The organism is Nocardia sp. NBC_00416 (assembly GCF_036032445.1).
Taxonomy (GTDB): domain Bacteria; phylum Actinomycetota; class Actinomycetes; order Mycobacteriales; family Mycobacteriaceae; genus Nocardia.
Genome location: NZ_CP107932.1, coordinates 4,262,747 through 4,378,089, shown reverse-complemented (window position 1 = coordinate 4,378,089; position 115,343 = coordinate 4,262,747). Strand labels below are relative to the sequence as shown.

The 115,343-nt window shown below is 67.9% G+C and carries 105 protein-coding genes (2 of these 105 running past the window's edge); 56 read left to right on the top strand and 49 right to left on the bottom strand.

Features of this window, described 5'->3' with window-relative positions; genetic code table 11:
- From OG804_RS18760 to OG804_RS18735, 6 genes are all read right to left on the bottom strand, one after another.
- A protein-coding gene (locus OG804_RS18760) for an MATE family efflux transporter (protein ID WP_328388262.1) crosses the window boundary here: on the bottom strand, positions 1-1,068 show its 5' portion. The gene continues 336 nt to the left of window position 1, outside the view; only the first 1,068 of its 1,404 coding nucleotides appear in the window; it begins with the start codon at positions 1,066-1,068; the stop codon falls past the left edge of the window.
- Entirely contained in the window at positions 1,065-2,201 is a 1,137-nt protein-coding gene (locus tag OG804_RS18755) for a PLP-dependent cysteine synthase family protein (protein WP_328388260.1), read from the bottom strand. The genes OG804_RS18760 and OG804_RS18755 overlap by 4 nt, the downstream gene beginning before the upstream one ends.
- Before the next feature lie 56 nt (positions 2,202-2,257).
- Positions 2,258-3,640 carry an alanine racemase gene (locus tag OG804_RS18750; protein WP_328388258.1) on the bottom strand — a complete coding sequence of 461 codons (1,383 nt, stop codon included), beginning with the start codon at positions 3,638-3,640 and terminating at the stop codon, positions 2,258-2,260.
- Positions 3,631-4,641 (bottom strand): ornithine cyclodeaminase family protein, encoded by a 1,011-nt coding sequence (locus OG804_RS18745; protein WP_328388256.1) that lies wholly within the window; start codon positions 4,639-4,641, stop codon positions 3,631-3,633. The genes OG804_RS18750 and OG804_RS18745 overlap by 10 nt, the downstream gene beginning before the upstream one ends.
- Positions 4,613-5,773: a TauD/TfdA family dioxygenase gene (locus tag OG804_RS18740; RefSeq protein WP_328388254.1), complete on the bottom strand. Its 1,161-nt coding sequence runs from the start codon at positions 5,771-5,773 to the stop codon at positions 4,613-4,615. Before OG804_RS18740 ends, OG804_RS18745 begins: the two co-directional genes overlap by 29 nt.
- Positions 5,774-6,073: 300 nt before the next feature.
- On the bottom strand, positions 6,074-7,282 hold the full coding sequence (locus tag OG804_RS18735) for a DUF7373 family lipoprotein (protein ID WP_328388251.1): 1,209 nt from the start codon (positions 7,280-7,282) through the stop codon (positions 6,074-6,076).
- Positions 7,283-7,426: 144 nt separating this feature from the next.
- Here OG804_RS18735 and OG804_RS18730 point away from each other — a divergent pair, with 144 nt between their 5' ends.
- Positions 7,427-8,962 (top strand): FHA domain-containing protein, encoded by a 1,536-nt coding sequence (locus OG804_RS18730; protein ID WP_328388249.1) that lies wholly within the window; start codon positions 7,427-7,429, stop codon positions 8,960-8,962.
- 7 nt (positions 8,963-8,969) lie between these two features.
- On the opposite strand, the gene OG804_RS18725 is transcribed toward OG804_RS18730, so the two are convergent.
- Positions 8,970-10,403: a metallopeptidase gene (locus OG804_RS18725; protein ID WP_328388247.1), complete on the bottom strand. Its 1,434-nt coding sequence runs from the start codon at positions 10,401-10,403 to the stop codon at positions 8,970-8,972.
- 113 nt (positions 10,404-10,516) lie between these two features.
- Here OG804_RS18725 and OG804_RS18720 point away from each other — a divergent pair, with 113 nt between their 5' ends.
- The 9 genes from OG804_RS18720 (at position 10,517) to OG804_RS18680 (ending at position 20,882) form a co-directional block, all read left to right on the top strand.
- The gene (locus OG804_RS18720) at positions 10,517-13,120 is read left to right on the top strand and encodes an FHA domain-containing protein (RefSeq protein ID WP_328388245.1); all 2,604 of its coding nucleotides are present in this window, start codon (positions 10,517-10,519) and stop codon (positions 13,118-13,120) included.
- 88 nt (positions 13,121-13,208) lie between these two features.
- Positions 13,209-15,095 (top strand): hypothetical protein, encoded by a 1,887-nt coding sequence (locus tag OG804_RS18715; RefSeq protein WP_328388243.1) that lies wholly within the window; start codon positions 13,209-13,211, stop codon positions 15,093-15,095.
- Between the two features lie 152 nt (positions 15,096-15,247).
- Positions 15,248-15,691 carry a 50S ribosomal protein L13 gene (gene rplM, locus OG804_RS18710; protein ID WP_328388241.1) on the top strand — a complete coding sequence of 148 codons (444 nt, stop codon included), beginning with the start codon at positions 15,248-15,250 and terminating at the stop codon, positions 15,689-15,691.
- On the top strand, positions 15,688-16,200 hold the full coding sequence (rpsI, locus tag OG804_RS18705; protein ID WP_442941570.1) for a 30S ribosomal protein S9: 513 nt from the start codon (positions 15,688-15,690) through the stop codon (positions 16,198-16,200). The genes rplM and rpsI overlap by 4 nt, the downstream gene beginning before the upstream one ends.
- Before the next feature lie 195 nt (positions 16,201-16,395).
- Entirely contained in the window at positions 16,396-17,781 is a 1,386-nt protein-coding gene (glmM, locus tag OG804_RS18700; protein WP_328388239.1) for a phosphoglucosamine mutase, read from the top strand.
- A gap of 137 nt (positions 17,782-17,918) precedes the next feature.
- Positions 17,919-18,110, top strand: a complete 192-nt coding sequence (locus tag OG804_RS18695) for a PspC domain-containing protein (RefSeq protein WP_328388236.1) — start codon at positions 17,919-17,921, stop codon at positions 18,108-18,110.
- Positions 18,111-18,398: 288 nt separating this feature from the next.
- On the top strand, positions 18,399-18,716 hold the full coding sequence (locus tag OG804_RS18690) for a hypothetical protein (protein WP_328388234.1): 318 nt from the start codon (positions 18,399-18,401) through the stop codon (positions 18,714-18,716).
- 5 nt (positions 18,717-18,721) lie between these two features.
- Positions 18,722-20,434, top strand: coding sequence for a hypothetical protein (locus OG804_RS18685; protein WP_328388232.1), 1,713 nt, complete (start codon positions 18,722-18,724; stop codon positions 20,432-20,434).
- 37 nt (positions 20,435-20,471) lie between these two features.
- On the top strand, positions 20,472-20,882 hold the full coding sequence (locus tag OG804_RS18680) for a hypothetical protein (protein ID WP_328388230.1): 411 nt from the start codon (positions 20,472-20,474) through the stop codon (positions 20,880-20,882).
- A 32-nt stretch (positions 20,883-20,914) separates the two neighbouring features.
- On the opposite strand, the gene OG804_RS18675 is transcribed toward OG804_RS18680, so the two are convergent.
- The gene (locus OG804_RS18675; RefSeq protein ID WP_328388228.1) at positions 20,915-21,799 is read right to left on the bottom strand and encodes an alpha/beta hydrolase; all 885 of its coding nucleotides are present in this window, start codon (positions 21,797-21,799) and stop codon (positions 20,915-20,917) included.
- 36 nt (positions 21,800-21,835) lie between these two features.
- Here OG804_RS18675 and glmS point away from each other — a divergent pair, with 36 nt between their 5' ends.
- Positions 21,836-23,719, top strand: coding sequence for a glutamine--fructose-6-phosphate transaminase (isomerizing) (gene glmS, locus OG804_RS18670; RefSeq protein WP_328388226.1), 1,884 nt, complete (start codon positions 21,836-21,838; stop codon positions 23,717-23,719).
- 28 nt (positions 23,720-23,747) lie between these two features.
- Here the strand turns inward: glmS and OG804_RS18665 are convergent, their stop codons facing one another.
- Positions 23,748-24,152 (bottom strand): cupredoxin domain-containing protein, encoded by a 405-nt coding sequence (locus OG804_RS18665; RefSeq protein ID WP_328388224.1) that lies wholly within the window; start codon positions 24,150-24,152, stop codon positions 23,748-23,750.
- A 59-nt stretch (positions 24,153-24,211) separates the two neighbouring features.
- On the opposite strand from OG804_RS18665, the gene OG804_RS18660 reads away from it, so the two are divergent.
- The 7 genes from OG804_RS18660 to tsaD all read left to right on the top strand — a co-directional run bounded on the left by OG804_RS18660 (position 24,212) and on the right by tsaD (position 30,899).
- Positions 24,212-25,681 carry an NAD(P)H-hydrate dehydratase gene (locus OG804_RS18660; RefSeq protein ID WP_328388222.1) on the top strand — a complete coding sequence of 490 codons (1,470 nt, stop codon included), beginning with the start codon at positions 24,212-24,214 and terminating at the stop codon, positions 25,679-25,681.
- 185 nt (positions 25,682-25,866) lie between these two features.
- Positions 25,867-27,015, top strand: coding sequence for an alanine racemase (alr, locus tag OG804_RS18655; protein WP_328388220.1), 1,149 nt, complete (start codon positions 25,867-25,869; stop codon positions 27,013-27,015).
- Positions 27,012-28,091: an alpha/beta fold hydrolase gene (locus tag OG804_RS18650; protein WP_328388218.1), complete on the top strand. Its 1,080-nt coding sequence runs from the start codon at positions 27,012-27,014 to the stop codon at positions 28,089-28,091. The genes alr and OG804_RS18650 overlap by 4 nt, the downstream gene beginning before the upstream one ends.
- Complete coding sequence (gene tsaE, locus OG804_RS18645; RefSeq protein WP_328388216.1) at positions 28,084-28,551, top strand: tRNA (adenosine(37)-N6)-threonylcarbamoyltransferase complex ATPase subunit type 1 TsaE; 468 nt, start codon at positions 28,084-28,086, stop codon at positions 28,549-28,551. Before OG804_RS18650 ends, tsaE begins: the two co-directional genes overlap by 8 nt.
- Before the next feature lie 85 nt (positions 28,552-28,636).
- Entirely contained in the window at positions 28,637-29,344 is a 708-nt protein-coding gene (gene tsaB, locus OG804_RS18640) for a tRNA (adenosine(37)-N6)-threonylcarbamoyltransferase complex dimerization subunit type 1 TsaB (RefSeq protein WP_328388214.1), read from the top strand.
- A gap of 2 nt (positions 29,345-29,346) precedes the next feature.
- Positions 29,347-29,859 carry a ribosomal protein S18-alanine N-acetyltransferase gene (gene rimI / locus OG804_RS18635; RefSeq protein WP_328388212.1) on the top strand — a complete coding sequence of 171 codons (513 nt, stop codon included), beginning with the start codon at positions 29,347-29,349 and terminating at the stop codon, positions 29,857-29,859.
- Positions 29,856-30,899, top strand: a complete 1,044-nt coding sequence (gene tsaD / locus OG804_RS18630; RefSeq protein WP_328388210.1) for a tRNA (adenosine(37)-N6)-threonylcarbamoyltransferase complex transferase subunit TsaD — start codon at positions 29,856-29,858, stop codon at positions 30,897-30,899. The genes rimI and tsaD overlap by 4 nt, the downstream gene beginning before the upstream one ends.
- 644 nt (positions 30,900-31,543) lie before the next feature.
- Here the strand turns inward: tsaD and OG804_RS18625 are convergent.
- Positions 31,544-33,115 (bottom strand): Hsp70 family protein, encoded by a 1,572-nt coding sequence (locus tag OG804_RS18625; protein WP_328388208.1) that lies wholly within the window; start codon positions 33,113-33,115, stop codon positions 31,544-31,546.
- A 505-nt stretch (positions 33,116-33,620) separates the two neighbouring features.
- Between OG804_RS18625 and groES the strand changes: the two genes are divergently transcribed.
- Positions 33,621-33,923 carry a co-chaperone GroES gene (groES, locus tag OG804_RS18620; RefSeq protein WP_327152586.1) on the top strand — a complete coding sequence of 101 codons (303 nt, stop codon included), beginning with the start codon at positions 33,621-33,623 and terminating at the stop codon, positions 33,921-33,923.
- Between the two features lie 105 nt (positions 33,924-34,028).
- A complete protein-coding gene (gene groL, locus OG804_RS18615; protein WP_328388206.1) occupies positions 34,029-35,636 on the top strand; it encodes a chaperonin GroEL in 1,608 nt (535 codons plus the stop codon).
- Positions 35,637-35,702: 66 nt separating this feature from the next.
- On the opposite strand, the gene sigK is transcribed toward groL, so the two are convergent.
- Positions 35,703-36,317, bottom strand: a complete 615-nt coding sequence (gene sigK / locus OG804_RS18610; protein WP_328388204.1) for an ECF RNA polymerase sigma factor SigK — start codon at positions 36,315-36,317, stop codon at positions 35,703-35,705.
- A gap of 100 nt (positions 36,318-36,417) precedes the next feature.
- Entirely contained in the window at positions 36,418-36,711 is a 294-nt protein-coding gene (locus OG804_RS18605) for a WhiB family transcriptional regulator (RefSeq protein WP_328388202.1), read from the bottom strand.
- An 806-nt stretch (positions 36,712-37,517) separates the two neighbouring features.
- On the opposite strand from OG804_RS18605, the gene OG804_RS18600 reads away from it, so the two are divergent.
- The 3 genes from OG804_RS18600 (at position 37,518) to OG804_RS18590 (ending at position 40,254) form a co-directional block, all read left to right on the top strand.
- Positions 37,518-38,363 carry a hypothetical protein gene (locus OG804_RS18600; protein WP_328388200.1) on the top strand — a complete coding sequence of 282 codons (846 nt, stop codon included), beginning with the start codon at positions 37,518-37,520 and terminating at the stop codon, positions 38,361-38,363.
- Between the two features lie 126 nt (positions 38,364-38,489).
- A complete protein-coding gene (locus tag OG804_RS18595) occupies positions 38,490-39,068 on the top strand; it encodes a sigma-70 family RNA polymerase sigma factor (protein WP_328388198.1) in 579 nt (192 codons plus the stop codon).
- Positions 39,061-40,254: an anti-sigma-D factor RsdA gene (locus tag OG804_RS18590; protein WP_328388196.1), complete on the top strand. Its 1,194-nt coding sequence runs from the start codon at positions 39,061-39,063 to the stop codon at positions 40,252-40,254. The genes OG804_RS18595 and OG804_RS18590 overlap by 8 nt, the downstream gene beginning before the upstream one ends.
- Positions 40,255-40,410: 156 nt before the next feature.
- Here the strand turns inward: OG804_RS18590 and OG804_RS18585 are convergent, their stop codons facing one another.
- Positions 40,411-40,824 (bottom strand): DUF5319 domain-containing protein, encoded by a 414-nt coding sequence (locus OG804_RS18585; RefSeq protein ID WP_030522220.1) that lies wholly within the window; start codon positions 40,822-40,824, stop codon positions 40,411-40,413.
- Between the two features lie 269 nt (positions 40,825-41,093).
- On the opposite strand from OG804_RS18585, the gene guaB reads away from it, so the two are divergent.
- The 3 genes from guaB (at position 41,094) to guaA (ending at position 45,862) form a co-directional block, all read left to right on the top strand.
- Positions 41,094-42,635, top strand: a complete 1,542-nt coding sequence (guaB, locus tag OG804_RS18580; protein WP_328388193.1) for an IMP dehydrogenase — start codon at positions 41,094-41,096, stop codon at positions 42,633-42,635.
- A 248-nt stretch (positions 42,636-42,883) separates the two neighbouring features.
- A complete protein-coding gene (locus tag OG804_RS18575; protein WP_328388191.1) occupies positions 42,884-44,065 on the top strand; it encodes a GuaB3 family IMP dehydrogenase-related protein in 1,182 nt (393 codons plus the stop codon).
- 219 nt (positions 44,066-44,284) lie between these two features.
- Positions 44,285-45,862: a glutamine-hydrolyzing GMP synthase gene (guaA, locus tag OG804_RS18570; RefSeq protein WP_328388189.1), complete on the top strand. Its 1,578-nt coding sequence runs from the start codon at positions 44,285-44,287 to the stop codon at positions 45,860-45,862.
- A 103-nt stretch (positions 45,863-45,965) separates the two neighbouring features.
- Here the strand turns inward: guaA and OG804_RS18565 are convergent, their stop codons facing one another.
- Entirely contained in the window at positions 45,966-46,229 is a 264-nt protein-coding gene (locus OG804_RS18565) for a hypothetical protein (protein ID WP_328388187.1), read from the bottom strand.
- Complete coding sequence (locus OG804_RS18560) at positions 46,222-47,760, bottom strand: PspC domain-containing protein (protein WP_328388185.1); 1,539 nt, start codon at positions 47,758-47,760, stop codon at positions 46,222-46,224. Before OG804_RS18560 ends, OG804_RS18565 begins: the two co-directional genes overlap by 8 nt.
- Before the next feature lie 158 nt (positions 47,761-47,918).
- Between OG804_RS18560 and OG804_RS18555 the strand changes: the two genes are divergently transcribed.
- Both OG804_RS18555 and OG804_RS18550 read left to right on the top strand, forming a co-directional pair.
- On the top strand, positions 47,919-49,379 hold the full coding sequence (locus OG804_RS18555) for an ATP-binding protein (RefSeq protein WP_328388183.1): 1,461 nt from the start codon (positions 47,919-47,921) through the stop codon (positions 49,377-49,379).
- A gap of 283 nt (positions 49,380-49,662) precedes the next feature.
- Entirely contained in the window at positions 49,663-50,319 is a 657-nt protein-coding gene (locus tag OG804_RS18550) for a response regulator transcription factor (RefSeq protein WP_328388181.1), read from the top strand.
- Positions 50,320-50,333: 14 nt separating this feature from the next.
- Here OG804_RS18550 and OG804_RS18545 read toward each other — a convergent pair whose 3' ends face one another.
- The gene (locus tag OG804_RS18545) at positions 50,334-51,491 is read right to left on the bottom strand and encodes a class I SAM-dependent methyltransferase (RefSeq protein WP_328388179.1); all 1,158 of its coding nucleotides are present in this window, start codon (positions 51,489-51,491) and stop codon (positions 50,334-50,336) included.
- A gap of 169 nt (positions 51,492-51,660) precedes the next feature.
- On the opposite strand from OG804_RS18545, the gene OG804_RS18540 reads away from it, so the two are divergent.
- Together OG804_RS18540 and OG804_RS18535 are read left to right on the top strand one after the other, a co-directional pair.
- Complete coding sequence (locus OG804_RS18540; protein WP_328388177.1) at positions 51,661-52,284, top strand: AMIN-like domain-containing (lipo)protein; 624 nt, start codon at positions 51,661-51,663, stop codon at positions 52,282-52,284.
- A gap of 158 nt (positions 52,285-52,442) precedes the next feature.
- A complete protein-coding gene (locus OG804_RS18535) occupies positions 52,443-52,973 on the top strand; it encodes a hypothetical protein (protein ID WP_328388175.1) in 531 nt (176 codons plus the stop codon).
- Positions 52,974-52,992: 19 nt separating this feature from the next.
- On the opposite strand, the gene OG804_RS18530 is transcribed toward OG804_RS18535, so the two are convergent.
- Together OG804_RS18530 and OG804_RS18525 are read right to left on the bottom strand one after the other, a co-directional pair.
- Entirely contained in the window at positions 52,993-54,576 is a 1,584-nt protein-coding gene (locus OG804_RS18530; RefSeq protein ID WP_328388173.1) for a DNA polymerase Y family protein, read from the bottom strand.
- Positions 54,563-55,354, bottom strand: a complete 792-nt coding sequence (locus tag OG804_RS18525) for a hypothetical protein (RefSeq protein ID WP_328388172.1) — start codon at positions 55,352-55,354, stop codon at positions 54,563-54,565. The genes OG804_RS18530 and OG804_RS18525 overlap by 14 nt, the downstream gene beginning before the upstream one ends.
- A 235-nt stretch (positions 55,355-55,589) precedes the next feature.
- Between OG804_RS18525 and OG804_RS18520 the strand changes: the two genes are divergently transcribed.
- On the top strand, positions 55,590-56,741 hold the full coding sequence (locus tag OG804_RS18520; RefSeq protein ID WP_328388170.1) for a serine/threonine-protein kinase: 1,152 nt from the start codon (positions 55,590-55,592) through the stop codon (positions 56,739-56,741).
- Positions 56,742-56,773: 32 nt separating this feature from the next.
- Here OG804_RS18520 and OG804_RS18515 read toward each other — a convergent pair whose 3' ends face one another.
- The 3 genes from OG804_RS18515 to OG804_RS18505 form a co-directional block, all read right to left on the bottom strand.
- The gene (locus tag OG804_RS18515) at positions 56,774-58,207 is read right to left on the bottom strand and encodes an FAD-binding protein (protein ID WP_328388167.1); all 1,434 of its coding nucleotides are present in this window, start codon (positions 58,205-58,207) and stop codon (positions 56,774-56,776) included.
- Between the two features lie 16 nt (positions 58,208-58,223).
- Positions 58,224-59,750, bottom strand: a complete 1,527-nt coding sequence (locus OG804_RS18510; protein ID WP_328388165.1) for an HAL/PAL/TAL family ammonia-lyase — start codon at positions 59,748-59,750, stop codon at positions 58,224-58,226.
- Positions 59,751-60,075: 325 nt separating this feature from the next.
- Positions 60,076-61,614: an acyl-CoA synthetase gene (locus OG804_RS18505; protein ID WP_328388163.1), complete on the bottom strand. Its 1,539-nt coding sequence runs from the start codon at positions 61,612-61,614 to the stop codon at positions 60,076-60,078.
- Positions 61,615-62,289: 675 nt separating this feature from the next.
- Between OG804_RS18505 and OG804_RS18500 the strand changes: the two genes are divergently transcribed.
- Positions 62,290-63,300, top strand: a complete 1,011-nt coding sequence (locus tag OG804_RS18500; protein WP_328388161.1) for a 3-oxoacyl-[acyl-carrier-protein] synthase III C-terminal domain-containing protein — start codon at positions 62,290-62,292, stop codon at positions 63,298-63,300.
- Positions 63,301-63,317: 17 nt separating this feature from the next.
- Here OG804_RS18500 and OG804_RS18495 read toward each other — a convergent pair whose 3' ends face one another.
- Positions 63,318-63,776 carry a MarR family winged helix-turn-helix transcriptional regulator gene (locus OG804_RS18495; protein WP_328388159.1) on the bottom strand — a complete coding sequence of 153 codons (459 nt, stop codon included), beginning with the start codon at positions 63,774-63,776 and terminating at the stop codon, positions 63,318-63,320.
- A gap of 79 nt (positions 63,777-63,855) precedes the next feature.
- Positions 63,856-65,037, bottom strand: coding sequence for a hypothetical protein (locus OG804_RS18490; RefSeq protein ID WP_328388157.1), 1,182 nt, complete (start codon positions 65,035-65,037; stop codon positions 63,856-63,858).
- 355 nt (positions 65,038-65,392) lie between these two features.
- Between OG804_RS18490 and OG804_RS18485 the strand changes: the two genes are divergently transcribed.
- Entirely contained in the window at positions 65,393-66,247 is an 855-nt protein-coding gene (locus OG804_RS18485) for a Bax inhibitor-1/YccA family protein (protein ID WP_328388155.1), read from the top strand.
- 131 nt (positions 66,248-66,378) lie between these two features.
- On the opposite strand, the gene OG804_RS18480 is transcribed toward OG804_RS18485, so the two are convergent.
- Positions 66,379-67,608: a helix-turn-helix domain-containing protein gene (locus OG804_RS18480; RefSeq protein WP_328388153.1), complete on the bottom strand. Its 1,230-nt coding sequence runs from the start codon at positions 67,606-67,608 to the stop codon at positions 66,379-66,381.
- Between the two features lie 221 nt (positions 67,609-67,829).
- Here OG804_RS18480 and OG804_RS18475 point away from each other — a divergent pair, with 221 nt between their 5' ends.
- Complete coding sequence (locus OG804_RS18475; RefSeq protein WP_328388151.1) at positions 67,830-68,072, top strand: hypothetical protein; 243 nt, start codon at positions 67,830-67,832, stop codon at positions 68,070-68,072.
- A 181-nt stretch (positions 68,073-68,253) separates the two neighbouring features.
- On the opposite strand, the gene OG804_RS18470 is transcribed toward OG804_RS18475, so the two are convergent.
- The 3 genes from OG804_RS18470 to OG804_RS18460 form a co-directional block, all read right to left on the bottom strand.
- Complete coding sequence (locus OG804_RS18470) at positions 68,254-69,471, bottom strand: acetyl-CoA C-acetyltransferase (protein WP_328388149.1); 1,218 nt, start codon at positions 69,469-69,471, stop codon at positions 68,254-68,256.
- 79 nt (positions 69,472-69,550) lie between these two features.
- The gene (locus OG804_RS18465) at positions 69,551-70,423 is read right to left on the bottom strand and encodes an SGNH/GDSL hydrolase family protein (protein WP_328388147.1); all 873 of its coding nucleotides are present in this window, start codon (positions 70,421-70,423) and stop codon (positions 69,551-69,553) included.
- Positions 70,424-70,509: 86 nt separating this feature from the next.
- Positions 70,510-70,968, bottom strand: a complete 459-nt coding sequence (locus OG804_RS18460) for a hypothetical protein (protein WP_328388145.1) — start codon at positions 70,966-70,968, stop codon at positions 70,510-70,512.
- Positions 70,969-71,081: 113 nt separating this feature from the next.
- On the opposite strand from OG804_RS18460, the gene OG804_RS18455 reads away from it, so the two are divergent.
- The gene (locus OG804_RS18455; protein ID WP_328388143.1) at positions 71,082-72,473 is read left to right on the top strand and encodes a cystathionine beta-synthase; all 1,392 of its coding nucleotides are present in this window, start codon (positions 71,082-71,084) and stop codon (positions 72,471-72,473) included.
- Positions 72,474-72,595: 122 nt separating this feature from the next.
- Positions 72,596-73,534: a mechanosensitive ion channel family protein gene (locus OG804_RS18450; RefSeq protein ID WP_442941568.1), complete on the top strand. Its 939-nt coding sequence runs from the start codon at positions 72,596-72,598 to the stop codon at positions 73,532-73,534.
- 62 nt (positions 73,535-73,596) lie between these two features.
- Here OG804_RS18450 and OG804_RS18445 read toward each other — a convergent pair whose 3' ends face one another.
- From OG804_RS18445 to OG804_RS18435, 3 genes are all read right to left on the bottom strand, one after another.
- On the bottom strand, positions 73,597-73,935 hold the full coding sequence (locus OG804_RS18445; RefSeq protein WP_328388139.1) for a DUF6401 family natural product biosynthesis protein: 339 nt from the start codon (positions 73,933-73,935) through the stop codon (positions 73,597-73,599).
- A 23-nt stretch (positions 73,936-73,958) separates the two neighbouring features.
- Complete coding sequence (locus OG804_RS18440) at positions 73,959-74,534, bottom strand: DUF4254 domain-containing protein (protein WP_328388137.1); 576 nt, start codon at positions 74,532-74,534, stop codon at positions 73,959-73,961.
- A gap of 227 nt (positions 74,535-74,761) precedes the next feature.
- A complete protein-coding gene (locus OG804_RS18435; RefSeq protein WP_328388135.1) occupies positions 74,762-75,937 on the bottom strand; it encodes an acyl-CoA dehydrogenase family protein in 1,176 nt (391 codons plus the stop codon).
- Positions 75,938-76,055: 118 nt separating this feature from the next.
- Here OG804_RS18435 and OG804_RS18430 point away from each other — a divergent pair, with 118 nt between their 5' ends.
- A complete protein-coding gene (locus OG804_RS18430) occupies positions 76,056-77,198 on the top strand; it encodes a cystathionine gamma-synthase (protein WP_328388133.1) in 1,143 nt (380 codons plus the stop codon).
- A 127-nt stretch (positions 77,199-77,325) separates the two neighbouring features.
- Here OG804_RS18430 and greA read toward each other — a convergent pair whose 3' ends face one another.
- Positions 77,326-77,820 carry a transcription elongation factor GreA gene (greA, locus tag OG804_RS18425; protein ID WP_328388131.1) on the bottom strand — a complete coding sequence of 165 codons (495 nt, stop codon included), beginning with the start codon at positions 77,818-77,820 and terminating at the stop codon, positions 77,326-77,328.
- Between the two features lie 945 nt (positions 77,821-78,765).
- Positions 78,766-79,275 (bottom strand): DUF4307 domain-containing protein, encoded by a 510-nt coding sequence (locus OG804_RS18420; RefSeq protein ID WP_328388129.1) that lies wholly within the window; start codon positions 79,273-79,275, stop codon positions 78,766-78,768.
- A 103-nt stretch (positions 79,276-79,378) separates the two neighbouring features.
- On the opposite strand from OG804_RS18420, the gene mca reads away from it, so the two are divergent.
- Both mca and OG804_RS18410 read left to right on the top strand, forming a co-directional pair.
- Positions 79,379-80,263, top strand: a complete 885-nt coding sequence (gene mca / locus OG804_RS18415) for a mycothiol conjugate amidase Mca (protein WP_442941567.1) — start codon at positions 79,379-79,381, stop codon at positions 80,261-80,263.
- Entirely contained in the window at positions 80,263-80,565 is a 303-nt protein-coding gene (locus OG804_RS18410; protein ID WP_328388127.1) for a hypothetical protein, read from the top strand. The genes mca and OG804_RS18410 overlap by 1 nt, the downstream gene beginning before the upstream one ends.
- A gap of 6 nt (positions 80,566-80,571) precedes the next feature.
- Here OG804_RS18410 and OG804_RS18405 read toward each other — a convergent pair whose 3' ends face one another.
- The gene (locus tag OG804_RS18405) at positions 80,572-80,970 is read right to left on the bottom strand and encodes an NUDIX hydrolase (RefSeq protein ID WP_328388125.1); all 399 of its coding nucleotides are present in this window, start codon (positions 80,968-80,970) and stop codon (positions 80,572-80,574) included.
- Between the two features lie 304 nt (positions 80,971-81,274).
- Here OG804_RS18405 and OG804_RS18400 point away from each other — a divergent pair, with 304 nt between their 5' ends.
- From OG804_RS18400 to OG804_RS18385, 4 genes are all read left to right on the top strand, one after another.
- Positions 81,275-82,153 (top strand): VOC family protein, encoded by an 879-nt coding sequence (locus tag OG804_RS18400; protein ID WP_328388123.1) that lies wholly within the window; start codon positions 81,275-81,277, stop codon positions 82,151-82,153.
- Between the two features lie 2 nt (positions 82,154-82,155).
- Positions 82,156-83,391, top strand: a complete 1,236-nt coding sequence (locus tag OG804_RS18395; protein ID WP_328388121.1) for a carboxylesterase family protein — start codon at positions 82,156-82,158, stop codon at positions 83,389-83,391.
- 65 nt (positions 83,392-83,456) lie between these two features.
- The gene (locus OG804_RS18390) at positions 83,457-84,446 is read left to right on the top strand and encodes an Lrp/AsnC family transcriptional regulator (RefSeq protein ID WP_328388119.1); all 990 of its coding nucleotides are present in this window, start codon (positions 83,457-83,459) and stop codon (positions 84,444-84,446) included.
- A 269-nt stretch (positions 84,447-84,715) separates the two neighbouring features.
- Positions 84,716-86,755: a thioredoxin domain-containing protein gene (locus tag OG804_RS18385; protein ID WP_328388117.1), complete on the top strand. Its 2,040-nt coding sequence runs from the start codon at positions 84,716-84,718 to the stop codon at positions 86,753-86,755.
- Between the two features lie 7 nt (positions 86,756-86,762).
- On the opposite strand, the gene OG804_RS18380 is transcribed toward OG804_RS18385, so the two are convergent.
- Positions 86,763-88,283 (bottom strand): adenylate/guanylate cyclase domain-containing protein, encoded by a 1,521-nt coding sequence (locus OG804_RS18380; protein ID WP_328388115.1) that lies wholly within the window; start codon positions 88,281-88,283, stop codon positions 86,763-86,765.
- Between the two features lie 133 nt (positions 88,284-88,416).
- Entirely contained in the window at positions 88,417-89,064 is a 648-nt protein-coding gene (gene trhA, locus OG804_RS18375; protein WP_328398512.1) for a PAQR family membrane homeostasis protein TrhA, read from the bottom strand.
- 394 nt (positions 89,065-89,458) lie between these two features.
- Between trhA and OG804_RS18370 the strand changes: the two genes are divergently transcribed.
- Entirely contained in the window at positions 89,459-90,247 is a 789-nt protein-coding gene (locus OG804_RS18370) for an isoprenyl transferase (RefSeq protein ID WP_328388113.1), read from the top strand.
- 90 nt (positions 90,248-90,337) lie between these two features.
- Here the strand turns inward: OG804_RS18370 and coaA are convergent, their stop codons facing one another.
- Complete coding sequence (coaA, locus tag OG804_RS18365; protein WP_328388111.1) at positions 90,338-91,270, bottom strand: type I pantothenate kinase; 933 nt, start codon at positions 91,268-91,270, stop codon at positions 90,338-90,340.
- Positions 91,271-91,448: 178 nt separating this feature from the next.
- Between coaA and OG804_RS18360 the strand changes: the two genes are divergently transcribed.
- The 3 genes from OG804_RS18360 to OG804_RS18350 all read left to right on the top strand — a co-directional run bounded on the left by OG804_RS18360 (position 91,449) and on the right by OG804_RS18350 (position 94,722).
- On the top strand, positions 91,449-92,645 hold the full coding sequence (locus OG804_RS18360; RefSeq protein WP_328388109.1) for a DUF885 domain-containing protein: 1,197 nt from the start codon (positions 91,449-91,451) through the stop codon (positions 92,643-92,645).
- 125 nt (positions 92,646-92,770) lie between these two features.
- Positions 92,771-94,063: a serine hydroxymethyltransferase gene (gene glyA / locus OG804_RS18355; protein WP_328388107.1), complete on the top strand. Its 1,293-nt coding sequence runs from the start codon at positions 92,771-92,773 to the stop codon at positions 94,061-94,063.
- Positions 94,064-94,308: 245 nt separating this feature from the next.
- Positions 94,309-94,722 (top strand): limonene-1,2-epoxide hydrolase family protein, encoded by a 414-nt coding sequence (locus OG804_RS18350; protein WP_328388105.1) that lies wholly within the window; start codon positions 94,309-94,311, stop codon positions 94,720-94,722.
- 142 nt (positions 94,723-94,864) lie between these two features.
- Here the strand turns inward: OG804_RS18350 and OG804_RS18345 are convergent, their stop codons facing one another.
- Both OG804_RS18345 and OG804_RS18340 read right to left on the bottom strand, forming a co-directional pair.
- Positions 94,865-96,214 (bottom strand): PhoH family protein, encoded by a 1,350-nt coding sequence (locus OG804_RS18345; protein WP_328388103.1) that lies wholly within the window; start codon positions 96,212-96,214, stop codon positions 94,865-94,867.
- A gap of 486 nt (positions 96,215-96,700) precedes the next feature.
- The gene (locus OG804_RS18340) at positions 96,701-97,084 is read right to left on the bottom strand and encodes a DUF488 domain-containing protein (protein WP_328388101.1); all 384 of its coding nucleotides are present in this window, start codon (positions 97,082-97,084) and stop codon (positions 96,701-96,703) included.
- Between the two features lie 113 nt (positions 97,085-97,197).
- Between OG804_RS18340 and OG804_RS18335 the strand changes: the two genes are divergently transcribed.
- On the top strand, positions 97,198-97,470 hold the full coding sequence (locus tag OG804_RS18335) for a hypothetical protein (protein ID WP_328388099.1): 273 nt from the start codon (positions 97,198-97,200) through the stop codon (positions 97,468-97,470).
- A 51-nt stretch (positions 97,471-97,521) separates the two neighbouring features.
- Positions 97,522-98,202 (top strand): TetR/AcrR family transcriptional regulator, encoded by a 681-nt coding sequence (locus OG804_RS18330; RefSeq protein ID WP_328388097.1) that lies wholly within the window; start codon positions 97,522-97,524, stop codon positions 98,200-98,202.
- Here the strand turns inward: OG804_RS18330 and OG804_RS18325 are convergent.
- The 3 genes from OG804_RS18325 to adh form a co-directional block, all read right to left on the bottom strand.
- Positions 98,190-98,663: a VOC family protein gene (locus OG804_RS18325; protein ID WP_328388095.1), complete on the bottom strand. Its 474-nt coding sequence runs from the start codon at positions 98,661-98,663 to the stop codon at positions 98,190-98,192. The two genes, OG804_RS18330 and OG804_RS18325, sit on opposite strands and share 13 nt — an antisense overlap.
- A gap of 454 nt (positions 98,664-99,117) precedes the next feature.
- Positions 99,118-99,519 (bottom strand): DUF779 domain-containing protein, encoded by a 402-nt coding sequence (locus tag OG804_RS18320; protein ID WP_328388093.1) that lies wholly within the window; start codon positions 99,517-99,519, stop codon positions 99,118-99,120.
- Positions 99,519-101,036 (bottom strand): aldehyde dehydrogenase, encoded by a 1,518-nt coding sequence (gene adh / locus OG804_RS18315; protein WP_328388091.1) that lies wholly within the window; start codon positions 101,034-101,036, stop codon positions 99,519-99,521. Before adh ends, OG804_RS18320 begins: the two co-directional genes overlap by 1 nt.
- Before the next feature lie 636 nt (positions 101,037-101,672).
- On the opposite strand from adh, the gene OG804_RS18310 reads away from it, so the two are divergent.
- From OG804_RS18310 to OG804_RS18295, 4 genes are all read left to right on the top strand, one after another.
- Positions 101,673-101,942 carry a hypothetical protein gene (locus tag OG804_RS18310; RefSeq protein ID WP_328388089.1) on the top strand — a complete coding sequence of 90 codons (270 nt, stop codon included), beginning with the start codon at positions 101,673-101,675 and terminating at the stop codon, positions 101,940-101,942.
- Positions 101,939-102,568 carry a DUF3558 domain-containing protein gene (locus tag OG804_RS18305; RefSeq protein WP_328388087.1) on the top strand — a complete coding sequence of 210 codons (630 nt, stop codon included), beginning with the start codon at positions 101,939-101,941 and terminating at the stop codon, positions 102,566-102,568. The genes OG804_RS18310 and OG804_RS18305 overlap by 4 nt, the downstream gene beginning before the upstream one ends.
- Positions 102,569-102,738: 170 nt before the next feature.
- The gene (locus OG804_RS18300) at positions 102,739-103,923 is read left to right on the top strand and encodes a hypothetical protein (protein ID WP_328388085.1); all 1,185 of its coding nucleotides are present in this window, start codon (positions 102,739-102,741) and stop codon (positions 103,921-103,923) included.
- Complete coding sequence (locus tag OG804_RS18295) at positions 103,920-104,633, top strand: ESX secretion-associated protein EspG (protein ID WP_328388083.1); 714 nt, start codon at positions 103,920-103,922, stop codon at positions 104,631-104,633. Before OG804_RS18300 ends, OG804_RS18295 begins: the two co-directional genes overlap by 4 nt.
- A 66-nt stretch (positions 104,634-104,699) precedes the next feature.
- On the opposite strand, the gene OG804_RS18290 is transcribed toward OG804_RS18295, so the two are convergent.
- Positions 104,700-105,758 (bottom strand): fused (3R)-hydroxyacyl-ACP dehydratase subunits HadA/HadB, encoded by a 1,059-nt coding sequence (locus OG804_RS18290; protein WP_328388081.1) that lies wholly within the window; start codon positions 105,756-105,758, stop codon positions 104,700-104,702.
- Positions 105,759-105,915: 157 nt separating this feature from the next.
- Here OG804_RS18290 and OG804_RS18285 point away from each other — a divergent pair, with 157 nt between their 5' ends.
- Positions 105,916-107,316, top strand: a complete 1,401-nt coding sequence (locus tag OG804_RS18285; protein ID WP_328388079.1) for a class II fumarate hydratase — start codon at positions 105,916-105,918, stop codon at positions 107,314-107,316.
- Between the two features lie 123 nt (positions 107,317-107,439).
- On the opposite strand, the gene OG804_RS18280 is transcribed toward OG804_RS18285, so the two are convergent.
- The 3 genes from OG804_RS18280 to glpX form a co-directional block, all read right to left on the bottom strand.
- The gene (locus OG804_RS18280) at positions 107,440-108,297 is read right to left on the bottom strand and encodes an acyl-ACP desaturase (RefSeq protein ID WP_328388077.1); all 858 of its coding nucleotides are present in this window, start codon (positions 108,295-108,297) and stop codon (positions 107,440-107,442) included.
- A gap of 251 nt (positions 108,298-108,548) precedes the next feature.
- Positions 108,549-109,172, bottom strand: a complete 624-nt coding sequence (locus tag OG804_RS18275; RefSeq protein WP_328388075.1) for an LGFP repeat-containing protein — start codon at positions 109,170-109,172, stop codon at positions 108,549-108,551.
- A 276-nt stretch (positions 109,173-109,448) separates the two neighbouring features.
- The gene (glpX, locus tag OG804_RS18270) at positions 109,449-110,492 is read right to left on the bottom strand and encodes a class II fructose-bisphosphatase (protein ID WP_328388073.1); all 1,044 of its coding nucleotides are present in this window, start codon (positions 110,490-110,492) and stop codon (positions 109,449-109,451) included.
- A 131-nt stretch (positions 110,493-110,623) separates the two neighbouring features.
- Here glpX and OG804_RS18265 point away from each other — a divergent pair, with 131 nt between their 5' ends.
- The gene (locus OG804_RS18265; protein WP_328388071.1) at positions 110,624-111,193 is read left to right on the top strand and encodes a DUF4245 domain-containing protein; all 570 of its coding nucleotides are present in this window, start codon (positions 110,624-110,626) and stop codon (positions 111,191-111,193) included.
- A 21-nt stretch (positions 111,194-111,214) separates the two neighbouring features.
- Here the strand turns inward: OG804_RS18265 and OG804_RS18260 are convergent, their stop codons facing one another.
- The 3 genes from OG804_RS18260 to OG804_RS18250 are packed head-to-tail and all read right to left on the bottom strand — an operon-like array spanning position 111,215 to position 113,525.
- Complete coding sequence (locus OG804_RS18260) at positions 111,215-111,448, bottom strand: exodeoxyribonuclease VII small subunit (protein WP_328388070.1); 234 nt, start codon at positions 111,446-111,448, stop codon at positions 111,215-111,217.
- A 2-nt stretch (positions 111,449-111,450) separates the two neighbouring features.
- Positions 111,451-112,800 carry an exodeoxyribonuclease VII large subunit gene (xseA, locus tag OG804_RS18255; RefSeq protein ID WP_328388068.1) on the bottom strand — a complete coding sequence of 450 codons (1,350 nt, stop codon included), beginning with the start codon at positions 112,798-112,800 and terminating at the stop codon, positions 111,451-111,453.
- On the bottom strand, positions 112,797-113,525 hold the full coding sequence (locus OG804_RS18250; RefSeq protein ID WP_328388066.1) for a lipid droplet-associated protein: 729 nt from the start codon (positions 113,523-113,525) through the stop codon (positions 112,797-112,799). The genes xseA and OG804_RS18250 overlap by 4 nt, the downstream gene beginning before the upstream one ends.
- A 156-nt stretch (positions 113,526-113,681) precedes the next feature.
- Here OG804_RS18250 and OG804_RS18245 point away from each other — a divergent pair, with 156 nt between their 5' ends.
- Positions 113,682-114,689, top strand: coding sequence for a 4-hydroxy-3-methylbut-2-enyl diphosphate reductase (locus OG804_RS18245; protein WP_328388064.1), 1,008 nt, complete (start codon positions 113,682-113,684; stop codon positions 114,687-114,689).
- A 7-nt stretch (positions 114,690-114,696) separates the two neighbouring features.
- Here the strand turns inward: OG804_RS18245 and OG804_RS18240 are convergent, their stop codons facing one another.
- Positions 114,697-115,343 carry the 3' portion of a DUF6542 domain-containing protein gene (locus OG804_RS18240; protein WP_328388062.1) on the bottom strand. The gene runs 319 nt beyond the window's last position, so 647 of the gene's 966 nt are visible here — the last part of the coding sequence; its start codon lies beyond the right edge, outside the window — the gene reads right to left on this strand; it ends in the stop codon at positions 114,697-114,699.

The window sequence follows — 115,343 nt, the reverse complement described above, 5'->3', positions numbered from 1 at the left end:
GGGGTCGAGGAAAGGACGCAACACCAGGTCGGGCACGAAGGCGTAGGCCAATCCGGTGCCGACGGCGACCACCCCGGCGAACCGCAGTGCGAGCCGGGCCAGGCTGCGGGCATGCGCGGTCTCGTCCCTGGCGACGCTGTGACTGACCAGGATCGATGCGCCGTGCGAGATGCCGATTGCGATCTGGAAAACGATGTAGATCACCTGGTACACGACATTGTGGGCGGCCAGCGCCGCCGGCCCCAGTGCACCCATGACCAGCGCGAGCACCGAGAACATCCCGGCCTCGGAACCGTAGGTGAGGGCGATCGGCGTGCCCAGCCGGAGTTCGTGGCGCACTGTCGCCGCGCGCACCGGCCACGGACGGATCGGGAGGGTGCGGCCGAGTTCGGGATCGCGCCGCACCATCGTCCAGAACACCGCGAACATGAGCAGGAAGACCAGCGATGTCGCGACCCCGACGCCGGTGAGGCCGAGGGCGGGCAGTCCGGCCCAGCCGTGGATCAACGCCAAGGCCAGCCCCAGGTTGACCGCGATGGAACCCAGGGTCACCAGCAACAGCCCCTGGGGCCGTTGCATCCCGACGGTGTACTGCCGCAGCACCTGGAACCACAGGCAGGGCAGGAGGCCGGGGGCCAGCGCGACCATGAGCGGTCTGGCGTCGGCGAGTACCCCGGCGTCCTGGCCGAGCCATGGCAACGACCAGCCCAGGCCGATGAGTATCGCGCCGCCGAGCAGGCCGGCGGCGGTGGCGATCAGGAAACTGGACCGCACCACCTCGCGGATCTCGGGGTCGGGATCGGCGCCGCGTTTTCCGGCCGCGCCCACCGCGGCCGCGATCTGGTTGCCGCTGCCGGTGATCAACCCGACGCACATGGTGCGGATCTGGTTGAACAGCACCAGCGCGAGCCCGCCGGCCGCGACCGCGTGGACGCCGAGACTGCCCATCAGGGCGATATTGGTGGTGGAAACCGCGACCTGCGCGAGTTGCGTCAGGGCGATGGGGGCGGCCAGGGCGGCGAGCCGCCGGCTTTCGGGACGATATCGCGAGAGGGGTGTGCTGATCACCGGGCCCGCACCATAGTGTCCGAATCCTCCGTATGGTTGTGTTCGTCCGGTCGGTTGACGCGGACGGCGTGGGTATTCCCGGTGGCGGACTCGTTCAAAACTGCCGCACCCACCGGTCGGGCGCCCCGGTCCGCGGGAGCGTACCGGGTCAGCATGGCGTGCACATCACGTTCGGTCTCGGTATCGAGCAGGTCGCGGGCGGCCATCCAGTCGTCGTCGAAGACGGTGTCCAGGTACTTCTCGCCCCCGTCGCAGACGATGGTGACCACGGTGGAACCGGCCGGGAACTCCTCGAGCCGGGTGAGCGCCGCGTGGACCGATCCGCCCGCCGAACCGCCGAGCATGAGGCCGAGCCGACGTGACACAGCGCGGCAGGTCGCGAACGCGGCCCGGTCCGAGACCTTGACTCCTTCGTCGAGCAGGTCGTAGTCCACGGCGGTGCCGATAGTGGCGCCGGGCGGGGTGCCGGTGCCGGACTGCCAGTACGGCCCGCCCGGCCCGCCGAAGGCGATCGAGCCGACCGGCTCCACCCCGATCACTCGCGGAACGCAGCCCAGCTGGCGCAGCCGGGTCGCGGTGCCGAACAGCGAACCCCCGGTGCCGACCGCGGACAGCAGGATGTCCACCCGATCCACTTCCGCCAGTAATTCGTCGGCGACCGCGTAATAGCCGACCGCGTTGGCGTCGTTGTTGTGCTGTTCGGTGAAGAACGCGTCGGGATCCCCGGTCGCCATGGCCTCGGCATGGTCTTCACGCGCGGAGGTGGCGAGATCGTCATTGCCGTCCTCCGCCACGAAAACCAGCTCCGCGCCCATTGCCCGCATCGCCCGCAATTTGTCCTTACTCGCATGATGGTCGACCACAGCGGTGAAACGATAACCGCGTTCGGCGGCCACCACCGCGAGACCGAGTCCGGTATTTCCGGATGTGGATTCGATGATATGCCCGCCATCGCGCAGCAAACCCCGACGCTCCGCGTCGAGAACCATTTCCCGCGCCATCCGGATCTTGGCGGCGCCGGTGGGATTGAACTGTTCCAGCTTGAGCAGTAATCGGGTGCCGGACCCGGTGGCGGCCAATTCGAAGAGCGGGGTGCGGCCGATCAGGTCCGTGACACGGGTGACGAGGGACATGGCGGATCTCCTGGGCGTCGATATCGGGCAGTGCGGTGAGACCGGAGCTGACGGCCTCACGGACAGGGTTGATCGAGGGCCCAGCGATACCTGCCGCCCGGTGCTTCGGACAGCACCACCTTCGGCGGGAGGGGTAATTCGTGAAAGGGCGATTCGTTGGAATCCATCTGATATCCGGCGGTGTTCGGATAGATCAGCAGATCGCCGGGAACGGCTTCGCGGGGCAGCGGAATCCGGCGCCAGCTGAGCATGTCCGATTCGAGGCAGGTGGCGGCGCCGACGACCGTCGGGGTCGGGTCTCCCGGGTGGTCGGGCCACAGCACCGGGTCGGGGAGGTATTCGCTGTCGAACCACTGTTCGGAAAGGCTCAGACTCGTTCCGTCCACCGTCAGGATCCGGTACGGCTGCCCGTGCTCGTGGCGAGTCTTCCCGCCCTGCACCCGGAAGACCGTGCTGCCCGCGCGGTCCAGCAGGGCGCGACCCGGTTCGACGGCCAGGGTCGTATCGGTGCGCCGCAGTCGATCGGCGAGATCGCCGGTTCGCAGAATCGCGGTGAGCATCGCCGGACCGGGTTCGGGAAAGGAATACGGGTAGTACGACTCGAACGCTTTCCCGGAATGGAACCAGCGGCGGGTCGCCTGCTGCTGAAAAGCTGCCCAATCCGCGGCGGGGACATAGTCGACACCGAAACCGCCGCCGATGGAAATGATTCCGGCGGGGTGGCCGAGCGCCCGCGCGGCGCGACAGCGGTCGAGTAGTTGCGCGGCCAATTCGGCGCGGGGATCGGGATCGTATCCGGAGAGGTGGAAACTGAAGCCCTGTAGAGAAATCGACGGGAAGCCGGTTGCTTCGGAGGTCGCCAGATCGAGTTCGTCGGCCGACATTCCGAATCGACTGGCCGAGGCGGCGGGCAGCGCCCGCAGCAGCACCCGGACCGGGATATCCAGTGCGGACAGTCGTTTCAGCTCCCCGAGGCTGTCCACGGCTACCAGGCATCCGTGCCGGGCGGCGAGCCAGTGCAGCTCGTCGGATTTCTCGGGTCCGGTGACCAGCAATTCCGCACCGCGAATTCCCTGCCCCAGTGCGGCGGTGAGTTCGCCGGTGCTCGAGACATCGATACCCGCGCCCGCGGTGGCGCAGGCTCGCGCCACGCAGGCCGCCTTGTTGGCTTTCTTGCCGTAATAGACGATGCCGGAGATCCCGGCGTCGGCGAAAACCTGCTGGAATCCGCGAATATTGTCGATCACGCGCGGCGGATACATCAGATGGAACGGTCCGCGCACCGCGAAGGCGATATCGCCGAGCAGTTGCGGGTCGGCGAGGACCTGTTGTTCCCAGGGGTCGCGACGGGCGGGCACCGGGGCCGCGACGGTCCCCGCGCACCGGTCCGACGATCCGGGACCGGCTCCGGCGCGGGCGTCGGCTCCGGTCAGTCCCATAGCGACACCTCCGTGCCACGGCCCTCGGCGATCGCGCGTTCGGCCAGGGCGTGCGCCACCGCGATATCGGTGAGCACCAGACCGCTGTTGTAGACGAAGATCTTCTCGTCCGCCCGCTGCCGGGCCACAGCGCGCCGGCTCAGGATCTGCGGCAGTTCGGCGTCCACCCGGCGCAATTCGCCGTTCTCGTCGGCCATATCCGTCCCGGTCAACGCCATCTGCTCGGCGCTGGTGGCGACCACCCGGTCGGCGTCGCGCAGCGTGGAGGGCGCGAGGCCGTAACCCACCAGGACCACCACCGATCCCGGTTTCAGATGCTCGGATTCGATCGCCACCTCGGTACCGGGTCCGGCGGTCGCCAGGATCACGTCCGCGGTCCCCGCCGCGGCGAGGGGGTCGTCCACGTTCTCCAGCAGCGCGTGCGGCGCGTAGTCCGCGAGATGCCGGTGTACGGCCTCGATGCCTTCGGGATGAGTGCCGTACAGCATCAGCTTGCGCAGCTGCGGATTGGCGGCCAGCAGATGGGGGAGCGCATTGCGCCCCTGCGTTCCGGTGCCGATGAGCAACACGGTATCCGCGTCGCGGCGCAGCGTCTCCCGTACCAGCAGCGCTGATACCGCCGGGGTGCGCAGCGCACCCACCCGGGCGCAGTCCATCATGGCGATGGGTGCGCCTGTGGTGTCGTCGTACAGCGTGATGGTCGTGTAGTAGCGCTTGGTGATGCGGTCGTGACCCGGGTCGAACTTGTACGAGGTCTTCATGGCGACCACCCGGCGCCGTCCGTCGCGGCCCAGCATCGCGTAGGCGACCGACCAGCCGTCCGGATTGGCGACGCTGAGCTTGCGGGGGTTATCGGAATCACCCGCGGCCAGTGCGATATACGCTTCCTCCACCGCGCGGACCACCTCGGCCGGGGCCACCGGCACGTCGGCGAGATCGCCGCGGCTCAGGACACGCAGGGGGGTGGCTCGGTCACGTGTGCTCAACGGATCCTCGATCATCTACTGCACCGTTCCGCTCTGCCCGCGCCCGTCGCGCCGGTAGCGGCGCGAAGGGCGCGATGATCTGCTGACCGTATCCATTCTCCCTGGATTCGGTTGCGCGGCGCGGGCGTTCGGGTAGCCGAATGTTCACCCGCTTGAGCCAGCGGTCGGTGCCGTCGTAGCGCGGCGTGAACGGAACCCGGCCGTGAACTGCGACGTCGTTATCGATCAGGAGCAGTTCACCGGGTTGGAGACAGGCCAGTACGCAGACTCGTTCGAGTTCGGTTTCCAGCCGCTGGTAAGCCGCGCGGTAGGCCGGATCCGCCTCGTCCAAGGGGGTATAGGCCGGATCGAACCGCACTGTGAGCGCTTCGGATTCGTTGTCGCGGCCGGGTTCGCACCACAACGTGGGTACCGCGACCGCGGCCGCGCGGTCGAAATCCGATCCGTAGGAGACGTCGGGCAGGATCGGCAGCGTGGGTGTGCGCAGGGCGCGTCGCTCCGCTCCGGTCAGCTCGACCCTGCGCACCGAGGACACCGTGGTGCCCACCCGGTCGGCGTTGCGCAGGCAGCCCAGGACCAGCAGGTTCGCGCGCCGCGGATGGAAGGCGTCCTCGGAGTGCGGGCTCAGTAGAACAGTGCTGCTGGCCCCCGACTGTTCGAACTCGTGCCCGGCGGCGGGCACGATGTTGTTGACCAGCCGGCCGTCCTGTTGGCCGGCCCACCCGAACGGTTCACCGGCCGCGGCGGCCAGCAGCAGCATGGCGATATCCAGCTCGAACGAGCAGCCGGGGCGGGCGGGGTCGGCACTCCAGGCGGTCGCCGTCTGCCAATCCGGCGGGGTGGGACCGATTTCGTCGTCGCGCAGTGGCAGCCGTCGTAGTACGCATGCCCCGGCGGAGGTGGCCGGGGGGCGCAGCGCGGTGTGGATTTCCGCGGGGAGATCGGTCGCGCGGGTGCGGATCTGTTCTATCAACGCGGGGTCGGACAGGGTGCGCGCGGCCGCGTCCCGCCCGGGACCCAGTGTGAAGGCGATCTCCGCGGCCAGTTCACGCACCGCCTGTCCGGCGGCTTCGGGTAACTCACGGTGCTCGATATCTTCGATATTAGGTGGGTGAAGCGTCTTACGTTCGGAGAGAACGCTTTTCACCAAAATTCCCCTTCTCGGAATCGATGTTCGGAGTACCGGCGTGACGAGTCGATGGCGAAAGTAGTGCCTCCGCCGAGTAGTAGCAAGGGTTGCCTAACTACGGCGTGTGATAGTGGTCGGGTATTGCGCACTCAAAGTACAGGTGGGCGGATATGCGGCCGCCCGGCGTGCACGTCGCGGTGAGACGCAGAACACGGTAAGGCTAGCCTGCCCTTGCGGCAAAATCGGCGCGCCGCGCCGGGTAGCGAGAGTGCGGGTGCCGCAACGAATTACGGCGTCGCGGACCCCGCCGCGCCGGGGTCAGAGACTGTTCGCGAGCAGGGCGTACTGGGCCGCCGTCTTCTGCTGGATCTCGGCCTCGTCATCACTGGACACCACACCCACGTACCGCTTGTACGGTACGAAGCACCGGAACCGGTACTGGTGCTGTGGATCGCCCGTCGTATTGAGCTCGAGGCATTTCGCACCGGGAATATCGGTCGGCGCGGGACGGTCGTCGTACGCCTCGCCCGCCGATTCGATGAAACCGTCCATCAGGATCGGCGCGCCCGCCGGATCGCGGACCCGGGCCACCGAATTGCCGTCGGCGTAGGCGGTGCTCTCGAAACCGGATTCGTCGAGCAGCCGGGCGCGGGCCGGCTGGTCGTCGGCGGAGTTGATCAGATAGTTCGGACCGTAGACGGCGAATGTATCGGGATCGGGCGCCTGTCCCTTGCGATCGGCGACCACCACCCGGGACAGCAGATTCTCGGGATCGACCTGTAGATCCGCGATATCCGCGGTCGGGGTGGGCCGGAACCGGCCGAGCTGAGCGAGCTGGGCGGTGAGGGTCTTGTCCACCCAGGACACCAGATCCGCGCTGTCGGCCTTCGGCCGCTGGACGAACAGTGAGATCACGAATTCGTCCTCGGCCAGGAAAGCGCCCACATTGGCGACGCCGGGCCGCCAGTGCACCAGCGCGTCGGGATACTTCGCCGATTTCAGCCTGCGGTTGTCCCGCGAGACCCCGATATCCGCGTCCTCCAACTCCCGGGCCGCTCCGGTGGCGGCGGAGGTGTCCGGAAAACGTAGGGCCACCACCGTGATCGCGGTGGCGTCGGCTTCCGGACGGGTCTCACCTTCGGGATCGCCCTGATCGGCTCCGCTGGCCGCGTAACCGACCACCATCTTGCGGTGCTTCAGAACCGGTTCGGACACATTGGCCAGGAAATCGATTGCGGTCGCCGGGTCGGGCAGCACCTTCGAACCGCGGCCGAACTTCAGCGACGGATCGATCCGATCGGTGGTGACGACGGCCTCCGACATGCGGATCCCCTCCAGGATCGGGCCGTCTCCGCTCGCGTCCGCCGGATAACTGAACTTGTCGACCGGGAAGTCGCCGACCTCCAGGGTCCGCACGTCGATCTCCCCTGGGACGGGCGTCCCCACCTGAGCGCTACATCCGGACAGGCCGGCCGCCACGAGAGCGACGATGGCGGTGACGGTTCCGGCACGCCATATCCGAACCATGGGCTGGCCCCCGTTCCGATCGAAGCTGCGGTGTCGAAGTTACCCGACGCACAGCGATCTCGGCGAGGGCCGGCGGGTGCCCGTGCCATACCCTGGTCTGGTGGCAGGCGAACCGCGGCGCGACTCCGACGAAGGCTGATCCCGATGCGGGATCAGCAGGTCGAGGTGGTCGCCGGTCGGCATGCGGCGGCGCGGGTCGCGGGGGCGGTGGTGCTGGTCGCGCATCGCGGAGAGGGCCGTCCCACCGCGGAGTCCGCCGCGATGCGGGCACTGGTGGCCCTGGCCGAACTGGTGCACGAGGCCGCCGGGCGGGATCCCGACGGTCCCGGTGCGTCGATCGCCCGGACAGCGACCAGATGGCTCATGGCCCGACCGGAGCGGACCAGCCCCGGGACCGCGGTAGATTTCGGCATTCTGTCCGCCGCCGGACCGGGTCGGGTGGCCCTTTTCCTGCACGGCGCGGTCACCGCGGTGCTCGACGGCGACCGGACAGAGTACTTCCACGGTCGGGACGCCGTGTTCACCGTCGACCGGACCACGGTGGCGCCGGCTCACGCGGTCGCACTGTTCGTCGACGGGTCGGCAGATCCCGACGAGGACGCCCGTCCGGTGCTGCCCCCGGCCCGCGGGATCGGACGCCTGGTGGAGGGAATCGCCGAGGCCGGTGGGGTGATCGTCTGGTCCCCGCCTGCTTCGGACGGGGTGTCGCCGGATCGGCGACCGGTTCCGGCGGGGACCGCGGAATCCGAGCGGACCGGGGCGACCGCGCGAACCCCGAGTGATACGCCGGACCGGAAGTCATCGCTGGTGGATCCGGACGCCGTACCGACCGCGGTGTCGACTCCACTGCTGGACACCGTCGAGCTGTCCGAACGAGGGAGCAGGCCCACCGCCGCCGCGGCGGGTGATCCGGGCCCCGCGGACGGTTCCCCGGGGCCGGGTCCGGACACCGATCCCCACCAGGCGGAGACCGAGATCAGCGGGCGGCAGCGGCAGGGAGTCGGCGGCGGCCGTGAGGACACCGGGGATTCGCGGGCTGCCCGCGGCGCTGACGCCGGCGCGCGTCGGCTACCGGCGCATCCGACACCGCCGCTGCATCTACCGCAACCGCAGCTGGACGGACCGCCCGCCCGCGGCACGCCGCCCCTGGACCCCGAACTGCGCCGCCGGACCGAGGCGACCACGAAGGGCACCGCGCGCACCGTGAAGGTCATGGGATTCAAGTGTGCGCGGGCCCATCCCACCGACCCGCGCGCGGCGTTCTGCAGTGTGTGCGGAATGCCGGTGGATCAGACCCAGCCGCTCATCGAAGTAGTGCGCCCGCCCCTGGGCATCCTGGTACTCGACGACGGCGCCACCTATCTCGTCGACACCGATTCGGTCCTGGGTCGCGACCCGGAACATTCCGAGCCGGCGCGACGCGGACTCCACCCGCTCCAGGTGCTCGACAATTCCGGCGGAATGTCGCGTGCGCACGCCGAACTCCTGCTGGTCGACTGGGATGTGACGGTGGTGGACCGGGGTTCCACCAACGGCACCCGCACCCGGGCCGCGGGGTACCGGGAATGGGTGCGTATCCCGCCGAATCAGCCGGTCGTGCTTGTTCCGGGGACGGAGATCCTGATCGGCAACCGGATGCTGCGCTACGAATCCGCCGCGCCGCCGCCCTTCGGTCAGTGAGCGGAGCCTATTCGTACCGGGCGCTGCAGGTGGCCTCGCCGCCCAGCACCCCCGCGCGGAACGCGTCCACCCGGGAGAAACCGCTCGGCACGGTCTTACCCTCGACATCGCTCGCGGCCAGACCATCGGTCAACAGGCCGGACACCGCCTCGTCCAGATCGCCGGCCGCCAGCGTGATATCCCCTTCGGCACGTCCGGATTCCGCCAACTTCACTGTTGCGACACCGGACAGGCAGGCGGCTCGCAGGCCCGTTTTCGCACCGACCAGATCCTGGTCGCGGCTCTTCTGCACCGACAGGGTGTAGCGCGAGATGAACACCACGTAGCCGTTGTAGTCGCCGGTGACCTTCACCGGCAGCGGCACATCGGCGTCATCGGTGGCGGTGCCCCGCTCCGCGAGTCCGGTGATATTGGTGGCGATCGTGTTGTTCGCCGGGCAGTAGGTGACCGGTTCGGTGGAAACCCCGTCACTGCACGCTATTTCGGCTCCGTCGTAGGAGTAGGTCGGTTCCCGCGGCGTCGGCAGGATGACCGACAGCGCCTTGCTCAGTTCGACCAGACTCTGCTCGGTGATCTCGAACTCCCCCGAGGCGCCGTCGAAAGTCTGCGGCAGATCTCCCCGCCGCTGTTCGATCTCGTCCATATCGATCCCCTTGCACCCCTTGGCGCCGTCGGTGAAACCGATCTGCACGGCCGAGACCCGTTCGAAGGCCGAACCGTGCACGCTCTCGGGGTCGTCGGGGTCCGAGTCGCGGATCGCCACCGTCGCGGCGAGCACCGAATTCAATCCGTCGGAGGTGTTGATGGTGAAGTAGTCCGATTTGCCTTCCGCCACCCAGCGCATGTACGCGCCGGCGAAACAGTCGGCCTGCTGCTCCTTGACGATCACCGGGTCGTCGCGTTCGACGATATCGGCGTTGTTCTGGATCGCGTGCCCGTACTCGTGCGCGATCACCATCACCACGGCCATCTGGCCGAAGGTCTCGGTCATGGTGGGCAGCAGCAGCGCCCGGTCCCAGCCGATGGAATTGTCCAGGCGGCAGTAGGCGGCGTTGACCATACGATAGGTCGATTCGGTGCAGAACTCGCGGGATTCCCGCCGCGAATCCCGGGCACTCCAGGAGATGAGCTTGTCCACCGGTTCGAACTCACCCTCGAACTCGGCGCCGTAGTGCTGCTCCCAGTAGGCCTGCACATCGGTGACGGCATTGAGCGCCAGGGCGTCGACCTCGCCGCCGTCGCCGTTCTCCGCCTTCAGCTCGGTCGGCGGGACGTTCTCGCGCGGACCGCTCGGACCGCTGGTGGTCGGCAGACCGGCGACCTGAAAGGGGTTGTCGTAGATCGAGACCGCCCGGCCGTCCACCGAACGGGTACACCCGGTGACCAGCAGCAGTGCGCACAATGTCCAGACGACGACAGCGACGGCACGAAGTTTCGGCATGGATCCTCCCCCAATTCGGCCGGTTCGGGTGCTGTAATTCCCTCCGGAGCCGTGAGCTCACCCCTCGATCAGGGGCACCTCCGATGCCCGGGTAATGGAATAGTATCCGCTGCATGTCTGCACCGGGGGTGCGCACCATCACGGTGCGCCATGATGGAACCGAACGAGTCTTCGATTCGAATCAGCAGATCACTCTGGGCCGTGCGCCCGAGGTGACGCTGTTCGTCGACAGCCCGCTGGTCTCGCGGGTTCACGCGATTTTGGCCTGGCAGTCGGGAGCGTGGGTGCTCACCGACAACGGCAGTACCAACGGGGTGTTCGTGGATGCGCGTCGGGTCGGCCGGTCCGTTCCGATCGACCGGCCGACCCAGGTCCGGCTCGGTGACGCGATCAGCGGACCGCTGCTGTGGCTGGTTCCCTCCGGAGTACCGCAGCAACAGCAGCAACCCCCGCGACCGCAGTCGCCGGGACGGCCCTCGCAGCCGGTGCAGCGCCCGGCCCCGCCGCACCACCGGCCGCCGTCGGACCCGCAGCCGCAGGTCCCGCCGCCCGGGCAGCGCGGTGCCACGCCCAGCCGGCCGGTGCCCGTGCAGCACCCGGCTCCGGCGCAGCGTCCGGCGCAGACCGGACAGCCATCGCAGGTCCCCACCGGGCTGCAGCCGCCGGTAGCTCGGCCACAGCCCGCCAATGTGAACATGACCGCGAAGGCGAGCGTGGCCGCCGTACCGCCGGTGCGTCATCGCGCCACCGAGGGGCCGGTCGCCCGCGCCGACCGGGTCCCGCCGGGCGGTCTGACGATCGGGCGCACGTCCGACAACCAGATCGTCGTCAACGATCCGCTGGCCTCCCGCAAGCACGCGCGCCTGGTCGCCGCGCCCGAGGGTCTGGCCCTCGAAGATCTCGGGTCGGCCAACGGCACCTTCGTCAACGGTGTTCGCCAGCAGCGCACCGTGCTGCGTGAACGCGACATCATCACCATCGGCAACATCGACTTCGAGGTCCAGCAGGGCACTCTGGTGCACCGGCAGCGCCCGGTCGCCGAACAGGGGCTGGCCGTGCACGGGGTCGGGTTCACCGTCGAGGGCAACAAACAGCTGCTCGTCGATGTGAACATGCAGGCCGCCCGCGGCACCCTGACCGCGCTGATCGGCCCGTCCGGCGCCGGTAAGTCCACGCTGTCGAGGCTGGTCGCGGGGAGTACGCAGCCGTCGAACGGCGCGGTGACCTTCGAGGGCCGTGACCTGCACGTCGAGTACGAGGCGCTGCGCTCCCGCATCGGCATGGTCCCGCAGGACGATGTGCTGCACCGCCAGCTCACGGTGCGGCAGGCGCTGGGATTCGCCGCGGAGCTGCGGCTGCCCCCCGACTCCTCGAAGTCGGACCGGCAGCAGGTCATCGACGGTGTGCTGCGTGAACTGTCGCTCACCGAACACGCCGACACCCGAGTCGACCGATTGTCGGGCGGTCAGCGCAAACGCGCGTCGGTGGCGCTGGAACTGCTCACCGGGCCGTCGCTGCTGATCCTGGACGAACCCACCTCCGGCCTGGACCCGGCGCTGGACCGGCAGGTCATGGTGATGCTGCGTGAGCTCGCCGACGCGGGCCGCGTGGTCATCGTGGTCACCCACTCGGTGGCCTGCCTGGACATGTGCGACCAGGTGGTCCTGCTCGCCCCCGGCGGCAAAACCGCCTACGCGGGCAACCCGGCGGGTGTCGAGGCCGCGCTGGGCACCAGCGATTGGGCCAAGATCTTCGCCGATGTGGCGGCCAATCCGGACGCCGCGTTCGCGCATTTCCGGTCACGGCAGGCGGCACTGCCGCCGCCGCCCCCGCCCGCGACCCGCACCGGCGGCGGCGGTTCGCCACCGCAGTCGGGAGCCTGGAAACAGTTCTCCACCCTGGCCCGCCGGCAGCTGCGACTCATTCTGGCGGATCGCGGCTACCTCGTGTTCCTGGTGTTGCTGCCGTTCGTGCTCGGCGGGTTGTCGCTGGTGGTGCCCGGCCAGTACGGCTTCTCGTCGCCGCCGCTCACCCAGACCGACGACGGCAGCTTCGTCCGGACCGGCAGCTCCGAACCCCAGCAGCTGCTGGTGGTGTTGCTCCTCGGCGCCTGCTTCATGGGGTCCACCCTCACCGTCCGCGATCTCGTCGGGGAGCGCACCATCTACTTCCGCGAACGCGCGGTCGGACTGCGGTCGGGAGCCTATCTGACGGCGAAGATCGTCGTGTTCAGCGTCGCCGCGCTGCTGCAGTCGGCGGTGATGATCGGTTTCGTGCTGCTCGGCAAGAAACGGCCGGACGAAGGTTCGGTGCTGGCCATCGGCGGCGCCGAACTCTATATCGATATCGCGGCCACCGCCGTGGCCTGCGTGGTTTTCGGGCTGCTGTTGTCGAGCCTGGCCAAATCCAGTGAGCAGGTGATGCCGCTGCTGGTGGTGGCGATCATGGGTCTGCTGGTGATGGCCGGCGGCCTGATCCCGGTGACCGACCGCGTAGTGCTGGAACAGATCTCCTGGCTGTTCCCCTCCCGGTGGGGCTATGCCGCCGCGGCCTCGACGGTGGATATTCGCGCACTGTTCGTCCAGTCGCAACAGGACGGGTTCTGGGAGCACACGCGCGGCGCGTGGTTCCTGGATATCGGCATGGTGGTGGCCATCACAGTGGTGCTCGGGCTGATCACCTGGACCCGTTTGCGGCTCAAGAAGACCGCGAGATGAGACCGCTGACCGGCCCGACGCCGCGCACGCCCCGCTGGTGGGTGGGGGCGGCGAGCGCGTCGACCGCACACCAGGCACACTGATGCCTGTGATGGTGCGAGTAGGGGCGGTACATCTCGGGTGGGATGTGGTGTCCGTCGCCGCGGGCGGATCCGGCGTGCCCATCCGTCCCGTACAAGTCGAGGGAAGCTACAACCCGCCCGCCTATCTGCTGGCCGACGCCTCCGGCCGGCTCTACACCGCCGGTGCGGACCGGCAACGACCCGATCTGGGGATGGCGATCCCGGATGTGCGCGATATCCTCGGGCATCAGCAGATCGTCATCGCCGGCGCCACCTGGCCGGCGGAACTGGTGTTCCGGGCCCGGCTCTACAATCCGCTGGCCTCGATCGGAACCTATCTGCGTGGCAAACCCGATGTGGTGGCCCTGCCCTATCCGGACGATTGGCCCGATCCGAAGATCGACGCCTACGCCCAACTGGTCGAACAACTCGATGTCGAGGTCGAGCCGATCCCGGAATCCATTGCGCTGTCCGGTTATGTGCGCGCCCTGGGCTTGGTCCGCCCGCCCGATCCCGCCCTGCCCGAAGGAATCGGCGCGACCGCGGTCCATTTCGACGGGCAGGTAGTGGAAGGCCGCGCCAATATCCTGGTGGTCGCGGTCCACGGTGACGAGGAGCGTCCCACCGAATCGGTGTACGTGCCGATCGATCCCGAGTCGACGCGTGACCCCAGGGTCGCCGACGACACCGTGATCGAGGTGATGGCCGCGGCCCGCTCGATCGGCGCGGACAATTCGACGGTGCTGCTGGCGGGGCAGGTCGTATTCAACGAAACCCTGCGGTTCGCCTTCCGCAATCATCTGGGACAACGCCTGAAGAAGGCGGAACATCCCATGCACGCGCTGGTTCTCGGTGCCACACATCTGCTGATCAGCGAGAACGAGGACGAGGACGAGGATTCCGAGCCCTACCGGCAGCCCGGGCCCGGTGCGCCGGGCCCGGACCATCCGGCGTCCGGCTCGAACCAGACGGTCGCGAGTCGTCCCCCTGCGCCCGGACCTGGCCCGGCCCAGCCTGCTCCGGCCGGTTCGTATCAGCCGGCGCCGGGCCCGCACCCACCCGCGCCCGGCGCACCCGTTCCGTACCCGGGCGGTCCGGGCCGGACGCCGCCGAACCGGTCCGATCCGAATCCGCCGGGCGGCCCGTATCCGCTGCGTACCGGCCCCGATCGGGCGCAGACCGGCGACGGCCCCATGGCCGGTCCGCGGTCCGGCCGGCCGGACTCGCCGCCGTACCCCTACGGCCCGCTCCCGCCGCCGGAGCAGGGGACCGGCCAGGACCCGGCGGTGCGAGCCGAACGCGGTGAGCTGCCGCCGCCGATCTCCGGCCCGGCCAGCCGTTTCACCCGTGCGCCCGACCCGGAGACCGGTACGCAGGCCGCAGTGCCGCGGGGTGTCGAATTCCCGGGGCCGAACGGGCCGGGTTCCGCCGGCGGCGACTCGCGCTACGGCGCGGAGTCGGAGGGGGACAGGGGCAAGGGCAAACTCTGGACCAAGATGAAGGACAACCTGTTCGGCGCCCACGCCGTTCTGGGGGCGGCCGCACTCGCCTCGTTGGCCTGGGGCGCGGATGCTTCGGGGTTCGCGCAGGCGCACGCCGAGGGCGGCCCGGCGATTTCCGCGAGTGTTTACCGCACCGAGCCGACCGTCGCGGCCGGTTGTGTGCCGATGCCGCGGATCACCGTCGAACCGCACGGCCGGACCGCGGGCGGGACCGACGGCCCGGCCGGGCGCCCGCTGTACGCCCGCGTACCCGTGGGCCCCGGGCCCGGCGACGCCGCGCGGGATGCCGTCCCGGACCGGGGAGCGGAGCACGATCCGGGCGAATGCGCGGAATCCGGTATCGACACCCTGCGCTATCTGGTGCCCGGCGTACCGGGGGTCACCGACCCCGGCCCGCCGCTCGATATCTGAGCAGCGTCCGGCCGGTTTCCGGCTGGCGATACCCGGCTGGTATCGTGACCGGCTGGTGTGCGGAATGCCGAGGCCCGGGTCTCAACCGGCCGCCGGGAGTTCCTCGCCCGCACACCTGGGCCGGCAGCATCGACGACAGACAGGGAAGCACTGTGCCTACGTACAGCCCGAAGGCGGGTGACGTGACCCGGCAGTGGTACGTCATCGACGCCACTGACGTAGTGCTCGGCCGTCTTGCCGTTCACGCAGCGAATCTGCTGCGCGGCAAGCACAAGCCGACCTACGCACCGCATATGGACGGTGGCGATTTCGTCATCATCATCAACGCCGACAAGGTCGCCATCAGCGGCAACAAGCGGCAGAACAAGCTCATCCATCACCACTCCGGACATCCCGGCGGCCTCAAGTCCCGCACTGTCGGTCAGGTGCTGGAAACCCGCCCCGACCGTCTGGTGGAGAAGGCCGTCAAGGGCATGATCCCCAAGAACAAGCTCGGCAGCGCCATCGCCGGCAAGCTGAAGGTGTACGCGGGTCCGACGCACCCGCACGCCGCCCAGCAGCCCGTTCCGTTCGAGATCAAGCAGGTGGCCCAGTGACCGCTCCCGAGGAATTCACCGAATACGACGAGGCGGTCGTCGAAGACGCCGCAGCCGAGGTGCTGGACGAGGGTGTGGTCTACGACGACGACGCCGAATTCGTCGAGTACGCGGCCCCGCTGGATCGCCCGGTGCAGACCGTCGGCCGGCGTAAGGAAGCCGTGGTCCGGGTCCGTCTGGTGCCGGGTACCGGCAATTTCGTGCTGAACGGCCGTTCGATCGAGGATTACTTCCCGAACAAGGTGCACCAGCAGCTGGTCAAGTCCCCGCTGGTCACCGTCGAGCGTGTCGAAGGCTTCGACGTCTACGCCCGCCTGCACGGCGGCGGCCCCTCCGGTCAGGCCGGCGCGCTGCGCCTGGCCATCGCCCGGGCGCTGATCGTGGTCAACGCGGACGACCGTCCGGCGCTCAAGCGCGCCGGGTTCCTCACCCGTGACCCGCGTGCCACCGAGCGCAAGAAGTACGGCCTCAAGAAGGCTCGTAAAGCGCCGCAGTACTCGAAGCGCTGATATCGCCGATGTCGGCTGTCCGCCCGCCGCGCGCGGGTGGACGGGCCGGTGTCGGTTCCGAGAGCAGGCGACCGGCCGGAGTCCGGTCGCCTGCTCTCGTGCTATATGTACCGCGGTGTTCGTCGGCCGGCCGCTCCGAGGGCAGTTCCGGCAGGGGTCGTCGCGCGCTGTGGACTCACTGACGAGGGGCAAGGTATGGGACATCTGTTCGGCACCGACGGCGTGCGCGGGCTCGCCAACGATTCGTTGAGCCCCGAACTGGCGCTACGGGTTGCCGGGGCGGCGGCGCAGGTACTGGGCGTGGACACCCGCTCGGGCCGCCGCAAGATAGCGGTGGTGGGCCGCGATCCGCGTGCCAGCGGGGAGATGCTCGAGGCCGCGGTGACCGCCGGCCTGACCGCCGCGGGAATGGATGTGTTGCCGGTCGGAGTGCTGCCGACACCGGCGGTCGCCTATCTGACGGACCTGTACGACGCCAGCCTGGGCGTGATGATCTCCGCCTCGCACAATCCCATGCCCGACAACGGGATCAAGATATTCGCGGCCGGTGGGCACAAACTCGAGGACGCGATCGAGGAACGTATCGAGGCGCGGGTCGCCTCCGGCGAGTTCACCCGGCCCACCGGCGCGGGAATCGGGCGCGTGCTCGGCGCTTCCGGAACGCGCCGTCCCGGTGCGGACCTGCCCGACCAGTTCAGTGTCGGCGGAACCCACGAACGCTATATCGAACATCTGGTGGAGGTCACCGGCCGCGACCTCGGCGGGCTGACCGTCGTGGTGGACTGCGCGCACGGCGCGGCCTCCGAGGTCGGACCGGCCGCCTACCGGGAGGCCGGTGCGCGGGTGATCGCGATCAATGCCGATCCGGACGGGCTCAATATCAACGCCGGCGTGGGATCCACCCATATCGACCAGGTACAGCAGGCGGTCCGCGAACACGGCGCCGACCTGGGCTTGGCCCACGACGGTGACGCCGATCGCTGCCTGGCGGTGGACGCCGCCGGCGATATCGTGGACGGTGACGCCATCATGGCCGTCTTGGCGCTCGGCATGCACGAAGCCGGCACGCTGCTCGAGGACACACTGGTCGCCACCGTGATGAGCAACCTGGGCCTGCATCTGGCGATGCGCGCGGCCGGGATCACGGTGCGCACCACCGGCGTCGGCGACCGCTACGTCCTGGAGGAGTTGCGCAGCGGCGGATACACGCTGGGTGGGGAACAGTCCGGTCATGTGGTCTTCCCGCGCTACGGAACCACCGGCGACGGTATCCTCACCGGTCTGCAGTTGATGGCCCGGCTGGCGGAGACCGGGAAACCGCTGTCCGAATTGGCGAGCGTGGTCCAGAAGGTGCCGCAGGTCCTGGTGAATGTCCCGGTCTCGGATAAGACCGCGGTCACCTCCGATCCGGGAATTCTGGAGGCGGTGCGCGCGGCCGAGGGGCTGCTCGGCGACACCGGCCGGATCCTGTTGCGCCCCAGCGGAACCGAACAGCTGGTCCGGGTGATGGTGGAAGCCGCCGATCACGAGCGGGCCGAACAGCTCGCCGACGATCTGGCGAAGCTGGTCGCCGCGATCTGACCGGTGCCCGGCTCAGGGATCCACCCTGAGCCGGGCGCGGTGGAATTCAGGGTGCGGGTCGGTAGCGCTACCGATGCGGACGACCGCTCCCGGTACGGATAGTGGACGGTGTAGACCCCGCTATCGAAAGGACCGCCATGACCGCCCCCGCACGCCGTTTCACCCGTTCCACCACCGATAAGTGGATCGGCGGAGTCTGCGGCGGTATCGCCGAGTACTTCGGCTGGAGCTCCGGAATCGTCCGGCTGCTGTTCGTCGTGTCCTGTGTGCTGCCCGGGCCGCAGTTCCTGATCTATCTGGCGCTGTGGTTGGTCGTGCCGAAACACTGAGCCGGGCGCGGCCGGGTGCACCCGGCCGGAACCTCTTGCGCCCCAAGGCCACCACCAGCCCCGTTCCCCGTCCGGAACGGGGCTGCGCTGTACCGTCGGGGATGGAAAGATGGACGGGAATCGATGCCGTCCGTCGGCCGTAGTGGAGAAAAGCAGGGGCGTGAGCGGGCGGTCCGCTCGGGCGGATGGAACCGGAGACCACGCGGACGCGTCGAACGGGTAGGAGAAGAGCGCCGCAGGGCCGATCGGGGGTCACCCGGGCGGGGCGGACAGACGGAGGGGAGACCCATGAGCACGGGTGATCAGTCGGTCGGGATGCAGCCCGACGCGCTGGCGAAGATGGGCGCCGACTTCTGCACCAGTGCGGGGGTCATCAAGAGTCAGGCCACGAAAGTCGCCGACAACATCATCGGAAAAGCTCACGTAGGCGCTGCCTATGAGAGCGAAGGCGTGAAGTTCGAGTCGGGGCTCCGGGAAGTGGAGTCGTGGCTCAACGATTGGTCCGAGGCGACGGATCTCACGGGCCAGGCCATCGGCCGAGATGTCGTCTCCATTTCCAATGTGGACAAGGAGAACTCCGGCGAGACACAGAAGGCGGCGAGCTGAATCCGATGGCTGATGACGTGGGACAGTGCGTCGGATATCCTCCGATCGGCGAGAACTGGACCGTATCTCAAATTCTCGACGAAGGCTCGAGGTCTCTGCGCTATTTCGAGAAGTTCGAGGTCCGCTATCTGCGATGGGTTTCCAATCCGCCCGCAAATATTCTCAGCTACAAAGATCTGCACACCCTGTTCTATGCACAGAACGGACTCGACGAGCAGCGGTTCCGGGATCTGGCGGGTGCGCTGGCCGATGTATTGAGCAATGTGGACGCCCAGCACAGCACCTTGAACCAATATGCGCAGAACCTGCCGTCGATATGGTCGGGCCAGGGCGCGGCCAACGCCGCGGATATGATAGCGACACAGCTGTCCCTGTCGTCCGGCGACATCGAGGCTGTGCGAAATATCCACGAGCAGTTCGACAAAGCTCCCGGCGCCCTCCGCAAGGCCGTCAAAGGCAAAGCCGAGATGGTGCAGGTAATTCTGGAAGACGTGTACCAGATCACGTACGACAAGAAATCTCCGGAAGACGTAGATTCCATAATCTCGGCCGCGCAGGGAATTGGATGGAGTACGAATTCCGACGATCATCTGCTGGGGAAGATCCAGAAGATTTTTCCGGATCTGCCCGGTCCGGGCGAATACATTCCATATTCCACCCCGTGGTCCGGCACCGACGATATCGAAGATCATTGTCGTGATTGGCTCGACAAGTTCAAAGACCACTACGAATCCAAGGTGACCCAATTCGCTCACACCTGTACGGAGGTGAACGACGGGGTCAGAACGCAATACGGCATGCTCATCGATCTCCTGGGCAAGCTGTCGGAGACCCCGTACCCGTGCCCGCAGAGCGTGCAGCAGACCCCGAGCACGCCCGGGGGCGACACCCCGACAACCCAGACACCGGCCGGAACGCCCTCGGGTACACCCACCGGTACGGGTACTCCCAGCACCACCGAGGATCCGGGAACCAAGACGAGCGACCCCGGAACCACCGAGAGCGACGACGACAATCCGTTGTCGGCATTGACGGATCTGGGTACACAACTCGCCTCGTCGGGCCTCGGTACTCAGCTGGCTTCCGGGTTGAGCGAGCTGGTCGGCTCGGCGACCGAACAGGTCTCGAGCACTCTGGAACAGTTGCGCGAGCAAGCCGAACAAGAAGTCGACCTCGACGGTGACGGGCAACCGGACGAGGACAAGGACGGAGACGGCCAACCGGACGACCCCGCTGAATCCGCCGACGGCGATCCTGCCGATAAGGCGGAAGAGGCCGGCAAGGACGCCGGGATCGAACTGAACGGAAAAGAGTACAAGCTCGAGCTGGGACCGGACGGTCACCTGCAACTGGTGGTGACCGGTGAGAGCGGTGAGCCGCAGAACTACAAGGTCGAGATCGGTCCGGACGGAAAACCCGCCATCGTCGCCGAAGAACCCGCAGGGGAGCAAGACCCGGGAACCGGCGCTCCGAGCCCGGAGAACTCGAGTCAATCGCCCGGCGCGCCCGGGGTGCCCACCGGGAAGAAAACCGAAGACGGCGAACATCAGCCGCAGGACTATCCAGCACCGGCGGAAGACGACCCGGTCCCACCGGAGGATGTCACCGCTGGGCCGGAAGAGGATGTCACCGCCGCACCGCACGAGGGTGCGCAGACTCCGCCACCCGCCGCGCCGGTCGACACCGGTGCACAGCTGGCCGAGGCAGGTCCGCTGTGATCCGACGGCCCGCCGGTATCCGAGGAGGATCGACGCAATGAGTTTCCGGGATATCGATGAAATCGCCGACGAGGTCTATCGCCGGAGCGCGGCCCGTATCGATGAGTTGCGCGCTGCGAATCAGCGGGTCGCCGCAGAGAATCGGGCATTGATCGAACAATCGGCTGAGCGAATTCGGCAGACCCTGCAGCACGCCGAAGCGGGCAAAAAAGAAGCCGGGCAGGACCACCCGGCGGACCGGCACGGACCGTGGGGAGATCGCGTGGAGCAGTTCGGTATGCCGCAGCCGGACCGGTCGCGTTCGGCTGAGCTGCGGCAACAAGACGAACAACGGGAAGCGATCGCACGTGCGGCCGCCGCCCGCCAGGATCGGACCGTCGTGACCCCCATCGACGACGACGGTGACGACGAAGCCGAGTACTACCGGCGCAAGAGCTGGCTGGTCTGAGCGGTACCGGTTCTCTCGGCTCGGTCGAGTCTCTACTTGCGTAGTGTCCGGACCAATTTGCCCACCGCCGCCGGGTCCGGTGTCGCCGCGGCCGTGCGAGTCGCTTCCCGTTCCAGCAGGGCGGCGGGTGGGTCGATGGCGTGGGTGTGCTTGATCGAGGTTTCCGGGTCGGCGAACGGCGCGTAGGTTTTGTCGCCCAGCAGCGTGTGCAGCAGGAATCCGGTCAGCAGAGCCCGGGTGGCCCGGGAGGTTTTGGGTTCGTGCTTGCCCGCGCCCAGCGCGGACAGCAGTCGGCGACCCTCGGCGAGTCCGTTGTGGCCCGCACCGTCGAGGGTGCGCAGGATCACCGGGCCGGCCCAAGCGGCGGCCAGGGGGACCGCGTCGGAGTTCATCGAGTCGATATCGCTCACCCCGGCCAGGATCAGCGCCGGGGCTGCGATGTCGCCGGCCACCGATTCCGCGGCGGGCGCGGTGGGAGCGGGGAACAGCGGGGCCACGGCGGCGACCCGGCGCTGGGCGGCGGCGAGTACGGCTGCCCCCGCGCCCATCCCGTGGCCGGCCAGCGCCAGGCGTTCGGGATGCACGGTGAGTGTGCCGTCGCCCAGCCGGACCCCGGTGCAGATATCGAGGGTGGTGAGCAGGTCGGTGGCCAGGTTCAGGTGGGAGGGGAGCGGGCCGCGTTCGGTATCCGGCGCGGCGGCCACGATCCCCCACGACGCGAGGTGTTCGAGCAGCGTCCGGTAGTTACCGGCGTTGCCGAGCCAGCCGTGCCCGAACGCGACCGCGGGTAGGTCCCGGCCGGTCTCCGGCGTGTACACCACCCCGGGCTGCCCCGCGATGGCAAGATTCCCGCGGAGCACCCGATGCGGGCCGCGGCTGGTCAGAGTGCTCAGAAGTGATTTCACAGACGCCGACACGACGTGAACGTTAGCCGATAAGTAGGCTGGGGAGCCATGTGCGGAATCGTGGGGTACGTCGGGTACCGGGACGCGTTGGGCGTCGTCGTCGCTGCCTTGCGCCGCATGGAGTACCGAGGTTACGACTCCGCGGGCGTGGCGATTCTCGACGGTGCCGGTGGCGCCGCGATCGAACGGCGCGCCGGGCAGCTCGCCAATCTCGAAGAAGCATTGGGTTCCGCGGCCGCGGCCGCGTTCGTCGGCACCACGGGAATGGGGCACACCCGCTGGGCCACCCACGGCGCCCCCACCGACCGCAACGCCCATCCGCACCAGGACGTGAGCGGCAAGATCGCGGTTGTGCACAACGGCATCATCGAGAACTTCGCTCAGCTGCGCGGCGAGTTGGAGAACGCCGGGGTGGAACTGCGCAGCGAGACCGACACCGAGGTCGCCGTGCACCTGGTCGCCCGGGCCTACGCCGAGGGGCCGACCGCGGGTGATTTCGAGGCCAGCACGCTCTCGGTGCTGCGCCGGCTCGAGGGCGCGTTCACGCTGGTGTTCACCCATGCCGATCATCCGGGCACGATCGTCGCCGCGCGTCACTCGACACCGCTGGTCGTGGGTGTGGGCGAGAACGAGATGTTCATCGCCTCCGATGTCACCGCGTTCATCGAGCACACCCGTGAAGCCGTGGAGCTGGGCGAAGGGCAGGCGGTCGTCATCACCGCCGACGGATACCGGGTCACCGATTTCGACGGTTCCACCGAGGGCGTGAGTTCCCGCCCGTTCACCATCGACTGGGATCTGGCGGCCGCTGAGAAGGGCGGCCATGACTATTTCATGCTCAAGGAGATCGAGGAGCAGCCGACCGCGGTCGGCGATACGCTCATCGGCCACTTCGATCAGAGTCCGAGCCGGGCCGGTCGGATCGTGCTGGACGAGCAGCGTCTGTCCGATCAGGAACTCCGCGATGTGGAGAAGGTTTTCGTGGTGGCCTGCGGTAGCGCCTACCACTCCGGACTGGTCGCCAAGTACGCCATCGAGCATTGGACCCGGCTTCCCGTGGAAGTGGAGCTGGCCAGCGAGTTCCGTTACCGGGATCCGGTGCTGGACCGCTCGACCCTGGTGGTGGCGGTCTCCCAGTCCGGTGAGACGGCCGACACCCTCGAAGCGGTTCGGCACGCGAAGAGCCAGAAGGCCCGCGTGCTCGCGGTCTGCAATACCAACGGCGCGCAGATCCCGCGCGAATCCGACGCGGTGCTCTACACCCGGGCCGGGCCGGAGATCGGCGTGGCCTCCACCAAGGCATTCCTCGCTCAGGTGACGGCGAACCTGCTGGTCGGCCTGGCGTTGGCGCAGGCGCGCGGCACCAAATACCCCGACGAGGTGGCCCGCGAGTTCGCTGAACTGGAAGCGATGCCGAAGCTGGTGGAGCGGGTGCTGGAGACGGCGCCGCAGGTGCGGGCGATCGCGCGGGAGCTGGCGCGGGAGCGGACCATCCTGTTCCTCGGCCGGCACGTCGGGTATCCGGTGGCACTCGAGGGTGCGCTCAAACTCAAGGAACTGGCGTACATGCACGCGGAGGGATTCGCCGCGGGTGAGCTCAAGCACGGTCCGATCGCGCTGATCGAGGACGGTTTGCCGGTGATCGTGGTCATGCCGTCGCCGAAGGGTCGCGGGGTACTGCACGCCAAACTGCTCAGCAACATCCGGGAGATCCAGGCGCGGGGTGCGCGCACGATCGTGATCGCCGAGGAAGGCGATGATCTGGTGCGCCCGTTCGCCGACGATCTGATCGAGATCCCGACCGCGCCGACGCTCTATCAGCCGTTGTTGTCCACCGTTCCGCTGCAGGTCTTCGCCGCCGAGGTGGCGCAGGCACGCGGCTACGACGTGGACAAGCCGCGGAACCTGGCCAAATCGGTCACGGTGGAGTGAACAGGCGTGACCGGGAGATCGGTCACGCCTATTTTTCGACGGTGATCGTTCCGCGCATATCCGGGTGGATCGGGCATAGGTACCGGTATTCACCGGGCGCGGTGAAGGTGTGACTCCAATCGCCCACTTCGAACAACGGGCTGTTGATGCTCATCGCTTTGTCGCCGATGCCCTGTACGCCGTGCGGGAGGTCGCCGTCGAAATGCCAGGACACGGTGTCGCCGGCGGAGATTGTGATATCGGCAGGGGAGAACCGGTCGTCCTCGACCTGGACGGTGACCGCGGCATCGGGGTGTTGATGCGGATTCTTCTCGGACGCATCGGTTTTCGCCGCCTCGCCGGGTGACCCGTCCGAACCGCAACCGGACAGCAGCGCCGCGGCGAGGACCAATCCGACAGCTGGGAGGACTACGGCGCGGTGAGGTCTGGGCATGAAGGCCAAGCGTAGTCTGCTGACATCGCTGCCCGTCCAACTGCGGAGGTGTGTGTCCGGTGACTGTGCCGCGCGGCTATTACACCGCCGACGAAGTGCGCTCGGCCGAGGCCGAGCTGTTCACGAGAGTTCCCGACGGAATGCCCATGCGCCGGGCCGCCTACGGGCTGGCCGGGGTGGTCACGGCCGAACTCCGGGATCGCGCGGGCGCGGTCGCGGGCCGGTCGGTGGTCCTGCTCGTGGGCTCGGGGGACAACGGTGGCGACGCGCTCTGGGCGGGGTCGATGCTGCGTCGACGAGGTGTGGCGGTGACCGCGGTCCTGTTGAATTCGGAGCGGGCGCACGCGGCGGGGCTGGCGGCGCTGCGCCACGCCGGGGGGCGGGTGTGCCTGGATCCGGTTGCGGCAGTGGCGGAATCGGCCGGCGCGGATCTGGTAATCGACGGAATCGTCGGCATATCCGGTCGCGGACCGTTGCGCCCGGCCGCGGCGGGAATCGTTGCCGGACTGGATGTTCCGATCATCGCGGCCGATCTGCCCAGCGGGGTCGATCCGGATACCGGCGCGGTGTCCGGGCCGGCGGTCCGGGCCGCGGTCACCGTTTCGTTCGGGGCGTTGAAACCGGTGCACGCGCTGGCCGCCCCCTGGTGCGGCCGGATAGAGCTGATCCCCATCGGTTTACGGCTGCCGGAGCCGCGGCTGGCCGCGTTGGATCCCGCCGCGGTGGGTGCGGGCTGGCCGGTTCCGGGGGCCGCGGACGACAAGTACACGCAGGGTGTCACCGGTATCCGCGCCGGGAGCGCGACCTACCCGGGTGCGGCAGTGCTCTGTACCGGGGCGGCGGTCGCCGCGACCTCGGGAATGGTGCGCTACGCGGGCACCGCCGTCGCGGCCGTTCTCGCCCGGTATCCCGAAGTGATCGCGGTATCGGCCCTGGCGGACGCCGGCCGTGTCCAGTCCTGGGTCTTCGGTCCGGGTTCCGGTACCGATCGCGCCGCCCGCGACGACCTCGCCGAGATCCTGGCCACCGACCTACCGGTGGTAGTCGATGCCGACGGTCTCACCCTGCTGGCGAGCGAACCCGGGCTGGTCCGCGGCCGCCGGGCCGCCACCGTGCTCACCCCGCACGCCGGGGAGTTCGCTCGGCTCACCGGTCGGGAACCAGGACCCGACCGTGTCGCCGCCGTCCGTGCACTCGCCGACGCGTGGCAGGTCACCGTCCTTCTGAAGGGGCGGGCGACCTTGGTCGCCGAACCAGGGGGCCGGGTGCTGGTCAACGAGGCCGGCGGGTCCTGGGCGGCGACCGCCGGAGCCGGTGACGTGCTGTCCGGGGTGCTCGGCGCGCTGCTGGCGAGCGGCCGGGAACCCGCCTGGGCCGCGGCCGCGGCCGCCCGGGCACATGCCACGGCGGCCGAGCTGGCGGCGTACGACGCGGGCGGGGGTGGGCGTGGCGCGGCCCCGATTTCAGCGACCCCGCTGTTGCGCCACCTGCCGCGAGCCATCGCTGCCCTCCGTTCGCTACCGGCTTGAACCGGCCCGCATTGCTGTTGGCGACGCAAGGCCTCCTGCCCGGGGCTGCCGTCGGTGTACGACTACCCCGGGTGCCCTGCCCCGCGGGCACCTGATCAGGTGTCGGGCCGACACCGGTACGGATGGGTCCGGGCGGTTGCTACTCCCCAGATGCAGGTAGCCGTTCACCGGTTCTGTCCGAGGAGATGGCAGTATCGGCAGATGTGAACGGGCAAGTGGAGACGGTCGTCGATCTGGACGCCATCGCGCACAACGTGGGTGTTCTGCGTGCGCACGCCGGCGACGCCGCGGTGATGGTGGTGGTCAAGGCCGACGGTTACAACCACGGCGCGGTCGAGGTCGCGCGGGCTGCGCTGGCCGCGGGCGCCGCGGAACTGGGCGTCACCACGATCGCGGAGGCGGTCGCGTTGCGCGAGGCCGGGATCACGGCTCCGATCCTGTCCTGGCTCAATGCGTATGACGCCGATTACGCCGCGGCCATCGCCGCCGATATCGAGATCGCGATCTCTTCCCCGGAACAGCTGGACGCGGTCGCCGTGGCCGCACACGAACTGGGGCGCCCGGCCATCGTCTCGCTCAAGGTCGACACCGGGTTGAACCGCAACGGTGTCGGTCCGCACATCTATCCCGTGGTGTTGGCCACACTGCGCAAACTCGTCGACGAGGAAGTGGTGCGGTTCCGGGCCATTTTCTCCCACCTCGCCCACGCCGACCAGCCCTATCATCCGTTGATCGATGTGCAACGCGACCGATTCCTCGACGCTATCGCCGCCGCGAAGGAGCACGGCCTGGAACCGGAGCTGGTACATCTGGCGAATTCCGCGGCCACACTCACCCGGCCGGATCTGGCTTTCGACATGGTCCGCCCGGGAATCGCGGTCTACGGTCTGACCCCGGTGCCGGATATCGGGGAATTCGGGCTGCGGCCCGCCATGACCTTCCAGGCCGAGGTCGCCCTGGTCAAACATGTCGTCGCGGGCGAGGGCGTGTCCTACGGACACGAGTGGGTCGCTCCGGCCGACACCACCGTCGCGCTGATCCCCGCGGGCTACGCCGACGGTGTCTTCCGCACCCTCGGCGGACGTATCGATGTGTGGGTGGGTGGCCGGCGGCGGCCGAACCGCGGCCGGGTGTGCATGGATCAGCTGGTCGTCGATCTGGGCGATAACGCCGACGGGGTCGCCGAGGGCGATACCGCGATCCTGTTCGGATCCGGCAGTCGCGGGGAGCCCCGCGCCCAGGAGTGGGCCGATCTGCTCGGCACGATCCACTACGAAGTGGTGTGCGCGCCTCGTGGCCGGGTACACCGGCGGTATCGAGGGGGTACGAGATGAGACCACGAACAACCCTGTTACGCGGTGGGCTGGCCACCGCCGGGGTGGTAGGAGCGATGGCCGGGGTGCACGCGCTGCGCCGGGCCGGTGCGAAAGTGCTGTGGCCCCCCGTCCGCGACGAGTACCGGGACGAGAATTTCGCACTGGTCGACCTCGACCGCGCCGGGGAAGTGATCGCCGACGACGGGGTGTGCCTGGCCACCCGCGAATGGGGCTCGGGCGACGCCGACGCGACAGTGGTTTTCGTGCACGGTTTCTGCAACAGCATGGAGTCGTTTCATTTCCAGCGCCGCCATCTGGCGCAGCGCTGGGGTTCCCGATTGCGGCTGGTGCTCTTCGATCAGCGTGGGCACGGTCGTTCGGGCACACCGGAAACCGACAGCTGCACGGTGTCGCAGCTGGGCCGGGATCTGCTCACGGTGATCGACGCCCGGGCGCCGCGCGGACCGTTGATCCTGGTCGGGCATTCGCTGGGCGGGATGGCGGTCCTCGCCGCGGCCGCGCACGCGGGCGGTCTGTTCACCCAGCGGGTACGCGGGGTGGCGCTGCTGTCCACGGCCGCCGCGGAAGTCACCTCCGCGGGGATCGGACAGTTGCTGCGCAATCCCGCGATCGACGGTTTCCGGCTGGCCGTGCACACCGCGCCCGCGCTGGTACAGGCGGGGCGGGTCACCGCGCGCCATGTCATCACGCCGATCCTGCACGTGAGTTCGTTTCACGGACCGGTGAGTGCGACGCTGTCCCGGTTCACCACCATGATGATCGATCGCACCCCGGTCGAAACCGTCGTGAAATTCCTGAAGGCCATCGAATTGCACGACGAGGCCGCGGCATTGCCGGTGCTGCGGGATATTCCGGCGCTGGTTCTGGGTGGTACCCGGGATCTGGTCATTCCGTTCCGAAATTCTCGGGTGCTGGCGCGCGAATTGGGCGATTGCGAACTGGTCCGGCTGACCGACGCCGCGCATATGCCGCAGCTGCAGTACCCGGATGAGACAAATGCCGCACTCGATCGGCTGCTGCTGCGAGCCGGGGTGGTCGGCGCGGACGATCGCCGGGAGGCCGCCGGTGGCTGAGGGCGGCGAACGCCGGCTGCCGACCGTCACCGATACCGAGGAGCTGGGCCGAGAGCTGGCCCTCGGGTTGCGGGCCGGCGATCTGGTCGTGCTCGACGGGCCGCTGGGCGCCGGTAAGACGGCGTTGACCCGTGGTATCGCCGCGGGCCTCGGGGTCGAGGGCCGGGTGAGTTCGCCCACCTTCGTGATCGCTCGCCGGCATCGGGCGGGCCGGCGGGCCGCTGGTCCGGCGGTGCCGCTGGTCCATGTCGACGCCTACCGGCTCGGCGGCAGTCTGGACGAACTCGACGCCCTCGACCTGGACACCGAACTCGACGACGCGGTCGTCGTGGTGGAGTGGGGCAGCGGAGTCGCGGAGCGACTGACCGGTCGGCATCTACTGGTGCGAATGTCGCGTGCGCCGGAATCCGAAGTGCGCACGGCTTCTTGGGAGTGGGTGGACTCCGGCGCGGCCCGATAGGGGCACGCGGATCGGCAACCGGGCTGCTGGGACGCCGTGCGCCACCACCGTGTGGGACGGGTCACCCGGTATCGTTGACCAGATCATGCTTGCACTTGCTGTCGACACCGCGACGCCCGCAGTCACGGCGGGGCTCGTCGAACTGGAGCAGGCGGCCGTCGGCGCGAACACCTCGGACGCTGTTCGCCCGCGCACCCTGGCCGCCCGGGTAGTCGTCGATGCCCGCGCCCATGCCGAGGCGCTCACTCCGCTGATCCTGGAATGTCTATCCGAAGCCGGGGTGTCGCGCGCCGATATCGCGGTGGTCGTCACCGGTATCGGGCCGGGTCCGTTCACCGGCTTGCGGGTCGGTATGGCGACCGCCGCCGCATTCGGTGACGCGCTGGGGATCCCGGTACACGGTGTCTGCAGCCTGGACGCGATCGCCGCCGACTGCGCGCCCGAACTCGGCCCGGACGACGAACTACTGGTGGTCACCGACGCCCGGCGTCGTGAGGTGTACGCCGCGCGCTACCGTGACCACGGTCTACGCCGGGTCACCGGACCCGAGGTCAGCAAACCCGGCGATCTGTCGGCGGCGGGCGCGAGCACGATCGCCGGATCCGCAGCGCACACCGCGTTGTTCGCGCTACCCGCGCTGAGTGTGCAGACCCCGACACCCGCCGGTCTGGTGCGCGTGGCGGCACCCGCACTGCTATCCGGTGTATCCCCCGAACCGCTGGTCCCGCTGTATTTGCGCCGCCCCGACGCGGTCGAACGCAGCTACCGCACTCTCGACCGGATGGGAGCGTGACAATGGGAATTCGCATCGAACCCATGGAGCTGACCGATATCGCGGACTGCGTGGAACTGGAACAACTACTGTTCCCGGAAGACGATCCGTGGCAGGCCGTATCGTTCCGATCGGAAATCTCCGCCGGATACAACCGGTATATCACCGCCCGCGACGACGCCGGGAACATGGTGGGTTACGCGGGGATCGCGCTGCTCGGTGACGCCGAGCACCCGGAGGCCGAGGTGCACACCATCGGCGTGGACCCGACCTGTCATCGCGCCGGAATCGGCACGCTGCTGCTCGAGGCACTGCTCGCCGAGGCCGGGCGCCGCGGCGGGCCGGTCTTCCTCGAGGTGCGCACAGATAACGCCGCCGCGATCGCCATGTACGCCAAGCACGGCTTCCACATCATCGGCCTGCGCAAGAACTACTACCACCCCAGCGGCGCCGACGCATACACGATGCGCCGCCCCGCGCTCGACGATGTCCCGGTGGATTTCGGCGCCCGCACCCCGGACGAGGTGCTGTCGTGATCGTCATGGGAATCGAGAGCTCCTGCGACGAAACCGGGGTCGGTATCGTGCGCCGCCACCCGGACGGCAGCTGCGAACTGCTGGCCGACGAAGTCGCCTCGAGTGTGGCCGAGCACGCGCGGTTCGGCGGAGTGGTCCCCGAGATCGCCTCACGCGCTCATCTGGAGGCGATCGTCCCGGCCATGCGGCGGGCCCTGTCGACCGCCGGGATCACCGCGCCGGACGCGCTGGCGGTGACGATCGGCCCCGGCCTCGCCGGGGCGCTGCTGGTGGGCGTCGCCGCCGCGAAAGCCTATGCGGCTGCCTGGGATATCCCGTTCTACGCACTGAACCATCTCGGCGGGCACGTCGCGGTGGACACCCTCGAGCACGGTCCGATGCCGCCCAGCGTCGCGCTGCTGGTCTCCGGTGGACACACCCATCTACTGCAAGTGCGCGACCTGTCGGAGCCGCTGATCGAACTGGGCAGCACGGTCGACGACGCCGCGGGTGAGGCATTCGACAAGGTCGCCCGGCTACTGGGGCTCGGCTACCCCGGTGGCCCCGCTCTCGACGCGGCCGCGGTCACAGGTGATCCGGCGGCCATCGCCTTCCCCCGGGGCATGACAGGCCCGCGCGACCCGCGCTACGACTTCTCCTTCTCGGGACTGAAAACCGCGGTGGCGCGATACGTGGAAGGGCAAGCCCGCGCGGGCGTGGAGCCCGCGCAGCTACCGATCCCCGATATCGCCGCCTCTTTCCAGGAAGCGGTCGCCGACGTGCTCACCATGAAAGCGGTCCGTGCCTGCCAGGACGTGGGTGTGGACACCCTGGTGCTGGGCGGCGGCGCAACCGCGAACACCCGGATCCGTTCGCTGGCCGAACAACGATGCGCCGCAGCCGGACTGACCCTGCGTATTCCGAAGCCTCGGCTGTGCACCGACAACGGTGTGATGATCGCGGCCCTGGGAGCGCACGTGATCGGTGGCGGCGCGGCACCGTCGCCGTTGTCGGTGGCATCGGATCCGGGATTGCCGGTATCGGTCAGCCAGGTGGGCTGAATTGTTTGCGCCGCCTGCGGCGGGGCGGGTCGGGGCCCTTGTCAACCCCGGTTCTTCACTCCCGGCGGTCGGTCGCTGCGCTCCCTTCCTCTGGTCGCTCCAGAACCGGGGCGGGCCCCGACCACCGCAGTCGACCATCCGGTAGGGAAGTCGCGACGCGGGCCTGAAGCTCGGCGGTTGCGATGCGGTCCTTCGCTCTGTTGCTGCAGAACCAAGGCAGGCCCTGATTGTTGGATTGCGCCGCCCGCGGCGCCGCGGGTCGAGGCCCTCGTGACCCCGGGTCTTCACTCCAGTGCTCCAGGACCGGGGCGGGCCCGACCGCAGTAGTCGACCATTCGGCGGGAGAGTCGCGGCGCAGGTCTGAATCTCGGCGGCTCGGGCCTTCACCTCGGCCGGTCAGCAGCTGTGCTGCTTTGCTCTGTCGCTGCAGAACCGGGGCGGGCCCGGACCACGGGATGCTCCATTCGGAGAAGATGCGGGTGAGGGTCGGGACGCCCTTACTGCTGGTTCTTCACTCCAGCTGGCTGCTCCGGACCCGAGAGGGGCCTCGAACAACGGGTGGCAAACGCCCGGAAGACGGGCGACCAGCACGTGCGTACTCATACGCTGCGCCGCGTGCCGATAATGCGGTCGGTTCGCGGTGGTTATCCCGCCGACCCGGTTCCGGGTAGCCGTGGTGGGGGTGGTGGCGGAACCTGCAGTGTCGTCTGGGTCTTCTGCGAGCCGGTCGCGGGCGGAACGTCGGAGGTCGACGGCTGGTCGGGCGGGAGTTCTTCCGATGACGACGGCGGTGCCAGCGCACCCGGCCCGAGTCCTTCCGGGAACGGGATGTGCGGGAGGTTGGGGTCCGGGCGCAGGGTCGGCTGGGACGATTCCGGAACCGACGGTGCGGTGCTCGTGGACGGCGACGGTACGTCCGAGGTTGTGGGCGCGTCGTTCGTGGAGGGGTATTCGCCCGTGGTGGGGTCCACCGCCAGCGGGGGCTCCTCGGTCGCCGTGGTCGGCTCACCGGCGTCGTCGGGTTCTTCCACGGGCTGCTGGGGGATCTCGGCGGTGGTGGTGATGGGCGCGACGCTCGTGGTCGGTGCCGTTGTGGTGGTGGGCGGCAGTTGGGCGCTGCTGGTCGTACCGGCGGGGGACACCTCTTCGTCGGAACTGGGGGCCATGGTGTTCACCCCGTATCCGACGATCAGTCCGACCACCACGATCGCACCGGCCACCGTGCCGAACGCTTTCAGCAGGGTGTTGCCGGACTTGTCCGGGGTCAGCGCGCCGATCGGCGCCGTGGATCGGGCGGTATCGGCCAGGAGGGCGGCGCCCTTCGCGATCACCGCGTCCGGGTCCGGCACGGTCACGACCGGGAGATCCAGTTCGGTGCGCAGTATTTCCAGCACGGCCGGTATATTCGCGCCGCCGCCGATCACCACCACCGCTTCCGGGGCCCGTTCGGCCATGCCGAAGGTCATCGAGGCGAAGCGGGTGAGTTCCCGCATCAGCCCGGCGGTGAGCACCTCGAAATCGGGGCGGGTGAGTTTCAGCGGCCGGCCCGCGATGTGGTCGATGGTGACGGCCGGGGTGACCGACAGATGTTCCTTGGCGGTGCGGGCCCGGTTCACCAGCACGCTCCTGTTGGGCCGGGTGCCGCGCCGGGCGTAGTGCTGATCGACCAGATGCCGGTACAGCAGATCGTCGATCGCGCGTCCGCTGACCGTCGTGCTGCGGGCGGTGTGCAGCACCGCCCCGTCGGCCGGGTCGGCTACCGAAACGGTGCAGCCCGAGGCGCCGAGATCCACCACGGCCACCGTCCCGTAGCGGTCCAGCAAACCGGTATCCCGCAGGAAGGTGAGCGCCGCCGTGGTTTCCGGAACCAGTTGGGGTTCGCGTTGTTTTCCGGTGGCCATCCGGATGGCCTGCGCCTGTTCCTTGCTGCGGTAGGCCACCGCGACGCCGGTGGGTGGACGGTCGGCTATCACGTCGAGCCCGGAAGTCGGCGGGGCGGCGGGGATATGGGTGCCGAAGATCGCCTCGTGGGAAGAGCTGGCGGGGAGTTGGGTGGTCATCAACTCGATGGAGGAGGCGACGAGATCGCCCAGATCGGAATGCGCGTCCGCGGAGACGACCCGATAGTCGAAGGTTCGCGCGCCGTTGGCCGCCGTGGTGACCAGCGCGGAGCACACCACTTCGTTCCCGGCCGAAATGCCGAGCGATGTGCGCATACTCTCTTCACCTCCCTTCGAGTGGACCCGGCGATCGAGCCGGAATACTGGCCCCGGACATGCCGAAAGTTGTTCGCGAAACTGCCGTCTTCTGCGGTGAACGGTGGTTTCGCGAACAACCATCACACATGGTGTCACGATCTGTTATCCGAACGTTACAGAGTCGGAGAATTATTGGGAAGCCCTCTTTCCTCTGGTCTACCCGGCATGCGGGCTCCTAACCCGTGGACCTGGAAGCACGTTCGGTGGCGTCTTGGTGACAGCAAGATCGATTCGGGCGCGCTCGGCATCGTTATCGGCAGTGCCCGCCCTTGAGCGCTGGCACTCTCATGTATAGAGTGCTAGTCGGCACCGATCGTTGCCCGGTGCCAGGCTTGACTACTGAGCAGACGGTCCCGGCACCCGCGACGACGGGGCTTTGCGCATGGTCAGCATCGTGACCGAATCGATGGTCCGGGACAACAGTTCCGGACGACCGTTATCCCCTGAAAGTGGAGGGCTCAACGTGGCGAGCGTGAACATCAAGCCGCTCGAGGACAAGATCCTCGTCCAGGCCAACGAGGCCGAGACGACGACCGCCTCCGGCCTGGTCATTCCCGATACGGCCAAAGAAAAGCCGCAGGAGGGCACCGTTGTCGCCGTCGGCCCCGGCCGGTGGGCCGACGAAGGTGAGAAGCGCATCCCGCTGGATGTCCAGGAGGGCGACACCGTCATCTACAGCAAGTACGGCGGTACCGAGATCAAGTACCAGGGTGAGGAATACCTGATCCTGTCCGCGCGCGACGTGCTGGCTGTCGTCGGCAAGTAATTCGACTGCCGCGCATGCGTTCCGCCCCGGTGTCGACAGCTGACCCGGGGCGGAGTGCGTTGTGCCACACAACTCGAAGCGCACCAGATACAGGAGCGAACACATATGGCAAAGCAGATCCAGTTCGACGAGCAGGCTCGCCGGGCGCTGGAGCGCGGTGTCGACAAACTCGCCGATGCGGTCAAGGTCACTCTCGGCCCGCGTGGCCGGCATGTGGTGCTGGCCAAATCGTTCGGCGGCCCCACCGTCACCAACGACGGTGTCACCATCGCGCGTGATATCGATCTCGAGGACCCGTTCGAGAACCTCGGCGCTCAACTGGTCAAGAGCGTCGCCACCAAGACCAACGATGTCGCCGGCGACGGCACCACCACCGCCACCGTGCTGGCTCAGGCGCTGGTGCGCGGCGGGCTGAAGAACATCGCGGCGGGCGCCAACCCGATCGCGATCGGCTCGGGCCTGGCCAAAGCCGCCGACGCGGTGTCGGAGGCCCTGCTGGCCGCGGCCACCCCGGTCAGCGGTGAACAGGCCATCGCGCAGGTCGCCACCGTCTCCTCGCGGGACGAGGTCATCGGCGAAATGGTCGGCAAAGCGCTGACCACGGTCGGCAAGGACGGCGTGGTCACCGTCGAGGAGTCCTCGACTCTGCAGACCGAACTCGTCGTCACCGAAGGCGTGCAGTTCGACAAGGGCTACCTCTCGCCCTACTTCATCACCGACGGCGACAGCCAGGAAGCCGTGCTGGAGGACACCCAGATCCTGCTGCACCGCGAAAAGATCAGCTCGCTGCCGGATCTGCTGCCGCTGCTGGAGAAGATCGCCGAATCCGGTAAGCCGGTGCTGATCATCGCCGAGGACGTCGAGGGCGAGGCGCTGTCCACCCTGGTGGTCAACTCGATCCGCAAGACCCTCAAGGCCGTCGCGGTCAAGGCGCCGTTCTTCGGCGACCGCCGCAAGGCGTTCCTCGACGATCTGGCCGTCATCACCGCCGGTACGGTCGTCAACCCGGATCTCGGCATCAACCTGCGCGATTCCGGTTTGGAGGTGTTGGGCTCGGCTCGCCGCGTGGTGGTCACCAAGGACACCACCACGATCATCGACGGCGCGGGCAGCGGCGACGATATCGCCGCCCGCAGCGCCCAGCTGCGTCGCGAGATCGAGGCCACCGATTCCGACTGGGACCGGGAGAAGCTGGAAGAGCGGCTGGCCAAACTGTCCGGCGGTGTCGCGGTGATCCAGGTCGGCGCGGCCACCGAAACCGCGCTCAAAGAGCGCAAGTACCGCGTCGAGGACGCGGTGAGCGCTGCCAAGGCCGCCGTCGAAGAGGGCATCGTCCCGGGTGGCGGTACCGCGCTGGTCCAGGCGGGCACGAAGCTCGACGGGCTGATCGCCGGACTGTCCGGTGACGAGGCCATCGGCGCCGAGGTGCTGCGCGCCGCGCTGAAGGCGCCGCTGTACTGGATCGCCACCAATGCCGGTCTCGACGGCGCCGTCGTGGTCAGCAAGGTCGGCGAGGGCAAGGAAGGCTTCAACGCCGCCACGCTGACCTACGGCGATCTGCTCGCCGACGGTGTGGTGGACCCGGTGAAGGTGACCCGCTCGGCCGTGATCAACGCGGCGTCGGTGGCGCGCATGGTGCTGACCACCGAGAGCGCGATCGTGGAGAAGCCCGCCGAAGACGACGACCACCAGGGGCACGGCCACGCCCACTGATCGTCGCCCCGGCCGCGCGGTTTCCGCCGTTCGGCCGGGGACATACGGCAAATGAGAACGGGCCGTTCACACCCTGCCAGGGATGTGAACGGCCCGTTCTCGTATCGGCCGCCGGTCGCCTATCGGCGCCGGGGCCCCCATACTCTTCTTCAGCCTGGTCAGTCCGTCCCGGATCCGGGATTTGACCGTCGGTAGCCCGACTTCGAGCTGCCGGGCCACCTCCGCGTAGGTCCGCCCGTCGTAATAAGCGAGTGAGATCGCCTCCCATTGGGTTTCGGTGAGGGTGCGGAGTCCGACGACCACGGCCTGATGGTCGAGTTTGCGCTCGACCTCTTCGATGACCTGGTCGTAGTCGTGCCCGAGTATCCGGGCTCCGTAGGCGATCTCACGCTGGGTGTGCGCCTGTTCGGCGCGGACCCGGTCGACCGCCCGGCGGTGGGCCAGGGTCATCAGCCAGGTGACCGCCGAACCGCGCGCCGGATCGAAGCTCGCCGCGGTTCGCCATGTCTGCAGGTAGACCTCTTGCGTGGTCTCTTCGGCGAACCCGGAATCCTGTAGGACACGCAACACCAGACCGAAGACCCGGGTGCGGGTCCGGTCGTAGAGTTCGGCGAAAGCCTCGGCATCCGAGTGGCCGCAGCGCTGCAAGAGCGCTGAGAGCTCGATACTCTCCTGTGTCATCGGTCATAACAATAACGGCAAGCTATAACCGAGAGCGTATGCGCCCCCGTGGAAGACGCGGTGTCGCGCCGGACGGGGGCGTGATGTCGGGCGCTGCCCCCTAGACCGCCATCCTGCGTCGGTTGCGTCGGGCGTGCATCTCTCGTTCGGTTTCCGACATGCCACCCCAGATGCCGTAGGGTTCGCTGACTTTCAACGCGTGCGACCGGCACTGCATGAGCACGGGGCAGGCCCGGCAGATCTTCTTGGCCCGCAACTCACGGGCAGCCCGGGCTCTACCGCGCTCGCCGTCGGGATGGAAGAACACCGCTGAGTCCACGCCCCGGCAAGAGCCGCGCATCTGCCAGTCCCAGATATCGGCGTTCGGTCCGGGAAGGTGGGTGGGCATGGGCATGGTGGAACTCCTCGTAGACGCGAGCTCGTCGGCATTGTCGAGCGAGTGATGGATACATCTTCTCCGGCGGTGCCCGGCGTTCGTTCGAACGCGCGGGGCCACATGCGTCGGCCGTGGTGCACCGCTGCCGCCGGCATCCGTTGCGTTTTCGCACGGCGCCGTACGTGGCGATGAGTTACGTTAGGGGTACCGAGGAAATTCCGTCAACAGTTTGACGCCCTGATTTATCGGGTATTTTGCGCTCTGAATTTAACCTCGATGACTGTTTACTTCCGCTAATCGCCCGGCGATACTGTGTGGTTGGGCTGTTGCCGGGTCCGATCCGGCGTCCGTGCTGGTCGACGTATTCGCAGGTCGGCGCTATGAGCGTGGGAAGTTTCGATCGGTCCGGACCGAAATATGCTCCGGGTTCGCTCCGGATGGGCTATGGTGTCCCGATCTCGATACGATTACAGATGGCCGACGAGGGGCCTTCAGGTTAATTAAGCGAAACGTCCCTGAATTCGATGCGCGATCGCTCATGGATTGATCGACGGAGTTTAACGTGATCGAAACATGCTCGATTCGATTAATGCTGGGAGATAGCTGAGCCGGCGTTCCTGTGCCACGCCCCGGCCGCACTGCCGGGAGATCGTGCCCGCCGCCGGTACAGTGCACCGGTGTTCGCCCCGGTGCCCAGTCCCGAAAGTCCCTCTCTCCGGTTCGCAGACGCCGCGTTCGGCGTCCATCCGGATCGATCCGCTGCCGAGTTGCCGGAGTCGCGAAATCCGCTCGAAATGTGGTGGCGAGCCGTCGCTCTGGGTGGTGTGGGCCACTACGCAGCCGCGCGCACGGCGCTGCGCCGCCTGTCCGCCGCTACCTCCGATCCGGTTCTGCTCTCACTCGCCGCCTCGACATCGGGTTCACTGCTGCGTCAACTCGGCTGGCACGCGCTCGCCGCCCACCACGACGGGCGGGCCGCCGCGTTCGTGCTGCCGGGAATCCCCGCCGCCCTCGATACCGTCCGGTGGGAGGCGGCCCGCCACGCGCAGGAGCGGGCGCAGACGCCCCCAGGCGCGCGTCTCGCGGGCTACAGCGCCGAACCCGGGCTCATCGACGCGGCCGCCGATGCGTTGATCGGTCTGGCGGCCGACGCGCTGGGAACCGGTCGTCTCGCCCTGTCCTCCCGGCTGCTCGAACGCTGCTCGACGCTGCTGGACGCCGCCGAGTCCGGGCGCTACCGGGAACCGGACCCGAGCGCCGTCCCGGACGCGCGAGCAGCCGGAGCCGCGTACCCGCGTGTGCGGGTCCGGTTGCGCTGGGTCCGCGCCGAGACAGCACTGGCGGGTGGACACAGCGACTCCGCACTCGCCGAAGCCGAGGCGGCCCTCGCGTCGGCCGAGCAGGGTCCCTCGGTGCGGCATCAGGTGAAATCGCGGCTCCTGGTCGCCGCGGCCGCCGGCGCCGCCGGCGATACGAGCCGGGCGACCGCGCTCGCCGCCCGCGTCGACGAACAGTGCCGCGAAAGCGGTCTCGTTCCGTTGCGCTGGGCCTGCGCCATGTTGCGAACCGGTCTCGCCGGCGGCCCTCGCGACACGGCGGCCGGTGACGCGGCCGCGTGTCGGACACTCATTGCCCGGCGTGGCGGGCGATTTCGCGATGCGGGTTGGTAACCCGAGTTCTACCGTCTCGACCCGAACCGTCGGCGGTGTCCTATTGTGGACCCGTTCCGCTGGACCGGCGGAAGCATCGGTCATCACCGACCGTGCCACTTTGTAACGCCAGGAATTCCGCTGACGATGACGCACACGGGCGAAGAGTTGGACCGCGCCGTCGCCGCCGCCGCGCAGGGCGACAGGTCCGCTTTAGCTCAGGTACTGAAGTTGGTCCGCCCGCTGGTGATGCGGTATTGCCGCGCGCGGATCGGAGTCGCGGAGCGTGGACAACTCTCCGCCGATGATGTCGCGCAGGAGGTCTGTTTAGCGGTCATGACCGCGCTGCCCAGGTATCAGGACCAGGGCAGGCCGTTCATGGCCTTCGTATACGGAATCGCTTCGCACAAGGTTGCCGACGCCCATCGCAACGCCTCCCGTAACAAGGCGGAGGCGATGGCCGAAGTACCAGATGTCATATCCACCGACCACGGGCCGGAGCAACGGGCTCTCGAATCGGAAACGAGCCGGCAGATGAACACCCTGCTGGCCACCCTTCCGGAGAAGCATCGAGAGATCTTGATCCTGCGCCTGGTCATGGGTCTGTCAGCAGAAGAAACCGCAACCGCCGTGGGCAGTACGGCGGGCGCGATCCGGGTCGCCCAGCACAGGGCGCTCGCAAAATTGAAGGCACAAGTGGCGAGGGCAGGTGAAATGTATGGCTAGGGATGGCGGGCGCGGTCGGGGTGAGAAATGGGCGCGGCGTGCATCGCGGAACACCGATCCCTATGCCGAGGGCTCCGGTACCGGATCCGAACCGGTGGATATCGTCGCGGTCCGTCGTGATGACGAACTGATCGACGCTATCGCCCGTGGCGGACCCGTCCCCACCGAGAGCACCGAGGAACTCCAGCTGGCGACACTGCTGGCGGATTGGCGGGCCGAGATCGTGGCGCCGCCGTTACCGGACGCGCCCGATCTCGATACCGTGGTCGCGGCCGTGAACCAGGAGATCGGTGCCCGGCAGGCCAGGATCGGTGCACAGTCCGGCGGCAGATTACGGCTGCTCCGGCCGATAGCCACCACGGCGGCCGCGCTGGCGCTGGTATTCGGTGGGCTCTCGGCATTCTCTTATCAGGCCGAACCCGGCGACGCGCTGTGGCGTGTCAAAGAAGTCGTGTTCAGCGAACAGGCCCAGAGCACAGTCGTGCAGTATGCCGACGACGATCTGGCCGCCGCGCAGACCCTGCTCGAACAGGGCAAGCCGGACGAGGCGCGGGAACGGCTGGAACAGGCTTCGGCCAATGCCACCCAGGTCAACGATCCGGCCAAACGCAACCAACTCGTCGACCGCTGGAACCAGCTGTTCGAGGAAGTTCGCAAAGTGGTGCCCCCGGAGATCGCGGACCAGCTGCAGCAATCCGCTCCCGCGCCTGTTCCGGGCGCCCCGGTGCAGCCGTCGTCACCCGGCGGGAGCACGGAACGGCCCGGCAGCACGGTGACCACGACACCCGGTTCGGACAGCGAACTGCCGTTCGACCAGCCGGGTCGCCCCGGCGGCGATCGGCCCAGCGCACCGGATGCCTCGGCACCCGATAAGCCGGCGCCCGACCGGCCGGGTCCGCAACGGCCGGGCGGCACCACCAAGCCGGGCACACCGGCACCGGATACACAGGCGCCGGATGTGGCTCCTCCGGACGACAACACCGCACCGGAGGTTCCCCCGGGGCCGACCACCACCCCGGAGGGGCCGGGCGCCGATTCGGTGGAGCCGTCCACCCCGGCGCAGTCCACGATCAGTTCCCCCGGCCCGGCGCAACCGTCGGTACCCGAGGTTCCGCAGAGCGTGCCGTCGGCGCCGTCGGCCACTCAACAGATTCCGACGACTCTCCCGGGTGTTCCCACCAGCTGAGCATCGACACACGAATGGCCATCCACGAAACGAAGTGGATGGCCATTCGTGTGATCGGTCACAGCTGTTGCGCGCTCGTCAGCTGATCTGGGCAACGAAAACAGATCGACCGTCTGCCCGGCGGCCGATCGCACCGGCAGGGCCGGCTGTCCGAACTCAGCTGTCGAAAGCGTCGAACCCGTCGCCGTGGAACGCCTCGTTCATCGAAGCGTCGGCATAGCCGCGGCAGTAATCCCAGGTCACGTAGGCTTCCGGAGTCGGGTCGTAGGCGGGCTCGTGCGGGCGGACCGTGCCGTCGACGAGGAGCTGTAATAGATTAGCGCGCAGCATATCCCAGTCGTGGTAGTGATCCTGCCGACAATCCTCGCAGCTCACTACCAGCCCGCGGATACCGCGGTGGGCCAGTAGTGCCTCGTAGACTGCGAGATCGGCGAGATCCTCCTCGACCGCAAGGCGCTCGTGAGGATCCAGCGGTTCCCCCGGCTCGATGGCATCGAGCGCGGCGGACGGGTCGGCGGGGTCTCCGGCGAACGGATCCGGCGGCAAGCCAGGTGGTAGATGGTCACGCACATCCCCACGGTACGCAGAACAGGGTGGTCTGCGCCAGCCGTCCGCGCCGTCAGTTTCGCCGCTGCCCGTCGATCGATCGGTGCAGCCCTCAGTTGATCCATGGTCCAACCGGACCGATACCATGGTGTCACGGCGCCGACGAGTACCGATCACCCGGCCACCGCCGGAGGAAAATCAGAGCCGGCGCCGCAGTCCAATCCCAGTAACAGTTCGCTATCGGGTCGTCGAACCCCGGTAGCTCTGCCGATGTCCAGGAGGGGTCGATCCGAATGAGTAATCCCGTACCGGGCGAGCGCACCGCAGTCCGCCCTCATACGGGTGGTGACGATCCGGACAAGATCGCCATGCTCGGCCTCACCTTCGACGATGTGCTGCTTCTCCCCGCCGCATCGGACCTGATCCCCAGCTCGGTCGAGACGTCGAGTCAGCTGACCCGGGAGGTCCGGTTGCGGACCCCGCTGGTCAGCTCCGCGATGGATACCGTCACCGAAGCCCGGATGGCCATCGCCATGGCCCGGGCCGGCGGTATGGGAGTCCTGCACCGCAATCTGTCGGTCGCCGATCAGGCGAGCCAGGTGGAGACCGTCAAACGTTCCGAAGCGGGCATGGTGACCGACCCGGTGACCTGCCGCCCCACCGACACCCTCGCCGAAGTCGACGCCATGTGCGCGCGGTTCCGTATCTCCGGGCTCCCGGTGGTCGACGAGACGGGTGCGCTGGTCGGCATCATCACCAACCGCGATATGCGCTTCGAAGTCGATCAGGACCGTCGCGTCGCCGATGTCATGACCAAGGTGCCGCTCATCACCGCCCAGGAAGGCGTCACCGCGGAGGCCGCGCTCGGTCTGCTGCGCCGGCACAAGGTGGAGAAACTGCCGATCGTGGACGGCGAAGGCCGGCTGCGCGGGCTCATCACCGTCAAAGACTTCGTGAAAACCGATCAGTTCCCCGACGCCACCAAGGACCGGGACGGCCGGTTGCTGGTAGGCGCGGCCGTGGGAGTCGGCGACGACGCGTGGTCGCGGGCCATGACCCTGGCCGACGCCGGCGCCGACGTCCTGGTGGTCGACACCGCCCACGGGCACCAGCGCCAGGTGCTCAGCATGGTCAGCAAGGTGAAGGCCGAGGTCGGCGATCGGATCCAGGTCATCGGCGGCAATATCGCCACCCGGGCCGGGGCCGCCGCACTGGTCGAAGCCGGCGCCGACGCGGTGAAGGTCGGTGTCGGGCCCGGCTCGATCTGCACCACACGCGTGGTCGCCGGTGTGGGCGCACCGCAGATCACCGCCATCCTCGAAGCCGTATCGGCCTGTAAGCCGGCCGGGGTTCCCGTCATCGCCGACGGCGGTATCCAGTTCTCCGGCGATATCGCCAAGGCCATCGCCGCGGGTGCTTCCACCGTGATGCTCGGATCGCTGCTCGCCGGAACCGCCGAATCACCGGGCGAACTGATCCTCGTCGGTGGCAAACAGTTCAAGAGCTATCGCGGTATGGGCTCGCTCGGCGCGATGCAGGGGCGTGGCCAAGCGAAGTCCTACTCCAAGGACCGCTACTTCCAGGACGATGTGCTGGCCGAGGACAAACTCGTACCGGAGGGCATCGAAGGCCGGGTGCCGTTCCGCGGTCCGGTCAACCTGGTGATCCACCAGCTGGTCGGCGGACTCCGCGCGGCGATGGGCTATACGGGCGCCCAGTCCATTTCCGGTCTGCAGGACGCGCAGTTCGTTCAGATCACCGCGGCGGGCCTGAAGGAAAGCCATCCCCACGACATCACGATGACCGTGGAGGCGCCGAACTACACCGGGCGGTGAGACGAACCGGGTCGGCCGTCTGGGCCGTCCCGGGGCGCGGTGTGTAAGGTTTACGTGGAATTACGCGGTTCACCAGGTGAAACTTTGTCATCGGTGCCGAGTCTTGCGAGGCCCGGAAAGGGTCGCGGTCCGTCCTGCGTCCGCCCCTCGAACGGCATGCGCCGCAGGTGCGGGTCTCGCGGCGGAAACGCGGGACCGAGGGGCCGCGACCTCGCGCGCGCGAGCGCGCCATCAACACAGGAGTATTCGTGCGCGATATGGTCGAGATCGGAATGGGTAGGACGGCTCGCCGAACCTACGAACTGGACGATGTCGATATCGTTCCCTCGCGCCGCACCCGATCGGCGAGCCAGGTGTCACTGGCCTGGCAGCTCGACGCCTACCGGTTCGATATCCCCTTCCTCACCCACCCCACCGACGCATTGGTCTCCCCGGAATTCGCGATCGAGATCGGTCGCCGCGGCGGCCTCGGAGTGATCAACGGGGAAGGCCTGTGGGCCCGGCACGCGGATGTGGGTGCCAAGATCGAACAACTGGTCGAACTCGCCGGCAAGGGCGGCTATCAGCGCGCGGTCGCATTCCTCCAGGAGTTGCACGCCGCACCCATGCAACCGGACCTCCTCGCCGCCGCGGTGGCGCAGGTGCGTGCCGGTGGGGTCACCGTGGCCGTACGGGTGAGCCCGCAGAACGCGCAGAGCCTCACCCCGGGCCTCCTGCAGGCGGGCATCGACCTGCTCGTAGTGCAGGGCACGATCATCTCGGCCGAGCACGTCAGCGCCGGGGAGCCGCTGAACCTGAAGACCTTCATCGCCGAACTCGATGTCCCGGTGGTCGCCGGTGGCGTGAGCGACCACCGCACCGCACTGCATCTCATGCGGACCGGGGCGGCGGGTGTGATCGTCGGGTACGGGTCACAGGAAGGCGCCACCACCAGCGGGGAGGTGCTCGGCATCGGTGTACCGATGGCTACGGCCATCGCCGACGCCGCCGCCGCCCGCCGCGACTACCTCGACGAAACCGGCGGCCGGTACGTCCATGTGATCGCCGACGGCGATATCAACACCTCCGGTCACCTGGCCAAGGCCATCGCCTGCGGTGCCGACGCCGCCATGCTCGGCGCCCCGCTCGCACTCGCCGCCGAGGCGCCGGGTCGCGGCTGGTACTGGCCCTCCGCGGCCGCGCATCCCTCGGTGCCGCGCGGTTCTCTGCTGTCCCTGGACGAACCCTGGGACTTCGCCGACGAACTCCTCACCGGGCACACGTCCCCGGCGGCCACGGTGCGTCCCAGCCTCGAGCAAGTACTCACCGGCCCCTCCGACGATCCCTTCGGCTCGCTCAACCTGGTCGGCGGCCTCCGCCGTTCCATGGCCAAGGCCGGCTACTCCGACCTCAAGGAATTCCAGAAGGTCGGGCTCAGCGTCCGCGCTTGAGCGGCGCTGTCGCGTCCGGCTTCGCCGGGACGGGCCTCAACCCCCGCGCGCGCCAGCGCGCCGAAACGCAGACCTTGGCGGGTGGGCTCACTTTTACGTTGGCGGGCAGGCTCACCCCTGACCGCCCCGGGGATTCACCGACCGGGTGAAACAGCCGGGCGGCCTGGGTGGGGCTCGTGGTGACCGACCTCTGGGTCCCCGCGGGCACTCACTAGAATCATGCGGGTGACGCATTCCCAGAGACCCGTTCTTGTTGTCGACTTCGGAGCGCAGTACGCGCAGTTGATCGCCCGCCGGGTCCGGGAGGCGAAGGTCTATTCCGAGGTGGTGCCGCATACCGCGACGGTGGCGGAGATCGCGGAGAAGCAGCCGCTCGCGGTGATCTTGTCCGGCGGTCCGGCCAGTGTGTACGCCGAGGGGGCGCCGGCGCTCGATCCGCGGCTGTTCGACCTGGACGTGCCGGTGTTCGGTATCTGTTACGGCTTCCAGGCGATGGCGCGGGCGCTGGGCGGCACGGTGACCAATACCGGTACCCGCGAGTACGGCCGGACCGAACTCGATATCGACGGCGGTCTGCTGCACGAAGGGCTGCCGGGGGTGCAGCCGGTGTGGATGAGCCACGGGGACGCGGTGACCGATGCCCCGGCCGGATTCGAGGTCACGGGAACCACCGTGGGCGCGCCGGTCGCGGCGTTCGAGAACAGGGCCCGGCGCCTGGCGGGTGTGCAGTACCACCCCGAGGTGCTGCATTCGCCGCACGGGCAGCAGGTGCTGAGCCGGTTCCTGCACGAGATGGCCGGTATCGCACCGACCTGGACAGCCGCGAATATCGCCGAGGCCATGATCGAGCAGGTCCGGGCGCAGATCGGGGAGGGCCACGCGATCTGCGGGCTGTCCGGCGGTGTGGACAGCGCGGTAGCGGGCGCTCTGGTGCAGCGCGCCATCGGCGACAAGCTGACCTGTGTGTTCGTCGATCACGGGCTGCTGCGCGCCGGTGAACGTGAGCAGGTGCAGCGGGACTTCGTGGCCGCCACCGGGGCTCGGCTGGTGACCGTGGACGCGGTGGACCAGTTCCTGGGGGAACTGAAGGGCGTCACCGACCCGGAGGAGAAGCGCAAGATCATCGGCCGGGAGTTCATCCGGTCCTTCGAGGACGCGGTGGGCGAGGTCGTCGGCGAGCAGGCGGCGGGCGACGACGCACCGGCGGTGGAATTCCTGGTACAGGGCACGCTGTACCCGGACGTGGTGGAGTCGGGTGGCGGCAGCGGTACCGCGAACATCAAATCGCACCACAATGTGGGCGGCCTGCCCGATGATCTGGAGTTCGAACTCGTCGAACCGCTGCGGTTGCTGTTCAAGGACGAGGTCCGGGCGGTCGGCCGTGAGCTCGGCCTGCCGGAGGAGATCGTGGCCCGCCAGCCCTTCCCCGGCCCGGGTCTGGCCATCCGGATCATCGGTGAGGTCACCGAGGAGCGGTTGCGCACCCTGCGGCAGGCCGACGCGATCGCTCGGGAGGAACTCACCGCGGCCGGGCTGGACGGACAGATCTGGCAGTGCCCGGTGGTGCTGCTCGCGGATGTGCGCAGCGTCGGAGTGCAGGGCGACGGCCGCACCTACGGGCATCCGATCGTGCTGCGGCCGGTGTCCAGCGAGGACGCGATGACCGCCGACTGGACCCGGCTGCCCTACGAGGTGCTGGAACGCATCTCGACCCGGATCACCAATGAGGTCGCCGAGGTCAACCGGGTGGTGCTGGATGTGACGAGCAAGCCGCCGGGCACCATCGAATGGGAGTGAACTCGAAACGGCCGGACCCTCGCACAGGGTCCGGCCGTTTCGTTGCGCGGGTGTGCGCGCCGACGAGAGAGGCGGTTGCCGGGAGAGCCGGATGAGCACGCGGCTATCGGCGTCGCCTCGGTGATACGACCAGGGCGAGCCCGACCACGATCGCGACGGCGACGATGATCCAGCCGATCGGGATCATCGTCGCGAAATCCCACCGGCCGGGTCCGATGAGGGCCCAGGCGCTCACGACGAGCGCCAGCACGCCGACGATGAACAATCCGGGGGAGAACCCGGTCCCGCGGTGTCCGCGGCGGCAGGCCGCGCGGGGGCCCGGTTCGGCGTCCGTCCGCTGGTCGGTGTCTTTTCGCTGTTCAGCCACGGCGCACCTCCGCGTCGCCCATCCGCACGTGCACGTTCAAATCCAGTACCGGGGCGTCACCGCCGGGCCCGGTCAGCCCGTCCGGGCAGGTCGCCTCACCCATCCGGACGACGCAGTCGGTGCGCACATTCATGTTCTCGGGTACCAGGACGACCGCTTGACCCATGTGCACCGAGACATCCACCGTTTTGTTCGCGGTGAGGTCGATGCCGCGTAGATCGAGAGTTCCCGACCCCATGGTGACCGAGTAGTCCGGTCGCACCTCGCTCGCCGTGGCAGGCGCCCAGGTGCGGTCGCCCATCGTCGAATTATCGAAGTCGATCGGCCCGATCACCGCGGCCAGCAGCACGAACGCCGCGAGCGGAGCGATCACGGGCAGCAGGCCGTGTCCACGCCGCCGGAAGGAACCGAGGACGAGCCCCAGCGCGATCACCGCCAGGGCGATCGCCGCGATCCGGCCCGGGGTCATCCATTCCACGCCCACCGCGGCCGCCGCGCCGGCACCCGCCGCGGCGAGGACCGCCAGGCCGAGCACCACGGGGGTGAACCGGGAACGCCGTCGTTCGTCGCCGGGCACGACCATGGTCCGGGTCGGGGTGGGTTCGGGCAGATCCCACGCCAGCGGCGCGACACCGAGCGGATCCCAGGACGGTGGTGTGCGCTGCTCGAACTGCGCCGTACCGGGCTTGCTCATATCGACGCGGGAGCGGGCGCTGTCCGGCGCACGATCCGGTCGCGCGGCCGGGCCGGCGACCGGCGGTGCGGAATCGGTTGTGCGGCCGGCTCCCTCCGCGCTGCCGGAGCCGGGAGCCGGACCGGCCGGATTCTCGGAGGTGGCGGCGCCGCTCTCGGTGAGCAGCGGAGGAGTCGTGCCGGGACGCTGGTCCGCGGATTCCGCGGAGGCATCGGCCGCGGTCGGGGTGACCTGTTCCGGGCCGGGGGCCGCCGGATCCGGGATGTACCGGTCCGGCAGTTTGGTGTACGGCGTGTAGACGCCGGCGGCGGGCGAGTTGTACGGATCCGCTCCGCTCTGCGGGAACATGGCGCCGGGATACCCGGTCGTTCCCGGGGCGGCCAGCGGCTCGGGCGCGACCGTACCGGGCGGCGGTTCGGGGGAACGCATATGCAGCATCCACCAGCCCGCCAGCATGAGTGCGAGAGCGATGACGCCCGACCCGCCGAGTCCGATGCCCACCGGGCCCATGGTGCTCACCGCGATCGCCAGCGCGACGATCAGGACGATCGTCTTGGTCTGGTTCTGCGAATCCTGGCCCTTGCGGGTGAGCGACTCCGCCATCGATCCGCGGTCCCCGGGTTCCGGGAACAACAGCCATCCGGCCAGGTAGAGGACGATTCCCGCGCCGCCGAAAATGGTGGAGACCACGAAAGCCACCCGGACCAGCACCGGATCGACACCGTAGCGGTGCCCGAATCCGGCCGCGACCCCGGCGATCGGGCCCCGCCGGGGCAGCCGAGTCGGCCGTGTCTGCCACATCTGCTGGAGCTGATCACCGAAGCTCGTTCTCGTCATGGATCCATGGTCCGCTCGCGGTGGCCGCGCGCACATCGGGGGGAACCCTGAAGTTGGTCCGGAAAACCTCCTGAGCACCGTCGATGGAGGCGGTTGATGCGGATATCAGGGTGTTTCCCCATGGCCGGCCGTGACATTGCCGTGCCAGTATCGACGGTATGTGCCCGTTCGGACCTGCCTTCTATGCGCGGGGGGCCGCTGCCGGGCCCGGGGCGGCGCCCGCGACCGGTCGATTGGTGCGCCGTTCCGGGGGCCGGATCGTCGGCGGGGTGGCGGGCGGTGTCGCCGACCACCTCGGGGTCGACGTGCTCAAGGTGCGGATGGTCTTCGTCCTGCTGTCCGCACTGGCCGGGGCCGGGATCGTCGCCTACGGACTGCTGTGGCTCTTCACCCCCGACGGTGCGGATTCCGGCCGTCCCTCGGGGACCGAACGCCGGCAGGCGATCGGGCTGGCCCTGCTCGGGCTGGGATTGTCGGTGGCGGTGTCCTGGGCATTCAGCGGCGCGGCCGCCCGGGTGATCGCGCCGATCGTGGTGATCGCGGTGGGTGCGGCGCTGGTCTGGCGCGAATACGATGCCGACGGCCCGCGGTCGCTGGTCGGGATGCCGGCGAAACCGTCGGTGATCACGTGGTCGCGGATCATCGCCGGCGTCACGCTGGTGGTCGCCGGCCTGGCCGTGGTGGTGCTGTCGCAGGTCGACTGGGGTTCGCTCGGGTCGGCGCTGTTGGCGGTGGCCGCCACCTTGATCGGGGTCGGTCTGCTGACGGTTCCGCTCGGCCTGCGGATGATGCATTCGCTCAATGCCGAACGCGCCGCCCGGATCCGCAACGAGGAGCGCGAGGAAATAGCCTCCCACCTGCATGATTCGGTGCTCCAGACACTTGCGCTGATCCAGCGGCAAGCGGGCGACCCGCAGGAGGTGCTGCGGCTGGCGCGCAGTCAGGAACGTGAGCTGCGGCGCTGGTTGTTCGCCGATTCCGGTCCGGCCGAATCCAGTTTGGCTGCCGCGCTGCGCACGATCGCGGGCGAAGTGGAGGATCAGCACGGCGTGAAGGTCACCCCGGTGACCGTGGGCGATGTGGCGATGGACGGCGCGGAGAGCGGATCCGGTCTGCCTAAGGAACATTTCACCGCCGTCCTGGGCGCCACCCGGGAGGCGCTGGTGAACGCCGCCAAACATGCCGGTGTCGCCGATATCGATCTGTTCGCCGAAACCGAACCGCACCAGGTCAGCGTGTTCATCCGCGACCGCGGCGCCGGTTTCGATCCCGATGCGGTGCCCGAGGACCGGCACGGTTTGGCGCGGTCCATCCGCGCCCGGGTGGAACGCCGCGGCGGAACGGTGGAGATAGTCTCCGCACCGGGCCGCGGCACCGAGGTGCGCATCATCATGCCGCGCAGCGACTCCGGCGCGTCCGAAGCGGAGGACACGACCGGGGAGCCCGACGCGGAAGCCCGGCCTGCGGATGCCGCGCGCGCGACTACGGGTGAGCAGCCCGAATCCGCCGGGCCGACAGGAGCACAGCCGGACACGACTCCCGTCGTCGCGGGCAGTGGCGGCGCGCCGGGTTCCCATATCGCCGGCCGGGCGTTCGCGCCGCCGAGCAGGCGTCGGTAGTGGCTATCGCGCGCGCCGCCGCTGCGGCGTCGTCCGCCGCGGAATCGCCCAGTACCCGCGAACATCGCTTCCCGGCTCGCTTTTCGGCGCCGAATCCTGTTGGGATGAGAAAGGTCCCGAACCTGCTGCTGGGACACCCGGCGCCGAGTTCAGCGAGGCCGACAATGGGTTGCGGCCCGTCCCGCTGTTCAGCGCCCGAAGCGCATGCGCCGCAGACGCGAGTCTCGGGCGCTGAACAGCGGGACCGAGGGGGCCGCAACCCCGCGCCGCCGCAGGCGGCGCCATGAACACAGAAAGGGTGAGTGTGCGGGTTTTTCTGGTCGATGATCACGCCGTCTTCCGGTCCGGGGTCCGGGCGGAGTTGAGCCGGGAGACCGATATGGAGGTGGTCGGGGAGGCCGGTGGCGTGGCCGAGGCCGTGGCAGGGATCAACGAGGCGAAACCCGATGTGGTGCTGCTGGATGTGCATATGCCCGATGGGGGCGGGGTCGCTGTGCTGCGCGGTATCCACAGTGGGCCGGTATGTCTGGCGCTGAGTGTCTCCGATGCCGCCGAGGACGTGATCGCGGTGATCCGGGCCGGTGCCCGCGGCTATGTGACCAAGACTATTTCCGGCGCCGAGCTGGCCGACGGTATCCGCCGGGTGGCGGGCGGGGACGCGGTGTTCAGTCCGCGGCTGGCCGGGTTCGTGCTGGATTCGTTCACCGGGAAATCCTCGGTACCCGAACCGCCGCTGGATCCGGAGCTGGATTCGCTGACTCCGCGTGAGCTGGAGGTGCTGCGGCTGCTGGCCCGTGGGTACACGTATCGGGAGATCGCCGAGAATCTCTTCATCTCGGTGAAGACGGTGGAGACCCACGCCTCGAACGTGCTGCGCAAGACCCAGCAGTCCAATCGGAACGCGTTGACGCGCTGGGCGCATCGGCGGCGGATCGACTGAATCCGCCGCCGGTGTCAGCGGTGCACCGGGTCGTGGAGGCCGTGGACCGAGCGGGTGACCGTGAATTTCCGGTTCCGGCCCATCACCTCGGTGCGGCCGACCATTCGTTCGACCACGGTGCGGTGGTTGAGATGGTTGTTGTACACAGTCCACAGTTCGCCGCCCGGGCGTAGGACGCGGCCGGTCTGAGTGAACATCTTGATGGCCGATCCGGTGTGCACGGCGGCGCCGACGTGGAACGGTGGGTTGCACACCACCAGATCGGCGCTGTTGTCGGGGGCGGCGGACATGGCGTCGTCGCGAACCACTCGGACCTGGCCGGTCACCTGGTTGGCGGCGGCGGTCGCGGTGGCCGAGGCGACGGCGGCGGCGGATTGATCGGTGCCCGTCACCGTGATTCCGGGCCTGGCCTTGGCGAGTGCCACGGCCAGGATGCCGGTGCCGCAGCCGAGATCGACCGCGTCGCGGGCGTCGGGTTTCATGGCGCGCAGATGTTCCAGCAGGAACCGGGTGCCGATGTCCAGGCGGGCGCCGGAGAAGGCGGCGCCATGGGCCACCACGTCGATATCGTATTCGCCGATGTGCTCGTGCAGCGGAAATCGCGGAGCGCCCACCGGTTTCGGGCCGCGTACCAGCAGGGTGCGCGATTTCTGACGGCCGCGGCTGGCCCGCACCTCGGAGAACGATTCGGCCAGTACGTCGTTCATGGCCTTGGTCAGATATTTGTCCCGGCCGCCGGCGAACACCTGGACTCCGGGGTGGGCGTAGCGGGCGATGTCCTCGGCGATCTCGGCGAGTCCGGCCAGGACCCGTGGCAGCCGCAGCAGTACGACGGTGGCGTCGCGGAGCAGCCCCACGCCCAGTGAGTGCGCGGTGTAACGGTCGGTGAGGCCGAGGGCGCGGGCGTTCGCGGCCAGGGCCAGTTCTCCGGTCAGCAGGTCTTGGTGGACCCGGATGCCGTGTAGATCGTGGGCGGCCGCGGCACCGAGAGTCAGGGCGCCGTAACCGTCGCCGATCACCGCGACCGTCGCGCGCGTCGCGGCGGCGTCGGCGAGCGCGTCCGCGGCCACGTCGAGAATCAGGCGGTCGGCGGCATCGGCGGCGTACAGGTTGGCGGCCTCCACATCCGGATAGCGGCGCAACCGTCCCAATAGGTCCTCCACGTCTCGCACGGGACAAGTGTGCTAGATCGTTGCCGCGCTCCGTCGGCCGCCCCGTCGGATAACGCGTGCGGTGGATGTGCTGCCCCCTGTTGCGCGGCGCGGAAGCAGGCTGCCCGAGGCACACCGTGTGAGTGGGCGTTCCCCCAGGACAGCGACTACTCCGGTTAGCATCGGCCTCATGCGTACCGGGCGGATTCTGGTAGTGGCGGCGATGTTGGGTTGCCTCGCGGGATGCGCGGACTCGGGGTCCACACCACCGATTAGCTCCCCGGAGCTGGTTCCTGCGGTACCGAGTTCGCAGGTCGATATCCCGGGTCTGCCGCTGCCGCCGGTTCCGCTGCCGGGGGAGCCGGTCCCCGCGCCCGACGATACGGTGCCGAAACAGGCCGGGGCCTCGCCCGGGGCCGCGCTCACCGTGACCGATATCCGGCTGAGCCGGCATCCGGGGTTCGATCGGGTGGAGTACATCCTCGGCGGGGAAGGCACCCCGGGCTGGAGCGTGTGGTACACCGGGCGGGCGATCCAGGACGGCAGCGGCCGGGAACTGGAGGTCGCGGGGCAGTCGGTGCTCGAGGTGCGGATCACCGGTTCGGCCTATCCGTTCGACAGCATGGTGGAGCCCTACGCGGGTCCGGATCCGGCCACCGACCCGGCGGTTCCGGGGATCGCCGGGGTGTATCGGAACACCGTTTTCGAGGGTGTCACGCAGTCCTTCGTCGGGGTTGCGGCCGACGAACCCGGATTCACGGTAGCGGCGGCGGCGATGCCGAATCGCCTGGTCATCGATATCGCGACCGGGTAGCGCGGGGTGCGCCCGGGTATCGGTTGATCATCAATCCCGGGCTGGCCAGTCGAATTACGACCCGACACAGTACGGTTGACAGCACCGGCGGCTCAGATGTCCGGCGCGCCGGGGCGAAAATACGGGGTTCACGGGCATCCGAGGGGAGTTTCATACTGATGCGACGACTCGAACGAGCCAGCCTCGCCATCGCAGTCACCGCGCTGGTCGCGGGCGGTTTCATCGCTGCCTGCTCGAACACGGTGACCGGTACCGCCCAGGTGAACCAGTCCGAGTTGCAGTTGTACACCTCCGAGGTCGAATCGTCTTCGGCAGCGGCCTCGTCCTCTCGCGCCGCGGCCGCCGCGGCCGCCGCCACCGAAGTCTGCGAGGCGCTGCGCGATAACAACAACCCCGCAGTGGACGCCTTCAACGCCTATATCGACGCCAGTGACGCCAAGGCGCCCGATGTCGAGCCCAAGAAGCAGGCCGCGGTCACCGCGCTGCGCAATACCGCCGGGAAGATCGATTCGGCACTGAACCCGGATGTGCCCAACGATGTCTCCACCCCGATGCGTACCTACCGCGACAATCTGAAATCACTGGCCGACCTGCTGGAACGCAATGCCTCGGTCGACGAGGTGAACGGTCAGATCGATACCTTCAACGGGGACAAGGACGCGGCGTTCGACTCCTGCGACGGGTACTGACCGGCCGCGGGCGCGCGGGTCATTCGTAGAGCCCCTCCACGCACCATTGGTCGTCCTGGGCGAGCAGCAGCAGGCTGTGCGGCCCCGGTAGTTCCACTTGCGCGCGAGCGGTGGGGGCGGCGCCGGGCGACCACCAGAGTTCGTCCAGCAACCAGGGTCCGGCCCAGGCGGTGAGCCGCCAGCTGGATCGTCCCCAGCGCAAACGGGCCGGGGGCCCGCTGAACCGGCCGCGCGCGGTGATCCGGACGGGTGCGCCGTCGGCGGACTCCAGGGTGACGGGCGGCCGGTTGAGCATGATCACGGCGGGCGCGGGTTCGGGGATCCGGCCCGGCCAGGGCGGCGCCGGATCGGTGTCCGGCGCCGGTTCGTCGCCGAACGCGACCATGGTGACCCGTTCGGCGGGCCCGCGGCCGCCGCTGAGTACGCCCACCCGCACCGCGTCCCCGCCGAGCAGGCCCTGTACCCGGACCAGTGCGCGCAGCGCCCGCTCGTCACCGGACCCGGTATCCCCCCACAGGCCGAGCTGCAGCGCCGCCGCCGTCACCACTTCCACCGGCACCAGGTGCAGCACGATGATCGGGCCGGTGGGACGGTCGGCGTGCGGCCGGGTCAGCCAGCCGTCCAGTTGCCAGCGCACCCGGTCGGCGACGCCGTCGGCGGTCAGCGGTTCGGCGCAGCGCCAGACCCGGGACAGGTGTTCGCCCGTCTCGGTCTCGGCGCGGATCTCCAGCCGAGTGCAGGCCAGGGCGGCCGCCGACAGCGCCGCGGTCAGCCGGGTGGCCAGCAGCCGACCGGCGAAGGCGGCGGCGTCGACCCGGTCGATCGGCGGGTCGCAGGGCAGCCGGACCTCCAGATCCGGGGCGGGCCGGCCGGGTGCCGGCGGTCGTTCGGGTAACGCGCGCGCCCGGCGGTGCGCGAGTACCGCGTCGGCGCCGAACCGGGAGGTGACCTGTGCCGGGGTCAGGTCGGCGAAATCGCCGATCCGGCGCAGACCCAGCCGGTGCAGCAGGTCCAGGAGCGCGGCGCGTTCCGGTTCGGCCGGCCCCGGTTCGGCCGCCAGTTCGCCGATCGGCAGCGGCGCCAGGAACGGCGCGTCCTGTCCCGGCGCCACGATGGTCCCGTGCCGGGCGGCGATGATCGCGGTCGGCAGTTCGTCGGCGATACCGATGCGGGCTTCCACTCCGGCCGTCGCCAGCGCGGCGAGCAGCCGCCGGGTGGCGGCTTCGGCGGAACCGAAGTAGCGGATCACCCCGCGCGCGGACAGTGCCAGCAGGCCGGGCCGCAGTACTTCCACCCCGGAGGCGAGGGTGTCGACGGCCGCGGCGACCGGTTCGAACAGTCGTGCGTCGCGGTCCGGGTCCTGTTGCGCGAGGAACAGTTCCGGGCAGCGTCCCTGCGCCTCGCGCTTGCGCATACCGCGTCGCACTCCGGCCTCCCGGGCGGCGGCCGAACAGGCGACGACCCGGTTCGCGTGCAGTACCGCCACCGGTTGTTCGGCCGGTAGGCCGGCGCCGGCCGCCGCCGCGACCGCCGGCCAGTCCGGACACCAGACCGCCAGCACCCGGGGGCCGCTGCGTGGTGCGCGTCGATCAGGAGACGGCAACCGAACGTTCCAGTCGTGCGACGCCGAGCCGATCGGCCACGGCGTTCTCGAGTATCGTCCATTCCACCCGGCCGTCCAGCGGGCGAGCGGCCAGCCGACCCCGGTGCGGGACACCGGTTTTGGCGCGGACCTCGACGTCGAGGTCGATCGAGCGGATCCGCCCGCTGCCCGTGCCGAGCCCGGTGTAGCCGGATACCTTGGCCTCCAGGCTCAGATCGGGGGCCGGCCAGGAACCGCCGGTGACGATCAGCGTGGCGCTCTTGCCGCGGGCTTTCGCGGTGAGGACGCGCGCGCGGGCGGGCGAGACCGTGCCGCCGCCGAGGCCGAGTACGACCAACTCCATTCCGTCGAGCAACACCGCCGCCACCTCCACCGGGTCCCGGCCGGCGTCGGCTACCACGGCGAGCCGGTCCAGCCGGGCGCCCATTTCCGCGGCGGCCAGCAGGCCGAGCTGGGGCAGGCCGACCGCGGCCGCGTGCCCGCCCGGTCCGGTGACCGCGGCGAGCAGCCCGGCCAGCAGCGTTCCGGCGCCGGTGTAGGCCACCACGGTGCCTTTTACCAGGCCACCGTCGGGCAGCAGGGGAGCCAGGGCCGTCGGGACGGGCAGGATCTCGCGCTGGACGTTCGTCGCCGGTGCGACCGGGGCGGATAGTCCGTTCGTGCCGCGCGGCGCCGGTCCGGGGCCGGGTGTGCATCCGCCGCCCGCCGCTCGTGCCCGCCGCGATTGCGCCAGTTCGCGCAGTCGCGCGCCGCTCGCCTTCGGCGGCCGTGCTGTCATACTCTCACCCACTTCCGCGACGGACGGCGGACAGCCGATCGGCCGTCACCGGAGTGGCCGGCACTGCCCCAGCTACTTCTTACTTCGAACATACATTCGATAGCTTATCTGCTGAAACCCGGTCCCGGAAGCCCATCCGGCATAGTTACGACCCGCTGTAGTGAACGCAGTCACGTGTCGCCCGGTCCCGCTCCGAATCCGGCCAGCTACCACCGAATTCGGCTAGTCTCACAGCATGATCGATCGCCCTCGTCCCATCGTCGGCCCGGACTATCTGGTGGCCGGCCGATACCGTCTGCAGTCGAAACTGGGCGGTGGCGGTATGGGCGCGGTATGGCTGGCCACCGACCGGCTGCTGGACCGCGACGTCGCCATCAAACAGGTGCTCTCCACGGCCGGTATGGACGAGGCCCAGGCCCGGCGGGTCCGGGATCAGATCGTGCACGAGGGCCGGGTCGCGGCCAAGCTGTCCCACGAACACGCCATCGCCGTCTACGACGTGGTGCTCGAGGCCGGTGAGCCCTGGCTGGTGATGGAGCATCTGCCCTCGCGCAGTGTCGCCCGGGCGCTCGGGCTGGTGAACGCCCTCCCGGTGATCGAGGTGGCCCAGATCGGCGCCCAGGTCGCCGACGCGCTGGCCGCCGCGCACCATGTCGGGATCGTGCACCGCGATATCAAACCGGGCAATATCCTCGTCGCCGATCGCGGTCCCGGGGTCGGGATGGCGAAACTGAGCGATTTCGGCATCTCCCGCAATGTCTCCGAGGCATCCGACGAACCGGACGGGATGATCACCGGTACACCCGCCTACCTGCCGCCGGAGGTCGCGCGCGGCGCCCAGCCCACCGCGGCCAGTGATGTGTTCTCACTCGGCGCCACGCTCTACACCGCCATCGAAGGTCAGCCGCCGTTCGGGATGGACGACAACAGCGACGCCATCGTGGAGCGGGCCGCCATGGCGCAGATCATTCCGCCCGCGCGCAGCGGAATGCTCACCCGGGCACTACTGCACATGATGGAGCCCGCCCCGCAGCGCCGACCGAGTATGGCGCAGGCGCGGGACGAAATCCTGGCCGCCGCTTTCGGTCCCGGCGCCGCCGGCAATATCCTCGGCTCGCCGGTGCGTACCGACGACGGCACCATACCCGCCTGGGCGGCCCGCAATTCCGCCGCCGGACTGCGCAGTCCCCGTTCCGGGCCGCTGCCGCGCCGCGCCCAGCCGCAGCCGTCCCGGCCCGCCGCGGTCGAGGTACCGGTCGGTCGCGGCTCGGCTCGTGGGAATCCGGCCCGCGGAAATTCGGGTCAGCCCAGCCCGGCGCTGGCCGTCACCATCGGCCTGCTGATCGGGTTGCTCATCATCGTCGTGATCCTCGTCCTGGTCATGTAGTCGTGGCGACGGCAGTCGGCCCGGGCTCGGTTTCAGCCGGGCCGCGAGCCGATCGCGTTGGGAACGAGCTCTACCTGCACGGTATCGCTGAACCGGTCGTAGCGGGCAACCGTTCGGTGCCGGGAGAGCGTGGGATCGGCTGTCGGGAAATCCGCGCGATAGAAGTAACCTCTGCTTTCCCGTCGCAGCAGTGCGCTCAGGGCATAGGATTCCGCAAGAATCAAAATCGCGGCGTCACTGTTGTGCGTTTCCGATAGCTCTTTCCGGCTCCGGCGGCACCATTCCGTAAATTCTGCCACAGCGGCCTCGGAGAATCGATGATCCTCAAAGGAGAGGAGACGCCGCCGCACGGAGGTGCGTAATTCCGCGTCGACCTCGGAACTTCTTTCGGGGACGGAGAAGGCCTCCGGCGTGGTCTCCGCCGGGAGCGATTTCAGGGTATCGGCCAGCCTGCCCGCGGACGAGATATAAATCGCCCAAGGGCGGCCGATTATGGCATCGGCCGCGATATCATGGGCTGCTTCGCCGGCGACATGAACATTTTCTATATTGCTGGCACTGCCGATATGTGCGACTCCGCCCATGGAGAGCCCGTAGATCGGGCCGAGGGAATAGCTGATGTCACCGCGCTTCAGCGTATGGGGGATATGCCCGTTGTATCGCCAATACTGCTGGAAAATCTCGATGTCACGGCGCTCTTCGCTGATGGTGGCATACGCTCGTTCCAGCCACACAGCTCGCTCATCGCCCCGATAGAATTGTGCCCCTTCCAGGTCAGGCGGGTAGAGCACACGGCCTGCGGTCAGATCGCCCAGGGCATGGCGCTGCGAGAATTCCAGGTTTGTCAGCTCACCGCCCGCGGCGGCGAAGGTCCCCAGCATGCTTCCCGAGTTGTGCGTATGCGCCTGGGGCATGAGACCGGAATATCCGCCGCTGGCGATCACCACTGCGCCGGACTGGACGATCCCCTGTCCCTCGGCGTGCACATAGGCGATCCCCCGGCAGACACCGTCCTCGACGAGTAGATCCGTGACACGGCCAGTAATGATCTGGCCACCGAGGGTAAGGATCTGTTCATGCAGAAGTGCGATCACCTCACCACCGGCCCCTAATCGAGGGAAGGGAATCGGATGGCGCGGCACCAGCATTGTCGCCAGTGTCTGGAAGGGTACAAGTTCCGTGAGCTCGGCGAATTCCCGTTGCAAATATCGGTGCAGCAACGACTGGAGTTCGGGATGTTGTGTCGCCGTTTCATCCAGGAGAATGTTCGCCAGGTCCTCCGGACTACGACTGTCCATCAACCGCCGATTGAAAACGGTCGCGGCCCCCAGGGATACTGTCGGCGTATCCTCGTGCCCGGCGGTGAGCATGACGACGGAAACGCCGTCTCGAGCCAGGCGGTACGCCAACCAGGTGCCTGCGATACCGGCGCCGATCACGGTGACCTGGGTCAGAATCTGCTTCATCCGTGTGCGCTCTTTCCTAGATTTCGACCGGTAGCGGTTCGACCAGATCGTCGAGCAGTGCGGCGGCGATGCGCACATCGTTGTCCAGGGGCCGGTCCGGGTCGATGGGCGGTATGGCTTCGATCAATCGATCCAAGAGGTCCGCGCACTTGGGCGCGGTCGGGCGTCTACCGCCGACATGGACGGCCTGGCGCAAAGCCACCGCGAGCGAACCGTGCAGCCAGCGCACCGATGTGGCGGCGTCGAGTGCATTGAGTGCCGCCTGTGTACCGAATGGAATGACGTCCTGATTGTGGCCGTTCGTCGGAATGCTCTGAATCGACGCGGGCAGGGCGGATCTGCGCATCGCCGCGATAGTCGCGGTCGCCGCCAGCTGGACGCCTTGTACACCGTGCTGCTTACCCGGTTCGGTGGCGAGCATGGGCGGCAGGCCGCCATTTCGGTGCGGATCGATCAACAGATCGAGCTGCCGCTCGGCCAGATTTCCCATCTGCACCGTGCTGATCATCAGCAGGTCGGCGGCGAAGGCCACCGGCTGGCCGAAGAAGTTCCCACCGTGCACCACGGTTCCGTGCTCCGGGAAGAACAGCGGGTTATCGCTGACGCCGTTGAGGTCGTCGTCGATGACACCGTCGGCGTGCTGCAACGAGTTTCCCACCGCGCCGAGTAGATGTGGCGTGCAGCGAATGCTGTAGGGCTCCTGTAGCGAGCGGGTGCCGGTCGGTTCGGTTCCCTCCAGCAGCGTTCGGATCCGACCGGCCGCCGAAGCCGCCTGCGGGTGCCCGAACGCTTCGAGCAGATGAGGCGACAGAAATCCCGGATCACTGCCGAGAAGGTCGATCAGCAAGGCCGTCAACGACATCGCCACGGAGTGTGACCTCCGGACCGACGCCAGTGCGAGGCCGGCTGCCGCCACCGTGACCGACGTCCCGTTGACCAGGGCGAGTCCATCGCGGCCGTCCAATGCCAAGGGAGTCAGTCCGGCGACCGCCAATGCCTCGGGCGCGGGCAGTCTCCGGCCGGACACGTACGCGAATCCTTCACCACGCAGTGCGCCTGCCACGTATGCCAGTGGGATGAGATCGCCGCTTGCGCCCAGCGACCCTATCCGGGGCACAGCGGGAGCGAAATCGGTGCGCAACATGGCCGCCAGCGCCGTCAGCACATGAACCGACACTCCGGAATGTCCCTGCGCGAGTGACCACAATCGTGCCAGCGCCGCGGCGCGAACTACCCGGGGCGGCAGGTCTTCACCCTGCCCCGCGGTCAGGTGATAGAGGATGTTGTCACACTGGTCGGCGGCTACCTCGCGGCCCGCGAACTCCACCAGCGGACCGAAACCCGTGGTGCTGCCGTAGATGGCGGCGCCGTCTTCCAGTAGCTGCGAGACGAATTCGCGACAGTTGTCGACGCCTGCCAGTACCGCCGGAGCCAGTTCGACTTCGACCGGCTGTGCGGCCCGTTCGAGCAGAGCCGGAGTGAGCCGGCCCGGTATCTGGATACCGGCGGTGCGGGACGGCGCAGCCGTTAGTGGAGGATTCACGGTGTCGACTCTCCTGGAAACAATGATGCCGAGTTCAGAATGGGTCCCGATGGGATCCCATGTATGTTCCGACTCGAACGGAAATTCTGTCAATGCCATTCGAAATGAATGTGTTTCTGATCACTCGGATGGTGAATTCTGCAAGGTTCGGAACTATTGATTGCGCACACGGAATATCAAGTAAGGTCGGTTGAAATGATATTAGACGAACATTTCGACCGTTTCGGCGAAGTCCCGGATGGTACGGAAATGCAGTACATCGGGCATCGGTGTCGCATGAATCGATAGGACTTGCGCGACACCGGAGCAGTGAAACTATTCGGAGCTACCTCATCGGCAGGCTCTTGTCGAGTGACGCCGCGTCGCGAAGGGATTGTTTGACGATCTTTCCCGTGGCGTTTCTGGTGAGTCGATCCACAAACCGGACATATCGGGGAATTTTGAACGCCGCGAGCTTGTCCCGCAGCGCGTCACGAAGATCCTGATCTGTCATGGCATCGGGGGCGGTGAGTACGACATACGCCGTCCCGACCTCGCCCCAGCGCTCGTCGGGCACCCCGATCACCGCGGATTCCACCACGTAGGGAAGGGCATCGATATGGGCCTCGATCTCCGCGGGATAGATGTTCTCGCCGCCGGAGATGATCATGTCCTTGATGCGGTCTATGACGTAGATCCAGCCGTCCTCGGCGATGCGGACCACATCGCCGGATCTGAACCACTCTCCGTCCGGGCGAGTTTCGGCATCGCTGGGCCGTCTCCAGTAGCTTCCGGACACATTCAGGCCCCGGACCAGCAATTCTCCCGATCCGTCCGCCGCCGCTGCCGTGGACAGGTTTCTGATCGCGATATCGGTGAAGAAGTGCGGCAGGCCGGCCGACACCGGCCGATCGGCGGCGCCGTCGGCAGTGGCGAGGCTGACGCCCGGGGATGCCTCGGTCATGCCGTAGCCGTGCAGGATATCCACGCCGCGCCGTTGCCAGTCGACCGCGACACGTTCGGCGACCATGGACCCGCCATAGATGACGTAACGGAGCGAGCGCAGGTCGGCGTCCGCGAAGTCGCGGTGGTCGCAGAGCATCTGCAGCATGGTCGGGACCGCAGCGAACGAGGTGATGCCCAATTCCTCGACGGTGGCCAGGACCGTCTCGGGGTCGAATTTCGACAGCACTGCGACGGTGCCGCCCTTGAACAGGGTCGGCAGGGCGACCAGGCCGAGTCCGGTCGCATGGAACAGCGGCGATACGCACAGTGCGGTATCGGTGCCGAGTACGTCGACGTGGGCCAGCTGGTTCATGGTGTTGAAAGTCAGATTGCCGTGAGTGAGCACAGCGCCTTTGGGTCTGCCGGTCGTGCCGCTGGTGTACAGGATCACCGCGTCGTCGTCGAGGGTCACCTCGGTGTCGATCTCCGGCTCGTCGGGCGCGGTGTCGACGGGCTCGGGCTCCGGGCCGAACCAGCTGTCCTCGGTGATCGATACGACCACGTCGACGCTCGGATCGAGCTCGGTCAGCCGACCGACGAGTTCCGTGTGCTCGGCGCTGTGGAACAGGGCGAACGGCGCCGCGTCGTCGAGCAGCGCGGAGAGTTCCGCCGGGGCGAGCCGGGTGCTCAACGGGACGAAGATCGCACCGAGCCGGCATGCGGAGAAGAATATTTCGAACACCGCGATGTCGTTGTGCCCCAGGTAGGCGATTCGATCTCCGTGCCGGACGCCGCGGGCGGCCAGCGCGCGGGCCAGCCGGTCCACCCGATCGGCCAATTCGGCATAGGTCAGGCTCCGGTCACCCTGTCGCAGTGCGACGGTACCGGGGCGGATCCGCGCCCGGCGGCGCGGCCAACTGCCGAGGCCGTAATCAGGCACGACCACTCCGAACGGTGAAATCTGCTCGGGCAAAATGAATTCGGTATGAATTTGCCGAGGTGCTCCGCGGTGCCGTGATCGGAACGGGACGATCCGGGCGCTGTGAGATCAATGACCGCGGACGATTACGTCCTGCCATTGATAGCCGATCAATATCGGAGATGGATTGTCCGCACGGCGCATTGCGGGATGATTGCCCGAGTTGGGGTGGATGTATCACGTTCGACCTTCTTCGAAGACTGCGCAACAAATTTCGAAGCGTGCTCCGGCGACGTTGGATCGGCGCATGCTGCCGTTGAGGTTCCGCAGGTAGTGTTGCATGTTCACCCCGCTTGCGCCAGCGGTGTTCTCGGTGCTGGCGAGGCCGGGTGAAACGCTGCTTCCGGATCGGTTCCGCCAAGCGGAACTTTCGGTCGTATCGGTTTGCTATCAATTGTTTTCGGCTTGCCAATCAGCGCGATCGGAGCGATGCTGAGAAGCCTGGATTCGCCGCCGCCCATAGGTCGGCCGAGGTGTAGATGACGGGCCAGTAGAAATAGGAGCGAGTGCTTGACTGCCGCCTTAACAATCGATCCCACGCTCATTGCGGTTACCGCCGAGCTCCCTCGCCCCGAGTTTTCGACCGAGGAGTTGCTCTCCGTCGGCCGAGAGCATCTTTCGGACAACCTGGTGTCGATGTTGAACGATATCGGGGTGCTGAACCGGCACTCTGTGCTGGCCAACTATCCCGACGTTCTCTTTCGGGACGCGGAACCGAAGCTGGATATCGCCACGGCCGACTTGGCGGTCGCCGCGGCGCGAAAATGTCTTGCCAAGGGCGATGTGGCACCGGAATCCATCGGCTTGGTGCTCGGTGTGACCAGCGCACCGGGCCGACTTCTACCGAGCCTCGTCTGCGATGTCATCGCGCGTATGCCCGAAATTCCCCGGACAGTGGCCAACCTGAGCATCGAATACATGGGTTGCTCGGCAATGGCGAAAGTCGTAGAGACTGCCCGGTGGTATCTGAGCTGTAACCCCGAGAAACGAGTGCTCGTGTGTTTCACCGAGGCGATCACTCCGCTGTCTCCGGTACTTCCGGGCTTCTACTCTCATTTCTCCGAGGTGAGTGCGGACGAACGTCAGAGCACCGTCGACGCGATGCACGGTTTCCTCTTCGCGGATGCCGCTGTGGCGATGGTGTTCGCCGCCGAGGGCGTCGGTCCCACCTTCGGTCCGGTCGCCAGTTTGACGAACGAGCGTGCTGAGGACGCCGAACTCGGCACCGTTCCGGACGGCGGTTCCGATATCCCGGTGGTGCACGGTCGTCGTCTCTACACGCTCAGTTCACAAGTCACGCCGCGCGGATCGTTCTACGCCAAGGAAACCGTGCGCATGCTGCTGGATGACGAATCCTGTCGGTTGAACGATCCCGGCGATGCCTCGATGCTGCTCATGCACACCGGTAGCGTCCGCATCCTGGACTCGCTGTGCGCTCAGTTCGGCGTCTCGCCGGACAGTGCGCCTGTCGCCTCCTCGTATCGCGTGTTGCGCGAGTACGGCAACACCCTCGGCTGTTCGGTTCCGCTGATGGTGGCGGAGTCGACGCATCGTCACGCCGGGCAGGGCATTGTCGTCGCTTTCGGGCTCAGCTTCAGTTGCGGTGCGTTCACCATGACGATTCCGGAGGGTGGCTGGACGCCCTGACCGGGGCCGCTCGGGGCTCAGCCGGGCAGCGGGCCCCCGTGTCCGGATTCGTTCAGCAGTAGTGCCAGCATGTCGCGGAACTCGGCCGCGCGTCCCGGCCCGAGGGCGCTCGCCCAATCCTGTTCCACTGCGATCATGCTGTCCCGCAGCACCGCGAACGCGGCCCGGCCGCGGTCGGTCAGGCAGACCAGTCTGGCTCGCCGATCGGTGAGGTCGGCGACGCGCACCAGGTAGCCGCCGCGCTCCAGCGTGCCGACTACCTGCGCCGTGGCCTGCCGCGTTACCCCGATCCGTGGCGCCAGCTCCGAGATCCGCTGCCCGCCGCCCACCAGCGGCGGGAAGAATTGCAGGGCGTGCCGGGGATGCAGGTCGGGCATACCGGCCGCGGCGAATTCCGTCGCCAGCCGGACACTGGTGGCGCGGGTCAACCGGTACAGCAGGACGGCCGCCGACGAGGGGGCGGTGGGCTCGCTCATGGTGACCGATTCTCGCCGAGTCCGCCGGGCGACGGATACGCCGCCGGTGCCCCCAGTGGGGAGGTCGTCGGCCGTACGGTCAGCAGAGTCCGTCCGGCTCGCCCGTATCTGCCGGGTAGGTGACCTCCGGATAATAGGGGCCCATCACCGGTTGCGGATTTTCTGGATCAGCACCCTGGACCGAATTCGGAAAGTCCTCGGCGGGCAACATGTTCCGCATGATGAGCAGCGTCTCACCAGAGTTCGCGGGCAGCCAGGCCACTCCGCAGCCGGGGTCCGGCCGGTTCTCGGGAGCGGACACCACGATCGTGAACTCGCCGTTCTCGTCGACCGGCAGTTCGTCGTCGACCAGGCAGCCCAGCGTGCTCGTCGACGGCCCGTCGCCGCTGCACATCGACCAGTAGCGCAGCTGGGCAGGTTGCATCCGCGCCGCTCCGGAGAATGTATCGGGGGTTTCGGGGACCCTGCCCCGGACCACCGCGGTCCGGCCGGAGTCCACCAGGGTGGCCAGGTACTTGTTATCGGGGTTGGGGAACAGGCCGCCGCCCTCGCGCCCGGCCCATTGCGGCGCGTGCGGCGGCGGCGTGGCCCGGCCGCCCAGCCGGGTGCGCCCCTCCGGGAACACGCCGTGCGGGTCGAAATCGCTGGTGCTCGCGCCGCAGTCGGCGAGCTCGTAGGCGCCCCCGCCGGGTGCGTGCACCGTGGTCCGGGGCAGCCCGGTGCCGCCCATCGCGTCGAGTCCGGCGTCGGGACGGTACACGCGGTAGATCACCGGGATCACTCCGTTGGTGGCCCGCGCGTAGAGCGTATTCGGTTCGGGATTCTCCGGCCGGTCACCGGCCACTACCCGGACCGTGTAGGACCGGTTCCCGGTCTCCCGGTCGGCGCCCGCGGGAAAAGGGTTCACCGAACCGGCGTCCGGTGCGATCGACGTATCGGTCAGGACGTCGGTGGCCACTCCGAGGGCGGAGTAGGAGACGAACGACATGTACCGCGCGTGCGGGAAGTCGCCGTGCAGGGTCACGCTCGTGCCGGGCGCCGCCGGGACGAAGGTCATCCAGTAGTTGGCGAAAGTATCGGGGTAGGCGACGTTGAAAGTGCCCGCGCCGATTCGCGGGCTCCAGCCGCAGGCGACTTCCGGGGGAGCGGCACCCGCGGGGGCCTGGGTGGTGAGCACCGGAAACGCCGCGGCGCAGCCTGCCGCCACGGTCAGGGCGAACAGTCGGGTGCGGCGCTGATACCTGAGAGACCCTGGGCGCATGTCGCCTCTTTCTGTTCGGTGTCGGGTGTCGCCGCGAAGTGTCGCCGGTCGGCTTCGCGGAACGGGAGAATTATAGGCAAGGTTCTTGCGTAATTGCGTACGGCACCTATGTGAACAGGTGATATCCGGATTGTCCGAGGTCGAGCGCCGGAAACGCGATCAGTCCGGCGGGTCGGTCCGGGGTTCATAGCGGCCCGTCCGGCGGTAAGGTCCGGTTTGTCTGTCTTGTCGTACCGTCCCGGGAACTCCGCCGGGGGTTGCGAACGTTGGACAAAGCAGTTGGATATCGAGTAACAGCTCGGGACCGACGGTCGTGCTCCGGTATGACCAACGAACTCCAAGAAAGGGATTTGCGGTGCGCGCCACAAGCAATCCGGTATTCAAGAACCTGCCCCGGCAGGAAGTCGGCGGCTACGCCGGTTTCGGCTCGGGGGCTGCCGCCGCGGGACAAGCGGGTTACCAGTACGGGAACCAGCAGTACCCGCAGCAGTACCAGCAGCCCTATCCGCAGGCGCCGACCCGGTCGCTGACCATCGACGATGTGGTCACCAAGACCGGCATCACGCTGGGTGTCCTGGCGCTCTCCGCGCTGGTCACCTACCTGCTGACCAATGCCAACAACGCGCTGGCCCCGATGTTCGTGATCGGCGGCGGCATCATCGGTCTGGTCCTCGTGCTGGTCGCCACCTTCGGCAACAAGGCGGACAACCCCGCGATCGTGCTGTCCTACGCGGTCGCCGAAGGCGTTTTCGTAGGCGCCCTGTCGTTCATGTTCACCGATATCAGCTTCGGTGGCGCGGGCGGCGCGAGCATGATCGGGCAGGCCATCCTGGGTACCTTCGGCGTCTTCGCCGGCATGCTCGTCGTGTACAAGACCGGCGCCATCCGGGTCACCCCCCGGTTCACCCGCATGCTCATCGGCGCCATGATCGGCATCCTGGTCCTGGTGGTCGGCAACCTGATCGCGAGCTTCTTCGTCGACGGCGGCTTCGGCCTGCGCGACGGCGGCCCGATCGCGATCATCTTCAGCCTGGTGGTCATCGCCATCGCGGCCTTCAGCTTCCTGCTGGACTTCGACGCGGCCGATCAACTCATCCGCGCTCAGGCTCCGCCGAAGGCGGCCTGGGGTGTGGCGCTCGGCCTCACGGTCACCCTCGTCTGGCTCTATGTCGAGATCCTGCGACTGCTGAGCTACTTCCAGAGCGACTAGTAGCTGTGCAGAAGGTGGCCCTCACTTCGGTGGGGGCCATTTTCACGTCCGGACACTCCAGCTGCATTCCGCCGCCGAAATCGGCCGAGAATGGCACTGAAGTGCCCGTTCAGTTGGATTGTGCGGCCTGGTTACGACGCCAGCCCTACCCGTTCACACAGATCGTTCACATCGGCGCGCATTCCCGATGGCGGCTTCGCCATGAGCGAGTGCAAGATCTGACGGGCGTATCCGTTGTATCGGATCGTTTCCGGAGCCGTACGCACCGATTTGTCCAGCAGTGCCAGCGCGGCGACCGACTCCTCCCGCTGGAAATGGGCCCGGGCGACCTCGATGAAATGCCTGCTGCGGCGAGGGACGGAGACGATCAGGTCGGCGTCGAACGAATGTGCGGCCCGCACGGCCTCGCCCGATCTGCGCAACTCCACTCCCAAGGTTGTCGCGTGTGCGGCCACGACCGGCATGGAGAACGAGGTCTGCGTGTGCCGGTACCGCGGGCCGAGCGCTCGTGCTGTCGCGCCGGCTTTCTCCCAGTTCGCCCAGGCGTCACCGTGCCGACCGCGCCTGGCGTGTACATAGGCGACCTCCGCATACAGCGCACCGTGGATTCCACGCCAATCGTCCGGGGTTGCGTCGCGATCCAGATATGGAGTCAACTGCTCGGCCGCGGTTCGCGCCAGCGCAATCGCTTCCTCCCAGCGCCCCGAGTCCCGTAACGCCTGGGTCATCGCCCAAGCACCGCAGGCGATCACATAGAGATCGTCGGCCGCGTACCCCTCGGACAAGGCGCGGTCGGCCACCATCCACACCAGCTCCGCAGCAGGTTGGTACGCCACATAGAAATCGGCCAATTGATAAACCCCGGCCAGTACGCGACGGGCTTGCCTGCGGCCGTCTCCTCCGGTCCGCGCCGCGCCCTGCGCATCTTTGATCAGGTCGGGCAGCAGCGCACCGAGCTGAGTGCGGTGGTCCGGACTCGAATGCCGAACAACCCATGCCTGCCGCAGTCGCTCCTCCAGGTGCCGGACGCTCGCGGGAGACGTCGGCGGGGCCAGACGATAGTCGGTCAGCGCCGCTTGAACATCGGACAAGGCACTGTGCTGCTCACCGGCGAATACCGAGACCGGAACCGCATATCCGTTTCCGGTCAGTTCGGCGAGATCCTTCAGGTCCAGGGCGCGAGCGATCCGCAGCAGCATCGGTAGCCGTGGCGGTTGCAGGCGCCCGTTCTCGACAGCCTTGAGCCATTCGGAAGATCGCCCCAGGAGCCCGGCCAGGACGGGCCGGGACATACCGGCTCTCTCACGCAACCTCTTTATCCGGGTTCCGACAGACGCGTGCTCAGCGGAATTGATCGCCACCGCAGCCCCTTTCGCTGGTGATCCTGCGATTCAAGCGTAGCGGCACGGGGTACGAACCGTACCCCTCGAACAGTTGACGGATTCCTATCGTGATCCAGCCGCCCGACCGAATCATCCCTGATCGATACCGGGTACGCCGAATGCGATTACAACCACGAGACGAGGTCCCTATGCGTGAGGAGTCACCGTCCCTGCCCGTCCGCGCGCCGCACAATCTCGCCATGGCCGCAACCATCCGGCTCTGGCAGGCGAGTAGAAACTGGGTCACCGATGATCCAGCGGTGCTGCGTCGACTCGCCGATGGGTTGCGCGCGCTAGCTGTCGAGCATTCCACTGCCTATTGCCGATCGCAGGATCCGATCCGCGGCTACTCGCACGCGCATCAGGTGATGGATGTCCATGCCGCGCACCGCTGCCCCCGCTACGAGGCGGCGGCCGAGTACGCGTCGGAGGTCCGCCGATGACGACGGCGCGGCGGGCTGTCGTGCTGCGCCGGGCGGAGTGCGACAGCGGGGCCACGGAAAGTACGCGAAGGCAAGCGAAGTCCGACCAGTTCGGCCGTGACCGGCACGACCCGCTCGCGTGCCGTCCTGGGAGGTGGAGCCGATGAACTCGGCCCCACCCCACAGCAGGCGAACAGCGGGCTCAGCTCAGGCGTTCGATGACCATCGCCATGCCCTGGCCGCCGCCGACGCACATCGTTTCCACACCGAACTGCTTGTCCTGGGTCTGGAGGTTGTTGATGAGGGTGGCGGTGATGCGGGCGCCGGTCATACCGAACGGGTGGCCGAGGGCGATGGCGCCGCCGGAGACGTTCAGCTTGTCCAGGTCCATGCCCAGTTCCCGGGCCGAACCCAGGACCTGGACGGCGAAGGCCTCGTTGATCTCGTAGAGGTCGATATCGCCGATGGTCTTGCCGGCCAGTTTCAGCGCTTTGCGCACCGCTTCGATCGGGCCCAGGCCCATGATCTCGGGCGAGAGGCCGGAGACGCCGGTGGAGACGATCCGGGCCAGCGGGGTCAGGCCCAGTTCCTTGGCCTTGGTATCGCTCATGACCACCAGGGCCGCGGCACCGTCGTTGAGGGGGCAGGCGTTTCCGGCGGTCACCGTGCCGTCGGGGCGGAAGACCGGCTTGAGCTGGGAGATCTTTTCGTAGGTGGTGCCGGCGCGGGGGCCGTCGTCGGTGGAGACGACGGTGCCGTCGGGCAGGGTCACCGGGGTGATCTCCCGTTCGAAGAAGCCGGACTTGATGGCTTCCTCGGCCCGGTTCTGCGACCGCACACCCCAGTGGTCCTGCTCTTCGCGGGAGATGCCGGTGAACGACGCGACGTTCTCCGCGGTCTGGCCCATCGCGATGTAGACGTCGGGGATGTTGTCGTCGGTGCGGGGGTCCTTCCAGGCGACCCCGCCCTGCGCGGTGGTGGCGGTGCGTTCCTCGGCGGCGCCGAACAGTGGATTGTGGGAGTCGGGCCAGCCGTCGGCGGTGCCCTTGGGGAACCGGGAGACGGTCTCGACACCGGCGGAGATGAACGCGTGCCCCTCGCCGGCCTTGATCGCGTGGAACGCCATCCGGGTGGTCTGTAGCGAGGAGGAACAGTAACGGTTGACCGTGGTGCCGGGCATGTAGTCGTAGCCCAGCTGAGTGGCGACGACCTTGGCCATGTTGAATCCGGCTTCACCGGCAGGCTGGCCGCAGCCGAGCATCAGGTCGTCGATATCGGCGGGGGACAGGGCGGGGACCTTGTCCAGCGCGGCGCGCACCATCTGCGCGGCGAGGTCGTCGGGCCGCATGCTCACCAGCGACCCCTTGTTGGCCCGGCCGATGGGTGAGCGAGCAACGGATACGATGACGGCCTCTGGCATGAGGACTCCTTTGTCGAGGAGCGGTGCCGGTCCGGGACGGCCCGACCGGACACTACTCGCGGGTACGATCCCTTCGAATCTACGTCGCGGTCGGCTGCGGGGAAATATCCGCCGCGGCCATATCCCGTTCACCGAGCGCTCTCAGCAGCTCCGGCAACAGATGCGTGGCGGCCAAGGCGTAGCCCGCGGCCGAGGGGTGGAAGCCGTCGGCCGAGAACAGCTGTTCGGGTGCGGCCCGGAAGTCCTTGCTCAACAGATCGCCCATCGCCACCGTGCGGCCGCCGGCCGCCCGAGTGGCCGCGATCTGCGCCCGGGACAACTGGAGGCTCCAGCGGTGCACGACGGTGCGCAGCGGTTCCGGGATGGCCGTGACGCTGCCCAGGTCCGGGCAGGTGCCGACCACCACCACACTGCCCGCCTCGTGCAGCCGGCCGACCGCCGTCCCGAGGCGCTGCGCGGAACGGCTGATCGAATGTTTCTTGGTGACGTCGTTGGCGCCGATCAGCACGACCGAGGCGTCCGGCGGCGGGCCCGCCACGAACATCGCGTCCACCTGCCCGGCCAGGCCTTTGGAGGTGGCGCCGGAGATCGCCTTGGTGCTCAATCGGATCCGCCGGCCCGTCGTGTCGGCCAGCCCGTGCGCTATCCGTACTCCGGGAACTTCGGCGGCGGAGCTGCAACCCAGTCCGGCGGCCGTGGAATCCCCGAAGATCATCAGGTGCAGGTCGGCGTGCTTGCCGGTGCGCCAGGGTTCGTATCCGTGTGGTGCGTAGATTCCGTCGGCTTCGGGCGGTTTGGACGTGTCGCGGCCGATCAGGCCGCGGGCGGCGCCGGCCTGGGTGGTGAGCATCCGGTAGGCCGCCCAGGACGCCGTTCCCGCTCCGGAGCCGACCAGAACCGTGGCGGCGCCGGCTACCGCGGCCGTCCGCCAGCCGATCCGAGTTTCGACCATGTGCCGGGATTTTACGAGCGCGCGCGAGGTCGTGCGACCGCGCGCGGCGCACTTCCGGACTGTGCGGGACCGGCCGTCCACCTCGGTCAGGGGACGACGAAGCTGCCGTACGCCGGGACGCTGGCGTGGTTCGTGGTCACGGTGACGTCGACCCGGCCGGGGCCGGTGTCCTGGAAGAGGGAGTACTGGATGCTGCCGTAGATCCCGGTCACCACATTGTTGACGTAACTGCCGGTCGCCCCGGTGTCGAGGTTGCGCCAGGTCACCGTGGTCAGCACCTCGCACAGGGGCGCGAACGGGTAGTCGCCGGGACCGATCCCGGCCACCGGGTTGGCCCGTACGTTCAGCACCGCGCGGCCCGGCCAGTCCGGGCTGGTGTCGGCCCAGGTGCGGATGCTGGTCCCGCACAGCCCGCCGTAGGTGAGCGTGGGAACGTCGGGGAACGCGGTGACGGCGGCGCCGGCCGATGCCCCCGGCCCGGCGATCAGCGCGAACGCCGATCCGGCCAGAATCACGGTGGCGCGTGCGAGCTTCGGCAGCCTCATAGGTCCCAGATACTAGAGCCTGAGTCGCGACCCCGTCGGATTTGCGCGGCGCGGCCGAGGTGCCCGGCGGACCACGCCGAAGCCGACGGCAACGTCTCTGCAACGATGGGGGTATGCGCATCGCGGATCATGTCGTGGACCTCATCGGCAACACCCCGCTGGTCCGGTTGAACTCGGTGGTTCCCTCGGGTGCCGGGCTGGTGGCGGCCAAGATCGAATACTTGAACCCGGGCGGCAGCTCCAAGGACCGTATCGCGGTGAAGATGATCGAGGCGGCCGAGAAGTCGGGGCAGTTGCGTCCCGGTGGGACCATTGTCGAACCGACTTCCGGCAATACCGGTGTCGGTTTGGCGCTGGTGGCTCAGCAGCGCGGCTACCACTGCGTTTTCGTCTGCCCGGACAAGGTCAGCGAGGACAAGCGCAATGTGCTGCGCGCCTACGGCGCCGAAGTGGTCGTCTGCCCCACCGCGGTGCCTCCGGAGCACCCCGACAGCTACTACAGCGTCTCCGATCGGCTGGTGCAGGAGATCGACGGCGCCTGGAAGCCGGACCAGTACTCGAATCCGGGCGGTCCGGACAGCCATTACGAGACCACCGGCCCGGAGATCTGGCGCGATACCGAGGGCACGGTGACCCACTTCGTCGCGGGTGTCGGCACCGGCGGCACCATCACCGGGGTCGGGCGCTATCTCAAAGAGGTGTCCGGCGGAAAGGTGAAGGTCGTCGGCGCCGATCCGGAGGGCTCGGTGTATTCGGGCGGCACCGGGCGGCCGTATCTCGTCGAGGGCGTCGGTGAGGATTTCTGGCCGTCGGCCTACGATCCGGCGATTCCGGACGAGATCATCGCTGTCTCCGACGCGGATTCCTTCGATATGACCCGCCGCCTGGCCCGGGAAGAGGGTCTGCTGGTCGGGGGTTCGTGCGGTATGGCGGTGGTGGCGGCGCTCGAGATCGCGCGGCGCGACCCGGAGGCCGTGGTGGTGGTGCTGCTGCCCGACGGCGGACGCGGCTATCTGTCGAAGATCTTCAACGACCGGTGGATGAGCTCCTACGGGTTCCTGCGCTCCCCGCTCGACGGTTCGACGGCGGAGACGCTGGTCGGCGATGTGCTGCGCGGCAAGTCCGGGGAATTGCCGGATCTGGTGCACACCCATCCGTCGGAGACGCTGCGCGACGCCATCGAGATCCTGCGCGAATACGGGGTCTCGCAGATGCCGGTCGTCGGCGCGGAACCGCCGGTGATGGCCGGCGAGGTGGCCGGCAGCGTTTCCGAGCGGGACCTGCTGTCGGCGGTGTTCTCCGGTCGCGCGAATCTCACCGATTCGGTGGCTCAGCACATGAGCCAGTCGTTTCCCTTGATCGGCTCCGGGGAGCCGATCTCGGCGGCCACCAAGGCGTTGTCGGATACCGACGCGCTCATGGTCGTCGAGGACGGCAAACCGGTCGGTGTGATCACCCGGCACGACCTGCTGGGATTCCTGAGCACGGGCCGACCGGCGCGATAGCAATTATTCCGCAATCACGGGTTCATCCAGCTCTTCCAGGGTATAAACGGGCATAGTTCCGTTCGTGGCAAACGCCGCGTCCGATCGGAGAGCGAAGGGAAGGGCTTGTGCAAACCTCAAGTTTGGCAATCGATTTCCAGCAGGGATTCTCTGACGCGTGGAGTTCGATCGCGACATTCGTACCCAAGCTCGCCGGATTCCTGGTCATCCTGTTCATCGGCTGGATCATCGCCAAGGTGGTCGCGACGATCGTCGACAAGGTCCTCGAGCGGGTCGGTTTCGATCGACTCGTCGAGCGGGGCGGGATCCAGCGGATGCTGTCGCGGAGCAAATACGACGCGTCGGACCTGCTGGCGAAACTTGCCTACTACGCGATCCTGCTGATCGCGCTGCAGCTGGGTTTCGGCGTTTTCGGGCCGAACCCGGTGAGCAATCTGATCGACGGGATCGTCGCCTGGCTGCCCAGGCTGGCGGTGGCAATCCTGATCGTGGTGGTCGCCGCTGCGATCGCGCACGCGGTGAGCGATCTGGTGCGCAACGCGCTCGGCGGTTTGAGCTACGGTCCGATGATCGGCCGGATCGCGTCGGTATTCATCTGGGGTATCGGCATCATCGCCGCACTGAATCAGATCGGTGTCGCCACCACGGTCACCACGCCCGTCCTCATCGCGGTGCTCGCCACGTTGGGCGGCATCCTGGTCGTGGGTGTCGGCGGCGGTCTGGTGCGGCCGATGCAGCAGCGCTGGGAGTCCTGGCTCGACGGGCTCGAGGAGGAACTGCCGGCGGTCCGCGGTCACGCCGAGGCCTATCAGCGCGGACGTGAGGACGCGTCCCGGCAGCGGGAGCGGTCGGGCGGTCAGCAGCCGGTTCGCGGGCAGGCGCCGGGCGGTCGTGATCCGGAAGGGTGGGATCATCCCCAGCCCGCCCAGGGCGGCTTCCGCGGCGACCCCGGCGACTACGGGCAGCAGCCCATGCCCGGCAACGACTACCGCCAGCAATACGGCAACCCCTACGGCGGCGATCAACCGCCCTACGGTGGCGAACCGCGTCACCTGCGCTGACCAGCGCCTACAGTTCGACTACTTCCGCCGTGCGCCGGTTTCCGGCGCACGGCGGAAGCCGTTCAACGGGCCGGGTATCCGGCCTGCACGCAGGCTCCGGCCAGGCGTAGGTGCAGCCAGTCCGCGGTGGCCCAGTCGGCCGGTCCGGTGATCGGCGTGGTCCGGTCCTCCAGCAGTCCGCGCATATATCCGGCCAGCAGGACGGCCGGCGATATCCGGTCGGCCGCGTCGATGCCCAGGTCGAGAATGTCGCGTACCGCGGCGGCGTGCTGATCCAGGGCCGCGGAAAGGCCCGGCTGTCCGGTCGCCGCGGCGAGCGCCGGCGCCCCGTGAGTTCGGTGGATGCCCTCCAGATAACGGCGAGCGGAGATTTCGAACAAACGGGGACCCGGGGTGAACATAACTCGATGGTAACAACGCGCGGTCATTTATCGAATTGTGATTTATCGCGCAATTCCGCAGGTGAAAGCGGATAAACGGGTCGGAATACGCGCCGCACCGGCTCGGCTCCGGTCACCAGATCTGTCCATTCGTCGGCCAGCAGGGCCAGCCGATACCAGGCCGCGTGCACCCGATCGTCGGAGACGCGCTCCGCGTGGTGCAGGAGATGGCCGGCGTGCACATGCGCGGCCGCCATGCGATCGATCGTCGAGCCCGGCGAATCGGCGCGGCGGACCGGCCGATCGGCCAGCTGGGTGGTCACCCAGCGATCGATCGATTCGACGAGTTCGGCACGGCGGCAATCGATCCCGGCGGTGCCCAGTGGGTCGCCGTGGCGGCGCCGGTGGAGCCCGGCCAGGGCGTTCGCCCAGGTCAGCAACGGTTGTCCGGTCCGCGCGTGATCGGGCCCGGTGAACGCGGCCACCAGTTCCCGTTGATCCGGTAGTAATCGGCAGGCCTTGGTGCGTTCGTGCGAAATGCGCACGGCCTTGGCGCCGAGCGCCGCTTTGGCCGTGCCGGACGGTCGCCGATTGCCCGGTCCGGGCGTCTGCGAATTCATAACGCACCTCCGTGTACTTCCACACCCGGCGTTTTCGGATCCGCTCCGGGTGCGAATATCAGAGTGCGCCGTCGGTCCGGCTCATGGGTGACACGGAGATGGCTCGAGGATGACGGTTGGTAACAATGTCCTCCGCTCGGACGGGACGCGTTGTGAGGCAGTGGATTCACCGATAACGGCACCGGGCTTCGAGCGAAATGGCAAGTGGCTGCGGATCCGTCGTCGCGTCAGCGGAATGCCTGCACATCGGTGAGGGCCTTGCCCAGCACCAGTTGATGCACCTCGGCCGTTCCCTCGTAGGTGAGCACCGATTCGAGGTTGTTCGCGTGCCGCAACACCGGGTAGTCGAGGGTTATCCCGTTGGCGCCCAATATCGTGCGGCATTCGCGAGCGATGGCGATGGCCTCGCGGGAACTGTTCAGTTTGCCGGCGCTCACCTGCTCCGGGGTGACCTCACCGCGATCCTTCAACCGGCCCAGATGCAGCGCCAGCAACTGGCCTTTGCCCAATTCCAGGGCCATATCCGCCAATTTCGCCTGGGTCAGCTGATAACCGGCGAGCGTCTTATCGAAAACCTCTCGGGTCCGCGAATACTCGATGGTCGCCTCCAGGCAGTCGCGGGCCGCGCCGAGCGCACCGAAGATGATCCCGAACCGGGCCTCGCCCAGGCACGCCAGCGGCCCGGACAGGCCGACCGCGCCGGGCAGTACCGCGTCCGCGGGCAACCGGACCGCGTCCAGGTCCAGCTCGGCGGTGATCGAGGCGCGCAGCGACAGCTTTCTCTTCATCTCCCGGGTCGTGAATCCCGGCGTGCCCGCGGGCACCAGGAAGCCGCGTACGACGTTCTCGCCCGCGTGCTCGGTCCGGGCCCACACCACCGCGATATCGGCCACCGATCCATTGGTGATCCACATCTTCGATCCGTCGAGCACCCAGTCGTCGCCGTCGCGCCGGGCCCGCGTACGCATACCGCCCGGGTTGGAACCGAAATCAGGTTCGGTGAGGCCGAAACAACCCAGAACCCGTCCCGCGGCCATATCCGGCAGCCACTGCTGTTTCTGCTCCGCGGACCCATATTTGTGGATCGCGGTCATGGCCAGCGAACCCTGTACCGAGACCAGCGACCGCAGCCCCGAATCGGCCGCCTCCAGTTCCTGGCAGGCCAGGCCGTACGCGGTCGCCGGCAGGCCCGCGCAGCCGTAGCCGTCGAGGTGCATTCCGAGCACACCCAGCTTCCCGAGTTCGGGCGCGATCTCGCGCACCGGGAAGACCCCGGCCTCGAACCACTCCGCGATATGCGGTCGTATCCGCCGGTCGGTGAAGGTCGCGACGGTATCGCGGATCTCTCGTTCCTCGCCGGTCAGCAGGGCATCTGTCGCGAACAGTTCGGTCACGGTCAGCATGAGGCCAGGGTAATCGGATCGACCGCGCGCACCGCGGCCCGGACCGGCGCGCGAACCGGTCCACCGGAAGGGCCGACCAGCGTGCGACCACCCGCGACCGGCCCTCTAGGGTGGGGGCATGAGCGAACTGGGATTCACTACCAGGGCTGTGCACGCGGGCTACGATCCCGATCCGCGGACCGGCGCGGTGAATGTGCCCATCTACGCCAGTTCCACCTTCGCCCAGGACGGGGTGGGCGGACTGCGGGACGGCTATGAATACGCCCGCACCGGCAATCCCACCCGCACGGTGCTGGAGGCCAATCTGGCCGCCCTCGAATCCGGCCGCCACGGCCGCGCGTTCGCCTCCGGGATGGCCGCCACCGACTGCGCGCTGCGCGCGATGCTGCGGCCCGGCGACCATATCGTCATTCCCGACGACGCCTACGGCGGTACCTTCCGGCTGATCGACAAGGTCTTCACCCAATGGGGTATCGAGCATTCCCCGGCCGCGGTCACCGATATCGACGCGATGCGCGCCGCTATTCGGCCGAACACCAAACTCATCTGGGTGGAATCGCCCACCAATCCGCTGCTGAATATCGGTGATATTCCGGCGCTGGCCGATATCGCGCACACCTCGGGCGCCAAACTGGTGGTGGACAACACCTTCGCCACCCCGTACCTGCAGCAGCCGCTGCTGCTGGGCGCCGATGTGGTGCTGCATTCGACGACCAAGTACCTGGGCGGGCACTCCGATGTCATCGGTGGCGCGCTCGTCACCGACGACGCCGAACTCGACGCGGCCTTCGCCTTCTTGCAGAACGGCGCCGGCGCGGTGCCCGGCCCGTTCGATGCCTTCCTCACGCTGCGCGGCACCAAAACGCTGGCCCTGCGGATGGACCGGCATTGCGATAACGCCGAAACGCTGGCCGAGTTCCTGTCCCGCACACCCGCGATCAGCCAGGTCATCTATCCGGGTCTGCCCGAGCATCCCGGTCACGCCGTCGCGGACAAGCAGATGCGGCGCTTCGGCGGGATGATCTCGGTGCGGCTGGCCGGCGGCCCCGACGCCGCCCGAGACCTCTGCGCGCGGACGAAGGTGTTCACCCTCGCCGAATCGCTGGGTGGGGTGGAGTCGCTGATCGAACATCCGGCGGCCATGACCCATGCCTCCACGGAGGGGTCGGATCTCGAGGTTCCGGCCGATCTGGTAAGGCTGTCGGTAGGAATCGAGGACATCAGCGACCTGCTGGCCGACCTCGAACAAGCTCTGAGCTGACCGAGCCGGGGCACCACCGCGTATTCGGGAGAACACGTACGACATGAACGAGCGGCCGTATCCGGGAATTCGGATGCGGCCGCTCGTGTCGTCATGCGGTCCGGCCCGGGCGGCCGGGCCGATGCGCTCAGCTGTGGTAAGGCTCCGCGCTGACCAGCGTCACCTTCATGATGTTGTTGTTGGGGAGGGTGTACTCGCGGGTCTCGCCGACCTTCGCGTCGATCAGCGCACCGCCGAGCGGGGAGCTGGGGGAGTAGGTCTCCAGGTCGGGGTTGCCCAGGCCTTCTTCGCGGGTCGCGATGAGGAAGGTCTCGGTATCGGTTTCGTCACCGTCGTAGTAGACCTTCACCACGGAACCGGGCAGGGCGACACCGGACTTGGTGGGAGCCACGCCGACCTTGGCGTTGTTGAGCAGTTCCTGCAGCTGCCGGATCCGGGCTTCCTGCTGGCCCTGTTCCTCGCGCGCCGCGTGGTAGCCGCCGTTCTCCTTGAGGTCGCCTTCTTCGCGACGCTCGTTGATTTCGGCGGCGATGACCGGACGATTGGCGATGAGCGCGTCGAGTTCGCCCTTGAGCCTGTCGTGCGACTCCGGGGTCAGCCAGGTCGTTTGGGTCTCAGTCATCTCGATCACTCCCTAGTAGTTGTCCCCGGCAGGCCGGGATTCCCTGTCACTGCGGCACAACCCACCCGCAGGCAGGCATGCTTCAGCAGACGGCTATCGCGATCTGCGGGAACTCGAAAAACCCCGACAGGTCTGACGCCGGGACTCCTCGCCGACCCGGTATCGACCGCGCTGGCCGCCAATGCAGCAAACACGGCTCCGAGCCCCGGAACCGTGTGTGACGCCATTTTAGCATGAATCATAAAAATGCAGGTCGGAGAAGTTTTTACCGGAAAGGCACCCTCCGGTGGACCTCTCCGGGCGTGGTGACTCGCGGTCTGGAGCCCGTGCGGACGGTAGTCCGCCGAAGGCCGCCGCCACACCACTGACCCCCGCCCGCGCCGAGTGTTATCGCGCCCTGCCTCGCTGGGTGTGCTGGGTCACCGAGATCTGAGCGAACAAGGGTCCGAGTCGCGGACGCCGACCAGCACCGAGCACCCGCATCGCCACGTTGATCGCAGGTTTTCCTGTTCACGGCTCCGCGGCTGTCCACAGCTGAGCCCCCACGCGGCATATTTGCTCCGGATGGTACGTCCGTGGTCGGGGCCCGCTCCGGTTCTGGAGCGACGGATTGAAGGTGCGCAGCGACCGACTGGCAGCAGTGCGGAGCGGGATTCTCCAGCCGCTGACTCGACTCCTGAATGTTTCTGCTGGATGGTCGACTCCTGTGGTCGGGGCCCGCTCCGGTGCTGCCGGTGGATCGGAGGTACGCAGCGACCGACTGGCAGGAGTGCGGAGCGGGATTCCCAACCCTGAATGTTTCTGCCGGATGGTCACCATCCCATGGTCGGGGCCCGCCCCGGTTCTGGAGCGACGAAGCGAAGGAGCGCAGCGACTGAGCGCAGGAGTGAAGAACCGGGGTTGACAAGGGCCCCGACCCGCGCCGCCGAAGGCGGCGCCGATTACTCAGCGCAGGTATCCGGGCACGCTGTCGGTGCAGGTGTAGATCGCGGTCGAGGCCGGCCGCTCACTGGCTCGCACGACCGTGCTCACCCGGACGGTCTTCTCACCCGCCGTCGGCTGTACCAGCACTTCTCGCCGACCTACTTCCATGAGGTCGCGCGACATGGCGCGGACGAGGCAGACCACCGGTTCGGAGGGATCGGCGCGGGTGAGGCGGATCTCGACTTCGACCGAGGAGTCGTCGAGCACGGTGTATCCGAGCTGTTCGGATTCGATGTCCTCCGGTCCGAATTTCGCCCAGCCGAGGTAGGCGACTCCGATTCCGGCGAGGATCACCACACCCGTGAGGACCGCGCCGATGAGGCGGCGGTTCGGTCGCGTGCCACGGTGGCCGTACCGGTCGGCGTACCGGTCGTGCGCGGTGTCCGCTGTCGCCGTGTCCGCGGACTGCGGGGTGGTCGCCGCGGGTGTGGTGGAGTCGGCGCGACCGGTGTCCGGCGTGGGCTCGGTCATGATTTCGCGCTCCCGGGGGGTAGGTCGGAACAGAATCGGTCCAGATGGAACTATAGGGAATGAAGTCCGAACACCCGCGACCGAGAGCGACGGTGAACGAGAAGTGAGTGGCCTTCGCCTCATGGCGGTGCACGCCCACCCCGACGACGAGTCCAGCAAAGGCGGTGCCACCACGGCCCGCTATGCCGACGAGGGCAATGACGTCCTGGTCGTCACGCTGACCGGCGGGGAACGGGGCAGCATCCTCAACCCTGCCATGGACACACCCGGGGTGCTGGAGCGGATGAACGAGATCCGGCGCGAGGAGATGTCGGCGGCGGCCACCGCGCTCGGCGTCAGCCAGACCTGGCTGGGTTTCGTCGATTCGGGTTTGCCCGAGGGCGATCCGTTGCCGCCGTTACCCGAGGACTCGTTCGCGCTGGTTCCGCTCGACGAAGCCACCGAGGCATTGGTCCGCGTGGTCCGCGAGTTCAAACCGCATGTCATGACCACCTATGACGAGATGGGCGGCTACCCGCACCCCGATCACATCCGGTGCCATGAGGTGTCGGTGGCGGCGTTCGAGGCCGCCGGAGACCCGGAGAAGTTCCCGGACGCGGGGCCGCCGTGGACCCCGTTGAAGCTGTACTACGACCACGGCTTCTCGATCCGGCGGATGGAGGTGTTCGCTGAGGAGTACGACAAGCTGGGCGAACCTTTCCCGCTGCAGGAGTGGCTGGACCGTTCCCGGAAGTACGCCGTCGAACGCGGTGACATCATGGCGCGGGTCACCACGCAGGTCGAATGCGGTAAGTACTTCCCGCGTCGCGACGACGCGTTGCGCGCCCACGCCACCCAGGTCGACCCGAACGGCGCGTTCTTCGCCATTCCGCTGGAGATGCAGCAGCGGCTGTGGCCGACCGAGGAGTTCGAATTGGCGCGGACCCGGGTGCGCACCGATATCCCGGAAACCGACCTTTTCGCCGGTATCACCGACGAGCACCGCTGATGTCGGCCCTACAGCTCCCCGGGTACGCCGGCGTCTTGCTGGCGCAGACGCCGGGTACGCCGACCGGCCCGGAATTCGGTAAAGCGTCCCCGCTCGGTCTGGCCGTGGTGCTGATCCTGCTCGCCGGTACTTTCCTGCTGGTCCGTTCGATGAACAAGCATCTGAAGAATCTGCCGGAAACCTTCGAGCCCGAACATCCGGAGCCCGATCAGGCGGCCGACGAGGGCACCGACCCAGGGGTCGCCCGCCGTCCCGAGCCGACTTCGAACGGTGTCGGCGACGACCGCGATCGCCCGGACTAGCGCCGGCTACCAGTCGATCAGGCCCAGCTCGTGCAGACGCTCGAAGACGAGCAGCGAGCCGGGCGCCACCTCGGGCATCGCCGCGTACTCGCCTCCGGTGAAGTAACGGAATTCGGCGATCTCGCCGAGGGGGCTGGGGTCGTCGGTGACCTCGGCCAGGAAACAGGTCATGTGCAGCCGGGTACCGGCGGTGTGCCCGTACGCCTCGGCTCGGAAGGTCCCCAGTTCGGTGACGTCGGTGACCCCCACCCCGAGTTCTTCGCGGATCTCCCGGTGCAGTGCCTGTAGCGGGCTCTCGCCGGAATCGATCTTCCCGCCGGCCATGTAGAAAACGGTTTTGCCGGTGGAGCGGGTCTGGATCAGGCGGCGGTCGCGGATATGGGCCAGGGCGGCGGTTCTGATCACGGGTCCACGGTAGGAGTCCGCCGGTGCGCGAGGCTCGGCAGGGCGGCGGGCAGCGTGAGAGGGTGGAAGTGTGAATCGTCTGGGACGCGCGACCTCGCCGTATCTGTGTCAGCACGCGGACGATCCCGTGCACCGGTGAGAGTGGGACGCCGAGGCGCTCGCCGAAGCGGCCGCGCGGCGACCGTCGATATCCGGTAATGCGTTGCATGTTGGATTCCATCACTTCGGTGCGTCGGATGTCGAGAAGTATCAATATGGTGTCCGTGACTGGCATCAGCAGTCGCGGTGTCGGCAGCCTGCGAACATGACAACCAGCGATATCGACAGAATTGATCACTCGGTCCTCTACACCACGGATATGAACACCACGGCGGCGACCTACGAGGCTCTCGGCTTCACCCTCAGCCCGCTGTCCATGCATATGGGTTCGAACCGTCCCGGCGGTGAACGCAAGCCGATGGGTGCGGGCAACCGGTGCGCCCTGTTCGGCCGGACATATCTGGAAATACTCGGCCTCTTCGGAGACGGGTCGGTCGACCCGTGGAACATCCGTCCGCTGATCGCCGAGTACGAAGGACTGCACGGGAACTCCTTCGGCTGCGTGGACGCCGAGCGCACCGAGAAGCGGCTGCGCGCGGCAGGCCTGTCCGTCTCCGGCGTGCTTCCCCTGCAACGGGACGTGGACACGCCCACCGGGGTGCAGACAGCTCGGTTCCAGGCGATACACCTCGATCGCTCGCTCACCCCCGAGGGGCTCATCCACGTCGCGTACCACCTGACACCCGAGTTGCTCCACCAGGCTCGTTACCTCGAGCACGCCAACGGCGCCACCCATCTGCACAGCGTGCTCTTGGTCGTGGCCGACGCCGATGTCGAAGCAACCGTCGCGCGCTACGCACTCATCCTCGATGTCGAACCGGTGGCCGAAGGGCAGCTGCATGTGCTTCCGCTTCCGCTGGGACGAGTCGAGATCCTTGGTGTTTCCGCCTTCGGTGCGGTTCTCCCCGGCGAGCCAGTGCCGACGCTGCCCTACATTGCCGGGCAGGCGGTCGCTGTCGCCGACGCGGACGCAGCTCGGAAGCTGGTCGAGGGCAACGGGTTCACCACGAGTGATCTGCCGAATGGGTTTTTCGTCGGTGCCGTCCAGGCTCGCGGCGCGGCAATCTCCTTCCTGGAGGTGTGACCATGGCGGACGTCGTCCATCTGCCCGCCGGGCAGCTGCGCGGCCGGCGGATGGACGGTGTCACGGCGTTTGTCGGTATTCCTTACGCCGACGCCGAGCGGTTCGCCGCGCCGCGTCCGGCTGCTGCGTGGCATGGGGTGCGGGACGCCACTCGTCCAGGTCCCGTGGCACCACAGCCTGCGTCCAGGCTGGAACGAATCATGGGCCCGGACAACGGTCTCGAGCAGGGGGAGGATTGTCTGTCCCTCAACGTCTGGACGCCGGGCGGGACCGGGCTGCCGGTGCTGGTGTGGTTGCACGGTGGCGGTTTCTCCAGCGGTTCGGGTGCGGAGGCGTGGTACGACGGCGCGCTGCTGGCCGAGCGTGGGGACATGGTGGTCGTCACCGTGAATTACCGGCTCGGCGCGCTGGGCTACCTGTACATTTCACCGGAGTTCGGTCCCGCCAACCTCGGTCTGCTGGACCAGATCGCCGCCCTGGGCTGGGTGCGGGACAATATTGCCTCGTTCGGCGGAGACCCGGGTCGCATCACGCTGGCCGGACAATCTGCCGGCGCTTTATCCACCATCGCCCTGCTTCACCATCCCGTGGGCCATGGCCTCTTCCATCAGGCCATCCTGCACAGTCTTCCGGCCGGGGTCCCGCCTTATGACACCGAACGCGCGGCAAGTATCGGGCGGCTGTTGCTGGAGGGCCTCGGCCTGGATGCCGCCGACGTCGAGCAGTTGCGAACTGTGCCGCGGCAGCGTCTGCTCACTGCACAGACCGACGTCGCTCGGGCTATCGCCGAGCCGTTCGCGGTCACTCCGCCGTTCCAATTGGTCGCGACAGACGGCGTGCCTGCCGACCTGATCGGCAATCCGGTCGATGGTGGAGTTCCTATGCTGATCGGCACTACTCAGGACGAGGCAAGGGCATTTTTTCCCGACGGTCCGGCACACTTGACCGATATCCTCTTCCGTGATGGAAGCCTTCAGCTGGCCGGGCAAGCGCGCTCGGCGTACACCTTCCAGTTCGATTGGTCTCCGTCGACAAGCCCCTTCAACGCCTGCCACTGCATCGAATTGCCGTTCGCGTTCGGCGAGTTGGAGGCTTGGCGGACGGCACCGATGCTGGCGGAGGCCGACCCGGACGACCTGCGGCGGCTCGTCGACGAGGTGCAGAGGGCATGGATCGGATTCGTCCACTCCGGTTCCGCGGGCTGGGAGCGGTACCCGTATGTCCACCACTTCGCCTAGCTGGTCGGGCCCAACATACTGACCGGGGTCAGCGGTCCCTGTCAGATGAAGACGATGATCGGAACATGGCAGATTTCCTCGTCATGGACGAGCTCGATCGTGCTATTACGCACGCACTGCAGATCGACGGTCGGGCACCCCTCAGCCGCATTGCTTCGGTGCTCGGGGTGTCCGACCAGACGGTCGCGCGCCGATACCGCAGGCTCCGCTCCGCAGGATCACTGAGGGTGGTCGGCCTGCCGCAGGCGCGACGGCTGGGGTGGGTGGAATGGGTCGTCCGGATCGAGGTCACGCCCGATGCGGCGGTGGCCATCGCCGAGGCGCTGGCCCGCAGGGCGGACACCTCTTGGGTCAGCCTTACATCGGGCGGGACGCAGATCGTCTGCGTCACGCGTGCACGCAGCTCACGGGAACGTGACGCGCTTCTTCTCGGACAGTTGCCCAGGACGCCGCGCATCATCGGAGTGACGGCGCACTGTCTGTTGCGGGTGTTCGTCGGCGGTCCTATCGGCTGGCACGGAAAATCCGACTTCCTCGATCGCGAGCAGGTCGAAGCCCTTACCCCGCAGCAACTGTCGGACGCTTCGCGGGAGCCGGTCGTGCTGCGGAACGGCGACGAGCGGCTGCTTGCGTTATTGGCCCAAGACGGCCGCGCCGGATATCCCGACCTGGCCAAGGCGACCGGATGGTCGGACATGACCGTCAAACGCAGGCTCGAGCAGCTACGCAGCAGCGGTGCGCTGTTCTTCGATGTGGACGTCGACCCGCAGCTATTGGGGTACGCGATGGTCGCCATGCTCTGGCTCACGGTCGAGCCTGCCGCGTTGCGGCGCACAGCCGATGCGATGGCCGCTCAGCCGGAAGTTGCTTTCGTCGCCGCCACCACCGGCCCGACCAATTTGCTGGCCATTGTCGTCTGCCGCGATGTGGACGCCTTGTACGACTATCTGGAGCAGCAGGTAGGGAGTCTGCCGGGAGTCCGGCAAATCGAAAGCGCGCCGGTCATCCGCAACAGTAAACGCACCGGCGCGACCCCACAGGCGTCGAGCTCCTGATTCCCGGCACAGAGCACGTTTCAGGATCGCGACCTCTTGCTCGAGCTCCCGGCTCCGCCGCTTCGCGGTCGATAGGTCGGCCTGTTCACTGCGGGTCGCACCCGGTAGCTTCCCGGTGTCGACCAGCTCCTGCTCACGCCAGCCGTAGATCGTCTGATCGCTGATGCCCAGATCGGCCGCTACCTGCGCGACGGGGCGACCGGCAGGCACTCACAGGCCTCCCGACATACGACGCGATTCAGCTGGCTGGGTGTGGAAGGCTGGGACGTATGAACCGATTAGGTGGTGCCACGTCGCCCTACCTGCGTCAGCACGCGGACAATCCCGTGCACTGGCGGGAGTGGGACGCCGGCGCGCTGGCCGAAGCCGCCGCGCGCGATGTGCCGATCCTGCTGTCGATCGGGTACGCGAGTTGCCACTGGTGTCATGTGATGGCCTATGAGTCGTTCGCCGACGAGGCCACCGCGGCGCAGATGAACGACGAATTCGTGTGCATCAAGGTCGACCGGGAGGAACGTCCGGACCTGGACGCGGTCTATATGAACGCTACGGTCGCGATGACCGGCCAGGGCGGTTGGCCGATGACTTGTTTCCTCACCCCGGCGGGAGAGCCGTTCTACTGCGGGACCTACTACCCGAAGTCGCCGCGCGGCGGTATGCCGTCGTTCACCCAACTGCTGACCGCGATCACCGACACCTGGCGTAATCGTCGGGCCGACGTCGACACGGCCTCCGAGCAGGTGGCCGAGGCATTGCGGGCACAGGCCGCCGGGATCCCGAAATCCGAGCTCACCGTCACACCCGAACTACTCGACCACGCCGTCGCCGCGGTGCTGCGCGATTTCGACGAGACCCACGGCGGTTTCGGCGGCGCCCCGAAATTCCCGCCCGCCGCGTTGCTGGAGGGATTGCTGCGCAGCTGGGAACGCACCGGCGACCCCGAGGTGCGCAGGGTGGTGGACCGTACCGCGGAAGCTATGGCTCGCGGCGGTATCTACGACCAGTTGCGCGGCGGGTTCGCCCGCTATTCGGTGGACGCGGCCTGGGTGATCCCGCATTTCGAGAAGATGCTCTACGACAACGCACAGCTGCTGCGCTGCTACGCGCATCTGGCGCGGCGGAGTCCGGCCGACCCGTTGCCGCGCCGGATCACCGAGGAACTGGTGGGGTTCCTGTTGGCGGACCTGTCCACCGAGACCGGGTTCGCCTCCGCGCTGGACGCCGACACCCACCTCGAACCGGGCCGGCCCGGTGTGGAGGGCGCGACCTATGTCTGGAACCCCGCCGAGTTGATCGGCGAGCTCGGGCCGATCGAGGGCGCCTGGGCCGGAGAGGTCTTCGGGGTCACGACGGCCGGGAACTTCGAACAGGGCAGCTCCGTGCTCACCCGGCGCGCCGACCCGGCGGACACCGAGCGGTTCGAGCGGGCGCGCGCCGCGCTCAGCGCCGCCCGGGAACGCCGCCCGCAGCCCGAGCGCGACGACAAGATGGTGACCGCGTGGAACTGTATGGCGATCACCGCGCTCTGCGAGGCCGCCCGGGCGCTCGATCGACGGGACTGGTTCGACGCCGCCGCTGAACTCGCCGAGGTGATCCTCGACGTCCACGTGGTGGGGGACCGGGTGCTGCGCGCCTCGCTCGGCGGGGTCGCCGGCGCCGCGCCGGGTGTGCTGGAGGACTACGCCTGGCTGGCCACCGCCCTGCTGGCCCTGCATCAGTACTCCGGTTCGGCGGCCCGGCTGCCGGATATCCACCGGATCCTGGACTCGGCCGTCGCTCATTTCGCCGACCCGGACGAGCCCGGCAGCTGGTTCGATACCGCCGACGACGCCGAAACACTGATCGCGCGGCCCCGCGACCCCGTCGACGGCGCCACGCCGGCCGGGGCGTCGGTGCTGGCCGAGGCCCTGCTGACCGCCTCGGCGGTGGTCGAGCCCGAACGCTCCGCCCGCTATCGCGAACTGGCCGAACACACCCTCGCCCGCGGCGCGGTGGTCCTGGCGAAGGCGCCCAGGTCGGCCGGACAGTGGCTGACGGTCGCCGAGGCCGCATTACAGGGTCCGCTGCAGATCGCCATCGCCACCGCCGGGTCCGCGACGGCGGGCGACGCGGAGCTGCTGGAGGTCGCCCGGGCGTACGCGCCCGGTGGCGCGATCGTCGTCCGGGCGGACGCCGACGCCGTCCCGTTGCTCGCCGACCGCCCGGCGATCGACGGCGCCGCGGCGGCCTACGTATGCCGCGGCACGGTCTGCGATCTGCCGGTGACCACCCCGGACGAGTTGCGTGCCGCGCTGACCCGGCCTGCCTGACCGGCGGCTACAGCCGCCCGCCGGGATCGCGATCGGTCCAGGACGGGGTCGGCTCGTCGATACCGCGCAGGGCGACCGCTCCGTACTCCACCCACGCGGCCCGCTCGGTCGCCGAGGCGGCATCGATAACGCTCTGGGAGACCAGGATGCGCCGGGGCACCTCCTTGGCGCGGGTGGTGAGCCTGGCCGCGGCGTTCACCGCATCACCGATCACCGTGTACTCCCGGCGGGTATCGGTACCGAGGTCTCCGGCGAACACGGTCCCGCGGGCCACGCCGATACCGATATCGAGTTCCCCGGCCGCCAGGATCTCGTCACGGATCCGGCGTGCCGCCCGTAGCGCGGGGGTCGCGTTGTCCGCCAGCGCGATCGGCGCGCCGAATATGCACAGCGCCGCGTCGCCCTCGAACTTGTTCACCAGTCCGTCGTTCTCCTCGGTCGCGGCCACCACCGTGGCCATCAGCCGGTTGAGTTTGGCCACGAACTCCTGTGGCGGGAGTCCCGTGGAGATCGCCACCGACCCGGTGACATCCACGAACAGGGCCGAGACCTCGCGTACGTCCCCGGTGAGGTCGACTCCGCCGGCCAGCGCTCGTTCGGCCACCTCCTCGCCCACATGGCGGCCGAACACATCGCGCATCCGCAGCCGTTCGCGCAGATTCGCCGACATCTCGTTGACGGAATGCTCCAGCCGGCCGATCTCGCTGGCGCTGCCGACCGATACCCGGACGTCGAGGTCGCCCCGGGTGATGCGGTCGACCGCGATCCGGAGGGTGCGCAGGGGGGTCGCCACGGCGCGCGACAGCGCCCAGGTGGCCGCCAGGCCCACGACCAGGCTGATGGCCGCGAGATAGATGCCGGTGCGGATGCGGTGCTCCATGGTGGTCGCCGGATCGGCGAGGACCACGATCAGCGCGCTCAGCGGCATCGCGCCGGAAACCGCCCACGCCAGCGCCACCCGCACCGAGACCGACGAGCTCCAATGCATGGTCGCGCCGAGTACGCCGGCCACGATCGGCACCACCGGCCGGATCACCCGGTCCACGACGAGGTAGGTGAGACCGGCCGATTCGAGCCCGCCGATGGTGAACATGGCCAGCAGGACCGTGAGATCGTTCTCCGTCGTGAGCCTGGCCAGCAGGATCGCCGACAGCACCACCCCCGGGGCCCACATCAGCAGCGAGCGCAGGGTCACCGCGAGCGGCAGATGCAGGATTCGCCGCGCTTCCTCGGGCGTCGGCTTACGGGATCGATCCAGCCAGCCGAAATAGTCCATCCGGTCCCGGACCGCCAGCCCGATCCCGAACAGGGACGCGATCGTCGGATAGATGGTGACCATGATCAGACCGCTCAGCTGATCGGCGCCGATACGACCGGGGAATCCGATGAGAACCAGTTGGGTCACGATGACGGCGAGACCGCTGAGATGCGCGGCGATGACCACAGCCGCCAGCCCCCACGGGGCGCGGACGGTCCACAGCATCAGCCGGGTGATCACCCGGGACCGGGGCCCTCTGCGGTCGGTCATGGGGCGCTACCCGCGGTAGCCGCTGTGGCGCCGGCGGCCGGTATCGAAGGACACGAATCAGCAGCCTAATCGACGCGGCTGGGCACGCGCCCACGTTCGGCGCCCGGGCCCGGGTGGTCGGAACACGCGCCGCTCAACCGAGCAGTACCAGCCACACCGCCGCGTAGTGGCAGAGCGCGGCGATCACCGTGGCCGCATGGAAGAACTCGTGGTAACCGAAGACGCCGGGCCACGGATCGGGCCAGCGGGTCGCGTAGAGCACCGCGCCGACGCTGTACGCGAGCCCGCCGGCGACCAGCAGCAACACCGCCGGTAGACCGACCGAGCGGTACAGCTCGCCGCCCACCGGAACGACGGCCCAGCCGAGCAGCAGATACAACGGCACGCCCACCCAGCGCGGCGCGTGCGGCCACAGCAGTTTCAACGCGACCCCGGCCAGCGCTCCGCCCCACACCACGGCGAGCAGGATCGGGCCGGTCGGCTCGGGCAGGCCGAGCAGCGCGAACGGGGTGTAGGTACCCGCGATGAAGACGAAGATCATCGAATGATCGGCGCGTTTCATCCGGACCCGCGCCCGGACCGTGGTCCAGGTGATCCGGTGATAGGTGGCGCTGATTCCGAACAGGGCGCAGATGGTGAGCCCGTAGACGAGGGTCGCGACGACCGCTGTCGTGGATACGGTCGCCGCCTTCGCCACCAGCGCGATGACGGCCAGCGCGGCGATACCGGTGGCCCACGTGTGGATCCAGCCCCGCAGCCGGGGTTTGACGAGCGCGGCCAGGGAATCGGCGGGGTTGGGGACCGGGTCGTCGTTGTCCGCGCCGTTGTTCCGGTCGATGGTGTCGCCTGGCGCAATGCCGTGTGGATCGAGGTCGCCGGAACGCGGTGGGCCGCCGAGGGACGGGTCGGACACGAAACCTCCTGGGTCGACTCTGCGCATGCCCCGCCTCCCGTGCTCGACGCCGGGCTCGGCCCCGCGCGGTGGGGGTCCGTGGCCGCCTATCCGGCGCCGGGACCCGGGACCGCTACAGAACCCGCGGGTAACCTACGACAGCGTAGGTTTCTTCGGTTGTCACTGTACCGCCTGGACGGCCGAGACGGGCGATCGACGGCGCGGCCGTGAACATCACCGCATTCTGCCGCAACTACGGACCCGGACAGGAAAAGGCGTACTGTTGGTCGTCGTGGAATTTCCGAGTCGGCTGCGGGGCTTTCCCTATCGCGTCTACGAGGCCCGTCTGGCCAAGCAGCTTGCGGATAAACAGCATCCGCGCCACGTTGCGGTGGTCTGCGACGGCAACCGTCGCTGGGCCCGGGAGAACGGGTTCACCGATATCACCCATGGACACCGCGTCGGCGCCCTCAAAGTCGCCGAACTGGTCAGCTGGTGCGAGGCCGAGGGAATCGAGCTGGTCACCGTCTACCTGCTCTCCACCGAAAACCTCAGCCGCGGCCAAGAAGAGCTGGAAACCCTGTTCGAGGTCATCACCGACGTCGTCGAAGAACTCGCCGCACCCGAACAGAACTGGCGAGTCCGCATCGTCGGGACCCTGGACGGCCTCCCCGAACTCGTCGCCAAACGGATGCGCACCGCCACCGAACGCACCCGCGAACGCAGCGGCACGCACGTCAACGTCGCCATCGGCTACGGCGGCCGCCAAGAGATCGCCGACGCGGTCCGTCAACTGGTCCGCCAGGAAATGGCCGCCGGTGAAACAGGGGAAGACCTCGTCCAGTCCATCACGGTCAGCGCCATCGGGCACCACCTCTACACCTCCGGCCAGCCGGACCCCGATCTGGTGATCCGGACCTCCGGCGAACAACGACTCTCCGGATTCCTGCTCTGGCAGAGCGCCTATTCGGAAATCTGGTTCACCGAGGTGTACTGGCCGGAATTCCGCCGCGTCGACTTCCTACGGGCCCTCCGCGACTACGCGGCCCGGCATCGCCGCTACGGTACGTGATTTTTGGAGGTTGCGGACGTCGGCGTACCCCTGACGGTGAGGGTGAGTTGCTCGTGAAGGTGGGAGGTCGGCCTGCTTGTGGAGGTGAAGTCAGAGCTTCCGCAGTCGCAGGCGGTTGATCGCGTGGTCGGAATCCTTGCGCAGGACCAGCGTCGCCCGGGGGCGGGTGGGCAGAATGTTGTCCACCAGGTTGGGGCGGTTGGTCGAATTCCAGATGTCCTTCGCCGCGGCCGTCGCCTCCACATCGGTGAATTTGGCGTAGTGGTGGAAATGGGCCTTGGGATCGGCGAAACCGGTGGCCCGCAGGCTCAGAAACCTCCGCACATACCAGTTCTCGATATCCTCGATCCGGGCGTCGACGTAGATCGAGAAATCGAAGAGGTCGGAAACCATCAGCCTGGGCCCGGTCTGCAAGACGTTCAGGCCTTCGACGATGAGGATATCCGGCTGGCGCACGCAGTGGAATTCGCCGGGGACGATGTCGTAGGAGATATGTGAATAGACCGGCGCGCACACTTCTTCGGCGCCCGATTTCACCTCGGTGACGAAACGCAGCAGTTTACGGCGGTCGTAGCTCTCCGGGAAACCCTTGCGGTGCATGATGCCGCGGCGGGTGAGTTCGGCGGTGGGGTAGAGGAATCCGTCGGTGGTCACCAGATCGACACGCGGATGGTGATCCCAGCGCGCCAGCAGCGCCTGCAGGACGCGTGCGGTCGTGGATTTCCCCACCGCCACACTCCCGGCCACTCCGATCACGAAGGGCACCTGCTTGTCGGGATGTGATTCGCCGAGGAAGGTGGCGGTGGCCGCGAACAAGCGCTGCCTGGCCGCCACCTGCAGATGAATGAGCCGAGCCAACGGCAGGTAGACCTCGGCGACCTCCTCCAGGTCGATCTGCTCACCCAGACCCCGCAGCCCGATCAGTTCCTCTTCGGTGAGCACCAGCGGAGTCGACTTTCGCAGTTCTCGCCACCGTTTCCGGTCGAACTCCACATACGGGCTGGGCTCGCTCGCCTTGGCCATCTACTCAGCGCTCCACTCTGCCGGACACTTGTGTTCGCGGTGCCGTTCGTGTGGGACGCCGCTGCCGCGGCTGACCCGACCCCGGCAGGTCCGGCGCTCTGGCTGTGCCCTCATGGCTGAATTCTGCCCCTCGCGCGAGAGCGGGCGAACGAGGGGGTCCATCGCTAGGGTCGAAGCCATGGAAGCCCATCCCTTGGTGATCGAATACCTGCGGCTCGGTCTGGCATTCGACCGGATCGAAGAGGGATTCGTCGACGCCTACACCTCCGACCCGCAGTTGCGGCGGGAAGTCGAGAACGCGCCGAAGCCCGAACCCCGCGACCTCGCCCGCACCGCCGCCCGGTTGCGCGCGGAACTGCCCGCCGCGGGCCTGGCTCCGGAACGTACCGAGTTCCTCGACGCGCACCTGCGGGCGCTGGAATGCTCCGGCCGGAAATTCGCCGGCGACGATATCGGATTCATCGACGAGGTCCACGACTATTTCGACGTCGACATCCGACCGGGCGACCCCGCCGACTACCACGAGGCGCACCGGAAGATCGACGAGGTCCTGGGCGGGACGGGTCCGCTGATCGAACGGATGGCCGCGCACCGAAAGGCCGACGAGATCCCGCCGGACCGGCTCGAGGCCTGCGTCGAAGCGTTCTCCGGCGCACTGCGCGAACTGGTCCGCGGCCGGTATCCGCTGCCCGACCACGAGCACGTCACCTATGAGGTGGTCGGCGACAAACCGTGGTCCGGTTTCAACTACTACCTCGGCAACTACCGCTCGACGGTGGCGATCAATTCCGACCTGCGCCAGCACATGGCGAACCTGCCGCGGCTCATCTCGCACGAGTCCTACCCCGGCCACCACACCGAACACTGCCGCAAAGAAGCCGGCTTGGTGGCGGCCGGACAGGCCGAGCAGACGATCTTCCTGGTGAACACCCCGCAGTGCCTGATGGCCGAGGGACTGGCCGATCTGGCCTTGCGGTCGATCGTGGGGCCAGGGTGGGGCCGATGGGCCCAGGAGATCTACGCGGACCTGGGGCTGCGGTTCGACGGAGAACGCGCCGAACGGCTCTCCGCCGCGTCGGGGCAGTTGCTGGGGGTCCGGCAGGACGCCGCGCTCATGCTGCACGATCAGGGCAAGGACGCCGACGAGGTGGCCGGTTTCCTGGAGCGCTGGTCGCTGACCACCGCCGACCGGGCTCGTCACTCGCTGCGCTTCCTGTCCTCGCCGCTGTGGCGGGCCTACATCAGCACCTACGTGGAGGGCTACAAGTTGCTGGGCGGGTGGCTGGACCGGGCCTCCGACGAGGACGAACGCGCCGACCGATTCCGTCGCCTGCTCGACGAACCGCTGATCCCGTCCTCCCTGCGCGCCGCCTGACGGGTCCAGCCCAGCAGGCGAGCGCGTACGGCCGGAGCGAAGGCGGAGGCGCCCCGGCCTTCCTGCCCTGCCCCCTCACCAAACCCGGTTCCCGAGAGAACGGGCGCGACTCATACACTGACTGCGTGACGCAGACGACCGCCTCTGTCAATACCCAGTCTCTCGGTGAGCTCGATCCGGAGCTCGCTGCCGCCATGGCGGGTGAGCTCGCCCGCGAACGCGACACCCTGGAGATGATCGCGTCGGAGAACTTCGTTCCGCGCGCGGTGCTGCAAGCGCAGGGCAGTGTGCTCACCAACAAATACGCCGAGGGATACCCCGGCCGCCGCTACTACGGCGGCTGTGAGCACGTCGACGTCGTCGAGAACCTGGCGCGGGAGCGCGCCAAGGTGCTGTTCGGCGCCGATTTCGCGAATGTGCAGCCGCATTCGGGCGCACAGGCCAACGCGGCGGTGCTCATGTCGCTGATGGATCCGGGCGACCGGCTGCTCGGCCTCGACCTGGCCCACGGCGGTCACCTCACCCACGGCATGCGGCTGAACTTTTCCGGCAAGCTCTACGACGTCCACTCCTACGGGGTCTCCAAAGAAGACCACCGAGTGGATATGGACAATGTGCGGGCCATCGCGCGCGAGGCGCGGCCCAAGGTCATCGTGGCGGGCTGGTCGGCCTACCCGCGGCACCAGGACTTCGCTGCGTTCCGGGAGATCGCCGACGAGGTCGGCGCCTACCTCTGGGTCGATATGGCGCATTTCGCCGGTTTGGTCGCCGCCGGCCTGCATCCCTCGCCCGTTCCTTACGCGGACGTGGTCTCCTCCACCGTGCACAAGACGCTCGGCGGCCCCCGCTCGGGACTGATCCTGGCGAAGCAGGATTACGCCAAGAAACTCAACAGCTCGGTCTTCCCCGGCCAGCAGGGTGGGCCCCTGATGCACGTCATCGCGGCGAAAGCGGTCGCATTCAAGATCGCGGGAACCCCTGAGTTCGCCGAACGCCAGCAGCGCACCGTATCCGGGGCGAAGATCCTGGCCGAACGCCTCACCGGGACCGACGTGGCGGGCAAGGGCATCAGCGTGCTGACCGGCGGCACCGACGTACACCTGGTCCTGGTGGACCTGCGCAACTCCGACCTCGACGGCCAGCAGGGCGAAGACCTCCTGCACGAGGTCGGGATCACGGTGAACCGCAACGCTGTTCCGTTCGACCCGCGCCCCCCGATGGTCACCTCGGGCCTGCGGATCGGTACGGCCGCGCTGGCCACCCGCGGCTTCGGGGACACGGAGTTCACGGAGGTCGCCGATATCATCGCGACCGCGCTGGCCGGTGGCGCCGACCTGGATTCGCTGCGCGGCCGGGTCAAGAAACTGGCCAACGACTTCCCGCTGTACCAGGGCCTGGAAGACTGGAACCTGCTGTAGTTCTGGCGCTTCGGCGGGGCGAGCCCACTCTCGCACCTTCGCGGGTGGGTTCGCTTCTGGCCGTCGCGGGTGAGCCCACCTATCGCCGCTCCGACGCCTTCAGCGGCGGCTCACCCCGGACTCCCGTGATACAACCGCGGCCCAGCCCTCTTTTCCGGCACCTCACCTGCTCTACCCCGGCAGCAACCGATCCTCCGCCCCGTTACCCCCTGGTCCCGCCCGGGCTGCAGTTCTAGGCTCGGGGCATGGAAACCGATCTGAATCAGGAAGCGGTCACCACGGTCCGCGAATTCTTCACCGCGATGGAGGTCGGCGCCCTCGACGAGGCGCTGGAGTTGGTGCATCCGGATATCGTCTGGAAGAACACCTCGTTGCCGGATGTGCGTGGGGCGCGGCGGGTCGGCAAGTTGTTGCGCGGTCTGGACGGGGACCAGTTCGGGTTCTCGGCGCAGATGCACCATATCGCTGCCGATGGTGCGATCGTGCTCACCGATCGCACCGATGTGCTGCGTTTCGGGCCGATCAGTATCGCGTTCTGGGTGATGGGCACCTTCGAACTCCGGGATGGCCGGATCATCCTGTGGCACGACCACTTCAGCTGGGAGAACTTCCTGCGCGGTGCCGCGGTCGGTGTGGTGAAGGCGATCTTCGGCCGCTGATCTCGGCGCTTTCGGCACCGGCCGGTCGCGCCGAACTCGGCCCGCTCGGGCTCGACCCGGAATACGGGCAGTGCGATGCGGGAGTCGAAACCGGGCCGGATCCGGTCCCGGGGAGTGCACACCCGGGGCCGGATCCTCTCGGTCAGGCGTTGGGTCCGTACTCCTCCAGCATCTCGGTGACCAGCGCCGCGATCGGCGACCGTTCACTGCGGGTCAGGGTGATATGGGCGAAGAGGGGATGCCCCTTGAGCTTCTCGATCACCGCCGCGACACCGTCGTGTCGGCCGACCCGCAGATTGTCGCGCTGGGCGACATCGTGGGTGAGCACGACGCGGGAGCCGCCGCCCAACCTGCTCAGCACCGTGAGCAGGACATTGCGTTCCAGTGACTGGGCTTCGTCCACGATCACGAATGAATCGTGCAGCGATCGGCCTCGAATATGGGTCAGCGGAAGGACTTCCAGCATCCCGCGGCTCAGGACCTCCTCCATCACCTCGCGGCTGGCCAGACCGTCCAGAGTGTCGAAAACGGCCTGTGCCCACGGGCCCATCTTCTCGTTCTCGGTGCCCGGCAGATAACCGAGTTCCTGCCCGCCCACCGCGTACAGCGGCCGGAACACGACCACCTTGCGTTGAGTGCGCTTCTCCAGCACCGCTTCCAGGCCGGCGGTGAGCGCCAGCGCTGATTTACCGGTGCCGGCGCGACCGCCCAGCGAGACGATCCCGACACTCTCGTCGAGCAGCAGGTCCAGCGCGACACGCTGTTCGGCGGAACGTCCGTGCAGCCCGAACGCCTCACGTTCGCGGACGAGCTGCACCCGTTTGTCCGGCGTCACCCGGCCCAGGGCGCTGGAACTGCTGCCCAGCAGCCGGATTCCGGTGTGGCAGGGCAGTTCTCGCGCCTCGTCGAGGTCTGCGACCGATTCGCTGTAGAGTCGGTCGACGACCTCGGTGGACGTGTCGATTTCGACCATGCCCGACCAGCCGGAGGTCACCACATCCTGTGCGTGATATCCCTCCGCCCGTAGACCTACCGCGCTGGCCTTCACCCGCATCGGAATGTCCTTGGACACCAGCACCACTTGACATCCGTCGGCCGCGAGGTTGAGCGCGCAGGCCAGGATGCGGGAATCGTTGCTCTCGGTGCGGAAACCGACCGGTAGCACCGAGGGGTCGGTGTGGTTGAGTTCCACCTGCAACGTGCCGCCTTCGGTGCCTATCGGCAGCGGTTCGTCGAGTCGTCCGTGGGCGACGCGCAGATCGTCGAGCATGCGCAACGCTTCGCGGGCGAACCAGCCGAGTTCGTGGTGGTGTCGTTTACCTTCGAGTTCGCTGATCACTACCAGCGGTAACACAACGTGGTGCTCGCCGAACCTGGTCGACGCCCAGGGATCCGACAGCAGCACCGAGGTGTCGATGACGAAGGTTTTCAAACCTTTCTGAATGAAGCGAGAATTCGCCGATGGGGCGGATACGGAGCGATTATCAGTCACGGTAGGCTCCTATGGTCTGCGCGGCACCCACACAGACAGTCTCGCTGGGCCGGTAGGTCCGGATGGCTGCTGACGGGGTGCGTCAGTGGCCACGAGGACCGGGTGCCGGCCCCCTCGTACTGAGTTGCTCAGTCACGGTCAGGACCTCCCGAGCGAATCGCAACATGCAACCCGCCACTCCGAAGCTACCTCGTCACTGCCCCTGCGCGCTCGGAGAAATGCAGGAGTATTTGATGAATTCGCTGTGAACCCGCGCTTGTTTGCCAGGTTTCACCCAGGTCAGAATGGGTATAGGCGGCCCCTGAACGATTCGGATCGAGTATCGGTCCACCATGCCGCGTCCCCTCATGGCTCGGGTGGGTTCGCTCCGGATTCGCCTCGGCGCTGCCGATCGACCGTCGGGAAGAGTCGTGATCCGGGTGCTCGGCTGCTCGCCGCGGCTTCGCGGCTGCCGGGCCGGGCGGGGCGACATCCCAATTGAGTCGGTTACCCGCGCAATCGCTCGACGAGTACTGGGACATGGCTGTGACCCGGCTCTTTGACGGCGGTGACCAGGGTGACCGGCGGACTGGCCCCGGCGCGTTCCCGCAGCCCGGCCAGGATCTCGCGGGCGGCCGGGCCCGACAACTCGTCCCGGTAGCGTTGGGCGAACTCCGCGCGGCGACCGTCGGGGTTCTCGTGAAACCAACGGCGCAATTCGGTCGACGGGGTGATGTCCTTGGCCCATTCGTCGATTCGGGCCGCCGCCTTGGCCACCCCGCGTGGCCACAGGCGGTCGACGAGGACCCGGTAGCCGTCGTCGCGCTCAGGGGCCTCGTATACGCGTTTGACCTGGAAGCCTGGCGGTAGCGTGAGCGATTCGTCGGTCATCCGGTCATCGCAGCACGGTATCCGGCCCGAGCGGACGTGCCACGCGGACCGATCGGCGTGACGGTCACCGAAACCCGGCCCGATCGCCTTTGCCGGGGATTAGAGTCGGCCATATGACCCAGAACGAGGAGTTGGAGAAGCTCTCGTCGAAGGAGCTGCACGACCGTGCGGTCAGGCTCGCGGTGCGGCGCGGGGATATCCGCTTCCTCTGGGAACTGCTGACCCGCATCCCGGCGGCGGAGGCTACGGCGGGCCGGGAGGGGGAGAGCGAAGCCGACATCAAATGGGTCGTGCCGATGCTCGACGATTACGTCCACGCGGGTGACGGCGAACTCGCCGAGGCGCTGCGCGGGTTCTACCTGCAGTATCTGACCGAGCATTCCTGATACGCACGGCAGTAGAACGGAATATTCCGTTTCAAATGCTATGCTCGGGCCATGCCGAAATCAGCGCAACAGCCCGCGCGCACACCGCTGCCCGGTCGCAAGGCGCAGGCCGCGCGCAACGACAGCCTCGTTCTGGAAGCCGCGCGGGAAGTCTTCCTCGCCGAACCGAAGGCCCCGATCGCCGCGGTCGCCGAACGCGCGGGGGTCGGGATCAGCGCACTCTACCGGCGCTACCCGAGCAAGGAGGTGCTCCTGCGCACCCTGTGCCACGAGGGGCTGCGTCGCTACAACGCGGAGGCCGACGCCGCCTTGGCGGAGCCCGACGGCTGGCGCGCGCTGGTCGGGTTCCTGGAGCGAGTGGTGGACGCGGACGTGCATTCACTGACGGTGCATCTGGCCGGCACCTTCGCCCCCGATCCCGCGATGATGCCCGATGTCGAACACTCCGAGGAGGTCATCACGGAGTTGATCCGCCGGGCGCACCAGTCGGGAACACTGCGACCGGAAATCATTCCGCAGGACGTCGGCCTGGTACTGGAGGCCTGCGCCGCCGTCTCGACGCCCGACAAGGACCGCACCGCGCAGCTGCGCCGCAGAGTCCTGGGCGTACTAGTGGACGGCCTGCGCGCCGACGGCGATCTGCCGGGGCCGCCACCGCGACCCGGCGAATTCGCCTGGCGGTGGCACCGCGGCCGAACCGACCGCCGGAGCGAGCCGGCTCAGCCGGCGTAGGCCGCCCGCATCGCCGCCAGATCGATCTTCTTCATCTGGTACATCGCCGCGAGCGCGCGATCGACCGCCACCGGATCGTCACCGGAGAGGAGATCGTTGGCCCCCTCGGGCCAGATCTGCCACGGGACACCATATCTGTCGTTGAGCCATCCGCACTGGACCTCCTCGCCACCACCCGCGAGCAACGCCTCCCACAGTCGGTCCACCTCGGCCTGATCATCACAATTGACCAGCAGCGACATGGCATGGGTGTAGTGGTAATCGCCGCCGCCGTTGATAGCGGTGAACTGCTGACCGGCGAGTTCGAAGTCGACCAGCATCACCGTCCCGGTCTCCCGCATACCGGACTCGGTGTAGCGCTGCACACCGGTGATCCTGCCGTCGGCGAACAGCGAACAGTAGAACTCCGCGGCCTCCTCGGCCTGCGTGTCGTACCAAAGATTCGTGACGATCTTCTGCACGGCGGATCCTCCTGTGTCTGTGGCCCCGCATCCGGCGGGGCGGGCCGGGGGCCCTGTCGACCCCGGTTTTCGCTCCCGCCGGTCGGTCGCTGTGCTCACTCCCTCTGGTCGCTCCAGAACCGTGGCGGGCCCCGACTGCGTTCCTTTGCCCCGCCTGCGGCGGAGTCCTCATGACCCGGTCGTGTTGGATCGCCTCGCCTGCGGCGTCGTGGCCTGAGCTCTGGTGCCCCGGTTCTTCACTCCGGCGCTCGGCTGCTGCGTTCCTTCGCTCTGTCACTCCGGAACCGGGGCGTGCGTGCCCCGACCTGTGGGAGGTGACCACCTGGAGGGATCAGCCCGAGATGGACCAGCGGCTCGACCGGGCAATTCATTATCCGGCGGGTGGATGTCGACGTTCGGTCCGACACGCTGGGCGCTGGAGGTCTCGGTCCGGGCCCAGCGGATACCCGTGCGGTCAGTCGGAGATATCCGCGCCCGTGGGCGGCGGTGGCGCGGCTTCGAGGCGGAGGAACTCCTCGTCGGTGAGCAAGCGGGAGCGGATCAGGAAACGAACACCCTCCGGCGCCTCCAGTGAGAACCCGCTCCCGCGCCCGGGCACCACGTCCACCGTCAGATGTGTGTGCTTCCAGTACTGGTACTGATCAGCGCTCATCCAGAACGGCGTATCCGCGTCCACCTGCCCCAGCAGCACATCCTGTGCCCCGACCCGGAACTCACCACGCGGGTAGCACATGGGTGCGCTGCCGTCGCAGCACCCGCCGGACTGGTGGAACATCACCGGGCCGTGCCGTTCGACCAGTTCGTGCAACAGAGTCGACGCGGCGTCGGTGAGCTCCACCCGGTTCGGGTCCGGCATCAGAAGAACCCGAGCTTCTGTGGTGAGTAGCTCACCAGCAGGTTCTTGGTCTGCTGGTAATGGTCCAGCATCTGAGCGTGGTTCTCGCGGCCGATGCCGGACTTCTTGTAGCCGCCGAACGCCGCGTGCGCCGGGTAGGCGTGATAGCAGTTCGTCCACACTCGACCGGCCTTGATACCGCGACCGAGGCGGTAGGCGGTATTGGCGTCACGCGTCCACACACCGGCGCCGAGACCGTAAAGGGTGTCGTTCGCGATCTTCAGCGCTTCCTCGGTGGAATCGAAGGTGGCGACCGAGACGACCGGGCCGAAGATCTCCTCCTGGAAGATACGCATATCGTTGCTGCCCTTGAAGATTGTCGGCTCCACATAGAATCCGTTCGGGTAGCCGTCGACCGAGCGCGGATTGCCGCCGGTCAGCACCTCGGCGCCTTCCTTCTTCCCGATATCGATATAGGACATGATCTTCTCGAACTGGTCGTTGCTGGCCTGCGCCCCGATCATGGTCGCGTCGTCGAGAGGGTCGCCACTGATGATCGCCTTGGTGCGCTCGACGCAGCGGGCCATGAACTCGTCGTAGATCGAGGAATGGATGAGCGCGCGGGACGGACAGGTGCAGACCTCGCCCTGATTGAGCGCGAACATCACGAACCCCTCGACCGCCTTGTCCAGGAAATCGTCATCGGCGGCCATCACATCCGGCAGGAAGATGTTCGGGCTCTTGCCGCCCAGCTCGAGCGTCACCGGGATGATGTTCTCGCTGGCGTACTGCATGATCAACCGGCCCGTGGTGGTCTCGCCGGTGAAGGCCACTTTCGCCACCCGCGGACTCGACGCCAGCGGTTTACCGGTCTCCACACCGAACCCGTTCACCACGTTCAATACACCCGGAGGCAGCAGGTCGCCTATCAGCTCGATCACTTTCATGATCGAAGCCGGTGTCTGCTCGGCCGGTTTCAGTACCACCGCGTTTCCCGCGGCCAGGGCGGGAGCCAGTTTCCAGGTCGCCATCAGGATCGGGAAATTCCAGGGAATGATCTGTCCGACCACCCCGAGCGGCTCATGGAAGTGATAAGCGATCGTATCGGCGTCGATCTCACTGATCCCGCCCTCCTGAGCCCGGATCGCGCCCGCGAAATACCGGAAATGGTCGACGGCCAGCGGAAGGTCGGCGGCCTTGGTCTCTCGGACCGGTTTCCCGTTCTCCCAGGTTTCGGCGACCGCCAGCGCCTCGAGATTCTCCTCGATACGATCCGCGATCTTGTTCAGGACATTGGCCCGATCGGTGGCGGACGTGGCGCCCCACCCATCGGCGGCCGCATGCGCGGCATCCAGCGCCAGTTCCACGTCGGGGGCGGTGGAACGTGCTACCTCGCAAAAGGTCTCGCCGTCGACCGGGGACGGATTGTCGAAGTATTTACCTTCGACGGGCGCGGTCCACTCGCCGCCGATGAAATTGTCGTATCGGCCGGCATAGCTGACGATGCTGCCGTCGGTACCGGGCTTGGCGTAGGTCATGACGAACTCCTCGGTCGACTCGGGCATTGAGCGCACACCGGGTAAGGCGTGATGTACCTCACTATGCCGCCTGGGTGGCGATGGCATGGGAAGTTCGGACCGAATCGTGGACGTGATTCGGGAGGCGGGAAAGTCCTCGCTGGTCCTGGCGTCGGAGATAAGGTTTTCCGGCGTTTACGGCGGTGAATGCGCGCCAGGAAGGGCGAGGTGCACGTCGGGGGCCGATGCGTCGGACGAGTGTGGAATATAGCGGCGATCAATCGCGAGTCGGGGTGGGCGGGCTGTTCCGTACACCTCGTTCGCGGCTCCCGGCCCGGACGTGGCCGAGGGCGAGCGGATCTGCTCACATCGGCCGGTCGACCGCCGACCGCACACGCCGGACGGGGCCGCAGGGTCGACGCGGTAACGAGTCGGGTAGGTGGTTCCGGCCGCGGCGAGCGCTGGTCGGTCGGCAGGGAACGAGCAGTCCGCGGAACCGATCTGGGCGCAGGCGCGTCCAGTATGGTGAGTGAAATTTTACGGAAGGGTGGGCCGAGCGGTATGGATGTGGGGCAGGGGACCGCGACCGCGCTGTATCAGCAGGCTGTGGCGGGGACATTCCGGATGGAGCGGGGGGCCGCGGAGAGGTGCGCTGCGGTGTACACCCGGTTGGTAGATACGTGTCTGGACGAGCAGATCGATCGGTCGAAGCGCCTGAGCAACACGCAAGGGTTCGGCGGTTTCGACTCATCGATAGCGCTGCAACTCGGATTCGCAGGCAAGGGAACATCGACGACGGACGCGTTGTCCGGGATACGCGAAGCCGCACTTCGTATGGCGGCAGCCTTCCTTCAAGCGGGGGGAGCCTTTGAAGAGGCCGATCAGATGAACCGGCGTGCTATCGAGTCTGTGGAGGTTGAGCAGTGACAAGACGGTCTGTTCCGGCGGTAGCGGCGGTCTGCGCCGTGCTTGCGGGTGTGGTCACGGGATGTACAGACAGTGGCGCATCGGAAGCCGTGACAGCGACATCGGCCGTATCGCAGTCTTCATCGAGAGAGGATGTTCGTCCCACCCTTACAGATCCGGCACTCCAACCACCGCCGCTGAAGAACGAGTACACAACGGAGGGGCGGCCCGAGGTCGTCTTCGACCCCTGTACGTGGATCAGCGATCAGGCTGCCGAAAAGTCCGGACTGGATCCGGCCAGCCGTCGGCGTGGGGACGACCTCGTCGCTGAATACACTTTCCTGACATGTGATTTCGATGGTAAGGACTGGGATCTACAGATCGACTCGGGAAACGTCACCTGGGACGAGAATCTGCAGAAGAACGGTGCACTGAGCGAGCCGCTGGCCGTTAACGGACGTGAGGCTATTTGGGTTCGCGATCCGCAAATGAGAAAAACCTGCAGCATCCACCTGCGTACGAAGGTCGGCTTCGTAATGATGACCACCACACGAACCTTCGAAGCCTCGGAATCCGGATTGGAGAAGTGCGACGGGATTCTCGGCATCGCTCAAGCGCTAGAGCCAGAGATCGGGTCGGAGAACTGACGATGAGCGGAGACCAATCGACTTCGCCGTTGGGAATGTTCGGTCCGCCTCTCGGTATCGACCCAGCGGCGGTGCAGGACAGGGTTACCGGACAGCAGAGGCAGTCGGGCGCAGAGCATTTCGGATCACAGGTTTCCCACGGTGGCCGTGATCCTTCCTACATCACGCAGATGGAGCAGTTCGAGGGACTTTCCCACGAAGAGATCTTTTCGAAGGTCGATGCCATGCGTCCGGGTTTGATGCACGATATCGCCGAGGTGTACGACTCGATAGCGAATTCTCTCGGGGGAGCGTTGTTCGGTGCCCACCTGGCTGTCCAGCGAGAGCTCTCGGACGGTTTGGACGGGCAGTTCGCCGACGCCGCGAACCAAGCCACGCGGACGTTCTACGACCAGTCGACCGATGTGCTGGAAGTGATCCGGGCGGTCGGGCTGCGGATCGATGCCGCCGCTTATGCTGCCGGAGTTGTGAAGAAGTCCGTCCCGGCGCCTCCGGTCCAGTCTCCGACCAGCACCGCGATCAGCACCACAGTGATCGATCCGGCGAAGGTCGCGGAGACGGTTGTCGGCGCGACCGACCCGGCTGCCGCGGCGGCGTTCGACCGGATGAAAGAGGATCAGCGCTCGGCCGCCGTCGAAGTGATGAACATGGCCTACAAGCCCACCTATCAGCCCGCCGGGGACGGTGTGCCGACTTTCGTTCCGGTGCAGGCGCCCGGCGACCCGTCGACCTCGCCTGTCCCCGGTGGTACCTCCACCAGCAACCCCGGTGGCAGCACCACGGCCTCCGCTCCTGGAAGCGAAACTCCGGGCGGCGAGACTCCCGGCGAGAACGAGGTGCAGGGGGAGTCGGCCGAAACTTCTGGTGCGGCGGACGATTCGCAGGACACCACGGCCGCGGGGGCGAACGAGAACCCGACTACCCAGCAGCCGAGCGGTACCACCACTGGAACTCCGACCGGCGATCCGCAGCGGACTACGCCGTCGACCACCACAACCGGTTCACCGTCGGTCCCGTCGGGAACACCGTCCGGTTCGCCGAGCGGTACGCCGCAGAACCAGACGCCGGGCAAGACGGTGACGGGTACCCCGGGCTCGCCCAATGCTTCCACCGGGTCTCCTGCGGCGGCCTCGACCGCGGCGGGTACCAACCGGGGTATGTCGGGTATGCCCGGGATGATGTCGCCCGGCGGCGGCAAACGCGGGGAGGGCGACGACGAACACAAGACTCCCGACTATCTGATCCGGGACCGCGAGGAGGAACTGTTCGGCGCACCCGTCGATGCGCTGGGCGGGGTGCTGGGTGCCGATGCGCCTGCCGCGCAGCCGGCCGACGACCGTGGTGACCGTCGGTGAAGTGGGAGTTCACTCCGGACGAGTTCATGCACGTCTGGCAGGAGACCGGGCGAGATCGGTATCCCTATCCACTCGAGCTGCGGTCGTCGGTGCGCTGGGAGGACGAGTATCAGCGGCTGACGGCAGGTATCGCGACCCGGTATCCCCGGGGCGGCGACCCGGATCTCACCGCCGCTCTGGCGGCCGCCGCCGATCCCGAATCGACCCTGACTCTCTCCGGTAGCCGTAGACGCCGGATCCGCGCCTACGGAGCATTCGCGGGAAACGCGGGGGTCACTGTCGTTCAATTCCCGGGTGCCGAAACGGATTACGACGGGAAGATCGTCGTCCAGATCGGCTCGGCGGCGGTCGTCCCCAGTATCTTCCTGCAGATTCTGGGTGAACTTCCCAAAGGTACGCGTCCGCCTCTGGTGGAGAGCATCGATCGGCTCCGCGATACCTATGAGGTCTGGAACGGCGGCAAACCGCAACCGGCCGACCGGATGCGGCGGCTTCTCAAAGCCCCGCGCGCGGGTTCGGGTTTTCTGGAGGCGCGTCACGGGCTAAGGGCCGAACAGCCCGCGGAACCCCGCTACTTGAGCTGGTTCGATATCGCCGAGGACGGTCGCTACATCTACCGGCACCGGTACCAGGATTTCCATATCGACCCCATCTCACACGGTGACCTGCGCGGCGAAATCGCGCGGCTCGTCGCTCCGGTACGGGTCTGACGGCGGACTCCCCGCGCGGAGAAGCCGACCGGTTGATCGCTTCTCCGCGCGTGGCCCGCGAGGGTCTCAGCTCAACTGGACCAGGGCGGTGGCTCTGCCGAAGATCTTGCGGCCGCGGTGCAGGGCGGTGAGGGCGATCGTCGCGGTCCGTTGCACGGGATCCAGCGCTTTCACCTTGCCCGTGTACTCGATCACGGCCGGTTCGCCGGGAGGCACGTGGACCGGGCTGGTGAGGCGAACCGCGTATTCCCGCACCGCGCCGGGATCACCGAGCCAGGAGGTGACGTATCCCGCGCCGATCCCCATGGTCAGCATTCCGTGGGCGACCGGCGATTCGAGTTCGACCGAGCCCGCGGCCTCGCGGCTCCAGTGGATCGGGTTCGGGTCACCGGCGACACCGGCATAGTTGACCAGGTCACCGGCGGTCAACTGGACCGTGCGCGCGGGCAGTTCTTCGCCCACGGCGACTGTGTCGAACAGTCGCGCGAAACCGCTCGGAGGGGCCAGGGTGGGCGCCGCGAGGTCGGTGGCCGGGCCCGTGACGGCCGCCGCCGCGGGACGATGGGGCCGGTCCGGAGTGCGGAAGCTGTGCATCACGATGCGCCGGCCGAGTTCGGTGTCGCCGGTGCTCACGCCGGACCTGCCCACGATGCTGGTGCGGGCGGTGAGAACCGGCTCGCTGTGGTGGTCGGAGACCACCATCTTGAAACCCATCAGATCGCCGCCGAAGGCCCGTCGGAACGATTCCAGATAGATATCGAAGACGAGCCGATCCATCGGCCGGATCGGCCGGTGGAATTCCAGGACCTGATCGGTTTGCATGATCTGGCTCATGTCGTAATCGGTGAGCAGGGTCGTGAACATCTCCGATTGCGCGAGAAAACCGGGCACGGAGAAGAACGTCGGCGGGGCGATCAGGCCGCCGTAGCCGAATTCGGCGCCGGCGTCCTCGGACCAGTGCACCGGGTGATAGTCCTGGACTGCGCGGGCGTATTCGCGGATCTTCTCCCGGCCGACCACATAGTGATCGGCGGCCCGATGACGATGCCCGACCAGCGCGAGCATCCGTTCGGCGGAATCGCCGGAGGTCTCGACGGCCGGACTGGTTCTACTATCGTTTACCACGATCGCGAAATCTACCTACCGCTGTCGCACCCGGCATGCCGAGATATCACAGGAAACGTGTTCGCGGGGCGGGGTGGTGCCGAGTGGGCGGTATCGGTGATCCAGAACTCACGCGTGGCACGACAACTTCGCCGGACCGCGGCATAGGGTCGGGTTCATGAGCGAGGAGAAGCAGTATCGCATCGAGCACGACACCATGGGTGAGGTTCGTGTACCGGTGGACGCGTTGTGGCGGGCTCAGACTCAGCGGGCGGTGGAGAACTTCCCGATCAGCGGGCGCGGGCTGGAGCGCGCGCAGATCCGGGCGCTGGGACTGCTGAAGGGGGCTTGCGCGGTCGTCAACCGGGACCTCGGACTGCTGGACGAGGACCGGGCGGCGGCGATCGTCGCGGCCGCGGCGGAAATCGCGCAGGGCCGCCACGACGACCAGTTCCCGATCGATGTGTTCCAGACCGGCTCGGGAACCAGTTCGAATATGAACGCCAACGAGGTGATCGCGTCGATCGCGGCGCGCAACGGGGTCACGGTGCATCCGAACGACCACGTGAACATGTCCCAGTCGTCGAACGACACCTTCCCGACTGCGACCCACCTCGCCGCCACTGAAGCGGTGATCAAGGATCTGCTGCCGGCGTTGGAGCATCTGCGGCTCGCGTTGCTGGACAAATCGAACGAATGGCGGTCGGTGGTGAAATCGGGCCGCACCCATCTGATGGACGCGGTGCCGGTGACGCTGGGACAGGAGTTCGGTGGCTACACCCGGCAGGTCGCGGCCGGGATGGATCGACTGCTGGCCACGCTGCCGCGGCTGGGCGAACTGCCGATCGGCGGAACCGCGGTGGGCACCGGTTTGAACGCGCCCGCCGATTTCGGGGCGAAGGTGGTGGCCGAGTTGGTGCGCGCCAGCGGGATCGATGCGCTGACCGAGGCCGAGGACCATTTCGAGGCGCAGGCGGCGCGGGACGGGCTGGTCGAGGTCTCCGGGGCGCTGCGGACGGTCGCGGTGAGCCTGACCAAGATCGCCAACGATATCCGGTGGATGGGGTCCGGACCGCTGACCGGGCTGGGTGAACTGCAACTTCCCGACCTGCAGCCGGGCAGTTCCATCATGCCAGGGAAGGTGAATCCGGTACTGCCGGAAGCGGTTACCCAGGTGGCGGCGCAGGTGATCGGGAACGACGCCGCGGTCGCGTTCGCGGGCGCGGGCGGACATTTCGAACTGAACGTCTATATCCCGGTGATGGCACGCAATGTGCTCGAATCCATCCGGTTGCTGGGGGCGGTGTCCCGGCTTTTCGCGGATCGGTGCATTCACGGACTGATCGCGAACACCGAACGCCTGCGCACTCTGGCCGAATCCTCGCCTTCCATTGTGACCCCGCTGAATTCGGCGATCGGCTACGAAGAGGCCGCGGCGGTCGCCAAGCAGGCGTTGCGCGAACAGAAGACCATCCGGCAGACGGTGATCGACCGCGGGCTGATCGGCGACGAACTCAGCGAAGCCGAACTCGATCGGCGCCTGGACGTGCTGTCCATGACGAATATCGAGAACGACTGAGCCCGAAGGTATTCCTATCGGCGCGGGAGGTAGTTCCGGAACCGGCCGGGGTGGACCCCGGGGTGCGGCGCGACCCGTGGATCACGGGTCGAGCCGCACCGGAATCGCTTCCGCGGAACTCGCTCAGGACCGGAACCGGGCGAGTTCTTCGCGCGCCGCTTCGCCGGATTCGCCGAGATCAGTGCGACCGAACACATCCCACCGGCGCAGCAGCGGCGCGAAAACCAGCTCGTCCTGCTTCTCCGGGAGATAGATACCGGCATCGGCCAGCATTTCGTCGCTGCTGCGCCCGTCGGGCAGGGTGAGCGACGGGACCCGGAAGGCGGCGACCTGGTCGGCGACGGCACGCATGGTCTGGTCCGGAGCCTCGGCGAAACCGGCGGCGATCAGGTCGGCGAAGACGTCGGCCTGCATCTCGTCATCCTTCGCGATCCGCTCGGCGATCGCCGTGACCAGCGGGTTCTCTCCGAGGGCGGCGGTGTTGCGGTGCCGGACAGCGGCAGCGGTCTCCTCGAACGCGCAGGCGGCCAGCAGATCGAGCAGATGCAGGGGCTCACGCCGGAAACCATCGGTCATATGGCTGATGCGCAGCCGCTCCAGTTCCACCGGGTCGCAGGCGCGGGTGACCATCAGGTAGTTACGGATCAGGACCGAGTGCCGCGCCTCCTCAGCGGTCCAGCGGCCCACCCAGCGCCACCATGCGCCGGTGCGTAGGTATTTGCCGACCTCCCGGTGGTACGAGGGCAGATTGTCGGCGATCAGCACACTGACGGTGAGCGCCAGCCGGGCGGTATCGCCGAGTTCGGACTGCGCGGGATCCCAGTCCTCGCCGCCGAGGAAGGCGAAGTTGCGGCCGTCGTCCCACGGGACGAAGTCGTGCGGCTGCCATTCATCGGCGATCTCGGTATGGCGCCGTATGGTCAGTTCCACCTCCACCGCGAGCGATTCCAGCAGGTCGCGGTCGGTCAACAGTTTCTGCACGCGAATACGGTAGCGGGTCGGGCAGGAGTGTGGGGCGGCACCGGGTCGTGTTCGGGAATATGAGTGATCGCGCTGGTCCGGACCGGGATCTCCCACAATTGCTTTTGGCGCAGCCGGCAGGGTTCGCGGGGGTCGAGGTACCGCCGGCCCGCCGGGATCGAGAGGTCGTCTGGGCACGGGTAGCGCGGACGGCGGCGCCCGGGACAGCGGAGGGGCGCCCGCCGGAGCGGGCGCCCCTCGGCTGCCGAATCTCAGTTCTGGGTGACGGTGGTGGTGCGGTCCGAAGAGTTCCAGGTGATGGTGCCGCCCTCGAACTGGCTCTCCTTGCCCTCGGGGGTGGTCTCCTCGTCGGAGGTCGGGAAGCCGAGTTCGCCGTCGGCGCCGCCGTTGGCCTCCCAGGCTTCGCGGATATCGCCCCAGACGATATGGGCGCCGGTGTCCTCGCTGAAGAAGACGGTGCCGCCGACGAAGTTCTGATAGCGGCCGCCGTCACCGGCGACCTCTTCCTCGCCCTCGGGCATACCGAGCGTGCCGGTCGGGCCACCCGCCTCGGTGTACTTCTGATAGATGCTGCCCTTGACGGTGACGTCGGTACCGTCCGGCGTCTGCACGGTGGTTTCGCCGGCATCGGCATTGGGGTCGTTGTCGGGGGTGGCCGAGCCTTCGGGGCCTGTCGTCTCGGTGGCCGAGCCCTCGGCCCCGGGTGACGCGGACGGCCCGTTCGTGCCGCTGCCCTCGCCCGGCATCACAGCCGAGGTCAGGGAGCCGACGGTATCCGATACCGAGTTGTCGTCGTCACTGCAGCCGGCGACGAGCAGGCCCGCGGCGGCGAGTGCCATGGTGAATCCGGCCGAACGTCGAGCGAAGTGGTGCATGTCCATCCTCTCGCGACAGGCCGGTGTGATGGACGGACAGGTTGCGGTGGTTCATCACTCCGGCTGTTGATTCGGCAACGCAACGGCTACCCAGCGCAAGATCCGTGACGCTGCCAGTTCGGTGGCCACGCGGATATTACCCGGAATGTTCGACGATAGGACCATATGCCAGAAATTTGCTGGTCCGCGGCGGTCGGCGTCGAGTCGTGGTCGAGGCGGGAGCAAATCCGAGTGCGGTCCGGGGCCGCGAAGCCCCGGACCGCACGCGGGGCAGGATCAGGGCAGCGGCGGAGCGGCGTGCTCGTCGCCGTGGAAGTCGACCGACGAGTACTCACGCAATTTGGTGAGCCGGTGGTAGGCGTCGATGAGGCGCACGGTGCCCGACTTCGACCGCATCACGATGGACTGGGTGGACGCGCCGCCGCCGTAGTAGCGGACGCCGCGCAGCAGGTCGCCGTCGGTGACTCCGGTGGCGCAGAAGAAGACGTTCTCCCCGGCCACCAGATCCTCGGTGTGCAGCACCCGGTCCAGATCGTGTCCGGCGTCGATCGCCTTCTGCCGTTCGGCGTCGTCGGTGGGGGCGAGCTTGCCCTGCAGCGCGCCGCCCATGCATTTCATGGCGGCCGCGGCGATGATGCCCTCGGGGGTGCCGCCGATGCCGACGAGGATATCGGTGCCGGAATCGGGCCGGGCGGCGGCGATGGCGCCGGCCACGTCGCCGTCGGAGATCAGACGGATGCGGGCGCCGGTGTCGCGGACCTGCTGGATCAGGGCGCCGTGCCTGGGCCGGTCCAGAATGCATACGGTGATATCGGACACCGAGGCCTTCTTGGCCTTGGCGACCTTGCGGATGTTCTCCCCGATCGGTACGGAGATATCGATGACATCGGCGGCATCCGGACCGACCGCGATCTTCTCCATGTAGAAGACGGCCGACGGGTCGAACATCGAGCCGCGTTCGGAGACCGCGAGCACCGAGATGGCACCCGGTGAACCCTTCGACATCAGGGTGGTGCCGTCGATCGGGTCGACCGCGAAATCGACATCCGGACCGGTGCCGTCGCCGACCTCCTCGCCGTTGTACAGCATGGGCGCCTCGTCCTTCTCGCCCTCGCCGATCACCACGACGCCGCGCATCGACACGGAACTGACCAGCTGTCGCATGGCGTCCACGGCTGCCCCGTCGCCGCCTTCTTTATCGCCCTTACCCACCCAGCGGCCCGCGGCCATGGCACCGGCTTCGGTGACGCGGACGAGTTCGAGCGCGAGGTTTCGGTCGGGCGCCTCGCGGCGGCTCGGAGCGGTCGAAGATGCCGTCATAGCGGGGTGCCTCCTTGGCGTCGGAACTACCGGACAATTGTCTCATCGACGGAATACGCGCCGATGATCACCTGGTACGGCAGTACCGGGGGCGGCGCGGAACCACGCTCACCACGATGGATACTGGAAGCGTGCCGAATCAAAAGCCACGCATCATGAACGACTACCGGGATCTGGTCTGGTCACTGATCCCGTTGGCGCTGATCGCCGTGGTGTTCGCCGGACTGACCAGTCAGTGCAGTTTCTCCGCGAGCGGGCCGACCCAGGGCACGATACCGAGTTTCGACGCGCCGGCCGCACTGCGATCCGATGCCCAGAACCTCTCGTTCCCGGTCCGGGAACCGGCGTTGCCGCGAAACTGGACAGCGAACTCCGGCAGCCGCGACACCATCACCGAGCGCGGCGGCGGCACCGTGAGCACCATCGGTTATGTCACCGGCGCGGGCACGTACATGGAGCTGGATCAGAGCGACGCCACCGAAGACGTGCTGGCCGGGCATATCGTAGGCAGCCGGTACGCCACCGGAACCCGGGATGTCGCCGGACAGAAATGGGTGGTCTACGCCGAACCCGGTTCGGAGCCGGCGTGGGTCGCCGATTTCGGCGACAGCCGGGTCCTGATCCGGGGGGCCGGCAACACCGAGGCCTTCGAAACTCTCGCCGGCGCCGTGGTGGCCGCCCGGCCGCTGCAATCGTCGTGACCGGTCACCGGTAGCTACCGGTTATTCCGCCTCTTCCGACTCGGACAGAACCTTCTCGATACGCTGCCGCGCTCCGGCGAGGTGCTCCTCGCAGCGGTTGGCGAGCGCTTCGCCGCGTTCCCACAGTGCCAGCGCGTCGTCGAGGTCCATCCCGCCCTGTTCCAGCATCTTCACCACATTGGCCAGCTCGTCACGGGCGCGTTCGTAGCCGAAGCCCGCGATCTCGGCCAGGTCCTCGGCGCTGGTATCGGACAAGGTCAGGTCCTCTCGGGGTCGTCGCTGCCGGTTTCCCCGGTGCGCCGGGGCCCGTGTTCGCCGAGCGGCGTGGTGCCGAGGGCGGCGGCGGAGATCGCGCCGTCACCGACCCGGATCCGCAGCTGACTGCCCGCGGGCGCATCCTCGATTCCGCGCACCACATGGCGTTCGGAACCGGCCACTCGCTGCACGACAGCGTAGCCGCGGGCCAGGGTCGCGGCCGGGCCGACTGCGGTCAGCTGCCGGCGGAGATGGCCGGCGGCGACCGACTCGGTGCGGACCAGGCTCTCGACGCTGCGGCGGGTCGCGGCCCGCAGGCGCTCGACCTCGTCGTAGCGGTGTCCGAGATCACGCAGCGGATCGGCGAGCACGGGCCGGGATCGCAACTGCCGCAGCGCGGCGGACTCCCGTTCGACCCAGCCGCGCAAGGCCGCGGCCGAGCGGGACCGCAGGTCGCGGACGGCGGCCGTCTCCGCGGCGGCATCGGGAACGATCCGTTTCGCGGCGTCGGTCGGGGTGGCGGCGCGCAGGTCGGCGACGAGGTCGGACAGCGGGGAATCGGGCTCGTGGCCGATGGCGCTCACGATCGGGGTGGTGGCGACGACGATCGCGCGGCACAGCGTCTCGTCGGAGAACGGCAGCAGATCCTCGACACTGCCGCCGCCGCGGGCGAGCACGATCACCTCGACGACCGGGTCGCGATCGAGCTCGGTCAGCGCGTCGAGGATCTGCGGTACCGCGGACGGACCCTGGACGGCGGTGTTGCGGACCTCGAATCGCACCGCGGGCCAGCGCGCCCGGGCCACGCTCAGCACATCGTGTTCGGCGGCGCTGCCGCGGCCGGTGATCAGCCCGATCGTCGCGGGCAGGAACGGGACCCGACGTTTGATACGCGGATCGAACAGTCCCTCGGCGTCCAGCAGGGCTTTGAGCCGTTCGATCCGGGCCAGCAGTTCGCCGACGCCGACCGGGCGGATCTCGGAGATCCGCAGCGACAGCGTGCCGCGTCCGGGGAAGAACGAGAGTTTGCCGAACACCACCACCCGGCTGCCCTCCTGCAGCGGTACGGCCGCGTTCCGCAGCAGTGCGGGATCGCAGGTCACCGACAGCGACATATCGGCGGAAGGGTCGCGCAGCACCAGGAACGCAGTGCGGGTGCCGGGGCGCAGGTTGATCTGGGTCAACTGCCCCTCGACCCAGATGCTGCCGAGCCGGTCGATCCACTGGGTGACCTTCATCGACACCGAGCGCACCGGCCACGGCTGCTCGGCGGAGTTGGCGGCAGCGGGCGCTTGCCGCGGCCGGCCGGAATCGGTCCGGCCGGCCGCGGGGGCGGGATCGGCGCCGGTCACTGCGCGCGCACGGTGGCGATCCGGTTGGTCAGCATGGTCACGAACGCCGCGCGGTCCCGGGTGCGCTGCTCGTAGTCGAGCAGGGCGACCAGATCGGCGACGGTGAGCGTGCGCAGGCGACCACGCAACTGGGCGAGGGTCATAGTCGGGTAGTCGTAGCGTGACCCGACCTCGGGAAGCGCGGGTTCGGGGTCGGCCGCCGGTTCGGGTTCGGCGACCGGTTCCGGATCGGCTACCGCGGCGGACTCGGGTCCATCGGTCGCGGGGGCGCCGGCCCGGGCGTCGGTCACTGTGTCGCCGGTCGTGGCCTCGGTATCGACGGTGTGCGCGGGCACCGTGTTGCCGTTCTGGATCGCGCGCAACCCGGCCAGCGTCTCCTGGAGCGCGAACTCCACCTCGGCGGGGTCGGATTCGAATCGATCGAAACCGCTGCTGCGTCCGGCCGACGCGGCGCCCGGGCCGCGGACCGGCAACTCATCGTCGTCCTCATCGAAACTGGCCCATTCGGGCTGCTCCTCCGGACGGTTGATGATCCGGTCGAAAACCGAATCACCCTTGATCGCGAGACTGGTGACGAACTGCTGGACGTGCATTCCCGTCTGCAGCAATTGGCTCACCGCGGTGACGGGTAATTTCGCCGCGGTCGACGGTAGCCGGCGCGTCTCTTCGAGGACGTAGACGGCGGCTCCGGCGGCGACGCGGGCCAGGAACGGTGGTCGAAACATAGTAATAGCCTGCCCGATATGGTGTGGTCCGCAAAAGAGGGTGTGCGCGTCCGGCAAGCCGCGGAGAGTTCGACAGGGTGCCGGGCCGGGCGGCCGGGGGTGTGGGGGAGCGCACGGCCGGAGCGGGCGCGCAAGTACGCACGTATTCTGTGGGGCATGTCCTCGGCCATACCGTTGAATGTCGGAATCACTCGCTCGGCCGGCGCCGCGACCGCCGTCCCCGAAGGGAAACGAGTGCTGCTCGCCGAACCGCGCGGTTACTGCGCGGGTGTGGACCGCGCGGTGGAAACCGTGGAAAAGGCGCTGGAGAAACACGGCGCCCCTATTTATGTGCGCAAGGAGATCGTGCACAACCGCCATGTGGTGGAGACGTTGCGCGAACGCGGCGTGATATTCGTCGACACCACCGACGAGGTGCCCGAGGGACAACTCGTGGTGTTCTCGGCCCACGGCGTCTCCCCGGCAGTGCACGCGACCGCCGCCGAGCGGAACCTGCGCACCATCGACGCGACCTGTCCACTGGTGACCAAGGTCCACCAGGAGGCCAAACGCTTCGCCCGTGACGACTTCGACATCCTGCTGATCGGCCACGAAGGCCACGAAGAGGTCGAAGGCACCGCGGGGGAGGCCCCCGAACACGTCCAGCTGGTGGACGGCCCGGACGCGGTCGACGGAGTCACCGTCCGCGACGAGTCCAAGGTGATCTGGCTGTCGCAGACCACGCTCAGCGTGGACGAGACCATGGAGACCGTGTCGCGGCTGCGGCAGAAGTTCCCCGCGCTGCAGGATCCGCCCAGCGACGATATCTGCTACGCCACCCAGAACCGGCAGGTCGCGGTGAAGGCGATGGCGCCGGAATGCGATCTGGTGATCGTCGTGGGTTCGCGCAACTCGTCCAACTCGGTGCGGTTGGTCGAGGTCGCGCTCGGCGCCGGCGCGCGCGCGTCGTATCTGGTGGATTACGCGCGCGAGGTCGACCCGGCCTGGCTGGAGGGAGTGCGGACGGTCGGGATCACCTCCGGCGCGTCCGTCCCCGAGATCCTCGTGCGTGGTGTGCTGGACATGCTGGCCGAACACGGATTCGGCGAGGTGCAGCCGGTGACCACCGCGAACGAGACGCTCGTATTCGCACTCCCACGTGAACTGCGAGCTGCCCGGCACTGATCCGCGCTCAGCGGCGTTCGGGCCGCCGTCGTTCCGGGATCGGTTCCCGATCGCGGACGCGGGCGGTCTGTGGCGCCCGGGCAGGTTCGGTACGGCGGGCCGTCGCGCGCACCGGTTCTTCCGGAACGGGCGCCGCCGGCCGGGCGGGTCGATGCTGATGCATCTCACGGGTCCTGGGCGCGGCGCCGCGTGCGCCCGGTTCGGCGGGCGGCCGACCCCGGCCACCTCGGCGCGGGGGTTCTTCGATCGACTCGTGGGTGTAATCGGGTTCCGGGTGCTCGGGCCGCTTCGGCCCGGCTTTCGCTTTGGACTTCGACCGGGCCGCCAGGGTTTCGGCGCGCGACGGCTTACCCCCGCGTGCCGGTTTTCCCTCGCCGCCCACGGGACGCTTCGACTGTCCGCGGCCCGGCCGCTCGGCGGTCTCCCGGCGTCGCCGGTTCTCCGCCCGGCTCTTCGACTCGCCGCGTGCCGCGCGTCGTTCACCGCGTCCCCAGCTCGTGGCGCGGCGGGCGGCCGCGGTCTCGCGCGACGCGCTCTCCGACCGGTGTTGCGCGATCCGGATACCGGCCACGATCAGCACCAGCACGGTCGCCAGCATCATCGGCGGGAACCGGTGGACCAAGGGGATCGCCAGATTCAGCAGGATGTCCTTGA

Coding starts and splice junctions, on each gene's coding strand:
- OG804_RS18755 (WP_328388260.1), bottom strand. CDS start 2,201: ATGTCCCTCGTCACCCGTGTCACGGACCTGATCGGCCGCACCCCGCTC.
- OG804_RS18750 (WP_328388258.1), bottom strand. CDS start 3,640: ATGGGACTGACCGGAGCCGACGCCCGCGCCGGAGCCGGTCCCGGATCG.
- OG804_RS18745 (WP_328388256.1), bottom strand. CDS start 4,641: ATGATCGAGGATCCGTTGAGCACACGTGACCGAGCCACCCCCCTGCGT.
- OG804_RS18735 (WP_328388251.1), bottom strand. CDS start 7,282: ATGGTTCGGATATGGCGTGCCGGAACCGTCACCGCCATCGTCGCTCTC.
- OG804_RS18730 (WP_328388249.1), top strand. CDS start 7,427: ATGCGGGATCAGCAGGTCGAGGTGGTCGCCGGTCGGCATGCGGCGGCG.
- OG804_RS18725 (WP_328388247.1), bottom strand. CDS start 10,403: ATGCCGAAACTTCGTGCCGTCGCTGTCGTCGTCTGGACATTGTGCGCA.
- OG804_RS18720 (WP_328388245.1), top strand. CDS start 10,517: ATGTCTGCACCGGGGGTGCGCACCATCACGGTGCGCCATGATGGAACC.
- glmM (WP_328388239.1), top strand. CDS start 16,396: ATGGGACATCTGTTCGGCACCGACGGCGTGCGCGGGCTCGCCAACGAT.
- OG804_RS18695 (WP_328388236.1), top strand. CDS start 17,919: ATGACCGCCCCCGCACGCCGTTTCACCCGTTCCACCACCGATAAGTGG.
- OG804_RS18690 (WP_328388234.1), top strand. CDS start 18,399: ATGAGCACGGGTGATCAGTCGGTCGGGATGCAGCCCGACGCGCTGGCG.
- OG804_RS18685 (WP_328388232.1), top strand. CDS start 18,722: ATGGCTGATGACGTGGGACAGTGCGTCGGATATCCTCCGATCGGCGAG.
- OG804_RS18680 (WP_328388230.1), top strand. CDS start 20,472: ATGAGTTTCCGGGATATCGATGAAATCGCCGACGAGGTCTATCGCCGG.
- glmS (WP_328388226.1), top strand. CDS start 21,836: ATGTGCGGAATCGTGGGGTACGTCGGGTACCGGGACGCGTTGGGCGTC.
- OG804_RS18665 (WP_328388224.1), bottom strand. CDS start 24,152: ATGCCCAGACCTCACCGCGCCGTAGTCCTCCCAGCTGTCGGATTGGTC.
- alr (WP_328388220.1), top strand. CDS start 25,867: ATGGCAGTATCGGCAGATGTGAACGGGCAAGTGGAGACGGTCGTCGAT.
- OG804_RS18650 (WP_328388218.1), top strand. CDS start 27,012: ATGAGACCACGAACAACCCTGTTACGCGGTGGGCTGGCCACCGCCGGG.
- tsaB (WP_328388214.1), top strand. CDS start 28,637: ATGCTTGCACTTGCTGTCGACACCGCGACGCCCGCAGTCACGGCGGGG.
- rimI (WP_328388212.1), top strand. CDS start 29,347: ATGGGAATTCGCATCGAACCCATGGAGCTGACCGATATCGCGGACTGC.
- OG804_RS18625 (WP_328388208.1), bottom strand. CDS start 33,115: ATGCGCACATCGCTCGGCATTTCGGCCGGGAACGAAGTGGTGTGCTCC.
- groL (WP_328388206.1), top strand. CDS start 34,029: ATGGCAAAGCAGATCCAGTTCGACGAGCAGGCTCGCCGGGCGCTGGAG.
- sigK (WP_328388204.1), bottom strand. CDS start 36,317: ATGACACAGGAGAGTATCGAGCTCTCAGCGCTCTTGCAGCGCTGCGGC.
- OG804_RS18605 (WP_328388202.1), bottom strand. CDS start 36,711: ATGCCCATGCCCACCCACCTTCCCGGACCGAACGCCGATATCTGGGAC.
- OG804_RS18595 (WP_328388198.1), top strand. CDS start 38,490: ATGACGCACACGGGCGAAGAGTTGGACCGCGCCGTCGCCGCCGCCGCG.
- OG804_RS18590 (WP_328388196.1), top strand. CDS start 39,061: ATGGCTAGGGATGGCGGGCGCGGTCGGGGTGAGAAATGGGCGCGGCGT.
- guaB (WP_328388193.1), top strand. CDS start 41,094: ATGAGTAATCCCGTACCGGGCGAGCGCACCGCAGTCCGCCCTCATACG.
- guaA (WP_328388189.1), top strand. CDS start 44,285: ATGCGGGTGACGCATTCCCAGAGACCCGTTCTTGTTGTCGACTTCGGA.
- OG804_RS18560 (WP_328388185.1), bottom strand. CDS start 47,760: ATGACGAGAACGAGCTTCGGTGATCAGCTCCAGCAGATGTGGCAGACA.
- OG804_RS18555 (WP_328388183.1), top strand. CDS start 47,919: ATGTGCCCGTTCGGACCTGCCTTCTATGCGCGGGGGGCCGCTGCCGGG.
- OG804_RS18550 (WP_328388181.1), top strand. CDS start 49,663: ATGAACACAGAAAGGGTGAGTGTGCGGGTTTTTCTGGTCGATGATCAC.
- OG804_RS18540 (WP_328388177.1), top strand. CDS start 51,661: ATGCGTACCGGGCGGATTCTGGTAGTGGCGGCGATGTTGGGTTGCCTC.
- OG804_RS18535 (WP_328388175.1), top strand. CDS start 52,443: ATGCGACGACTCGAACGAGCCAGCCTCGCCATCGCAGTCACCGCGCTG.
- OG804_RS18525 (WP_328388172.1), bottom strand. CDS start 55,354: ATGACAGCACGGCCGCCGAAGGCGAGCGGCGCGCGACTGCGCGAACTG.
- OG804_RS18520 (WP_328388170.1), top strand. CDS start 55,590: ATGATCGATCGCCCTCGTCCCATCGTCGGCCCGGACTATCTGGTGGCC.
- OG804_RS18515 (WP_328388167.1), bottom strand. CDS start 58,207: ATGAAGCAGATTCTGACCCAGGTCACCGTGATCGGCGCCGGTATCGCA.
- OG804_RS18500 (WP_328388161.1), top strand. CDS start 62,290: ATGTTGAACGATATCGGGGTGCTGAACCGGCACTCTGTGCTGGCCAAC.
- OG804_RS18495 (WP_328388159.1), bottom strand. CDS start 63,776: ATGAGCGAGCCCACCGCCCCCTCGTCGGCGGCCGTCCTGCTGTACCGG.
- OG804_RS18490 (WP_328388157.1), bottom strand. CDS start 65,037: ATGCGCCCAGGGTCTCTCAGGTATCAGCGCCGCACCCGACTGTTCGCC.
- OG804_RS18475 (WP_328388151.1), top strand. CDS start 67,830: ATGGCCGCAACCATCCGGCTCTGGCAGGCGAGTAGAAACTGGGTCACC.
- OG804_RS18470 (WP_328388149.1), bottom strand. CDS start 69,471: ATGCCAGAGGCCGTCATCGTATCCGTTGCTCGCTCACCCATCGGCCGG.
- OG804_RS18465 (WP_328388147.1), bottom strand. CDS start 70,423: ATGGTCGAAACTCGGATCGGCTGGCGGACGGCCGCGGTAGCCGGCGCC.
- OG804_RS18460 (WP_328388145.1), bottom strand. CDS start 70,968: ATGAGGCTGCCGAAGCTCGCACGCGCCACCGTGATTCTGGCCGGATCG.
- OG804_RS18455 (WP_328388143.1), top strand. CDS start 71,082: ATGCGCATCGCGGATCATGTCGTGGACCTCATCGGCAACACCCCGCTG.
- OG804_RS18445 (WP_328388139.1), bottom strand. CDS start 73,935: ATGTTCACCCCGGGTCCCCGTTTGTTCGAAATCTCCGCTCGCCGTTAT.
- OG804_RS18440 (WP_328388137.1), bottom strand. CDS start 74,534: ATGAATTCGCAGACGCCCGGACCGGGCAATCGGCGACCGTCCGGCACG.
- OG804_RS18435 (WP_328388135.1), bottom strand. CDS start 75,937: ATGCTGACCGTGACCGAACTGTTCGCGACAGATGCCCTGCTGACCGGC.
- OG804_RS18430 (WP_328388133.1), top strand. CDS start 76,056: ATGAGCGAACTGGGATTCACTACCAGGGCTGTGCACGCGGGCTACGAT.
- greA (WP_328388131.1), bottom strand. CDS start 77,820: ATGACTGAGACCCAAACGACCTGGCTGACCCCGGAGTCGCACGACAGG.
- OG804_RS18420 (WP_328388129.1), bottom strand. CDS start 79,275: ATGACCGAGCCCACGCCGGACACCGGTCGCGCCGACTCCACCACACCC.
- OG804_RS18410 (WP_328388127.1), top strand. CDS start 80,263: ATGTCGGCCCTACAGCTCCCCGGGTACGCCGGCGTCTTGCTGGCGCAG.
- OG804_RS18400 (WP_328388123.1), top strand. CDS start 81,275: ATGACAACCAGCGATATCGACAGAATTGATCACTCGGTCCTCTACACC.
- OG804_RS18395 (WP_328388121.1), top strand. CDS start 82,156: ATGGCGGACGTCGTCCATCTGCCCGCCGGGCAGCTGCGCGGCCGGCGG.
- OG804_RS18390 (WP_328388119.1), top strand. CDS start 83,457: ATGGCAGATTTCCTCGTCATGGACGAGCTCGATCGTGCTATTACGCAC.
- OG804_RS18385 (WP_328388117.1), top strand. CDS start 84,716: ATGAACCGATTAGGTGGTGCCACGTCGCCCTACCTGCGTCAGCACGCG.
- OG804_RS18380 (WP_328388115.1), bottom strand. CDS start 88,283: ATGACCGACCGCAGAGGGCCCCGGTCCCGGGTGATCACCCGGCTGATG.
- coaA (WP_328388111.1), bottom strand. CDS start 91,270: ATGGCCAAGGCGAGCGAGCCCAGCCCGTATGTGGAGTTCGACCGGAAA.
- OG804_RS18360 (WP_328388109.1), top strand. CDS start 91,449: ATGGAAGCCCATCCCTTGGTGATCGAATACCTGCGGCTCGGTCTGGCA.
- OG804_RS18350 (WP_328388105.1), top strand. CDS start 94,309: ATGGAAACCGATCTGAATCAGGAAGCGGTCACCACGGTCCGCGAATTC.
- OG804_RS18340 (WP_328388101.1), bottom strand. CDS start 97,084: ATGACCGACGAATCGCTCACGCTACCGCCAGGCTTCCAGGTCAAACGC.
- OG804_RS18335 (WP_328388099.1), top strand. CDS start 97,198: ATGACCCAGAACGAGGAGTTGGAGAAGCTCTCGTCGAAGGAGCTGCAC.
- OG804_RS18330 (WP_328388097.1), top strand. CDS start 97,522: ATGCCGAAATCAGCGCAACAGCCCGCGCGCACACCGCTGCCCGGTCGC.
- OG804_RS18320 (WP_328388093.1), bottom strand. CDS start 99,519: ATGCCGGACCCGAACCGGGTGGAGCTCACCGACGCCGCGTCGACTCTG.
- adh (WP_328388091.1), bottom strand. CDS start 101,036: ATGACCTACGCCAAGCCCGGTACCGACGGCAGCATCGTCAGCTATGCC.
- OG804_RS18300 (WP_328388085.1), top strand. CDS start 102,739: ATGGAGCAGTTCGAGGGACTTTCCCACGAAGAGATCTTTTCGAAGGTC.
- OG804_RS18285 (WP_328388079.1), top strand. CDS start 105,916: ATGAGCGAGGAGAAGCAGTATCGCATCGAGCACGACACCATGGGTGAG.
- OG804_RS18275 (WP_328388075.1), bottom strand. CDS start 109,172: ATGCACCACTTCGCTCGACGTTCGGCCGGATTCACCATGGCACTCGCC.
- glpX (WP_328388073.1), bottom strand. CDS start 110,492: ATGACGGCATCTTCGACCGCTCCGAGCCGCCGCGAGGCGCCCGACCGA.
- OG804_RS18250 (WP_328388066.1), bottom strand. CDS start 113,525: ATGTTTCGACCACCGTTCCTGGCCCGCGTCGCCGCCGGAGCCGCCGTC.
- OG804_RS18245 (WP_328388064.1), top strand. CDS start 113,682: ATGTCCTCGGCCATACCGTTGAATGTCGGAATCACTCGCTCGGCCGGC.